79 protein-coding genes and 5 pseudogenes (1 of these 84 only partly in view) are annotated in these 83796 nt (G+C 72.3%); 52 read left to right on the top strand and 32 right to left on the bottom strand.

Annotated features, from left to right (window positions below):
- The 4 genes from AB0B29_RS27175 to AB0B29_RS27160 all read left to right on the top strand — a co-directional run.
- The coding region (locus tag AB0B29_RS27175; protein ID WP_362244083.1) for an alpha-glucosidase C-terminal domain-containing protein at window positions 1-371 on the top strand (371 nt) is incomplete at its 5' end.
- Between the two features lie 28 nt (window positions 372-399).
- Window positions 400-1770, top strand: a complete 1371-nt coding sequence (locus AB0B29_RS27170; RefSeq protein WP_362244082.1) for a maltokinase N-terminal cap-like domain-containing protein — start codon at window positions 400-402, stop codon at window positions 1768-1770.
- Window positions 1771-1773: 3 nt separating this feature from the next.
- On the top strand, window positions 1774-3981 hold the full coding sequence (glgB, locus tag AB0B29_RS27165; protein WP_362244081.1) for a 1,4-alpha-glucan branching protein GlgB: 2208 nt from the start codon (window positions 1774-1776) through the stop codon (window positions 3979-3981).
- Window positions 3982-4091: 110 nt separating this feature from the next.
- Window positions 4092-5180, top strand: a complete 1089-nt coding sequence (locus tag AB0B29_RS27160) for a glutamate--cysteine ligase 2 (RefSeq protein ID WP_362244080.1) — start codon at window positions 4092-4094, stop codon at window positions 5178-5180.
- A 91-nt stretch (window positions 5181-5271) separates the two neighbouring features.
- On the opposite strand, the gene AB0B29_RS27155 is transcribed toward AB0B29_RS27160, so the two are convergent.
- Window positions 5272-5505, bottom strand: a complete 234-nt coding sequence (locus tag AB0B29_RS27155; RefSeq protein WP_362244079.1) for a DUF6480 family protein — start codon at window positions 5503-5505, stop codon at window positions 5272-5274.
- 151 nt (window positions 5506-5656) lie between these two features.
- On the opposite strand from AB0B29_RS27155, the gene AB0B29_RS27150 reads away from it, so the two are divergent.
- Together AB0B29_RS27150 and AB0B29_RS27145 are read left to right on the top strand one after the other, a co-directional pair.
- Complete coding sequence (locus AB0B29_RS27150) at window positions 5657-7555, top strand: AMP-dependent synthetase/ligase (protein WP_362244078.1); 1899 nt, start codon at window positions 5657-5659, stop codon at window positions 7553-7555.
- 117 nt (window positions 7556-7672) lie between these two features.
- Entirely contained in the window at window positions 7673-8107 is a 435-nt protein-coding gene (locus AB0B29_RS27145; protein WP_362244077.1) for an ATP-binding protein, read from the top strand.
- Between the two features lie 84 nt (window positions 8108-8191).
- On the opposite strand, the gene AB0B29_RS27140 is transcribed toward AB0B29_RS27145, so the two are convergent.
- On the bottom strand, window positions 8192-8563 hold the full coding sequence (locus AB0B29_RS27140; protein ID WP_362244076.1) for a PRC-barrel domain containing protein: 372 nt from the start codon (window positions 8561-8563) through the stop codon (window positions 8192-8194).
- 348 nt (window positions 8564-8911) lie between these two features.
- Here AB0B29_RS27140 and AB0B29_RS27135 point away from each other — a divergent pair, with 348 nt between their 5' ends.
- The 9 genes and pseudogenes from AB0B29_RS27135 (at window position 8912) to AB0B29_RS27095 (ending at window position 18508) form a co-directional block, all read left to right on the top strand.
- Entirely contained in the window at window positions 8912-9313 is a 402-nt protein-coding gene (locus AB0B29_RS27135; protein ID WP_361881540.1) for an STAS domain-containing protein, read from the top strand.
- A 265-nt stretch (window positions 9314-9578) separates the two neighbouring features.
- Entirely contained in the window at window positions 9579-10466 is an 888-nt protein-coding gene (locus AB0B29_RS27130; RefSeq protein WP_362244075.1) for an STAS domain-containing protein, read from the top strand.
- Window positions 10463-10882 carry an STAS domain-containing protein gene (locus AB0B29_RS27125; protein ID WP_362244074.1) on the top strand — a complete coding sequence of 140 codons (420 nt, stop codon included), beginning with the start codon at window positions 10463-10465 and terminating at the stop codon, window positions 10880-10882. Before AB0B29_RS27130 ends, AB0B29_RS27125 begins: the two co-directional genes overlap by 4 nt.
- On the top strand, window positions 10882-11322 hold the full coding sequence (locus AB0B29_RS27120; protein WP_362244073.1) for an anti-sigma regulatory factor: 441 nt from the start codon (window positions 10882-10884) through the stop codon (window positions 11320-11322). Before AB0B29_RS27125 ends, AB0B29_RS27120 begins: the two co-directional genes overlap by 1 nt.
- A pseudogene (locus AB0B29_RS27115) lies at window positions 11322-11837 on the top strand (anti-sigma regulatory factor); the annotation flags it as partial. The gene AB0B29_RS27120 and the pseudogene AB0B29_RS27115, both read left to right, overlap by 1 nt.
- A 417-nt stretch (window positions 11838-12254) precedes the next feature.
- Window positions 12255-12872 (top strand): annotated as a pseudogene (locus tag AB0B29_RS27110) (SpoIIE family protein phosphatase); the annotation flags it as partial.
- Window positions 12869-14596 (top strand): PP2C family protein-serine/threonine phosphatase, encoded by a 1728-nt coding sequence (locus AB0B29_RS27105; RefSeq protein WP_362244072.1) that lies wholly within the window; start codon window positions 12869-12871, stop codon window positions 14594-14596. The pseudogene AB0B29_RS27110 and the gene AB0B29_RS27105, both read left to right, overlap by 4 nt.
- Before the next feature lie 217 nt (window positions 14597-14813).
- Window positions 14814-16184, top strand: coding sequence for an NAD(P)/FAD-dependent oxidoreductase (locus tag AB0B29_RS27100; RefSeq protein WP_362244071.1), 1371 nt, complete (start codon window positions 14814-14816; stop codon window positions 16182-16184).
- 83 nt (window positions 16185-16267) lie between these two features.
- A complete protein-coding gene (locus tag AB0B29_RS27095) occupies window positions 16268-18508 on the top strand; it encodes an FUSC family protein (RefSeq protein ID WP_362244070.1) in 2241 nt (746 codons plus the stop codon).
- Between the two features lie 27 nt (window positions 18509-18535).
- Here AB0B29_RS27095 and AB0B29_RS27090 read toward each other — a convergent pair whose 3' ends face one another.
- From AB0B29_RS27090 to AB0B29_RS27065, 6 genes are all read right to left on the bottom strand, one after another.
- Window positions 18536-18970, bottom strand: a complete 435-nt coding sequence (locus AB0B29_RS27090; protein ID WP_104786258.1) for a hypothetical protein — start codon at window positions 18968-18970, stop codon at window positions 18536-18538.
- Window positions 18971-18998: 28 nt separating this feature from the next.
- Window positions 18999-19835 carry a DUF1206 domain-containing protein gene (locus tag AB0B29_RS27085; protein ID WP_362244069.1) on the bottom strand — a complete coding sequence of 279 codons (837 nt, stop codon included), beginning with the start codon at window positions 19833-19835 and terminating at the stop codon, window positions 18999-19001.
- A 160-nt stretch (window positions 19836-19995) separates the two neighbouring features.
- Complete coding sequence (locus AB0B29_RS27080) at window positions 19996-20847, bottom strand: ANTAR domain-containing protein (protein ID WP_362244068.1); 852 nt, start codon at window positions 20845-20847, stop codon at window positions 19996-19998.
- A gap of 112 nt (window positions 20848-20959) precedes the next feature.
- Window positions 20960-21223 carry a DUF5133 domain-containing protein gene (locus AB0B29_RS27075; RefSeq protein WP_362244067.1) on the bottom strand — a complete coding sequence of 88 codons (264 nt, stop codon included), beginning with the start codon at window positions 21221-21223 and terminating at the stop codon, window positions 20960-20962.
- A gap of 32 nt (window positions 21224-21255) precedes the next feature.
- Complete coding sequence (locus tag AB0B29_RS27070) at window positions 21256-22119, bottom strand: SigB/SigF/SigG family RNA polymerase sigma factor (RefSeq protein WP_362244066.1); 864 nt, start codon at window positions 22117-22119, stop codon at window positions 21256-21258.
- Window positions 22120-22329: 210 nt separating this feature from the next.
- Entirely contained in the window at window positions 22330-22764 is a 435-nt protein-coding gene (locus AB0B29_RS27065; protein ID WP_362244065.1) for an ATP-binding protein, read from the bottom strand.
- 268 nt (window positions 22765-23032) lie between these two features.
- Here AB0B29_RS27065 and AB0B29_RS27060 point away from each other — a divergent pair, with 268 nt between their 5' ends.
- The 3 genes and pseudogenes from AB0B29_RS27060 to AB0B29_RS27050 all read left to right on the top strand — a co-directional run bounded on the left by AB0B29_RS27060 (window position 23033) and on the right by AB0B29_RS27050 (window position 25539).
- A complete protein-coding gene (locus AB0B29_RS27060; protein WP_362244064.1) occupies window positions 23033-23254 on the top strand; it encodes a hypothetical protein in 222 nt (73 codons plus the stop codon).
- A gap of 66 nt (window positions 23255-23320) precedes the next feature.
- Window positions 23321-24790, top strand: a pseudogene (locus AB0B29_RS27055) (aminotransferase class I/II-fold pyridoxal phosphate-dependent enzyme).
- 293 nt (window positions 24791-25083) lie between these two features.
- A complete protein-coding gene (locus tag AB0B29_RS27050; RefSeq protein ID WP_362244063.1) occupies window positions 25084-25539 on the top strand; it encodes a cyclic nucleotide-binding domain-containing protein in 456 nt (151 codons plus the stop codon).
- Between the two features lie 13 nt (window positions 25540-25552).
- Here the strand turns inward: AB0B29_RS27050 and AB0B29_RS27045 are convergent, their stop codons facing one another.
- A complete protein-coding gene (locus AB0B29_RS27045; protein WP_362244062.1) occupies window positions 25553-26845 on the bottom strand; it encodes an MFS transporter in 1293 nt (430 codons plus the stop codon).
- An 83-nt stretch (window positions 26846-26928) separates the two neighbouring features.
- Window positions 26929-27546 carry a LysE/ArgO family amino acid transporter gene (locus AB0B29_RS27040; RefSeq protein WP_362244061.1) on the bottom strand — a complete coding sequence of 206 codons (618 nt, stop codon included), beginning with the start codon at window positions 27544-27546 and terminating at the stop codon, window positions 26929-26931.
- Window positions 27547-27627: 81 nt separating this feature from the next.
- Between AB0B29_RS27040 and AB0B29_RS27035 the strand changes: the two genes are divergently transcribed.
- Window positions 27628-28527 carry a LysR family transcriptional regulator ArgP gene (locus tag AB0B29_RS27035; RefSeq protein WP_362244099.1) on the top strand — a complete coding sequence of 300 codons (900 nt, stop codon included), beginning with the start codon at window positions 27628-27630 and terminating at the stop codon, window positions 28525-28527.
- 122 nt (window positions 28528-28649) lie between these two features.
- Here AB0B29_RS27035 and AB0B29_RS27030 read toward each other — a convergent pair whose 3' ends face one another.
- A complete protein-coding gene (locus tag AB0B29_RS27030) occupies window positions 28650-29357 on the bottom strand; it encodes a TetR/AcrR family transcriptional regulator (RefSeq protein WP_362244060.1) in 708 nt (235 codons plus the stop codon).
- A gap of 104 nt (window positions 29358-29461) precedes the next feature.
- On the opposite strand from AB0B29_RS27030, the gene AB0B29_RS27025 reads away from it, so the two are divergent.
- Both AB0B29_RS27025 and AB0B29_RS27020 read left to right on the top strand, forming a co-directional pair.
- The gene (locus tag AB0B29_RS27025) at window positions 29462-30679 is read left to right on the top strand and encodes a saccharopine dehydrogenase family protein (RefSeq protein WP_362244059.1); all 1218 of its coding nucleotides are present in this window, start codon (window positions 29462-29464) and stop codon (window positions 30677-30679) included.
- 103 nt (window positions 30680-30782) lie between these two features.
- Window positions 30783-31037 carry a WhiB family transcriptional regulator gene (locus AB0B29_RS27020; RefSeq protein WP_030844076.1) on the top strand — a complete coding sequence of 85 codons (255 nt, stop codon included), beginning with the start codon at window positions 30783-30785 and terminating at the stop codon, window positions 31035-31037.
- A 137-nt stretch (window positions 31038-31174) separates the two neighbouring features.
- Here AB0B29_RS27020 and AB0B29_RS27015 read toward each other — a convergent pair whose 3' ends face one another.
- The gene (locus AB0B29_RS27015; RefSeq protein ID WP_362244058.1) at window positions 31175-31618 is read right to left on the bottom strand and encodes a DUF6098 family protein; all 444 of its coding nucleotides are present in this window, start codon (window positions 31616-31618) and stop codon (window positions 31175-31177) included.
- Between the two features lie 146 nt (window positions 31619-31764).
- On the opposite strand from AB0B29_RS27015, the gene AB0B29_RS27010 reads away from it, so the two are divergent.
- A complete protein-coding gene (locus AB0B29_RS27010; protein ID WP_362244057.1) occupies window positions 31765-32115 on the top strand; it encodes a DUF488 domain-containing protein in 351 nt (116 codons plus the stop codon).
- 24 nt (window positions 32116-32139) lie between these two features.
- Here AB0B29_RS27010 and AB0B29_RS27005 read toward each other — a convergent pair whose 3' ends face one another.
- Window positions 32140-33813, bottom strand: a complete 1674-nt coding sequence (locus AB0B29_RS27005) for an FAD-binding dehydrogenase (RefSeq protein WP_362244056.1) — start codon at window positions 33811-33813, stop codon at window positions 32140-32142.
- Window positions 33814-33830: 17 nt separating this feature from the next.
- Complete coding sequence (locus AB0B29_RS27000; protein WP_362244055.1) at window positions 33831-34469, bottom strand: TetR/AcrR family transcriptional regulator; 639 nt, start codon at window positions 34467-34469, stop codon at window positions 33831-33833.
- A 130-nt stretch (window positions 34470-34599) separates the two neighbouring features.
- Here AB0B29_RS27000 and AB0B29_RS26995 point away from each other — a divergent pair, with 130 nt between their 5' ends.
- The 3 genes from AB0B29_RS26995 to AB0B29_RS26985 all read left to right on the top strand — a co-directional run bounded on the left by AB0B29_RS26995 (window position 34600) and on the right by AB0B29_RS26985 (window position 37369).
- Window positions 34600-35223: an alpha-ketoglutarate-dependent dioxygenase AlkB family protein gene (locus tag AB0B29_RS26995; protein WP_362244054.1), complete on the top strand. Its 624-nt coding sequence runs from the start codon at window positions 34600-34602 to the stop codon at window positions 35221-35223.
- Between the two features lie 125 nt (window positions 35224-35348).
- Complete coding sequence (locus AB0B29_RS26990; protein ID WP_362244053.1) at window positions 35349-36095, top strand: MBL fold metallo-hydrolase; 747 nt, start codon at window positions 35349-35351, stop codon at window positions 36093-36095.
- 41 nt (window positions 36096-36136) lie between these two features.
- Complete coding sequence (locus tag AB0B29_RS26985) at window positions 36137-37369, top strand: DUF4032 domain-containing protein (RefSeq protein WP_362244052.1); 1233 nt, start codon at window positions 36137-36139, stop codon at window positions 37367-37369.
- Window positions 37370-37382: 13 nt separating this feature from the next.
- Here the strand turns inward: AB0B29_RS26985 and AB0B29_RS26980 are convergent, their stop codons facing one another.
- The gene (locus tag AB0B29_RS26980; RefSeq protein WP_362244051.1) at window positions 37383-38264 is read right to left on the bottom strand and encodes a universal stress protein; all 882 of its coding nucleotides are present in this window, start codon (window positions 38262-38264) and stop codon (window positions 37383-37385) included.
- Between the two features lie 186 nt (window positions 38265-38450).
- Here AB0B29_RS26980 and AB0B29_RS26975 point away from each other — a divergent pair, with 186 nt between their 5' ends.
- The 4 genes from AB0B29_RS26975 to AB0B29_RS26960 all read left to right on the top strand — a co-directional run bounded on the left by AB0B29_RS26975 (window position 38451) and on the right by AB0B29_RS26960 (window position 44956).
- Window positions 38451-40127: an FAD-dependent oxidoreductase gene (locus AB0B29_RS26975; protein WP_362244050.1), complete on the top strand. Its 1677-nt coding sequence runs from the start codon at window positions 38451-38453 to the stop codon at window positions 40125-40127.
- Entirely contained in the window at window positions 40124-41569 is a 1446-nt protein-coding gene (locus tag AB0B29_RS26970) for an ATP-binding protein (protein WP_362244049.1), read from the top strand. Before AB0B29_RS26975 ends, AB0B29_RS26970 begins: the two co-directional genes overlap by 4 nt.
- Window positions 41566-41919, top strand: a complete 354-nt coding sequence (locus tag AB0B29_RS26965) for a UBP-type zinc finger domain-containing protein (protein ID WP_362244048.1) — start codon at window positions 41566-41568, stop codon at window positions 41917-41919. The genes AB0B29_RS26970 and AB0B29_RS26965 overlap by 4 nt, the downstream gene beginning before the upstream one ends.
- A gap of 112 nt (window positions 41920-42031) precedes the next feature.
- The gene (locus AB0B29_RS26960; RefSeq protein WP_362244047.1) at window positions 42032-44956 is read left to right on the top strand and encodes a helix-turn-helix transcriptional regulator; all 2925 of its coding nucleotides are present in this window, start codon (window positions 42032-42034) and stop codon (window positions 44954-44956) included.
- A 174-nt stretch (window positions 44957-45130) separates the two neighbouring features.
- On the opposite strand, the gene AB0B29_RS26955 is transcribed toward AB0B29_RS26960, so the two are convergent.
- Complete coding sequence (locus AB0B29_RS26955) at window positions 45131-46375, bottom strand: SGNH/GDSL hydrolase family protein (protein ID WP_362244046.1); 1245 nt, start codon at window positions 46373-46375, stop codon at window positions 45131-45133.
- A 244-nt stretch (window positions 46376-46619) separates the two neighbouring features.
- Between AB0B29_RS26955 and AB0B29_RS26950 the strand changes: the two genes are divergently transcribed.
- The 5 genes from AB0B29_RS26950 (at window position 46620) to AB0B29_RS26930 (ending at window position 52846) form a co-directional block, all read left to right on the top strand.
- Entirely contained in the window at window positions 46620-47297 is a 678-nt protein-coding gene (locus tag AB0B29_RS26950) for an AIM24 family protein (protein WP_362244045.1), read from the top strand.
- A 171-nt stretch (window positions 47298-47468) separates the two neighbouring features.
- Window positions 47469-48524, top strand: coding sequence for a tetratricopeptide repeat protein (locus tag AB0B29_RS26945; RefSeq protein WP_362244044.1), 1056 nt, complete (start codon window positions 47469-47471; stop codon window positions 48522-48524).
- A 203-nt stretch (window positions 48525-48727) separates the two neighbouring features.
- Window positions 48728-49765, top strand: coding sequence for a polyprenyl synthetase family protein (locus AB0B29_RS26940; RefSeq protein ID WP_362244043.1), 1038 nt, complete (start codon window positions 48728-48730; stop codon window positions 49763-49765).
- A gap of 121 nt (window positions 49766-49886) precedes the next feature.
- A complete protein-coding gene (locus AB0B29_RS26935; RefSeq protein WP_362244042.1) occupies window positions 49887-50846 on the top strand; it encodes a threonine/serine dehydratase in 960 nt (319 codons plus the stop codon).
- A gap of 341 nt (window positions 50847-51187) precedes the next feature.
- Window positions 51188-52846, top strand: coding sequence for a serine/threonine-protein kinase (locus AB0B29_RS26930; RefSeq protein ID WP_362244041.1), 1659 nt, complete (start codon window positions 51188-51190; stop codon window positions 52844-52846).
- Here AB0B29_RS26930 and AB0B29_RS26925 read toward each other — a convergent pair.
- The gene (locus AB0B29_RS26925; RefSeq protein ID WP_362244040.1) at window positions 52838-54289 is read right to left on the bottom strand and encodes a serine hydrolase domain-containing protein; all 1452 of its coding nucleotides are present in this window, start codon (window positions 54287-54289) and stop codon (window positions 52838-52840) included. The genes AB0B29_RS26930 and AB0B29_RS26925 overlap by 9 nt on opposite strands.
- Before the next feature lie 72 nt (window positions 54290-54361).
- Here AB0B29_RS26925 and AB0B29_RS26920 point away from each other — a divergent pair, with 72 nt between their 5' ends.
- From AB0B29_RS26920 to AB0B29_RS26905, 4 genes and pseudogenes are all read left to right on the top strand, one after another.
- A complete protein-coding gene (locus tag AB0B29_RS26920) occupies window positions 54362-55333 on the top strand; it encodes an LLM class F420-dependent oxidoreductase (protein ID WP_362244039.1) in 972 nt (323 codons plus the stop codon).
- Between the two features lie 223 nt (window positions 55334-55556).
- Window positions 55557-56585, top strand: a complete 1029-nt coding sequence (locus tag AB0B29_RS26915) for a hypothetical protein (protein ID WP_436845885.1) — start codon at window positions 55557-55559, stop codon at window positions 56583-56585.
- Between the two features lie 62 nt (window positions 56586-56647).
- Window positions 56648-57073 carry an SsgA family sporulation/cell division regulator gene (locus AB0B29_RS26910; RefSeq protein ID WP_362244037.1) on the top strand — a complete coding sequence of 142 codons (426 nt, stop codon included), beginning with the start codon at window positions 56648-56650 and terminating at the stop codon, window positions 57071-57073.
- A gap of 82 nt (window positions 57074-57155) precedes the next feature.
- A pseudogene (locus AB0B29_RS26905) lies at window positions 57156-57788 on the top strand (DUF2238 domain-containing protein); the annotation flags it as partial.
- Here AB0B29_RS26905 and AB0B29_RS26900 read toward each other — a convergent pair.
- Window positions 57789-58286 carry a DUF6328 family protein gene (locus tag AB0B29_RS26900; protein WP_362244036.1) on the bottom strand — a complete coding sequence of 166 codons (498 nt, stop codon included), beginning with the start codon at window positions 58284-58286 and terminating at the stop codon, window positions 57789-57791. It lies immediately after the preceding pseudogene.
- Window positions 58287-58435: 149 nt separating this feature from the next.
- On the opposite strand from AB0B29_RS26900, the gene AB0B29_RS26895 reads away from it, so the two are divergent.
- Window positions 58436-58783 carry a hypothetical protein gene (locus tag AB0B29_RS26895; protein ID WP_362244035.1) on the top strand — a complete coding sequence of 116 codons (348 nt, stop codon included), beginning with the start codon at window positions 58436-58438 and terminating at the stop codon, window positions 58781-58783.
- 9 nt (window positions 58784-58792) lie between these two features.
- Here the strand turns inward: AB0B29_RS26895 and AB0B29_RS26890 are convergent, their stop codons facing one another.
- A complete protein-coding gene (locus tag AB0B29_RS26890) occupies window positions 58793-59776 on the bottom strand; it encodes an aldo/keto reductase (protein ID WP_362244034.1) in 984 nt (327 codons plus the stop codon).
- Between the two features lie 139 nt (window positions 59777-59915).
- Between AB0B29_RS26890 and AB0B29_RS26885 the strand changes: the two genes are divergently transcribed.
- Complete coding sequence (locus AB0B29_RS26885) at window positions 59916-61640, top strand: cholesterol oxidase substrate-binding domain-containing protein (RefSeq protein ID WP_362244033.1); 1725 nt, start codon at window positions 59916-59918, stop codon at window positions 61638-61640.
- Here AB0B29_RS26885 and AB0B29_RS26880 read toward each other — a convergent pair.
- A complete protein-coding gene (locus tag AB0B29_RS26880; RefSeq protein WP_362244032.1) occupies window positions 61637-62221 on the bottom strand; it encodes a TetR family transcriptional regulator in 585 nt (194 codons plus the stop codon). The genes AB0B29_RS26885 and AB0B29_RS26880 overlap by 4 nt on opposite strands.
- A complete protein-coding gene (locus AB0B29_RS26875) occupies window positions 62218-63708 on the bottom strand; it encodes an MFS transporter (RefSeq protein WP_362244031.1) in 1491 nt (496 codons plus the stop codon). Before AB0B29_RS26875 ends, AB0B29_RS26880 begins: the two co-directional genes overlap by 4 nt.
- A gap of 422 nt (window positions 63709-64130) precedes the next feature.
- On the opposite strand from AB0B29_RS26875, the gene melC1 reads away from it, so the two are divergent.
- Window positions 64131-64499, top strand: coding sequence for an apotyrosinase chaperone MelC1 (gene melC1, locus AB0B29_RS26870; RefSeq protein WP_362244030.1), 369 nt, complete (start codon window positions 64131-64133; stop codon window positions 64497-64499).
- A gap of 32 nt (window positions 64500-64531) precedes the next feature.
- A complete protein-coding gene (gene melC2 / locus AB0B29_RS26865) occupies window positions 64532-65353 on the top strand; it encodes a tyrosinase MelC2 (protein WP_362244029.1) in 822 nt (273 codons plus the stop codon).
- Here melC2 and AB0B29_RS26860 read toward each other — a convergent pair whose 3' ends face one another.
- Entirely contained in the window at window positions 65354-66067 is a 714-nt protein-coding gene (locus tag AB0B29_RS26860; RefSeq protein WP_362244028.1) for a ribonuclease H family protein, read from the bottom strand.
- Window positions 66068-66108: 41 nt separating this feature from the next.
- Complete coding sequence (locus tag AB0B29_RS26855; RefSeq protein ID WP_362244027.1) at window positions 66109-66906, bottom strand: VOC family protein; 798 nt, start codon at window positions 66904-66906, stop codon at window positions 66109-66111.
- A 162-nt stretch (window positions 66907-67068) separates the two neighbouring features.
- Between AB0B29_RS26855 and AB0B29_RS26850 the strand changes: the two genes are divergently transcribed.
- Together AB0B29_RS26850 and AB0B29_RS26845 are read left to right on the top strand one after the other, a co-directional pair.
- Window positions 67069-67971 (top strand): SGNH/GDSL hydrolase family protein, encoded by a 903-nt coding sequence (locus AB0B29_RS26850; RefSeq protein ID WP_362244026.1) that lies wholly within the window; start codon window positions 67069-67071, stop codon window positions 67969-67971.
- Window positions 67972-67988: 17 nt separating this feature from the next.
- On the top strand, window positions 67989-68879 hold the full coding sequence (locus AB0B29_RS26845; RefSeq protein WP_362244025.1) for an aminoglycoside phosphotransferase family protein: 891 nt from the start codon (window positions 67989-67991) through the stop codon (window positions 68877-68879).
- A gap of 48 nt (window positions 68880-68927) precedes the next feature.
- Here the strand turns inward: AB0B29_RS26845 and AB0B29_RS26840 are convergent, their stop codons facing one another.
- Window positions 68928-69410, bottom strand: a complete 483-nt coding sequence (locus AB0B29_RS26840; protein ID WP_362244024.1) for a VOC family protein — start codon at window positions 69408-69410, stop codon at window positions 68928-68930.
- 309 nt (window positions 69411-69719) lie between these two features.
- On the opposite strand from AB0B29_RS26840, the gene AB0B29_RS26835 reads away from it, so the two are divergent.
- Together AB0B29_RS26835 and AB0B29_RS26830 are read left to right on the top strand one after the other, a co-directional pair.
- Window positions 69720-70361, top strand: coding sequence for an ATP-dependent Clp protease proteolytic subunit (locus tag AB0B29_RS26835; protein WP_362244023.1), 642 nt, complete (start codon window positions 69720-69722; stop codon window positions 70359-70361).
- Window positions 70361-70963 (top strand): ClpP family protease, encoded by a 603-nt coding sequence (locus tag AB0B29_RS26830; protein ID WP_362244022.1) that lies wholly within the window; start codon window positions 70361-70363, stop codon window positions 70961-70963. The genes AB0B29_RS26835 and AB0B29_RS26830 overlap by 1 nt, the downstream gene beginning before the upstream one ends.
- Window positions 70964-70981: 18 nt before the next feature.
- Here the strand turns inward: AB0B29_RS26830 and AB0B29_RS26825 are convergent, their stop codons facing one another.
- On the bottom strand, window positions 70982-71395 hold the full coding sequence (locus tag AB0B29_RS26825; protein ID WP_362244021.1) for a helix-turn-helix domain-containing protein: 414 nt from the start codon (window positions 71393-71395) through the stop codon (window positions 70982-70984).
- Between the two features lie 215 nt (window positions 71396-71610).
- On the opposite strand from AB0B29_RS26825, the gene AB0B29_RS26820 reads away from it, so the two are divergent.
- The gene (locus AB0B29_RS26820; protein ID WP_362244098.1) at window positions 71611-72498 is read left to right on the top strand and encodes an RNA polymerase sigma factor SigF; all 888 of its coding nucleotides are present in this window, start codon (window positions 71611-71613) and stop codon (window positions 72496-72498) included.
- Between the two features lie 172 nt (window positions 72499-72670).
- Here AB0B29_RS26820 and AB0B29_RS26815 read toward each other — a convergent pair whose 3' ends face one another.
- The gene (locus AB0B29_RS26815; RefSeq protein WP_362244020.1) at window positions 72671-73135 is read right to left on the bottom strand and encodes an ATP-binding protein; all 465 of its coding nucleotides are present in this window, start codon (window positions 73133-73135) and stop codon (window positions 72671-72673) included.
- Window positions 73136-73324: 189 nt separating this feature from the next.
- Here AB0B29_RS26815 and AB0B29_RS26810 point away from each other — a divergent pair, with 189 nt between their 5' ends.
- Genes AB0B29_RS26810 through AB0B29_RS26800 form a run of 3 tightly spaced genes read left to right on the top strand, consistent with a single transcriptional unit; the run spans window position 73325 to window position 74459 of the window.
- Complete coding sequence (locus tag AB0B29_RS26810; protein WP_362244019.1) at window positions 73325-73465, top strand: hypothetical protein; 141 nt, start codon at window positions 73325-73327, stop codon at window positions 73463-73465.
- Complete coding sequence (locus AB0B29_RS26805) at window positions 73462-74046, top strand: PRC-barrel domain-containing protein (protein WP_362244018.1); 585 nt, start codon at window positions 73462-73464, stop codon at window positions 74044-74046. The genes AB0B29_RS26810 and AB0B29_RS26805 overlap by 4 nt, the downstream gene beginning before the upstream one ends.
- A complete protein-coding gene (locus tag AB0B29_RS26800; protein WP_362244017.1) occupies window positions 74043-74459 on the top strand; it encodes a PRC-barrel domain-containing protein in 417 nt (138 codons plus the stop codon). Before AB0B29_RS26805 ends, AB0B29_RS26800 begins: the two co-directional genes overlap by 4 nt.
- 91 nt (window positions 74460-74550) lie before the next feature.
- Here the strand turns inward: AB0B29_RS26800 and AB0B29_RS26795 are convergent, their stop codons facing one another.
- Window positions 74551-75738: a DUF6777 domain-containing protein gene (locus AB0B29_RS26795; protein WP_362244016.1), complete on the bottom strand. Its 1188-nt coding sequence runs from the start codon at window positions 75736-75738 to the stop codon at window positions 74551-74553.
- A 180-nt stretch (window positions 75739-75918) separates the two neighbouring features.
- On the opposite strand from AB0B29_RS26795, the gene AB0B29_RS26790 reads away from it, so the two are divergent.
- On the top strand, window positions 75919-77217 hold the full coding sequence (locus AB0B29_RS26790) for a streptophobe family protein (protein ID WP_362244015.1): 1299 nt from the start codon (window positions 75919-75921) through the stop codon (window positions 77215-77217).
- 9 nt (window positions 77218-77226) lie between these two features.
- Here AB0B29_RS26790 and AB0B29_RS26785 read toward each other — a convergent pair whose 3' ends face one another.
- From AB0B29_RS26785 to AB0B29_RS26770, 4 genes and pseudogenes are all read right to left on the bottom strand, one after another.
- On the bottom strand, window positions 77227-78222 hold the full coding sequence (locus AB0B29_RS26785) for a serine/threonine-protein kinase (RefSeq protein WP_362244014.1): 996 nt from the start codon (window positions 78220-78222) through the stop codon (window positions 77227-77229).
- Between the two features lie 551 nt (window positions 78223-78773).
- Window positions 78774-79322 (bottom strand): annotated as a pseudogene (locus AB0B29_RS26780) (hypothetical protein); the annotation flags it as partial.
- A gap of 9 nt (window positions 79323-79331) precedes the next feature.
- On the bottom strand, window positions 79332-81671 hold the full coding sequence (locus AB0B29_RS26775) for an FHA domain-containing protein (protein ID WP_362244013.1): 2340 nt from the start codon (window positions 81669-81671) through the stop codon (window positions 79332-79334).
- A gap of 55 nt (window positions 81672-81726) precedes the next feature.
- On the bottom strand, window positions 81727-82137 hold the full coding sequence (locus AB0B29_RS26770; protein WP_351642770.1) for a hypothetical protein: 411 nt from the start codon (window positions 82135-82137) through the stop codon (window positions 81727-81729).
- 335 nt (window positions 82138-82472) lie between these two features.
- On the opposite strand from AB0B29_RS26770, the gene AB0B29_RS26765 reads away from it, so the two are divergent.
- On the top strand, window positions 82473-82856 hold the full coding sequence (locus AB0B29_RS26765; protein WP_362244012.1) for a nuclear transport factor 2 family protein: 384 nt from the start codon (window positions 82473-82475) through the stop codon (window positions 82854-82856).
- Between the two features lie 257 nt (window positions 82857-83113).
- Here the strand turns inward: AB0B29_RS26765 and mgrA are convergent, their stop codons facing one another.
- Window positions 83114-83796, bottom strand: the 3' portion of a protein-coding gene (gene mgrA, locus AB0B29_RS26760; protein ID WP_362244011.1) for an L-glyceraldehyde 3-phosphate reductase. Its footprint extends 310 nt past the window's final position; only the last 683 of its 993 coding nucleotides appear in the window; its start codon lies off the right edge, out of view — the gene reads right to left on this strand; the stop codon is at window positions 83114-83116.

The following is an 83796-nucleotide window of genomic DNA, read 5'->3' as shown; positions in this document are numbered from 1 at the left end:
CGTCGCCGTCGTCGCTGCTGCACTGGACCCGCCGCATGATCGAGATCCGCAAGCAGAACCCGGCCTTCGGGCTCGGCTCCTACACCGAGCTGCCCTCCTCCAACCCCGCCGTGCTGGCGTTCCTGCGGGAGGCCCCCCTGTCGAAGGAGGGAGGGGACGACCTGGTGCTGTGCGTCAACAACTTCGCGCGGTTCGCGCAGCCCACGGAGCTCGACCTGCGCGAGTTCGCGGGGCGGCACCCCGTGGAGCTGTTCGGCGGGGTCCGCTTCCCGGCCATCGGCGAGCTGCCGTACCTGCTGACGCTCGGGGGCCACGGCTTCTACTGGTTCCGGCTCACCCGGGTCGCCTCCCGCATCGGCCGGCGACTGTGAGCCAGTGCCGGCGAAAGGAGGCGTGACCATGCCGAAGACCGCGTCCCTGCGCCCCGACCTGCGGCGCCTGGCCGAGCCCATGGAGTCGCTCGGCGGGCTGCTGCGCGAGTGGCTGCCCCGGCAGCGCTGGTTCGCCGGCAAGGACCGGCCCGTCACGGAGCTCGGCCTGCTGTCGATGACCGAGCTCTTCCCGGGCTGTCTGCATCTGCTGATCCACGCCGGACACGCCGGGCACACGGGCGTGCCCTCACCCGGCGGCGCTCCCCCGGCGGGCGACTGCTACCAGCTCCTGCTCGGCGTGCGGGAGCACCCGGCGCCGCGGCTCGGGCGGGCGCTCATCGGACGGGTGCAGGAGGGACCGCTGGCCGGGCTGACGGTGTACGACGCGCTGCACGATCCCCGTTCCGCCCAGCTCCTGCTGGACCGGCTGCGGCAACCGGGCGCCGCCGGCCCCCTGCACTTCGACTGCGACCCGGACCAGCGGGTGCCCGCCGGACTGGTGCCGCGGCTGCTGGACGCCGAGCAGTCCAACTCCTCGCTGGTGTACGGCGACGAGTACATCCTGAAGGTCTTCCGGCGCATCCAGCCGGGCGTCAACCCGGACCTGGAGGTGCCGGGCGCGCTGGCCCGGCAGGGCTGCCACCGCGTCCCGGCGCCGGTGGCCTGGTTCCAGACCGGGCATCCGTTCAAGGCCACCCTCGGCGTGCTGCAGCCGTATCTGCGGGACGCCTCCGACGGCTGGACGCTGGGGCTGAACGCACTGGCCGCCGGGGACGACTTCACAGTCCAGGCCCGTGCGCTGGGCGTGGCCACCGCGGAGGTGCACCTCGCGCTGGCGTCGGCGTTCCCCGTGGGCGGGCCAGGGGAGAACGGGCAGACGGCGGCCGCGATGACCGAGCGGCTGGACGCCGCCGCGCACTGCGTGCCCGCGCTGCAGCCGTTCGTACCCGGTCTGCGGACCGCGTTCGCGGCCCTCACCAGCTGCGACGCCGGGCCGCCCGCCCAGCGCATCCACGGCGACCTGCACCTCGGTCAGGTGCTGCGGGCCGGGCGCGAGTGGTTCGTCATCGACTTCGAGGGCGAGCCGTCCCGGCCGCTCTCCGAACGGCGCAGTGCCCACTCGCCGGTGCGGGACATCGCCGGGATGCTGCGTTCCTTCGACTACGCCGCCCGGCAGCGCCGCCCCTGGCGCCCCGAGTGGGCCCGGCGCTGCCGCGAGGCCTACTGCGGGGGCTATGCCACCCGCGCCGGCTGGGACCCCCGCAAGAAACACGGACTGCTCCGCGCCTATGAGACGGACCGGGCCGTGTACGAGGTGCTGTACGAGGCACGGCACCGCCCCGACTGGCTGCCTGTACCGATGGCGGCGATCGAGCGCCTCGCCGTGAGAGGAGACTGAGCCGTGGCCCTGCGCGACACCTCAATCCCGGAGCCGTCCGGCCCGGTCCAGAGCACGACCGCCCCCGCCCTGAGCCCAAAGGACCGCGGGCGCCTGCTGGCGGGTGCCCACCACGATCCGCACGCGCTGCTGGGCGCCCACCCGGTGCCCGGCGGGGTCGTGTTCCGGGCGCTGCGCCCCTTCGCCCGCGCGGTGAGCGTGGTCGTCGGCGGCAGACGTACGGCCCTGGTCTCGGAGGGCGACGGCCTCTTCTCCGGCGTGCTGCCGCTGGACGCCGTCCCGTCGTACACCCTGCACGTGGCGTACGAGGGGGGCGAGCAGGAGACGCCCGACCCCTACCGCTTCCTGCCGGCGCTGGGCGAGCTCGACCTGCACCTGATCCGCGAGGGCCGGCACGAGCAGCTGTGGCAGGCGCTCGGCGCGCAGCCCATGAGCCATGAGGGCGTGGCCGGCACCCGGTTCACGGTGTGGGCGCCGAACGCGCAGGGCGTGCGGGTCGCCACGGACTTCACCCACTGGGACGGGACGCAGTTCCCGATGCGGTCCCTGGGCGCCTCGGGCGTGTGGGAGCTGTTCCTGCCGGGCGTGGGTGAGGGAACGCCGTACAAGTTCGAGATCCACTCCCGGTACGGCCACCGCTTCCTCAAGGCCGACCCGATGGCACGGCGCTGCGAGGAGCCGCCCAACACGGCGTCGATCGTGACGGCCTCGCACTACGAGTGGGGCGACACCGACTGGATGGCGCACCGCGCCGACACCCCCGTGCACGAGGCGCCGTTCTCGGTGTACGAGGTGCACCTGGCGTCGTGGCGGCCGGGGCTGTCCTACCGGCAGCTCGCCGAGGAACTCCCGAAGTACGTCAAGGACCTGGGCTTCACGCACGTCGAACTGATGCCGGTCGCCGAGCACCCGTTCCACGGGTCGTGGGGCTACCAGGTCACCGGGTTCTACGCCCCGACGGCCCGGCTCGGCACGCCGGACGACTTCCGGTTCTTCGTCGACGCCTGCCACCGGGCCGGTATCGGCGTGATCATGGACTGGGTGCCGGCGCACTTCCCGAAGGACGACTGGGCCCTGGCCCGGTTCGACGGTGAGCCGCTGTACGAGCCCGGTGACGACCGGCGCGCGGAGCACCCGGACTGGGGCACGTACGAGTTCGACTTCGGCCGCACCGAGGTACGCAACTTCCTGGTCGCGAACGCCGTGTACTGGTGCGAGGAGTTCCACATCGACGGCCTGCGCGTGGACGCGGTCGCCTCGATGCTGTACCTGGACTACTCGCGCGAGGACGGGCAGTGGGAGGCCAACGCCTACGGCGGCCGGGAGGACCTGGCGGCCATGCGGTTCCTGCAGGAGATGAACGCGACCGTGTACCGGCGCGCTCCCGGGGTCGTGACCATTGCAGAGGAGTCCACCGCCTGGGGCGGGGTCACCCGGCCGACCGACACCGGCGGGCTCGGCTTCGGGCTGAAGTGGAACATGGGCTGGATGCACGACTCTTTGGAGTACATCGCCCACGAGCCGGTGCACCGCAAGTACCACCACCACGAGATGACGTTCTCGATGGTGTACGCCTACAGCGAGAACTACGTCCTGCCCATCTCCCACGACGAGGTCGTGCACGGCAAGCAGGCCCTGGTGTCGAAGATGCCCGGCGACTGGTGGCAGCGGCGCGCCACGCACCGGGCCTACCTCGGCTTCATGTGGGGCCACCCCGGCAAGCAGCTGCTGTTCATGGGGCAGGAGTTCGCGCAGGGGGCCGAGTGGTCGGTGGAGAACGGCCCGGAGTGGTGGCTCCTCGACGACGGGTACCACTCCGCGGGCGACCACCGGGGCGTGCGCGACCTGGTCCGTGACCTGAACACGGCGTACCGGGCGACTCCGGCGCTGTGGCAGTGCGACACCCGCCCGGAGGGCTTCCGGTGGGTGGCGGTGGACTCGGCGGACGACAACGTCTTCGCCTTCCTCCGCCATGACGCCCAGGGCAGTCCGCTGCTGGCGGTGTCGAACTTCTCCCCCGTCGTCCGGCAGGACTACGGCCTGTGGGTGCCGGGTGACGTCGTCGCCTGGGAGGAACGCCTCAACACCGACGACGCGCGCTACGGCGGCAGCGGCGTGACCAACCCCGATCCGGTCAAGCCGGAGGACGGATGTGTCCGGATCACGCTGCCTCCGCTCGCCACGGTGTGGCTGACGCCGTTCGCCGTGTGAAGTCCCGTGGCCCCGCCAGGTGTCCTGTCCGCCTGGAGGGGCACTGGGGGTCGTACCACCGGGAGCACCCGGTGGTACGAGGCGGCAGGGCACAGAAGGGCGGGCATCAGGTGCGCACCGTGGGAGTGGAGGAGGAACTCCTCCTGGTCGATCCGGAGACGGGGGAACCGCGGGCGCTGTCCGCAGCAGTTCTCGCCCGGGCCGAGAAGGACGACGCGGACCAGGACGTCTTCGAAAAGGAACTCCACGAGCAGATGCTGGAGTTCGCCACCCATCCGCAGTCGTCCATGGAGAGCCTGCGCGAGGAGATCGTCCGCTGCCGCAAGGAGGCCGCCCGGCACGCGGGGGAGATCGGCTGCACCGTGGCGGCGCTCGCCACCTCACCGCTGCCGGTCAGCCCCGCCGTCAGCGTCAACCGCCGTTACCAATGGATGGCGGACCAGTACGGCATCGCCACCCAGGAGCAGCTCGTCATGGGCTGCCACGTGCATGTGTCGGTCGAATCCGACGACGAGGGTGTGGCGGTGGTCGACCGGCTGCGGCCGTGGCTGCCGGTGCTGCGGGCGATCAGCGCGAACTCGCCGTTCTGGCAGGGCAAGGACACGGGGTACAGCAGTTACCGCAGCAGGGTGTGGCTGCGCTGGCCGTCGGCCGGCCCGACCGAGATCTTCGGCTCTGCCGAGCGGTACCACCGGCTGATCGCGGACATGGTGGCCACCGGCGCCCTCCTGGACGACGGGATGATCTACTTCGACGCGCGGCTGTCCCAGCGGTACCCGACGGTGGAGCTGCGTGTCTCGGACGTCTGTCTGCACTCCGGCACGGCCGTGCTGATCGCCACGCTCGTCCGCGGGCTGGTGGAGACGGCCGCGCGCGAGTGGCGGGACGGCCGTGACCCGCTCGGCCACAGCGTCAGCCTGCTGCGGCTGGCCGACTGGCAGGCCGCCCGGTCCGGCCTGTCGGGCGAGCTGCTGCACCCTGCGACCATGCGGCGCGCGCCCGCCGAAGCCGTGGTGCGTGCCCTGCTGGACCACGTCGAGGAGGCCCTCGACAGCGCGGGCGACCTGGAGCGGGCCCGGGCCGCCTGCGACGAGCTGCTGCGGGAGGGCAACGGCGCTCAGGTGCAGCGCGCGGTGATGGAGAGCACGGGGAGCCTGCGGGACGTCGTCACCGAGTGCGTCCGCCACACGCAGGCGTGAGGGGTCCCGCCCGTTTCGAGCGGGGCTCGTTCGGGCGGGGGGCTCGTCCCTGCAGGGGCTCGTCAGGGCGGGGGCTCGTTCGGCCAGGGGCTCAGAGGATCAGGACGAGGGCGTAGGCCAGGAAGAACGCCGCGATCAGCACCGCGCAGACGATGATCACGGTGAGCGGCGCCTTGGCCCAGCCCTTCGGCGGGTTGTGTGTCTCCCGGGGCAGCGTCTCGGGCATGCTGCTCTCCGCGGGTGGGGTCTCGCCCGGCGGTACGCCGCCGCCGGGCTCCAGACCAGGGGTGCGTTCAGGTTCGGGATCGGGGCTGATGTGACTCATGCCCTCCGGGTCCCCCGATCACGCCGAGATCATCAGCGGGTCGACTTCCGTATTTTCCGACCCCGAAGGGTCTCGACTCGACTACATTCGAGCACCGCCGATGACAGTACCCGTCGGCAATGTCACACCCCGTACACGTCAGGAGCAGTGCATGCGCGACCTCGCCCTCGCTCCCCCGGCCGTGGCGCCCCTGACCGGCGGGCTCGCCGACAGCGTCTTCGAGACGGCGGACCGCGAACCGGCCAGGCCGATGCTCGCCCGGCGGGCCGACGCCGCCTCCGTGAGCTGGGAGGAGGTGACGGCGATCGAGTTGCGTGATGCGGTGGTGGACGTGGCCAAGGGGCTGATCGCCTCCGGGATCGCGCCGGGGCACCGGGTGGCGATCATGGCGCGCACCCGGTTCGAGTGGACGGTGCTGTGCTACGCGCTGTGGGCCGTCGGCGCCGAGGTGGTCCCGGTCTACCCGACGGCGTCACGCGATCAGGTCGAGTGGATCCTGCGGGACGCCGGCTGCGTGGCCGTGGTCGTGGAGGACGAGCAGGGCGTCATGACCGTCGGCTCGGTGTGCGCCTCGCTGCCTCTGCTGCGGCACGTCTGGCAGCTGGACGCGGGCGCCCTCCAGCAGCTGACGGTGCAGGGCGAGTTCATCCCGATCGCCACGGTCGACTCGATGCGCCGCATCGTGCTGCCGGACTCCACTGCCGTCATCGCCTACACCTCGGGCACCTCCGGCCACGCGATGGGCTGCGCGCTCAGCCACCGCAATCTGGCCGTCCCCTGCGACACGCTGCTCACGGGCTGGGGGCACACGGCGGCGCCGCGCGGGGAGCAGGGCTCCGTTCTCGCGTTCCTGCCCTTCTCCCACGTGTACGGGCTGATGATCCAAGGGCTGTGCGTGCGCGGCGGGCTGCTGATGGGGCACCAGGCCGACCTGAGCGGAGAGGCGCTGGCGTCGGCGCTGCGCTCGTTCCGGCCGACGTACCTCTACGCGGTCCCCTCGGTCCTGGAGAAGATCTACAAGAACTTCCTGCGCACGGCTCAGCAAGGGGGTCACGGCGGGCTGTTCGAGCGGGCCGCCGAGACCGCCCGCGACTTCGCCGCGGCCCTGGAGCGCCAACGGCTGGGCCGGGGCCGCGGGCCCGGCTTCGACCTGAGGTTCCAGCACGCCCTGTACGAGCGCACGGTGTACCGCAGGCTGCGGGCGGCGCTGGGCGGCCGGGTGCAGCGGGCGACGTCCGGCGGTTCGCCCCTCAGCCGCGACCTGTCCCTCTTCTACGAGGGCATCGGCATCTATGTGCACGACGGGTACGGCCTGACGGAGACCGCCGGCGGGGTGACGATGCAGCCGCTGGGTCGGGAGAAGTCGGGGACGGTCGGACAGGCGCTGCCGGGCACGGAGATCCAGGTGGCCGAGGACGGGGAGATCCTGGTGCGCGGCCCGTCGGTGTTCCAGGGGTATGTGGGCGACCAGGCCGCCACCCGGGCCGCGCTGCGCGGCGGGTGGCTTGCCACCGGGGACCTCGGGCTGCTGGACTCGGAGGGATATCTGACGATCACCGGCCGCAAGAAGGACATCATCATCACCAGCAGCGGCAAGAGCGTCGCCCCGCTGGCCCTGGAGCAGCGGCTGCGGATGCATCCGCTCATCCACCAGGCGGTGGTCGTGGGGGACAACCGGCCCTGCGTCGGAGCCCTGATCACGCTGGACCCGGAGTTCCTCGCGCACTGGCGGGCGGGGCTGGCACTGCAGGGCGAGATGCGGGAGGCCCGGGAGGAGAACGCGTTGCGGGAGGAGGTCGCGCGGGCCGTGGCCGCGGCCAACAGCGTCGTGTCGCCCGCGGAGTCCATCCGGGTGTTCCGGGTCCTGCCGGAGGCGTTCGACGTGACGAACGGGATGCTGACGCCGTCGATGAAGCTGCGCCGCGACGAGATCGTGCGGCACTACGCCTCCGAGATCGACGCGATGTACCAGTCCCGCAGGCGTCCGGGACGGCCGAGTGCTCCTGCCGAACCATCGAACTGGGACGATTCCGACAATGTGTTCCGTTGAGCGTGCGGCCGGACGCGTAGGCCTCGTCCCCTCGGGAACACGCAACAGTGGCGACGCAAGAGAGAGGACGACAGCCCTGACGACAGCTGTAGCTGACGCCCGGGCCGGAAAGGCGATATGTCAACCGAGCCACGTGGGGACGATGCCCTGACCTCCGAGGAGATCCCGAGCCGCACGAACACCTTCGTGGGCGAGCCGCACGACGTGACCGGTGCGCGCCTGGCCGCGGAGGAGTTCCTGGGCGATCTCGCACGCTCCTCCCCGCCCTCTGCCCCCGAGTACTGGGACGACATCCTGCTGGTGGTGACGGAACTGGCCGCCAACGCGGTGCAGTACGCTCCGGGTCCTTTCGCGCTGCGCATGCGCCGGACCTTCGACGGTGTGCATGTGGTTCTGCACGACACCAGCACCACGGAGCCCGCCCCCCGCCCCTTCGATCCGCGCAGCGGCGGCGGGGGCATCGGCTGGCACCTGATTCACACGTTGTGCGACCAGGTCAGCGTGGTGGCCGACGACCGCGGCAAGGACGTGCACGTGTTCATGCCCTGGTGAGCCGAGCCGGTCACGGGCGCGATACGTCCGTGACCGGCTCGGACCGTGGCCCGCCGAGGACGACCGGCTCGGACCGGGGGCGTCTCAGACCGGGGCCGTCTCGCGCGGCGGCAGCCGGTCGTAGTAGTCACCCACGGCCCGGAGGTACTCCTGGTCCCTGGTCTCACTGTCGGTCTGGAAGCGGGGGGCCGCCTTGGCATCCGCCCTGCTGCAGGCGAGTGTGACCTTTCTCCCCTGGGTGTCGACGCCCGTGACGACTCCGGCCGGCACCAGGACGCTGCGGCCGAACACCCAGACTCCGGTGTCGACGACCAGGTGCCGCATGGCGTGCGGGGCGGCCTCCCGGTCCACGTGCCCGATCGTGCCGTCGGTCGCGGCGACGGCGAAACCGGTCAGGTCGAGCCCCTCGGTGTGACCGCTGTCCGACGCGTACGACCAGATTCTGTCGATGGCCACGCTGTTCCATCCTCCCTGGCGATGTGCTGATCGCGTTTTCCACCGGCGGACGCACGCGCCCGCCCCGTTCCACAGCAGGCAACTACCCTGCTGCCGCAAGCGCATTCGGCGCACATGCCTGCTACCCGCGCGGGTCTTCCGGCGGCCGGTCTCGGTGATGTTCGGCCGGGGAGGCATGAAGGGTGTCTTCCGGGGTAATCGCGGGGGCGCGGTGACATCCGAAGCCCGTCTGTGAAGGGAGGGACATGAGAAACGGCATTCGAGTCCGGAGAACGACCGGGATCCCCTCGCACCGCGGTCATCCCCAGAGGTGACCAGCCCAGGCCGTAGCACTTGTTGGAGGTATCCGTGCCCCTCGCCCAGAACCCGCTGTCCGTGGAAGTCGAGCTGCCCCGGGAGGACGTGGCCCTGATCACGGTCGACGGTTACCTGGACGTCGACACCGCGACCGAGTTCCAGGCCCATCTGGCCAACCAACTCCACCACGGCCGACGGCACTTCCTGCTCGACCTCTCGTCCGTCCCCTTCATGGACTCGTCCGGGATGAACATCATCCTGCGGGTGTACCAGGAGACCCGTAAGACCGAGGGCAGTGTGCACGTCATCAGCCCGACGCCGGCCGTGCGGCGCATCCTCGACCTGACCGGCGTCAGCATCACGGTGCCGATATCGGAGAGTCTCGACGAGGCCCTGACCCGGGTCGACGAAGGACCGGAGCACCCCGAGGAGCCGGGGGGACAGAGCGTCTGACGGCCGCAGTGCCCCCTCGGGCCCGGCGTCGGCGAAGATGCGACGGCCCGGTCCTCGCTCCGCCCTGCCCGCACGACGGCTCATCCCTCGCACATCCGGCGACGGCGGCGCCAACCGCCGTCCGTCCACACCTGATCACTTGCCCCGGAGCAGGTGTCGTACGAGGTCGGCGCATGGTTAGAGTTGTCGCCCGGCAAGTGTCACATCGCCGTCTCGTTGCCAGAAGCGGGCTCGGTCGACGCAACGCGGATGAGGAGAGAACCAGGTGCCGGAGCACGAAGCGGACGGACAGCTCGCGACGCCCACCCACGAGGTCAGGGACTTCCTGCACCGCCGGCGTGAGCAGATCGCCCAGCGGTGGGCGGACGAGCCCCTGTTCCGCACCGTGTTCACCGTCTCGCGTGACGAGGCGGTGGAAGCGGGCAGGGTCGTCGTGGACGCGCTGGCCCAGGTGGCCGACTCGGAGCAGGTGGAGGATCCGGACGCCGCGGGCTTCAGCGCGGTGCGCGAGCAGCTGGGCCGGATGGGCGCGGCTCGCTCCCGTGCCGGGCTGAGCAACACCCAGGTCTCCAGCGAGCTGGCGGCCCTGCGGCCGCCCGTGGAGAACCTTTTGGTCGCCGATCTGACGCAGGCGCCGCCCGAGCACCTGCGGGCGTGTTCGACCGCGTTGACCGTCCTGATGGGCACCCTGCGACTGGTGGCCATGCAGACGGCTCTCAGCGAGTGGCAGGCGCTCAGCGACCGGCAGCGGCTGCAGCTGATGGAGGTGGCCACGCCCGTCATCCGGCTGTGGGACGGCATCGTGGCCGTGCCGCTCATCGGCACGCTCGACAGCGCCCGCAGCCAGATCGTGATGGAGACGCTCCTGAACGCCGTCGTCGACCAGCACGCGCGGTTCGCGATCCTCGACATCACCGGGGTCCCGACGGTCGACTCGCTGGTGGCGCAGCACCTGATGAAGACGGTCGCCGCGACGCGCCTCATGGGCGCCGAGTGCATCGTCTCGGGCATCCGTCCCGCCATCGCGCAGACCATCGTCCATCTCGGTCTGGACCTGGACGTGATCACCCGCGCCAGCCTCGCCGACGCGCTGGGGTACGCGCTGCACCAGCTCGGCGCGGACATCGTGAAGCCGGGTGCGGGTCAGCGGTGAACGACGCGTATCCCCATCCCGTGACCGGCCATGTGCCGGTGCTCCGGCTCGGCGACGTCCTGCTGGTCACGCTCCAGGGGGACCTGCACGACAGCACGGCGCAGCAGCTCCAGCAGGATCTCGCCGAGACCATTTCCCGTACCGGGGTGCGCGGGGTCCTCATCGACATCTCCGGTGTCGAGATCGTCGACTCGTTCCTCGGCCGGGTGCTGGCCGAGATCGCCGCGCAGGCCAAGCTGCTGGCGGCGCGCACCGTGGTGGCCGGGATGCGCCCGGCGGTCGCCATCACCCTGGTCGAACTGGGTCTGACACTGCCGGGGCTGGGCACCGCGCTCAGCACCGAGGTGGGCATGGAGCTCCTCGCGCAGCAGGCCCCGGTGCCCCGCCCGGGCAGTCCGCGTCAGGAGAGTCCGTGATGCACACCGCCTCGGGCGTGGAGGCCTGCCTGCCCATCCGGTCCGACATGGACCTGGTGTGGGTGCGACAGCACGTACGGCAGGCCGCTGCCCGGCTCGGCTTCGGACTGGTGGATCAGACCAAGCTCATCACCGCGGCCAGTGAGCTGGCCCGCAACACCCTGGTGCACGGTGGTGGCGGACAGATGGAGGCGAGGCAGATCGGCGGTGCGGGCGCGCAGGGGCTGCAGCTGGCCTTTACCGACGAGGGGCCGGGCATCGCCGACCTGGACCTGGCGCTGAGCGACGGCTACACCTCCGGTGGCGGTCTGGGCATGGGGCTGAGCGGTGCGCGGCGCCTGGTGCACGACTTCGACATCGACACCACGCCCGGTTCGGGCACCACGGTGCGGGTGACGTGCTGGGTGGGACGGCCGCCGCGCCCGCGCGAGGAGGTCTGATGCCCCGCGTGTGGGACGTGCCGGTGCGCGACTCGACCCGGGTTCGTGACGCACGGGTCGCGGCGGAGGACGCCGCCGCGTTCGCCGGCCTGGACGAGCGGCGTACCGCGGCCGCCGCGCTGGTCGCCACCGAGCTCGCCACGAACCTGCTGAAGCATGCCGAGGGTGGTCAGGTGCTCATAGACGTCGTGGACCCGCCCGTGCTGCGGGAGGGGTCGCGGGGGTCACGGGCGGTGCAGATCGCCGCGGTGGACCACGGCCCGGGCATCCCCGATGTGCCCGCGGCGCTGCGCGACGGCTTCACCACCTCCCGCTCGCTCGGCGCCGGACTCGGCACGTGTCTGCGCCTCTCCGACGAATTCGCCCTGCACAGCGTCCCCGGCCGCGGCACGGTCGCGGTGGCCCGCGTGAGTTCGACGCCCCGGGCGACGCCCCAGCCCACGGCCGGGCCGGCCGGGGCCGAGGACCGGGCCTCCGCGGGGGGACAGCGGCCCGGCGGCGTACCGCCGTTCGGTGCCGTGGCATGCGGCGGTCTGACGGGCCACGCGCCGGTGCCGCCCGGAGCGCCCGGCCACACCGGGCAGGCCCCCGGGAATCCCGGCGGCCCCTCGCAACCGGCCGCCCCCGCCGGGGACACCGACCCCGCGCGCCCCGCAGCCCCCGGCCACGACCTCCCGGCCACCGCCACAGCGGCGACCGGCCCCGAGCCCCGGGCGACGCCGGCCCCCGGCTCGGCAGCCGCCGGCGCGCCTGGCGACGACTCCGCGTCCAGCACAGCACCGGGCTACGGCGCCGCACACACCGGCGCCCCGGAGACCGTCGCGGACGCCGGGGCAGCCGGCAGTGGACCCTGGACGAAGCCGGGAGGGCATCGGAAGGCGACGGTCCGGGGGGCTTCGGAGGCCGAGGTCGCCGCGCGGAACCGTTCCTTGCCGGTGTCCGGGGTGCGGGCCGGCGGGGTGAACATTCCCTACGGGGGAGCCGAGTACTCCGGAGACGCCTGGGCCTGGGTCCGGGCCGGGGACCTGGTGACGTTGATGCTGGCGGACGGGCTGGGGCACGGGCCCGAGGCCGCGCGGGCCTCGTCCGCCGCGGTCACGGCGCTGCACCGCTGGGCCCACCTCTCCCCCGCCCAGTCGCTGCAGCGGCTGCACGACGCGCTGCGGGGCACGCGGGGCGCGGCCGTCGCCCTGGCCCAGCTCGACCTGGCGGCCGGGCGGCTGTGGTTCGCCGGCATCGGCAACGTCGGGGCGCGACTGCGCACCGACGGCACCTGGCACCCCCTGCTGTCGCGGCCCGGCATCGTCGGGGTCCACCGGCCCGGCACCTTCCGCGAGGAGGCGGCCGACTGGGTGGGCGACCCGATGCTCATCCTGTACACCGACGGCCTGCCCAGCCGCTGGACGCCGCCGTCCGACCCCGGTCTGCCCGCCACCGACCCGGCCGTGACGGCCGCCGTGACGATACGTGACGCCAGCAGTCCCGCCCGGCCGGTGCGGGACGACACCGCCGTGGCCGTGCTGACCTCGAACCCGCCGGAACGCCCATGATGCGCACTTGGCAGATCACCACCGTCACCGACGCGGCCCGCGCCCGCATCTCGCTCGCGCGCCTGGCCGCCGCGTACGGTGTGCCCACCGTCGAACGGACCCGGCTCGCCGCCGACCTCAGCGCCCACCTGCGCCAATGCCTCACCAAGGGCGGCACCTGGCGGCTCACCATGGACCTGGCGGGCTCCCCCGCCGAGGAGGGCCTACTGCACGTCGTGGTGACCCCGTCGCCGGAGGCGTGCGCCGCCGGGGAGCCGCTCTGGGAGGTCACGGTCCCCTGTCCCGAGTCGGCCGAGGCCACCGAGGACGGCACGGTCCCCGACGACCCCGCCGCCCTGTCGGAGGCCCTGCTCGGCGCCGACGAGGACACGGCCGTGGTGCTGGACAAACTCACCGAGCAGGAGGACCTGGTCCTCTTCCACCGCGAGGAGCTGCACCAGACCAACCAGGGCGTCCTGGCGCTGCACGCCGAGCTGGACGCGGCCGGCCGGGCCCAGCGCGAGGCGTTCGCCGCCGAGCGCAGGGCCCGCAACGAGGCGGAGAGCGCCCGGCGCAGACTGACGTTCCTCGCGGACGCCAGCGCGGTGCTGACGGCGTCGCTCAACCACGAGGAGATCGTGCGCCGGCTGCCGGACCTGCTGGTGCCGGAGTACGCGCGCAGCGTCGACGTCTGGCTGTTCGACCACGAGGAGGACAAGCACCGGTCGGCGCCGCATCCGGCCGCCGCGGTGGTCGCGGCGCGTACCGGGCGGCCCCAGTACGCCGCCGACCATCCCGGCAACCTGCCCGGCGTCGAGGACCAGCCGGCGTCGGCCCTGGACCCCGGACGGCCGTTGCTGTGCGTGCCACTGCCGACGCGGCGTGCTCCGCTGGGCGTCCTGACGCTGTCACCGCCCGGGGAGCGCTGGGACCCGGACGACGCGGTGATGCTGATCGAGCTCACCCGGCGGGCCAGCATCGCGATCGACAACGCCCGGCGCTTCGAGCACAACCGCGACATCGCCGAGACGCTGCAGCGTGCCCTGCTGACGGATCTGCCGACCACGCCGGGCCTGAGCCTGGCGGCGCGGTACCTTCCGGCCACGCACGGGCTGAACATCGGCGGCGACTGGTACGACGCGTTCCCCCAGCGGGACGGCGGTCTCATCACCGTCATCGGCGATGTGACCGGACATGGTCTGCACGCGGCGGTCATGATGAGCCAGCTGCGCACCGCGCTGCGGGCGTACGCCGTCGACGGCGACAGCCCCGGACGGCTGTTGACCCGCCTGCACCGGTTCCTGCACCATCTCCAGCCCGATCTGTACGCCACCGCCGTCATCGCCCGGTTCCACCCGGACGAGCCCACGCTGACGTGGGCCGCCGCCGGGCATCCCCCGCCGGTGCTGCGCCTGCCCGACGGCACCGTGCGCGTCCTCGACGCCAAACCGGGTGCGATGCTCGGCATCCCGCTCACCCAGGAGATCGCCGACCACACGGAGGATCTGGAGCCCGGCTCGACCCTCGCGCTGTACACGGACGGGCTGGTGGAGCGGCGTGCCCAGGGCATAGACCCCGGGATCGAGCGGCTGGCCACGGCACTCGGCGGATTCCGGTCCGCGGAACTGGATACGGACCTGGAGGGTTCGGCGGACCGGCTGCTGCCTCCGCTGCTGAGCGATTCCGAGCGGGACGACGACGTGTGTCTGTTGCTGTGTCATGTCCAAGGTGGCGCAGACTCCTGACGGCGGGTCCGGCTCGCCGGGTGTGCACGCGTTCTTCACTCCCGCCCGGTGCTTTTCGGCCACGGTACGGGCATGGTGGTGATCGACGCGTTCGTCTGCCTGCCGCGTCCGGCTGGCGCGCCGGCCGGAGACGGGGTGGGATCGAAAGGGTGCGAACCAGCGATCCAGGGGCAGTCGGAAGGCGTTCGAGGCAGACCGCCTGGAGCCGCAGAAAGGGATGAACACCGTGACACGACCCAGGATCCTGGTGGTTGGCGCAGGCTTCGCCGGCGTGGAGTGCGTCCGCCGTCTGGAGCGCAAACTCTCCCCGGACGAGGCGGACGTCACGCTGGTGACGCCGTTCGCCTACCAGCTCTACCTGCCGCTGCTCCCCCAGGTCGCCTCCGGAGTGCTGACGCCGCAGTCGATCGCCGTCTCCCTGCGCCGCAGCAAGAAGTACCGCACGCGCATCATTCCGGGCGGCGCCATCGGCGTGGACCTGAAGTCCAAGGTCTGTGTCATCCGTACCATCACCGACGAGATCGTCAACGAGCCGTACGACTACATCGTGCTGGCGCCCGGCAGCGTCACCCGGACCTTCGACATCCCGGGACTGACGGACCACGCGTTCGGGATGAAGACGCTCGCGGAGGCGGCGTACATCCGTGACCACGTCATCTCGCAGCTGGACCTGGCCGACGCGAGCCAGGACCCCGTGGAGCGGGCCTCCCGGCTGCAGTTCGTGGTGGTCGGCGGCGGTTACGCCGGCACCGAGACGGCGGCGTGCCTGCAGCGGCTGACGCACGCGGCGGTCAAGCGCTACCCGCGGCTGGACCCGAGCCTGATCAAGTGGCACCTGATCGACATCGCGCCGAAGCTGATGCCGGAGCTGGGCGACAAGCTCGGCAGCAGCGCGCAGGAGATCCTGCGCCGGCGGGGCATCGAGATCTCCCTGGGCACCTCCATCGCCAAGGCCGGCCCCGAGGAGGTCACCTTCACCGACGGGCGGGTGATCCCGACCCGCACGCTCATCTGGACCGCCGGGGTCGTCGCCAGCCCGCTCATCGCCACGCTCGGCGCGGAGACCGTCAAGGGGCGGCTCGCGGTCGCGCCGGAGATGAGCCTGCCGGGCGACGACGGGGTGTTCGCGCTCGGCGACTCGGCCGCCGTGCCCGACCTCGCCAAGGGTGACGGCGCCATGTGCCCGCCCACCGCGCAGCACGCCCTGCGGCAGGGCAGGCACGTCGCCGAGAACGTCATCGCGTCACTGCGGGGCCAGGCGCTGAAGCCGTACGTGCACAAGGACCTCGGGCTCGTCGTCGACCTCGGCGGCACCGACGCGGTCTCCAAGCCGCTCGGCATCGAACTGCGGGGGCTGCCCGCCCAGGCCGTGGCCCGCGGCTACCACTGGTCGGCACTGCGCACCAACGTGGCCAAGACGCGGGTGATGACGAACTGGCTGCTCAACGCGGTCGCCGGTGACGACTTCGTACGGACGGGGTTCCAGGCCCGCAAGGCCGCGCGGCTGAAGGACTTCGAGTACACCGACGCCTATCTGACGCCGGAGCAGGTGCGGGAGCGGATCGAAGGGCCTGGCGGGCCGGAGTAGGACGGCCCGGGCGGGAGCTTCCGCTCACGGCATGTCATGCTGAGACACGGATCTTGGTGTGAGCAGGGAGAGAGTGCGGCGGCGTGAGGGCAGCGGGACGCGCGGTGCGGGCACGGCTACGGGACCGGATCGCGGCGTCCGACCCCGGACTGCTGCGTCTGACGGCCGGGTTGCGAACGGTCGGTGCGATCGCCCTCACCCTGGCCGTGCTGTCACTGCTGCAGACCGATGTGCACCTTCTGGTGGCGGGGGCCATGGCGGCGATGGTCGCCACCTTCGCCATCCGGGAGAAGCAGCTCGGCGCCCAGGCCGTGACACTGGCGCTGGGCTTGCCGGTGGCCTTGGCCTCGGTGTCATTGGGCGCGGTGCTCAACACGCGTCTCGTCGTCGGGGACGCCTTCTTCGTCGTGCTGATCTTCTGCGCGGTCTATGGCCGCCGGTTCGGCGACCGGGGAACGGCCCTGGGGCTGATCGGTTTCCAGGTCTACTTCCTGTCGCTGTTCGTCGGTGCCACCGTCGGCACGCTGCCGAAGCTGTGCGGTGCCATGGCCCTGGCGTTCTGTTCCAGCGCCCTGATGCGTTTCGCGGTCGTGCCGGCGACGCCCACGGGTGTGCTGCTGCGGCTGCGTCTGGCCTTCCGCGCGCGGCTGGCCCAGCTGGTGGCCGCGCAGGCCGAACTCCTCGACGCCCCCGCCGCCGAGATGGACAAGGCGGTCGAGGCCGTGCGCGATGGCACCGCCCGGCTCCACGAGACGGCGATGATGATCCAGGGACGGCTGGAGGAGGGCACCCCGGACGAGTCGGCGGCGCGGCTGGTGCAGCGCAGGATCGCGGACGCCGAGATCGCCGCGGAGCGGCTCGGCCTGCTGCTGCTGACCGCCCGCACCGCCGAACGGGCCGACACGCTGACGCTGCACCTGCCGGGCGCGCCCGTCCCGTCGGTCGCCGGGCCGGAGGTGCCGGACGAGGCGGGCGCCACGCTGCGCCGCGATCTGCGGGCGCTGCACGCCCTGGTGCTGCGGGCCGGGAGCGGCGACACGGGCACCGGCCTGGCCCATGTGCGCAACCGGCTCCTCGGCTACCGGGACGAGGAGAACCTCCCGCCCGCCTCGGCCGCCGTCCAGGACGTCTTCCGCGGCATCGGAGAGTCGGCCCGTGCGGTGCTCGGGCTGCGGATCGCCCTGGACGGTCCGCAGGACGAGTCGGACGACACCCCCGCCACGGCGCGCTCCCGCGAGGAACTGGACGCCGAGGACGCCGCGATCGACGGCGGCGGCGAGGAGGCGGCGCAGGAGGAACAGACGGGGCTGCGGCGGCCCACCACGCGTGCGGCGGTGCAGGTCGCCGTGGGGTCGGCACTGGCCATCGTGGGCGGTGAACTGCTGTCGTCGCAGCGCTGGTACTGGGCGGTGCTGACATGCTGGATCGTTTTCCTCAACACCGCGTCGACGGGCGAGATCCTGGTCAAGGGGTACCGGCGGCTGCTGGGCACGGTGTTCGGCGTGGTGGCCGGGATCGTCCTGGCGGGGCTGGTCGGCAAGCACACCTGGACGGCGTTCGCCCTGGTCCTGGTGCTGATCTTCGCGATGTTCTACTCGGCGCCGCTGTCGTACACCCTGATGTCGTTCTTCGTCACCGCGATGCTGGGACTGCTGTACACGCTGCTGCACACCTACAGCCTCGACGTGCTCGTGCTGCGCATCGAGGAGACGGCGCTGGGTGCGGCCTGCGGGGTGGTCGCTGCGGCGCTGGTCCTGCCGGTGCAGACGGACCGCCGTACGAACGAGCTGCTGGGCACCGTGCTGGAGCGGCTGGCCGAGGTCACCGAGGCCGCGGTGGGCCAGCTCAGCGGCGGACCCGCGGACGAGTTGCTGGACAAGGCGCGCGATCTGGACCAGTCACTGGCGGATCTGCGGGCCGCGACCCAGCCGCTGATCCACCCGGTCACCCCGCTGCGGACCCGGCGGAACACGGCCCGCTACGTGGTGGCGCTGCTGGAGACGTGTGCCTACCATGCGCGGACCCTGGCGGCGACCGCAGAACTGCTGCCCACGCATCCCTCGATCGCGGCGGATCCGCGACTGCGCGGGGCCGCCGGGCGCACGGTGCGCAACATCGGGACGATCGCGGCCCGGGTCGCCGACGAGCACGTGGACGCGCAGGTCGAGACCGGTCCGAGCATCGCCTCCCTGCTGGGGTCCGACGGCACGCCGCGCTACGGCCGCATCACCGATCGCGTGCTGCGGCATCTGGAGCGGCTGGACGAGGCCGTGGTGGGCCTCGCCCGGCCACTGGACGTGCCGGTGGCGGCGCCCAAGGGGTAACGACCGCTAGGGGGGAGCCGTCGGCCGTCAGAAGTCCGTGGGCAGACCGCTCACCTCGGCGATGCCCCGCAGCTCCTCGGTCTGCCTGTGCCGGTCCCGGATGTATTCGGCTATCTCGCCGAGGCGGATCGGATCGGACGCGGTGGTGGCGTCCGTGACGATCCTGACCGGGCCGGTGTCGTCGACGTCGAGTTCGACCACTTCGTTGTCCAGGCGGCCGGTGACGGCGGTGGCGATGACGAGCGCCACCTCGTCACGAACCTCCTGGGGCAGTTCGTCGTCGCCCCCGGAGTCGAGCGCGAAGTCGAGGCTGGACAGGCGTTCCTCTTCGATCGCCTCGAGGACCGGTTCCACCGCGCGCATCAGGAGGCGGTAGTCCTCGGTGTCCATCCGGATGCGCAGGAGGTCCAGGTACATGTCCACGGGCCGGCCATCGCCATGCGGAATCTCGGAATCGCTCATTGGCTTCGTGTTCCCCACGAATCGCGGCTCAGACGCGCCGCCACCGGGCCATGGCGAAGGAGAACACTCCGAAGAGCACCAGCCCGGCCGCGACGCACACCAGCAGCCAGGGGCCCAGCGGAGTGTCGGCGAAGGTGCGCAGGGTGTCGTCCAGGCCCTTGGCCTTGTCGGGTTCGTAGTCGACGGCCGCGCGGACGGCGAAGACACCGGCCACCGCGAACACCAGCCCCCGGGCCGCACCGCCGGCCACGCCCGTGACGTCCACCAGCTGCCGCGTCCGGTGGCTCATCTGACCCAGCCGGAGCTTGTCGTGGTACTTGCGCCGCACCGCGCGTACGGCGATCCAGCCGCCGGCCACGACGATGCCGATCCCCGCGGCGCCCACCAGCCACTGGCCGCCGGGTATCTCCAGAACCTTGGCCGTGGCGTCCCGGGACTGCTGGTCGCTGGATCCGCCGCTCTGGTGGCGGCTGACCGCGAAGGTCAGCACCGAGTAGGCGACGAAGACGTAGAAGACGAAGCGGACCGTCGCCATCAGCCGCTTGCGTGCGCTGCGGCCGTCCTTTCCGATCGAGCCGAAGAGGGCTTCGGACAGCCGCCACAGGGCCATACCGACGAGCCCGATGCCCAGCGCCCACAGCAGCACCGCGCCGAACGGCTTCTGTGCCAGTTCCTGCAGGGCCCCTCCGCGATCGGCCTGATGGCCGGTGTCGCCGAAGGCGATCTGCAGGGCCAGCGCTCCGACGAGCAGATAGATCACGCCCCGGGCGGCGAAACCCGCCCGTGCCGCCCCCTCGGTCACCGAGCCCCGCGCCATCCGCCGGGCCCCCGAGCGACCGCCCTGTGCCATCGCACTCGTGTTCATGTCGACCTCCCGGCAGTCCGGATGCCCCGGGTCTGCGTTCACACACCCTGCACAACCACCGGACCAGAGGGGTTTTGGTCGTGGGCCGGGTGCTGTCTCCCCAAGGGCAGGGCAGCGCCACCACCGTCACGGGCTCAGGACCGGCGCGGCCTCGTTGGGCTCAGGACCGGCGCAGCCTCGTTCCGCGGGCGGCGCGGCCGAGGGCGTGCAGGCGCTCCAGGGCGTCCAGGACCACCGTGCGGTCGTGCCAGGCGAGCCAGCGGCCCGCCTGACCGCCGACGGTGTCCAGCGCCTTGGTCTGGGCTGCGGTCAGTCCGTCCAGGGGCCGGTCCAGGTGGGCCGAGACCATGCCGACGCACAGCCCGGACGCGGTCGTCAGGGGCACGCTGTGGCAGGCTCTGCTACCCGCCGCGAGGATGGCCCGGCGGGCCGGCTCGGAGAACACCGGGTCGCTCTCCACGTCGCGGACGGTGACCTGGGCGACATCCCGGGCGGCCTGCGCGCAGGCCGTCCCGTCCTCCCCGACGTGGGCGAAGAAGTCGACGAACTCGGCCGTGAGGCCGGTGTGCTCCTCGATGCGCAGACCGCCCCGCCCGGGGTCGGGAAGCTGCACGTTGCCCATGTCGGTCCCGGTGACCGCCAGGGTGGAACGCAGTACGGCCTTCAGGACGGCGCTCCGGCTGCCGGAACCGGACCGGTGCGCCTGTGTGAAGGTCAGGTCCGGTTCCGCCTCGCGTGCCCTGCGCGGGAACCACAGGGTGTCCGGGCCGTCCGGCCGCGGCGCGGACACCAGGACGCCCGCCAAGGTGCGCAGCTTGACGTTGTACTGCTGGGACGCGCGCTGCAAGAGGGCGAAGGCGCTCTCCCCGTCCGGCAGCGCGTACCGCTCCTGGACAATGCCCTGCGCCTGTGAGATCAGCGGGCGCACACGGGCGCGGGCCCGCAGGTCGCGCACCTCGGCGCGCAGCCGCTCGAGCTCGCCGTCCTCGGCGGCACGCTCCGCTGTGGACATGGAACTCCTGGAGTGTCGAAGTCATGGCGCGAAGGGGCCCGGCGGCGGCTTGCGCCGTCGGCCGGGCTCCCGTTCGGCCTCGCCGTTCCCGTCGCTCAGTGGGCCACGGGGGTCAGGCGGGCTCGGTGACCGGTGTACGCGGTCCGGCCATCGGCGCCACGGGCCCGCGAACCGGTGCGGGTGCGGTCGCGAGCCACTGGTGAGCGGCCTCGAGGGCGCGCTCGACGGTCCGGGTGCCGGTGGACACGCACAGCGTGTACGCCAGGTCGCGTACCCGGGGGTTTTGCTCCGCCGGTCCGCCGGTGGCTTCGGCGGCGGCCAGGGTCTCGTACTCGTCGACGAGCCGGCGCAGCACGGCGGGGTGGGGCCTCAGCATGGTGGGTTTCGCTCCTCGTGAAGGTCGGGTGGTCAGGCCGTCGTGGAAGGGCCGCCGCGGGCCCGGTTGCCCGTCCGCTCCCCCAGGACCTCGTCGCGCACCCGGGCGCAGCTGCGGCTGATGAGGCGGGAGACGTGCATCTGCGAGATGCCGAGGTGGTCGGCGATGCGGCTTTGGGTCATGTCCTCGAAGAAGCGCATGTAGAGGATGGCCCGTTCGCGTTCCGGCAGGCGGCGCAGGCCTTCCTTGGCGGACTCGCGGTCCACGACGACGTCGTAGGACGAGTCGGCCGCGCCGAGGGTGTCCGCGAGGCTGTAGCCGTCGTCGTCGGCCGAGAGTTCGGCGTCCAGCGACAGGGTGCTGAAGCTGTCCAGCGCCTCGAGCCCGGCGTTGACCTCCTCCTCGCTGAGGCCGGTGTGGGTGGCGAGGTCCGCCACGGAGGGCTCGGGGCTGCCCGGGTTCTGGGTGAGTTCACGGCGTGCCACCCTCACCTTGTTGCGCAGTTCCTGCACACGGCGGGGCACCCGCAGGGCCCACATGCGGTCCCGGAAGTGCCGCTTGACCTCGCCGGTGATGGTGGGGACGGCGTAACTCTCGAAGGCACCCCGGCTCGGGTCGAACCGGTCGATGGCCTTCACCAGGCCCAGCGCGGCGACCTGCCGGAGATCCTCGATCGACTCTCCGCGGTCGCGGAAGCGGCCGGCGATCCGGTGGGCCATGGGCAGCCACAGGGTGACCAGTTCGTCGCGGACGGCGTCCCGCTCGGGACCCTCCTCCAGCTCCGCCATCCGGGCGAAGAGAGCGGCGGTGTCGGGGGCGTCGTCGTGACGCCGCCGGGTGGCGGGGGTCGTCGTTTCGGGCGTGCCGGGACGATGGGTGGGCGTTTCGATGAGCATGCGGATTCGCTCCTGAACGGTGGTTTCAGGGACATACCGCGGAAGGGTGCCGCCCGGATCGCCTGGAGGGCCTCCGGGGCAGTCATACCGCTCCCGCTGGCGCGCCTCCGGTCCGAAGCACGAAATTGCGTCTGCCCTGCGCCCGGGGGAACAAACTCCGCTTTGCAGCGCAATCTGTCGGGCGCCGCCTCACGGGCGTTCAGAACACGTTCAGAACAGGGGCACGACGGCAGTGATGCACTTGCCCCCGGAGGGCAGGTCCGACACCCGGACGTCGCGGGCGAGCCTGCAGACGATGGGCCAGCCGTGGCCGCCGTGCCGCATGCGTCCGTTCGGGTCGGTGCGTGGGGTGGTCACGGGCAGCGCGTCACTGCGGTCGCTGACCGAGACGCGCACGCCGGGATCGTCGACGTCGACCTGGAAGTCGGTGACACCCCCGCCGTGCAGGATGGCGTTGGTCGTCAGCTCCGAGGTGACCAGCAGCGCGTCGGACAGGGCGTCTGTGTCGCACGAGGTGTGGGTGGCCCGGCAGCGTTCGGCCACGGCCAACTCCACCGCCCGGCGCGCCTCGGCCGGCTTGCACGGCCGGGCCCGGTGGGACCCGGGCGGCTCGTCCACAAATTCGATCATGTGCTCGTCGCACATTCTGCAGCTCCCCTGAAGCACGGACGGAATACCGGGTCCGGACCGGGTCCCGTGGCCGCCCGCGAGGGGCCTGCCCGGGGTCCTCGGACCCACTGCTCGAAGCGGACTCGCGGCGTTCGGGGCGCGCACCGCGTGAACGCCGCGGTCTCACTCTTCGGCTCACCTCTCCCCGCACCTGCAAACCTCCGGTCGGGCCGGAGAAGCCGAAAACACCTCGAACGGCCGGATGCGGTGTCATCTCCGCGCGTTCGGCGGGTACGCGGTCTGCATGACCGATGTGGTGGATTCGGACGAGCTGTTGCGGCGCATCCAGCGTGCGAGGGAGTGTGCGGTCCAGGAGGAGCGGACGTGGCGGACCAGGAGCGAGGAGCTGGACGCCACCGACCCGCAAGGGGCCCGGGACGCGACCGTGCGGCGGATGTCCTACGAGGCGGTGCTGCGGGTGCTGGACGAGATCGTGACGCCGGGCAAACACGTATCGGAGGGCTGACCGGACGCCGGTGGCCGTACGGATGAGACACCGATTGCGGGGGCACATGCCGGGAACCTGATGCGCATGACAGCCGACCACATGCGAGCACCGGTTCTGGAAGCCCTGGACGAGTACCGACGCAAGGGGCGTCTGTCGTTCACACCGCCCGGGCACAAGCAGGCCCGCGGCGCGGATCCGGCGGTCCGGGAGATCCTCGGTGACGCGGTGTTCCACGGGGACGTGCTGGCCTCGGGCGGTCTGGACGACCGGCTGACCCGTGGCCGGGTGCTGCAGCGCGCTCAGGAGCTGATGGCCGACGCGGTGCACGCCGAGCACACGTTCTTCAGCACGTGCGGCAGTTCCCTGTCGGTGAAGGCCGCGATGCTGTCGGTCGCGGGACCGCACGAGAAGCTGCTGGTCGGACGCGATGCCCACAAGTCCGTGGTGGCGGGGCTGATCATCTCCGGTATCGAGCCCGTCTGGGTCGAGCCCCGCTGGGACGCCGAGCGAAACCTCGCCCATCCCCCGTCCGCCGAGGAGTTCGACCGGGCCTTCGACGCGCATCCGGACGCGCGCGGCGCCCTGGTCACGAGTCCCACCCCGTACGGCGGCTGCGCGGACCTGCGGGCGATCGCCGACGTGTGTCACCGGCGCTCACGGCCGCTGATCGTCGACGAGGCGTGGGGCGCGCACCTGCCCTTCCACCCCGATCTGCCGTCTTGGGCGATGGACGCGGGCGCGGACATCTGCGTGACCAGCATCCACAAGATGGGCAGCGGTCTGGAGCAGGGTTCGGTCTTCCATCTGCAGGGCGATCTGGTGCCGCCGGAGCTGCTGGGGATGCGCGCCGACCTGCTGGGCACCACCAGCCCGTCGGTGCTGATCTACGCGGGTCTCGACGGCTGGCGGCGGCAGATGGCGCTGCGCGGCAGGGAACTGATGGGCGGTGCGCTGGACCTGGCGGCCGAGGTACGGGCCGCCATCGAGGAGATCGACGGCCTGCACGTCAACGACCGGGACGACTTCTGCGGCCCCGGTCTGGCCGACGACCTCGACCCGCTGCCCGGCGTCATCGACCTCACCGGACTCGGGATCACGGGCTTCCAGGCGGCGGACTGGCTGCGCGAGCACCGGCAGATCGACGCGCATCTGGTGGACCACCGCCGGATCGGCGCGCAGATCACCCACGGCGACGACCGGGAGACCACCGGACAGCTGCTGTAGGCGCTGCGGGACCTGGCGCGGGGGGCACCGGATCTGCCCCGGGCGCCGCGGGTGGAGGTGCCCTCGCCGGCGGAGCTGCGGATGGAGCAGGCGGCGCTGCCCCGGGACGCGTTCTTCGGCCCGGCCGAGGCCGTGCCGGTGTCCGAGGCGGCCGGCCGGATCGCGGCCGAGATGATCACTCCGTATCCCCCCGGGATTCCCGCCGTCCTTCCCGGTGAGCGCCTCACCGAGCCGGTGCTGGCGTACGTGCGGACGGGGCTGGACGCGGGCATGCACCTGCCCGACCCCGAGGACCCGGAGCTGGAGACGGTGCGGGTGCTCGCGCAGTGACCCGGGCGTGAAACGGGTCACGCAACCCGGTCTTGGGGTGGGTTTCCACCCCCCGAATGGTTTACGGTTCATATATACGTGGTGACGGGAGTCGACTCCTGGTCCTCCGAGCGTCACCGCGCACGGCCCTGGCTGGTTCCCCCCGTCCAGCCAGGGCTTTTTCATGCCCGGGCGGCCTGCCGGAAGAAGTCGCGTACGCCGAGGTGCCCATGGCCCCGGCAGCGGCTGAAATGGGGGTGAGGACCCCTTGGACACAGCACCGCAGTCGACCGCCCGGCGAGGAGCTCCGCGTCATGACCAAAGCGATCAAACTCCTGACCGCCCTGCCTCCGCCCCAGCGGCAGCGCCTGATGACGCTCGCCCGGGAGGTGTCCTTTCCCGAGGACGCCCGGATCTTCGAGGCGGACGGCACGGCCGACCGCTTCTGGGTCATCCGTTCCGGCGCCGTCTCCCTCGACCAGCAGGTGAACTCCCTGCAGCGGGTGACCGTGGCCAGCCTCGGCGCGGGCGACCTGCTCGGCTGGTCGTGGCTGTTCCCGCCGTACACCTGGGACTTCGGTGCGGTGGCGTTCAGCCCGGTGCGGGCCTACGAGTTCGACGCGGGAGCCGTGCTGGGGCTGTGCCAGGAGGACCCGCAGCTCGGGATGCTGCTGGTGCGCAACGTCGCCGAGGTGCTCGCCCACCGGCTGGAGATGACCCGGGGCAAGCTGATGGAGCAGTACACGCTGCACCGGCGCGGAGCCCTGTGAGCCGCGTGAGCCCTCAGACCCGGTAGCGGCGCAACGCCGGTACGGCGGTGGCCAGCACCAGCATCACCGCGACGACCAGCAGTCCGCCGCCCGCGACGGCGGTGCGCGGGCCGAAGGCGGAGCCCGCGGTGCCGTGCAGCACGTCGGCCAGGCGTGGCCCGCCCGCCACGACGACCGTGAAGACGCCCTGCATGCGTCCCCGCATCTCGTCGGTCGCGGCGGACAGCAGGATCGCCCCGCGGAAGACCATGGAGACCATGTCGGCCACGCCGGCGAGTGCGAGGAACGCCACCGCGACCCAGAGGTTGCCACTCAGCCCGAAACCCGTGACGGCCGCGCCCCAGACGACCACCGCCCCGATGACCATCAGGCCGTGCCGCCGGGCCCGGGAGAAGGTGCCCGAGAACAGTCCGCCCAGCACGGCCCCGACGGGGATCGCCGCGAACAGCAGGCCCAGTGCGAGCCCTTCGCCGTACGGGGCGTAGGTCTGGGAGGCGAGTTGCGGGAAGAGGGCGCGGGGCATGCCGAGGACCATGGCGACGACGTCGGCGAGGAAGGACAGCAGCAGCACGGTGTGCCCGGAGATGTAGCGGAAACCGGCGGCGATCTCCTTCACGCCCGCGCGTCGCACCGCCACGCCGCCCAGGGGCGGCAGCGAGGGCAGCCGGTGGACGGCCCACACCGTCACGCACAGCGCCAGCGCGTCGACGAGGTACAGCTCGGGAAGTCCGATGACGGGAATGAGCGCGCCGGCGAGCAGCGGTCCGGCCACCTGGCCGGTCTGCATCACCGTCGAGCCGAGGGCGTTCGCGGCGGGCAGTTCGTCCTCGGGGACCAGCCGGGCGATGGAGGCGTTGCGGGCCGGCGCGTTCAGGCCCCAGAAGGCCTGCTGCACCGCGAGCAGCAGCATCAGCGTGCCCACCGACGCCAGCCCCACGAAGGCCTGGAGCCAGAACAGCAGCGAGGTGACGGCGATGCCGCTGTTGGTGATCAGCAGCAGCCTGCGCCGGTCCATGGTGTCGGCGATCGCCCCGCCCCACAGCGCGAACACGATCAGGGGCACGAGGCCGGCCAGGCTCGCGGCCCCCACCCAGGCCGAGGAGCCCGTGATGTCGTAGATCTGCTTGGGGACGGCGACGGCGGTGAGCTGGCTGCCGACGGCCGTGACGACGGTGGAACCCCACAGCCGCCGGTAGGCGGGGCGGCGCAGGGGCCGGGTGTCCATCGCCCAGCGCCGCCGGCCGCACCGCCGGGGTGCCTCGGGTTCGCCTTCCCGCTCTTTACTTGTGTTCCCGCTCGTGTCCACGCGCCGCTTCCTGGATGCTCGCTACATCTTTCCGGGCGAGGACCACTATCGCACCGGCCCGGCCACCCCCGGCGGCCGAGGGGTCAGCTGCCGGCGATGAGCACGGCACCGAGCACGATCATGGTGGCGGCGACCAGGCCGTCCAGGACACGCCAGGCGGCGGGCCTGGCCAGGAAACGGCCGAGCACGCGGGCACCGAAGCCGAGGGCGGTGAACCAGCAGAGGCTGGCCAGCACGGCGCCGAGGCCGAAGGTCCAGCGCAGCGGACCGTGGTCGGCCGCGACGGAGCCCAGCAGGAACACGGTGTCGAGGTAGACGTGCGGGTTGAGCCAGGTCATCGCCAGGCAGGTGAGCACGGCCCGGCGCACCGATCCGGTCGCGTCCCCCTCGGCCCGCAGCGCGTCCCCGTCCGGCCGGAACACCCGGCGGGCGGCCAGGACGCCGTAGCACAGCAGGAAGGCGCCGCCGATCCAGCCGACCGCCGTGAGGGCGCCCGGCCACTTCACCACCACCGCGCCGACACCACCGACGCCGAGCGCGATGAGTGCCGCGTCGGACAGGGCGCAGATCCCGACGACGGCGAGGACGGCCTGGCGTCGGATCCCCTGCCGCAGGACGAACGCGTTCTGTGCGCCGATGGCGACGATGAGGGACAGTCCGGTGCCGAAACCGGCTGCGCCGGCGGTGAAGGTGCTGGTCATGACGTCGACGCTACGGAGGCCTCCACCTACGGGTCCAGCTAAAGATTCTTATGCATCATTAGCTGACATGATGATGCCATGATGATGACGGATCTCCCGCTGGACCAGGTGCGTACCCTGCTCGCCGTAGTCGACGAGGGGACGTTCGACGCCGCGGCGGCCGCGCTGCACGTGACGCCGTCGGCCATCAGCCAGCGTGTGAAGGCGCTGGAGCAGCGCACGGGGCGGGTCCTGCTGCTGCGGACCAAGCCGGTGCGGCCGACCGAGTCGGGCGAGGTCCTGGTGCGGCTGGCCCGCCAGGTGGCCCGGCTGGAGCACGACGCCCACGCGGAGCTCGGGCTGAGCGGTGCCGGGGAGCCGACCCGGGTGTCGGTGGCGGTGAACGCCGACTCGCTGGCCACGTGGTTCCTCCCGGTGCTCACCCGCGTACCGGAGGAGCTGCGGCTCTATTTCGAGCTGCGCCGCGAGGACGAGGACCACACGGCGGCGCTGTTGCGGGAGGGCGCGGTGATGGCGGCGGTGACCTCGTCGCCGGATCCCGTCCCGGGCTGCTCCGTGCGGTCGCTCGGCCGGATGCGCTATGTGCCCGTGGCCGCGCCGGACTTCGCCGCGCGCCACCTCGACGGGCCCCTGGCGCAGGCGCTCGGTGAGGTGCCCGTGGTGGTCTTCGACCGGCGCGACGACTTCCAGGACGGCTTCGTGCGCGGGCTCACCCGGGGGCGCGGCGGCGCGAGCGCGCTGCGCCACTACGTGCCGACCTCGGAGGGCTTCGTCGAGGCCGTCGCCGCCGGGCTGGGCTGGGGCCTGGTGCCGGAGCCCCAGGCGGACCCCCTGCTGCGCGACGGCCGGCTCGTGGGCATCGCCCCGCGCCGCACGGTCGACGTGCCGCTGTACTGGCAGCAGTGGAAGCTCGACTCGCCGGCGCTCGCCCAGGTGGCGGAGACGGTGACGGCGACCGCGGCGCAGGCGCTGCGGCCCTGAGCCCTCCATCCCGCAAGGCCGTCGGCCGGGCCGCCGCGTTGTTCAGCAGCAGGGCCCTGACCTCAGTCCCGCGAGACCTCCGGCCGGGCCGCCGCACTATCCGGCAGCAGGACGCTGAGATCTCAGTCCCCCAGTGCCCCCAGCCTGGCCGCCGCGCTGTCCAGCAGCATCTCCAGGGCCGTCGGGTAGGCGCTGTCGAGCATGCGGGTGGCGAGCAGCGGTGCCGCTTCGGCGATGCGGGGGTGGGTGGCGGCGGGCAGGTGGGCATACGTGGAGCGCCACATGTCCTCGTCGGCGTGCAGCGAGTCGCTGGGCAGGGCCAGCGAGGCGGCGTCCAGCGCGGCGAAGGCCAGGGTCTGGTCGATGAAGGCGTGGTAGATGCGCACGGTGTCGGGCAGCGGGAAACCGGCCGTGCGCAGCACGTCCAGGACGGCCTCGTCGGCGGCCAGCTCATGGGCCCGGCCCGTGACGCGGTTCGTGGTCAGCAGGGCGGCCTGCGGATGGGCGAGATACGCGGCGTGGATGCGCAGCCCGAAGGACCTGAGGTCCGCCCGCCACTCCCCCGTGCGCCGCCAGCCACGAAGCGCCTGGCCGATGAGCGCGTCGCCGATGGCCAGGGTGAGCTCGTCCATGCCGCGGAAATACCGGTAGAGCGTGCTCGGGTCGGCGTCCAGGGCCAGGCCGAGCCGACGGGCTGTCAGTCCCGCGCTGCCGTGTTCGCGCAGCATGCGCAGCGCGGTCTCGACGATCAGCTCCTCGGACAGCACGGTGCCGCTCTTGGTGGGCCTGCGCCGACGGCGTTTGTCCTCCGGCACCACGGGCTTGGGCACGACGGGCTCCCTCCTTATGCCAACGCCATTGACCTTATGTGACAGGGCGGCGTTTCATCTCTCCAAGGGCGTGTCACGTTCTTCGCAAATAGGGAGTTTCTGTCATGCGTGTACTGCTCGTGGGAGCCGGTGGAGTGGGCGGCGCCATCACCCGGATCGCGACCCGGCGGCCGTTCTTCGAGGCCATGGTGGTGGCCGACTACGACCCGGACCGCGCCGCGGCGGCGGTCGCGGCGCTCGGCGACGACGCGCGCTTCACGGCGGAACAGGTCGACGCGAGCGACGAGAGTGCCGTCGCGCGCCTGCTCGCCCGGCACCGCTGCGACGTCCTCCTCAACGCCACCGACCCCCGCTTCGTGATGCCCCTGTTCCGCGCGGCCCGGTCCGCGGGCGCCACCTACCTCGACATGGCGATGTCGCTGTCCCGCCCGCACGCCGACCGGCCGTACGAGGAGTGTGGGGTCAAGCTCGGCGACGAGCAGTTCGCGCAGGCCGCGGACTGGGAGAAGGAGGGGCTGCTGGCCCTCGTCGGGATGGGGGTGGAGCCGGGTCTGTCGGACGTGTTCGCACGGTACGCCGCCGACGAACTCTTGGACGAGATCGAGGAGATCGGCATCCGCGACGGCGCGAACCTGGCCGTCGACGGCTACGACTTCGCGCCCTCGTTCAGCATCTGGACCACCATCGAGGAGTGCCTCAACCCGCCGGTCGTCTACGAGGACGGGAAGGGCTGGTTCACCACCGAGCCGTTCAGCGAGCCCGAGGTCTTCGACTTCCCCGAGGGCATCGGCCCGGTCGAGTGCGTGAACGTGGAGCACGAGGAGGTGCTGCTCGTCCCGCGCTGGGTAGACGCCCGCCGGGTGACCTTCAAGTACGGCCTGGGCCGGGAGTTCGTCGAGACCTTGCGGACCCTGCACCTGCTGGGCCTGGACCGCACCGACCCGGTGACCGTGCCCGGGCCGGACGGACCGGTGAAGGTCTCGCCCCGGGACGTGGTCGCCGCGTGCCTGCCCGACCCCGCGACGCTGGGCGAGCGGATGCACGGCAAGACGTGTGCGGGGACCTGGGTGCGGGGCGTGAAGGACGGTGAGCCGCGCGAGGTGTACCTCTACCACGTGGTCGACAACCAGTGGTCCATGACCGAGTACGGCTCCCAGGCCGTGGTGTGGCAGACGGCGGTCAACCCCGTCGTAGCGCTCGAACTCCTCGCTACGGGCGCCTGGTCCGGGGCCGGCGTACTCGGCCCGGAGGCCTTCCCCGCCCGGCCGTTCCTGGACCTGCTGACGGACTACGGCTCCCCCTGGGGCATGCGGGAGCAGTGAACGACTGTCCTGGAACGCCCTGTTTCACCTGGCATCGACAGGTCACCCGAAAGAGAGTAAGCATCCGAGAGAGCACGTTTCTACTGCGATGCAGGTGACTTCGATGGACAACTGGCGAGACCACGCTGCCTGTCGGCACGAGGACCCCGAGCTCTTCTTTCCGATCGGTACCTCCGGCCCGGCCCTGTTGCAGACCGAGCAGGCCAAGGCCGTGTGCCGACGGCGCTGCCCCGTGCAGGAGCAGTGCCTCCAATGGGCCCTGGACACCGGGCAGTCCATCGGCGTGTGGGGCGGGACGAGCGAGAACGAACGGCGTGCGCTGAAGCGCCGCACGGCCGCCCGCCGCCGCTCCGGCTGACACCGCCCACCACCCCTGGGTGTCCTGGTGCCGCAGCGGGCGACGTTCACCACTCCTTGACGGTGAACGCCGCCCGCCGCGGCACCGGGCCCTTTCGTGTGCCCGCCAAGGCCCGCGACATCTCCGAACGACGGACTCTAGCTGCGTCGCAGCGGCCCCCAGGGATGTTCCTGCCGGGCCACCTCCGCCTTCGCCTCGTCGATCACCCGCTGGTCGAGCCGGCACATCGGGCGGACGTCGATGACCAGCGGTTCGTTGTCGGGCCCGCGGGCGATCTCCTTGCCGGTGAGCACCCAGGGGTGCACTCCCGGCCCCTTGTCGTGCGGAAGGTGCGCGTAGTCGTGCAGGCGGCGGGCCACCCAGACCCGCACCGGCCGGCCCTCCCACCACTCCTCGACGCCGAGCGGGCTGGCGGACAGCCCCGGCAGGGGCACGCCCGTCAGGTCATCGGTGCTGGACACCTCGCGGAGATCGGTCTCCGGGCCGCGCGACCAGCGGACGTACAGGCCCCGGTGCCGTTCGACGAGCCCGGCGAGTTCGTCGAGTGACCGTACGACCCGCAGATCGTCCTGTGCACTCATGCCATGACCTCCTTCCTCGACGTGGTCAGGCGGACGGAGTACCCGCCCGGCACGAGCGGAACCGGCCGTTCGGTACCGGGCGGTGCGGACGCCAGGGCGGGGTTAGGCTCGCGGCACACCCGTACCGCCACGGAGAGGAGACGACCATGAGCGTGCGCGTGCGCCGTGTCTACGATCCCGCCGAGCCGGAGGACGGTGCGCGGGTCCTGGTGGACCGGCTGTGGCCGCGCGGCCTGGCCAAGGACGCGGCGCGGGTGGACGAGTGGCCGAAGGCGCTCACCCCCTCGACGGAGCTGCGCCGCTGGTATCACGCCGGTGAGGGCACGTACGAGGAGTTCGCCGAGCGGTACGAGGCGGAGCTCGCCGCCGACGAGGCCGCCGAGGCGCTCGACAGCGTGCGCGATCTGGTCCGCAGGGGCGACGTGACCCTGCTGACCGCGTCCAAGACGCCCGAGCAGAGCCACGCCACCGTGCTGGCCCGCCTCCTCGAATCCTGAGGGGAGCGGACCAACCCCTTCACGTCAGGCGGTCTGCTTGGCGGCCGCCCGCCCCGCCGCCCGGCCCGAGAAGAGGCAGCCACCGAGGAAAGTGCCCTCCAGGGCGTTGTAGCCGTGGACGCCGCCGCCGCCGAATCCGGCGACCTCGCCGGCCGCGTACAGTCCGTCGATCGGCTTGCCGTCGGTCCCGAGTGCCCGCGAGTCGAGGTCGGTCTGGATGCCGCCGAGGGTCTTGCGGGTGAGGACGTGCAGCTTGACGCCGATCAGCGGTCCGGCCGCCGGGTCGAGGATGCGATGCGGGGTGGCGACCCGGCCGAGGCGGTCGCCGATGTAGCGGCGGGCGTTGCGGATGCCCTGTACCTGCGCGTCCTTGGTGTAGGGGTTGGCGATCTGCAGGTCGCGGGCCTCGATCTGGCGCTTGATCACGGCCGCGTCGAGGAGCGGCTCGTCGGTGAGTTCGTTCATCTTCGCGACGAGCTGTTCGACGCTGCCCGCGGTCACGAAGTCGGCGCCCTTGCGCAGGAACGCGTCGACCGGTCCGGGCGCGCCCTTGCCGAGGATGCGTTCCTTGAGGAATCCGGCGCGGTCCTTGGCGGTGATGTCGGGATTCTGCTCGGAGCCCGACAGCGCGAACTCCTTCTCGATGATCTTCTGCGTGAGGATGAACCAGGAGTGGTCGAACCCGGCGATGTCCTCGGTGGTGCGCAGGTGCTTCAGGGTGCCCAGGGTGTCGTAGCCGGGCAGGTACGGCCCGGGCAGGCGGCGGCCGAGGGCGTCGAACCACATCGAGGACGGTCCGGGCAGGATGCGGATGCCGTGGCCGGGCCAGATCGGGTCCCAGTTCTGCAGGCCCTCGGTGTAGTGCCACATGCGGTCGCGGTTGACCAGCCGGACGCCCGCCTCGGCGCTGATGTCGAGCATCCGTCCGTCGACATGGGCGGGGACGCCGGTGACCATCTCGCGCGGCGGGGTGCCGAGGCGTTCCGGCCAGTAGCGGCGCACGATGTCGTGGTTCGCGCCGATGCCGCCGCTGGTGACGATGACGGCCTGGGCGGTCAGTTCGAACGCGCCGATCGCCTCGCGGCTGGAGGCGACGCCCCGCGGTGCGCAGTCCTCGGCCAGGAGCGTGCCGCGCACGCCCCGGGCGGAGCCGTCCTCGACGACGAGCGCGTCGACTCGGTGGCGGTGGTGGAAGGTGAGCAGTCCGTCGCGGGCGGCCTGCTTGGCGTACCGCACGAACGGTTCCACGACGCCGGTGCCGGTGCCCCAGGCGACGTGGAAGCGGGGCACGCTGTTGCCGTGCCCGTGCGCGGTGAGGTCGCCGCGTTCGGCCCAGCCGACGGTGGGCAGGAACGTGATGCCGTGCCCGTCGAGCCAGGACCGCTTCTCCCCCGCCGCGAACTCGACGTAGGCGCGGGCCCAGCGCACGGCCCAGGAGTCCTCGTCCTCCAGCCGGTCGAAGCCGGCGCTGCCCCGCCAGTCGCTCCAGGCGAGGTCGAAGGAGTCCTTGACGCCCAGGCGCCGCTGCTCCGGCGAGCCGACGAGGAACAGCCCGCCGAAGGACCAGAAGGCCTGGCCGCCGAGGTTGCCCGCGTTCTCCTGGTCGACGAGGGCGACCCGCCGGCCCTTGCTGGTCAGTTCGTGCGCCGCGACCAGGCCGGCGAGACCCGCTCCGACGACGATGACATCGGCATCCATGGCGACCGTTCCCTTCCTCAGTGCTTCGTGTGATCGGGGGTGCCGCTGCCGTCGGTCAGCAGGGCCGTGAGCAGTTGCTTCAGCCAGACGCGGGCGTGCTCGAGGTCCCGGTCCAGCAGCAGTTGCGTGGTGACACCGTCGTACGCGGCGACGACGGCGTGGGCGGCGTCGTCGATGTCGCCCAGCACGGCGGGCAGTGCGGTGTGCCCGCGGGCCCGGCCGAGCCGGTCGGCGATGGCCCGCCGCAGTCGCGCCCGGTGTTCGAGCAGGCTGCGCGCCACCTCCGGGTCCCTGGCGGCGTGTACGAGGAAGTCCGTCTTCACCAGGAGCCAGTCGCGGTCGAGGAGCAGCACGTCGGTGACGCGGTCCACGGCGGCGGGCACGTCGAGGTCGGGCCCGTCGAGGGCGAGGGCTCCGGAGACCTGCGCGGCGATCACGTCGGCCCGCTCCTGGTAGAGGGCGAAGAACAGCTCGTCGAGGCTGGAGAAGTTGGAGTAGAAGGCACCCCTGCTGTAGCCGGCGGCCTCGCAGACCTCCTCGATCGAGACGTGGCCGAATCCCTTGGCCGCGAACACGGAGAACGCCGCCCCGAGGAGGTTGGCGCGGGTGTGCACCCGGCGCCTGGTCACGCGTCCGGTGGTTCCGTCGGCCGCCATGCCCTGCCCTCCCACCGATACCTTCGATGCCTTCGGCCATTTCGATACAGGACTGTATTGGATACATCAACGTATCGAAAGAGCGATCTCTCCATGGAACACATTTTCGATTCCGAGGTACGCTGGTGGTATGCACCTCCAGGGCTCCCTCTTCGACCAGGCCGATGAGCTGCGGCTCGGTCCTCTGGACGGGATCAGGCGGACGGACCTCGGCCTGGGCGCCTGGCTCGACGTGCTTCCCGGGTGGCTCAGCGGCTCGGACGAACTGTTCGAACGGCTGGCGGCCGAGGTCCCGTGGCGGGCCGAGCGACGCACGATGTACGACCACGTGGTCGACGTCCCGCGCCTGCTCGCCTTCTACGGCGTGGACGATCCGCTGCCGCACCCGGTGCTGGCGCAGGCGAGGGACGCGCTGAGCGCCCACTACGGCGAGGAGCTGGGCGAGCCGTTCACCACGGCCGGGCTCTGCTACTACCGCGACGGCCGGGACAGTGTGGCCTGGCACGGTGACCGGATCGGGCGCGGTGCGCGCGAGGACACCATGGTCGCGATCCTGTCGGTGGGAGCGCCCAGGGACCTGCTGCTGCGCCCGGTGCGGGGCGGCCACGAAACCGTGCGCCGTCCGCTGGGCCACGGCGACCTGGTGGTGATGGGCGGTTCCTGCCAGCGCACCTGGGAGCACGCGATCCCCAAGAGCACCCGGGCCACGGGGCCGCGCATCAGCATCCAGTTCCGCCCGCACGGCGTGCGCTGACGGCGGACCGAACAACCGCGCAGCACGACCCCCTTGGGGCGGACCCGGCGATTGCGAACGCCACCGCGTCTGCTTTCCTTCTCCCGTCGGGCCGGTAGCGGAAACCACACGGGGGCAGGGCGATCATGCGGGCGGACGTACAGCACGTCGCGGAGGGCACCTATCTGGTGCACGGCTCCAACACCAACTGGGTGATCCTCACCGAGGGGGACGCCGTGACGCTGGTCGACACCGGGTATCCGGGTGACCGGGAGCAGGTCCTCGCGTCACTCGCCGAGGTGGGCGGCTCCCCGGAGGCGGTCGCGGCCGTGCTGATCACCCACGCCCACAACGACCACCTGGGCTCCGCCGAGTACCTGCGCAGCACCTACGGCACGCCGGTGTACCTGCACGAGGCCGAAGTGCCGCACGCCCGGCGCGACTTCCTGCACCAGGTGTCCCTCGGGACAGTGCTGGGCAACGGCTGGCGACCGGGCGTGCTCCCCTGGGCGGTGCACGCGCTGCGCTCAGGCGGCACGACCCACAACCCGGTCCTGGCCCCCGAGCCGTTCCCGCGGGCCGGCGCCCTGGACCTGCCCGGGCGGCCGGTGCCGGTGCACACACCGGGTCACACCGACGGGCACTGCGCCTACCACCTGCCCGGCACCGGCGCGCTGATCTCCGGGGACGCCCTGGTCAGCGGGCACCCCACGGCACGCATCGAGGGGCCGCAGCTGCTGCCGGACATGTTCCACCACGAGCGGCCGCGGGCCCTGGCCTCGCTGGACGTCCTGGCCGAACTGGAGGGCGAGCTGCTGCTCCCCGGGCACGGACCGGTCCACCGCGGGCCGGTGCGGGACGCCGCCCTCCGGGCCCGGGAACGGGCCCTCTAATCTGATGTGACGATCGGCGGCGAGACAAGGACACCCGGCCCATGGCACTGCAGATCAGCGCGACCAACCCGGAGCACCCCGCGCTCCTGCTCGAACTGCCATGGGACGTGCCTCTGGAGGAGTGGCCCGAGGAGTACCTGGTGCCGCTGCCGCGCGGCATCTCCCGGCACGTGGTGCGCTACTCCCGGGCGGGCGACGAGGTGATCGCCGTCAAGGAGCTGGCGGAGCGCCCGGCGTTGCGCGAGTACGACATGCTGCGGGACCTGGACCGGCTCGGCATCCCGTCGGTGGACCCGCTGGCCGTGGTCACCGGCCGCACCGACCCGAGCGGCGTCCCGTTGGAGAGCGTCCTGGTCACCCGGCACCTGGGCGGCTCGATGCCGTACCGCTCGATGTTCGAGACGACCATGCGCCCGGCCACCATGCACCGGCTCATGGACGCGCTCGCCGTGCTGCTGGTGCGGCTGCACCTGGCCGGGTTCGCCTGGGGCGACTGCTCGCTGTCCAACACCCTCTTCCGGCGCGACGCGGGCGCCTACGCCGCGTACCTGGTGGACGCCGAGACCGGTGACCTGCATCCGCAGCTCAGCACGGGACAGCGCGAGTACGACCTCGACCTCGCCCGGGTGAACATCAGCGGGGAGCTGCTGGACCTGGAGGCGTCCGGGGCGCTGCACCCGTCGGTGGACCCGATCGAGTTCGGCATGGAGATCTGCGCCCGCTACCGCAGCCTGTGGGACGAGCTGACCCGGGCCTCCGTCTACCCGGCGGGCAAGTACCACTACATAGAACGCCGGATCCGCCGCCTGAACGACCTCGGGTTCGACGTCGCGGAGATGCAGATCGAGCACGCCTCGAACGGCGACACGGTCAGCTTCGTGCCCAAGGTCGTCGACGCGGGCCACCACCAGCGGCAGTTGCTGCGTCTGACCGGGCTGGACACGGAGGAGAACCAGGCCCGGCGGCTGCTGAACGACCTGGAGAGCTGGATGGCGACCCAGGACGACTACGCGCCCGGCGACCCCCTGGGAGCACGCCCCGAGGTCCTCGCCCACCGCTGGGTCCGCGAGGTCTTCCGGCCGACCGTGCGGGCCGTGCCGCTCGAACTGCGCGGCGCGATGGACCCGGCCGAGATCTACCACCAGCTCCTCGAACACCGCTGGTACCTGTCCGAGCGGGCCCAGCACGACATCGGCCTCGACGCGGTGGTCGAGGACTACATCGAGAACATCCTGCCCAAAGCCAGGAAGACGCTGCAGCCGACGACGGAGTGAGGGGCCGTGGCCCTCACACGGGCGGCACCACCGCCACCGGGCAGTCGGCGTGGTGCAGCATCCCGTGCGCCACCGAGCCGATGCGCGCCCCGACGGCCGTGCGGTGCGCCCGGCGGCCGACGACCATCAGCTGGGCCGTCCCGGCCACCGACAGCAGCACCTGACTCGCGCTGCCCATCTCCACGTGCTCCTCGACCGGTACGTCGGGGAAGCGCTCCCGCAGCGGACGGACCGCGGCGGCCAGGCTCTTCTGCTCGTACGGCTCCAGTCCCCCGGCCTCGTCCAGGAGCTTCAGCGACCCCGGGCTGTAGGCGAAGACCGGCGGCAGGCTCCAGGCCCGTACGACCCGCACGGTCGCTCCCCGCGCGGCGGCCGTCTCGAAGGCGAAGCGAAGCGCTTCGGCGCTGTCCTCCGGGTCCCCCTGCTGGCCCACCACGATCTCCCGCCCGGCCGCCTCGGACGAGGGCTGGTCGCCGGCCCGGACCAGCACCACGGGCCGGACGGCCTCGGCGACCACCTGCTGGCCGATGGAGCCGAGCAGGAACCCGACGACGCGGCCGTGTCCGCGCGAGCCGAGCACCAGCATCTCGGCGTCGGCCGCGGCGGCGACCAGGGTGTCGGCCGCCGCAGCCTCGATGACATCGGTGGTCACCGCGAGATCCGGGTGCTGTGCGGTGACGGTCCCGACGGCCTCGGTCACCGCGCCGTGGACCCACTCGGCCTGGCTGTCCGCGTCCCCGGCGACCGCTGTCTCGATCAGCTCCGGCGTCTGGACCCGCCAGGCGTGCACCACACGCAGCGGCCGGTCGCGCCGGACGGCCTCCCGCGCCGCCCAGGCGAGGGCCGCGAGGCTCTCCTGCGATCCGTCGACCCCTGCGGTGATCGGGCGTGTCATCCGGCTGCCTCCCTGGGAGTGGTCACTGTGCCGCCCAGTCTTCACCACCGCCGCCGGTGCCCGCGCCCGTCGTCGCCGATCTCCTTATCGGAGCGCCGCGCGGCGATCGAACATACGATGGGCAAAGGTCGGCGCGGTGCCCCGGGGACGCCGTGCCGTGAGTCGACCGCCCGGTGTGGGGGACGTATGGCACAGGCCGCCGATTCGGCGCGGACCGTCATCATGACCGTGGACGACGACCCGGGTGTCTCCCGGGCCGTGGCCCGGGACCTGCGGCGGCGGTACGGCGCGTCGTACCGGATCGTGCGGGCGGAGTCCGGCGCGTCCGCGCTGGACGCGCTGCGAGAGCTGAAGCTGCGCGGTGATCTCGTGGCCGTGATCCTGGCCGACTACCGGATGCCGCAGATGAACGGCATCGAGTTCCTCGAACAGGCCCTCGACGTCTACCCGGGCGCGCGGCGCGTACTGCTCACCGCGTACGCGGACACGAACGCCGCGATCGACGCGATCAACGTCGTCGACCTCGACCACTATCTGCTCAAGCCGTGGGACCCGCCCGAGGAGAAGCTGTACCCGGTCCTCGACGATCTGCTCCAGGCGTGGCGGTCCAGCGACTTCCGGCCCGTGCCCAGCACCAAGGTCGTGGGACACCGCTGGTCGTCGCGTTCCTCGGACGTGCGGGAGTTCCTGGCCCGCAACCAGGTGCCCTACCGCTGGTACTCCTCCGACGAGCCGGAGGGGCGGCGGCTGCTGGCCGCGGCGGGCGAGGACGGGCTGCGGCTGCCGGTGGTGATCACGCCGGACGGGACACCGCTGGTCGAGCCGGAAGCCGTCGACCTCGCCGCCCGCGTGGGGCTGGCGACGGCCCCGACGGCCGACTTCTACGACCTGGTCGTCATCGGCGGCGGCCCCGCCGGGCTCGGCGCGGCCGTCTACGGCGCCTCCGAGGGTTTGCGGACCGTGCTGGTGGAGCGGTCGGCGACCGGCGGGCAGGCGGGACAGAGCTCGCGCATCGAGAACTACCTCGGCTTCCCCGACGGCGTGTCGGGGGCGCAGCTCACCGACCGGGCCCGGCGGCAGGCGACGAAGTTCGGCGCCGAGATCCTCACCGCGCGCGAGGTGACGGCGCTGGAGGTCAACGGCGCCGCCCGGGTCGTACGCTTCTCCGACGGCTCGGCGGTCGCTGCGCACAGCGTGATCCTGGCGACCGGGGTGTCCTACCGTCAGCTGGCGGCGCCCGGGTGCGAGGAACTGACCGGCTGCGGGGTGTACTACGGATCGGCCCTCACCGAGGCGCCCTCCTGCCAGGACCAGGACGTGTACATCGTCGGCGGCGCCAACTCCGCGGGGCAGGCAGCGATGTACCTGTCCCGGGGCGCCAAGTCGGTGACGCTGCTGGTGCGCGGCGAGTCACTGACGGCGTCGATGTCGCACTATCTGGTCCGGCAGATCGAGGAGTCGCCCAACATCCAGGTCCGGGCCCGCACGGTCGTCGAGTCCGCGCACGGCGACGGCCGGCTGGAGCGGCTGACCCTGCGGGACGTGGACAGCGGGCAGACCGAACAGGTCGACGCGCAGTGGGTGTTCGTGTTCATCGGCGCCGCCCCGCTGACCGGCTGGCTGGACGGGACGGTGCTGCGGGACGAGCGCGGGTTCATCCTGGCCGGGCCCGACCTGAGCGCCGACGGCCGGCCCCCGGAGGGCTGGGAGCTGGACCGGCCGCCGTACCACCTGGAGACCAATGTGCCCGGCGTGTTCGTGGCGGGCGACGCCCGCTCGGAGTCCGCGAAGCGGGTCGCGTCCGCCGTCGGAGAGGGAGCCATGGCCGTGATGCTCGTCCACCGGTATCTGGAGCAGTCGTGAGCGGGCAGGCGGTGCCCTGCAACCCGCAGGAGATCGGGGCGCTGTTCCTGTTCGAGAAGCTCACGCCCGAGCAGCTCGGCAGGCTGTGCAGCGAGGGGCGGGTGGAGCGGTTCGAGCCCGGGCCGGTGTACACCGAGGGCGAGCCCGCGACCTGCTTCTACGTGATGCTCGAAGGCACGGTCGTGCTGTACCGCCGGGTCGGCGGGGACGACGTGGAGGTGACCCGGACCTCGCAGCGCGGGGTGTACGCGGGGTCCATGCAGGCGTACCTGGGCGACCGGGTGCGGCAGGTCTACAACAACTCCATGCGTGTCACGGAGCCGACGCGCTTCTTCGTGCTGCCCGCCGACACCTTCGCGGGCATCATGCAGGAGTGGTTCCCGATGGCGGTGCATCTGCTGGAGGGGCTGTTCTTCGGCTCGAAGAGCACCCAGCGGGCCATCGGGCAGCGCGAACGGCTGCTGGCGCTGGGCTCGTTGTCCGCGGGGCTCACGCACGAGCTGAACAACCCCGCCGCTGCGGCCGTGCGGGCGACGGCGACCCTGCGGGAGCGGGTGGGCAAGATGCGCCACAAGCTGGCGGTCATCGCGCAGGGTTCGTACTCGCCCGAGGTCATGGCGAACCTCATCGACATCCAGGAGCGCACGGCCGAGCGGGTCGCCAAGGCACCCACGCTCAGTCCGCTGGAGGCGTCCGACCGGGAGGACGCCGTGACCGACTGGCTGGACGACCGGGGCATCGAGGAGGGCTGGCGGATCGCGCCGACCTTCGTCCAGGCCGGCCTCGACGTGGACTGGCTGGACCAGGTCGCGGCGGCGGTGGACGAGGACATCCTGCCGAGCGCGATCGGATGGCTCAACTACACCGTCGAGACCGAGCTGCTGATGGACGAGATCAACGACTCGACCGCCCGCATCTCGCATCTCGTCGACGCGGCGAAGCAGTACTCGCAGCTCGACCGCGCGCCCTTCCAGAACGCCGACGTGCACGAACTCCTCGATTCCACCCTGCTGATGCTGTCCGGCAAGATCGGCAAGCGGATCGAGGTCGTCAAGGACTACGACCGTACGCTGCCGAAGATCCCCGCGTATCCCGCGGAGCTCAACCAGGTGTGGACGAACCTCATCGACAACGCGGTCGCGGCGATGAACGGTGCGGGCGGGGACGGGACGCTGACCGTGCGGACGGCGGCGGAACACGACCGGCTGCTGGTGGAGTTCCGCGACACGGGCGTCGGCATCCCGGCCGAGGACCGGGAGCGGATCTTCGATCCCTTCTTCACCACCAAACCGGTGGGCGAGGGGACCGGACTGGGGCTCGACATCTCCTGGCGGATCGTGGTCAACAAGCACCACGGCACCATCCGGGTGGAGTCGGAGCCCGGGGACACACGGTTCCAGGTACTGCTGCCGCTGACAGCGGTCGAGGAGGAGTCTGCATGAGTGGCGAGAACGGCATCGACCCGGCAGCGCGGCCCAGCGGCAGCGGGTGCGCCGAGTGCGACGCGGCCGGGGGATGGTGGTTCCATCTGCGGCGGTGCGCGCAGTGCGGGCACGTGGGGTGTTGTGACAGTTCGCCGGCGAAGCACGCGACGGGGCATTTCCGGGAGACCGGGCATCCGTTCGTGCAGAGCTTCGAGCCGGGTGAGGACTGGTACTGGAACTATGAGACGAACGAGTTGTACGAGGGTGGGCCGGAGCTGGCGGAGCCGGCGAGCCATCCGGTCGACCAGCCGACACCGGGGCCGGCGGGGCGGGTGCCCGCTGACTGGGCGAAGGTTCTGCGCTCCTGAGAGATCGGGGCTTTCGGACGCACGGCGGCCGCGTCTCGTCGGTGGTCGATCGCGCCACGCGGCGGAGCCGCACCCTGTGCACGTCTCACGCCCCTGAAAGAAAGTTGGTTCTGTGCAGCAGGCGTCATCGGCCACGCCCGTCGTCGGGCGGAGCGGCGAACTGACGCGCCTCTCCGGCGTACTGGAGCGTGCGCGCGGCGGTGAGGCCAGGGCCGTGCTGATCGCCGGGGACGCCGGGGTCGGCAAGACCCGGGTGCTCGACGAGGTGGGGAGGCAGGCCGCCGCGACGGGCATGACCGTACTCACGGGACACTGTGTGGATCTCGGTGACGTCGGGCTGCCCTACCTCCCGTTCACCGAGATCCTCGGGGTGCTGGCCTCCGATGAGAGGTTCGCCGGTGCTCTCGCCGGACATCCCGTGGTCGAGCGGCTGCTGGGGGCCGGGACCGGCTCCGTGCGGGACGTGGACGGACGGTTGCGGCTGTTCGAGGGCATGGCGGGGCTGCTGGCCGAGGTCGCGGAGGTCACGCCGCTGCTGCTCGTGCTGGAGGACCTGCACTGGGCGGATCAGTCGTCGCGGGATCTGCTGCGGTTCCTGCTGGGCCGGGGCGTGCTCCGGCACCGGCTGGCGGTGTTCGCCTCGTACCGGGCCGACGACCTGCACCGCCGGCATCCGCTGCGGCCACTGCTGGCGGAGCTGGTACGACTGCCGGTCGTCGAGCGAATGGAACTGCGGCCGCTGGCCGATCCCGATGTGGACCGGCTGGTGCGGGCCCTGGAGCCGCGGCCGCTGCCGGACGCCACGGTGCGGCGGATCGTGGAGCGGGCCGAGGGGAACGCCTTCTACGCGGAGGAGTTGCTCGCCGCCACCGACACCGAGTCGGGTGGTGTGCCCAGTGGACTCGCCGAGGTGCTGCTGATCCGTTTCGAGCAGCTCTCCGAGACGGCGCAGCAGGTGCTGCGGACCGCTTCCGTCGCCGGGCGCCGGGTGGAGCACGACCTGCTGCGGGATGCGGCCGGGCTGCCGGAGGCGGAGCTGGAGTCGGCGCTGCGGGAGGCGGTGGGCCGGCAGTTGCTCGTGGCCGGCGAGGGGGACACGTACTCGTTCCGGCACGCGCTCGCCCGCGAGGCCGTCTACTCCGATCTGCTGCCCGGGGAGCGGGCGAGGCTGCACGGCGCGTTCGCACGGCTGCTCGCCGGGCGCGGGCGGGCCGAGAGCGCCGCCGAGCGTGCCCACCACTACCGCGAGAGCCACGATCTCCCCGAGGCGCTGGCCGCGTCGCTGGAGGCCGCCGATCACGCCCGGCGGGTCGGGGCGCCGGCCGAGGAACAACGGCACCTCGAAGCGGCCCTCGACCTGTGGTCGGCCGTCGGACCCGGGACCCGGCCCCCGGGCGTCGAACGGGTGACGCTGATGCTGCGTGCGTCGGCGGCGGCCGCGCACGCAGGGGAACTGCACCGGGCGGTCTCCCTCGCCCGGTCCGCGCTGGCCGGACTCGGGCAGGACGCCGAGTCCGAACTCGCCGCGCGCGTCCGCTACACCCTCGCCGGGAACCTGCTGAGCGTGGACAGCCTGGCGGCGGCGTTCGCGTACAGCAGCGAAGCCCTGGCGATGATCCCGGAGGAACCGCCGTCCCCGACGTGGGTGTGGGCGGCGGCCACGCATGTCCTGGCGGCACGCCACGTCGGGGAGAACGAGACCGCGCTCCAGGTCGCCCGCCGGGCCCTGGCGGTGGCGGAGCGGCTGCGGGTCACCGACGCCCAGGCGGATCTGCTGATCTCCCTGGCCGTTTTCGACGGCGAGGGGCGGCGCGGCCCGGAGGGCCGACGGCTGCTGGTCGAAGCCCGGGAGCTGGCCCGGAGTTCGGGCAACGCGCCCGTGGAGCTGCGCGCCCTGTTCAACCTGGCCATGGGCTGCTACGAGTCCGGTGCCCTGGCGGAGTGCGTGCCCTGGCTGACGGAGGGCCTGGACCGGGCCCGGCGCGCCGGGCTGCTGTCGTCGACGTACCCGCTGGAGATGCGTTACCTGCGGCTGTTGGTGCTGAACGTGCTGGGCCGCTGGGACGAGTGTCTGCGCGCGGCGGCGGCCGACGCCGACGTGCTGCCCGCCGCTGGCGGGTACACGATGGGTCCCGCGCTGTACGTGACGCTCGCGCGCGGTGACTTCGCGGCGGCCGACCGCGCCCGTGCCCTGCTGGAGGGGCCGTTCGACTGGATGGCCACCGTCGTCGCGGGCATCGTGCTCACCGACGCGGCGGCGCTGCGCCGCGATCCCGAGGACGCGGTGCGGTGGATGCGGGCGACGGCCTCGAGCCTCGTCGACGAGTCGGGCACCCGCCCGGACGTCACGGTGCGGCTGGCCGCGCTGGCGCTGTCGGCGGTGGCCGACGCGGCGGCCGGACTGCGGTCGGCCGGTGACGAGGCCGGAGCCCGGCGCTGGACGGACACCGCGACCGAACTGGTGGAAGCGGCACGGACGACGGCCACCCGCGACGACGGCACACCCCAGGGCCCCGAGGGGCAGGCGTGGCTGGCCCGGGCGGAGGCCGAGTGGATCAGGGCCACGTCGGGGCCGGACGCGGCCGCCTGGGCAAGGGTGGTGACGGCGTTCGGCTACGGCGACGTCTACGAGCGGGCGCGGTGCCGGCTGCGGTACGCCGAGGCCCTGGTGGCGGACGGGCGGCGCGCGGAGGCGGCGTCCGAGGCCCGGGCGGTGCGCGAGACCGCGGACCGCCTCGGCGCCGTGCCGCTGCGTGAACAGGTGGACGACCTGATCCGTCGCGGCCGGTTGTCGGACAGGCCCGGCAGCGACGACCGGGCCGCCGTCCTCACCGCGCGGGAGCAGGACGTGCTGCGGCTGCTCGCCCTCGGCCGCAGCAACCGGCAGATCGGCGAGGAGCTGTTCATCAGCGGCAAGACCGCCAGCGTCCACGTCTCCAACATCCTCGCCAAGGTGGGCGCGTCGAGCCGCGGCGAGGCCGTGGCGATCGCCTACCGCGAGGGCCTGATCGCCCCGGAGCCGACGACGTCCGGCTGACCGCCCGGGCAGCCGCCCGAGGTGCCCTGCGGCCAAGGCCCCGTCGGCCGGCCCCTGTCGGGCCACGGGGCGTGGGGCGCGTCCGGGGCGGAGGCCTCGCGCAGGGCGGGCCGACGCCCTTCAGACCGGCCGAACACCAGCCGGCCACGTCACCAACCTGTCCGGAAAGCACACCTAGCCGGCCGCGCAGTCGAGGCTGTCCAGGTCGACGGCGTCGGCCATCGCCCGCATGCCCTGGTCGTCGGGGTGCAGATGGTCGCCGCCGTCGAAGGCGGGACGGATCCGCTCGGGGTCGTCGGGGCTGCGCAGGACACGGTCGAAGTCGGCGACCGCGTCGAACTCACCGCTGTCGCGGACGAAGGCGTTGACCTGCCGCCGCACCGCTTCCCCGGCGGGGTCCCACTCCTGCCAGCCCTTGTAGGGGGCGATGGTGGCGCCGACGACGCACTTGCCGGCCGCGTGCGCCCGGTCGATCAGCCTGCGGTATCCGGCTATCAGCCCGGCACCGGTGGCGCCGGGTTCGGCCTTGATGTCGTTGACGCCCTGGAAGAGGAACACCGTACGCACGCCAGGCAGCGAGAGCGCGTCGCGCTGCGCGCGGTTCAGGGCGCTCTGACCGGGGCCGTCGAGGAGGACCTTGTTCCCGGCGATGCCCGCGTTGGCCACCCCTTCGACCCGGGTGCCGGTGGACTCACGCAGGCGGCGGGCCAGGAAGTCGGGCCAGCGCCGGTCCCGGTCGACGGTGGAATGCCAGCCGTCGGTGATGGAGTCACCGAGAGCGGCCACGGCGCCCGTCCTCTCATGCGGCCGTACGGTGACGGCGTCGAGATAGAACCAGGAGCCCGTCCGCTGCTTCCAGTGGGCCGCGCTTTCCTCCGCCGCGTGGTCGCCGACGGTCCGGTAGGACGTCTGCATCGCAAGCCAGTGTCCGGTGAGGGCGCCGCCCGCCCGGGGCACGTACATGCTGACGGCGAGGGTGCGCCCGGCCGGAACGCGGCCGGGCAGCGGGTCGCTGTAGATCATGCCGCCGGCGGGGACCGTGACGGAGCGGGCGCCGTCGAAGGTCAGGCGCCTGTTGCTGCCGGGGACGAGTGCGGCACCTGCCCGCCGCAGGCCCGCGTGGACGTTGGAGAACGTCACCGGCTTGTCGCCGAAGGCGTTGGACAGCCGCACCCTGAGGCCGCTGCCGCCCACGCTGGTGCGCACCATCATCCGGTAACCGCGCCCGTCAGCCGCCTCGCCCACGTGGCCGGCGGACGAGGCCCAGGTGACCACACTGGGCCCGGCGGTCCTCGGGGCGCTGGGCGGCGGGCTGGGCCGGCCGGCCTGGGGAACCGTGCCGGTCCCGCAGCCCAGCGCGACGGAGCAGGTGAGAGCGGCCAGGGCGGCTCGGCAGCGGGGGCGGGCGGTGCGGGGCATCGTCGGCGCTCCTTCGGCCGGTCGGGGCGGGTGCGGGCGGAGGTCGTCCCGGCGTACACACCGTAGTGGTGCGGTCGGCAACACTGTGCAGGCGGCCCTCACTGTGCCGGTGGCCTCGACGGGCGTGCTCCTCGGCGAGCGTGCCGTCCCTCACGGCCGGTGCCGTGGCAATGGGCCGTGGGCGGGCGAAGCGGCCTCCCGCCTGATCTTGGCGGAGGGAAACGCTCCGGGCGAGGATGCCGGTATGAAGGGTGACCTCTTTTCCAGTGAGCACATGGTGCAGCCGGCCGTAGCGCCGGGCATGACGGTCGAGAACGCCAAGTGCGTCCGGTACACGGTGAACGGGGAGATGCTCGCCCGGCAGGGAGCGATGATCTCCTACCGCGGCAACCTCCAGTTCGAGCGCAGGGGACAGGGCGTGGGCGGCATGCTCAAACGCGCGGTCACCGGGGAGGGCCTGCCGTTGATGGCGGTGCGAGGGCAGGGCGAGGCCTGGTTCGCGCACGAGGCACAGAACTGTTTCATCGTCGATGTCGAACCCGGTGACGAGTTCACGGTCAACGGCCGCAACGTCCTGTGTTTCGACGCGACGTTGTCGTACCGCATCGCCACCGTGAAGGGCGCCGGCATCACCGGCGGCGGCCTGTTCAACAGCGTCTTCACCGGGCACGGCAAGCTGGGCCTGGTGTGCGAGGGCAACCCGCTCGTCATCCCGGTCGCACCGCAGTCCCCGGTGTACGTGGACACCGACGCGATCGTCGGCTGGACCGCGGGACTGCAGACCTCGCTGCACCGCTCCCAGTCCATCGGGTCGATGCTGCGGGGTGGCTCGGGCGAGGCGGTGCAACTGATGCTCCAGGGCGAGGGGTACGTCGTCGTCCGGCCGAGCGAGGCGACACCGCACAGAGCGGGCCAGCACTGAACACCCATCAGGTGATCTGCGCCTCACAGGCAACCCGGTCCGTTCCGCCGACGTCTTGATCGGCAACAGGTGAGCCCTGGCCCTTGCGGCCGGGGCAGATTCGCACCCTTCTATACACACCATGTATACGCGCTGTGTATAGATGGTGTGCATACGGACCGAGAGGCATCGATGTACGGCAAGGCATTCGCTCCGGAATACCAGGGCGCGCTCACCAGTCTGTCCGTCAACTCCTCCCTGACCGACGTCCTGGCCGCCGGTACCGAGCAGTTGAGAGCGGCCGAGCGCGCCGGACAGCCCGGGGAGGCGGCGCGTTCCGGACTCGCGGTGGCCGAGGCACATCGCAGGCTGGGCCGGGTCGAGGACGCGGAGAGGGCCTGGAAGGCGAGCTACCGCTCGGCCCGGCAGGCCGGGGACGTCGGGGCGATGGCCTGGGCGTTGTGGAGCGGCGGCACGCTGGCCCGGCAGCGCGGCGCGCTCCGGCTGGCCCGCAGGCTGCTCCAGCTGGCCGCCGACCTCGGCGAACACGGCGGGGACATCGTCGTCCGCGGCTACTCGCTGGCCGGCCTGGCCGAGACCGGCCGCATCCAGGGCGACTACGAGGCCGTCGGCAGACTGCACGAGCAGTTGCTCGCCGAGGCCCGGCGGCGCGGGGAGGCCCGGCACACGGTGTGGGCGCTGGAGGGCATCGCGCAGATGCACCGCAACACCGGCCGCTACGACTCGGCGTACGCGCTGTTCGAGGAGGCCGCCGAGATCGCCGCCCGCGCCGACGACCGCCGTGGCCACGCCTGGGCGCTGCGCGGGCTGGCCGATGTGGTGTCGGTGCGCGACCAGGACACCGAGCGGGCCCTGGAGCTGCTGAGCGAGGCGGAGACGGCGTGCCGCGCGATGCGGCTGTCCAGCGCGCTGGCCTACAACCACAAGATGCGGGGCAACGTCCTGTACCGGGCGGGGCGTTACGAGCAGGCGCGCACACTGTACGAGCAGGCACTCGCGGAGTTCCGCGAGATGAGCGAGCCGCGCGGTGAGGCACTCTCGCGGCTGGGACTCGCCAAGTCCCTGGCCCGCCTGGGCCGCGACCGTGACGAGACAGCGGCCGAACTGGCCGACCTGGCGGACCTGCTGGAGCGCATCGGCCTGCAGCACGCCCGCCGGATGGTGGCCCGGGCCCACGAAGAACTCGGCATACCGTCGACCGGGCAGACGATGGGGGCGTCCCTGTGACGGCGCTGCCGACGACGATGGGGACAGCGGGGACAGCCCGGCAGAACGCCACGGCGGCACCGGCGCCGGTCACGCAGGCACCGCCGTCCCGGGAAACCGGACCGACCGCGCAGCAGGGCACGAGGGCACCGGTACCGGCACCGGCCATCCTGCGGCCGTCAGGGCCGGGCACGGCGGCCGAGGCGCCCGTCACAGTGCGGACAGTGCGGCGGGGCGAGCCGCACGAGCATGCGGCCGGCGCCGGTGACATCCCCGCGGTTCTCGACCGCTGTCGCGCCCAGGTCCGGCCCGCCCTGGAGGAAGCCGTGGGGCGGCTGCACCCCTGGGTGGGCGAGATGGCCGCGTACTCCTTCGGCTGGTGCGAGGTCGGGGGCGCTCCGGCCGTGGCCTCCGGCGGCAAGGGCGTGCGGCAGGCGCTCGCGGTACTCGGCGCGGAGGCGGCCGGTGCGCCGGGCCGGGCCGGCGTGGCCGCGGCTGTCGCGGTGGAACTGGTGCACACCTTCTCCCTGTTGCACGACGACATCATGGACGGCGACGCGGACCGGCGACGCCGCCCGACCGTGTGGAGGGCCTACGGCACGGGGCCCGCGGTGCTGGCGGGCGACGCCCTGTTCGCCCTGGCCGTCGAGACGCTGGCCGCGCAGCCCGGTGGTGCCGCGGGCGTACGCACGCTCTCCGTGGCGCTGGGTGACCTGGTGCGCGGACAGGCGGACGACCTGCTGTTCGCCGACCGCCCGTGGACCGGCCCCGAGCGGGTTCGGCCCGATGAATACCGGGCGATGGCGGAGCACAAGACGGGCGCGCTGCTGGGCTGTGCGGCGGCGCTGGGTGCCGTGCTCGGCGGTGCCCGCCCCGAGACGGCCGCCGCCCTCGACCGGGCGGGCCGGCACCTGGGGGTCGCGTTCCAGATCGTCGACGACGTGCTGGGCATCTGGGGGGACCCCGATGTCACCGGTAAACCGGTACACGGTGATCTGCGCGAGCGGAAGAAGACGTTCCCGGTCCTGGTGGCGCTCGGCTCCCCGATGGGCGGCCGGATCGCCGCACTCCTGAAGTCGGGGGCGGCGACCGGCACGGCGGCCGCGCTCATCGAGGAGGCGGGCGGCCGTGCCGCGGCCCTGGCAGAGGCCCGCCGGCACCTCACCGCCGTCGAGACCTCACTCGCCGGAGCTCCGTTGGCGGCGGAGGCCGTCGGTGACCTGCGGTCGCTGCTGGAGTACCTGGTGCGGCGCGACGTCTGAACCGCCGACCGGATGCCTCGGTCGCACAGGGATGCCGGCAACCGCTTTGACCTCGGCCCCCTCGGCACGTCAGGGTTCGATACGGCGCGTTCCGCGACCCCGCGCCGGAAGGACGACCGCCATGATCGGCATGCCGGAGATCGAAGCCGCGGCCGGGCGCATCGCCGGGCACGTCGTGCGCACCCCGACCGTGGACAGCCCGGGGCTGTCGGCGCTGCTCGGCGCACCGGTCACCGTGAAACTCGAACTGCTGCAGCGCACCGGCTCGTTCAAGGCACGCGGGGCGGTGGCCAAGCTGTTGTCGCTGGGCGAGGCCGAACGGGCCGCCGGCGTCGTGGCGGTCAGCGGTGGCAACCACGGCATCGCCGTCGCGGTCATGGCCGCGGCCCTCGATGTGAAGGCCACGGTGGTGATGCCCCGCTCGGCGCCCGCCCGTGCCGTGGAGATCGCGGAGGAGGCCGGCGCGTCGGTGCGGCTGACCGACGACATGGACGGCGCGTTCGCGCTCATGACCCGGCTTCAGCAGGAGGGCCTGACCCTGGTCCATCCCTTCGACGACCCCGCGGTGATCGCGGGACAGGGCACGGTCGGGCTGGAGTTCGCCGCCGACGCCGGCGAACTCACGGACGTGCTGGTGAGCATCGGGGGCGGTGGCCTGATCGCCGGTGTCGCCGCCGCGCTGCGGGCGTGCCGGCCCGGCGTGCGGGTGTGGGGCGTGGAGACCGAGGGCGCCCAGGCCATGTCCGAGGCGCTGACGTCGGGCGGCCCGCGGCCGGTCGCCCTGTCGTCGATCGTCTCGACCCTCAGCGCCCCGTCCGTGTCACAGCTCACCTACGACCATGTCTCCGCCCTGGTCACCGAGGTCCTCGTGGTTCCGGACCGGGAGGCCGTGCAGGGCGTGCTGGATCTGGCCGGCCACGCCAAGGTGTGGGCCGAACCGGCAGCCGGCTGCCTGCTGCCCGCGGCCCGGCAGGTCCTGGAACGGGTCGGTGACGGGGCGCGGCTCGGTCTGGTGGTGTGCGGGGGCAACGCGACGACGGACGACGTGTTCGCCTGGGCGCACCGCTTCGGGCTGCGCTGACGTTCCGGTGCCTCCAGGGGAATCCCTCGCGAAATTCATCGGAGGGCTCCGAGTTCAGACGTTGTACACCTCCGCATTTACCGGCGGTTACCACCAGGCCGGGCCCGAATTCGCGAATCAGCGGGCCGCGGCGGTCGAATTCCTCGCACCCGCCGCGCCCGGGGCTGCCGAGGTGAGCCGCGCCCGGGCCCTCGAAAGACCCTCTTTCCTCGCACACTTGCTCGCACCCTTTGAACAAAAGACAGGAACGGACGCAGAGTTGCGATCCATTTGAACGCAGGCCGCCTCACTGCCCGTACTTCTGGAAAAGGTGAGAGCCAGGTTTCCAGCGAGGGATGGCCATGGGCAGGGCGCACGTCTCCACACACCAGTTCGTCGCCGGCCGGTACCGGCTGCTCGAGATCATTCACCGCGAGACCAACCGCATCTGCTGGTACGCCGAGGACACCGGGGCCGGCGAGATCTCCCGCCCCTGCCTCGTGACCCAGATCGGGCTTCCGGAGGACCCGCGCGGGGCCGAGCGCCGGGCCGCCGCCCGCCTGCTGCGCACGACCGAGAACATGGCACTGCTGTGCCCCGGCCGGATCGCCGCGGTCGTCGACGCCGTCGAGGAGGCCGGCGCCCTGTGGACGGTCAACGAGTGGATCGACGGCACCCCCCTCGGTGAGCTCCTCTCCGAGCAGGGCACGTTCAACTACGTACGCGCGGCGCGGATCGGCCTGGAGTTGCTCGACGTGCTGGACGCCGCGCACGCCGAGGGCATCACGCACGGCGAGCTCAGTCCCGGGCAGGTGTTCGTGCGCGAGGACCACTCGGTCGTCGTCACCGGCTTCGGCCTGGCGGGCGCGACGCTCGCTCCCCGGCTGACGGCACCCGCGTTCGCCTCCCCGGAGCAGGCCCGCGACCAGCGCATCGGCCCCGCGGCCGATCTGTGGGCACTGGGCGCGATCCTGTACACGACGGTCGAGGGGCGCCCGCCCTTCCGGGACCGGGGACGCCCGGAGAACACCCTGAAGGGCGTGGACCGGCTTCCGCTGCGCTCGCCGGTGCGCACCGGGCCGCTCACCCAGGTCGTGCAGGGTCTGCTGCGCAAGGACTCACGAGAGCGGCTGACCCGCCCGGTGGTGCGTGAGGCGCTGACCCGCGCCCTCAGCGAGGACCCCGATGCAGCCCTGGCCGCGGCACCGGCCCCCCGGCTGCGCGGCGCCTACGCCGCGGTGCGGACCGGCAGCCCGGCGTGGAGCAGACGCACCATGGTGGCGGGAACGGCCCTGGCCGTCGTCACCGTGGCGGTCGCCGTGCTCGCCGCGACCCAGGGCCTGCCCGGCACGGACGGCGACAGCGACGCGGCCGAATCGCCGGCCCGGCCGCCGGCCTCCGCCACCACTCCGGGCGAGGGCACCGGCGACGTCGGCGGCGAGCCGTCCGGGACGCCCAGCCCGCCCACGTCGCCCTCCCTCTCCCCCACACCCACCACGCCCTCCCCGCCGCCCGGGACCGGCCCCACACGCACCCCCTCGTCCCCGACGACGGCCCTGCCGCCCGGCTTCCAGCGCTACCGGGCGGCGGAGGGCTTCTCCGTCGCGCTCCCCAAGGGTTTCGAGCGCCTGGACACCGACCGTGACGGCGAGGTGTACCGGGTCGTCTTCGGCGCCGAGGACGACGACCGCACGCTGGCCGTCACCTACAGCGACCAGGCGGGCCCGGACCCCGTCGTCGTCTGGCGGGACGACGTCGAACCCAACCTCAAACAGGCGGACGGTTACGACCGGATCGGCGCGATCCGCGCGACGACGTACCAGGGCCGCAAGGCCGCCGACATGGAGTGGACCGCGTACGTCCACGGCACCCGGGTGCACACCTACGGCCGGGGGTTCCTGCTCGGTGGGGGCCGGAGCTTCTCGCTGCGCTGGACCACCCCGGACGCCGACTGGGACAAAGCCGTCAACCAGGAGGCGCTGCGCACCTTCTTCAAGACCTTCCGGCCGGCCTCAGACTGACCGGCGCGGGGCGCGCAGGGCGGTGAGGGGGCCGCCGTGCAACGGCGTGGTGCGCCACTGCGCTGTGAGGCCCCCATCCGCGAGGGAGCAGATCAGCGCCAGGCGGTGCGGGGTCTCCAGGAACACCACGTCCACGGCCAGCGTGCCGCCGTCGGTCCAGCCGCCGCTCACCGCGGTCGGGAGGGGTTCCTCGGTGACCGTCCAGTCCTCCCCCGCGATACGCACGTCGAGCCGGTCCGGCCGGTCCGGCCGGTGCCCCTTTCCGGTGAGGGTGAGCGTCCAGCCGTCGGTGTCCCGGGTGAGCCCGGCGGAGCGGACCGGTCCGGCCGCCACGGAGGGAGTGAACGCGGCGGCCGCCCAGTCACGCTCCCGGTCAGGGGGTGCGGGACGGCCCGGGGCGGGCGGCAGCGCGAGCCGGCCGAGACGCTCCCGCAGCTCCGCGTCGGCGGCCTCGCGGCCGGTCAGCGGCTCGGGACCGAAGGCGGGCAGCAGATGTTTCCAGACCAGGTTCAGGTACTCCTGCATCCGCTCGGTCGCCGAGGTCGCGGCGATCACCACGTCGTACTCCGGCAGCACAAGGCAGAACTGGCCGAACGCGCCGTCGCCCCGGTAGCCGTGCCGGGACGTCCAGAACTGGTAGCCGTAGCCCCGGTCCCAGTCCTGCCGGTCCCCGTCTCCCATGGCTCCGGCGGTCGGTGTGCGCGGGTGCGAGGCCCGGGCCGCCCATCCTGCGGGCAGCAGCCGCTCGCCCTGCCAGAGCCCGTCGCGCAGATACAGCTGCCCGAGCCGGGCGATCGCGTCGGTGGTGGCGTGCAGGCCGCTGAAGCCGAGCTCACGGCCGGTGCGGTCGCGTAGCCAGGCCACCTCACCGAGGCCCAGCGGATCGAGCAGTCGCGGCCGCAGGTACGCGGTGAGCGGCTGCCCCGTCACCCGCTGGACGATCGCGGCGAGCGTGTAGGTGGCGGGCTGGTTGTAGGCGAAGACGGTGCCCGGGTCGGCGTCAGGGGGCAGCAGCAGGAACTGCCGGACGGGCTCGGAGACGCCCCGGCCGAAGGCCTCGTCGACGGTGTCCCGCCGGTGGCCGCTCGCCATGGACGCCACGTGCCGTACGAGCATGGCCCGGCTGCGCGGGTCGGTGATGTCGGCCTCCAACTCCGGGAAGTACGAGGTCACGGGCGCGTCGAAGTCGAGCAGGCCCTCGGCCTCGGCCCATGCCGCGGCGGTCGCGGTGAAGCTCTTGCTGAGCGAGTACAGCAGGTGGGGACGTTCGGCGGTGTACGGCGCCCACCAGCCGGAGGCCACCAGGTGCCCGTGCCGCATGATCATGAGGCTGTGCGGCTCGATCTCGGGGGCGGCTTCGAGGGCGTCGAGAAAGGCGTGCACGCCGAAGGCGTCGACCCCTTGTGCGGCGGGGCTGGACGAGGGCAGGGCGGAAGCGCTCATGCATGCATCCTGCACCCGTCGGCGAGCTTGATCGAGTAGTTTTCAAGTCCGCTGTCAGGGGACTCGCCGGTTATGGTGCAAATCGGATACACGATGATGACCGAACAGGCCGGCCCCCGAGAGCTCGTGGACCACGTGGTGCGGGCCGAGGAGGCGGGCTTCGACTTCTCGGTGACCTCCGACCATTACTTCCCGTGGCTGCGCTCGCAGGGCCATTCGCCCTACGCGTGGGCCGTGCTCGGTGCGGCGGCCCAGGCCACGTCACGTATCCCGCTGATGACGTATGTGACGTGTCCGACGTTCCGCTACCACCCGGCCGTGGTGGCGCAGAAGGCCGCCACGTTGCAATTGCTGTCCGAGGGCCGGTTCCGGCTGGGGCTGGGGTCGGGCGAGAACCTCAACGAGCACGTGGTGGGCGGCGGCTGGCCGTCCGTCGACGTGCGGCACGAGATGTTCGAGGAGGCCGTGGAGATCATCCGGGCCCTCTTCGAGGGCGGCCACGTCAACCATCGCGGCACGCACTTCGACGTGGAGTCGGCCCGGCTGTGGGACCTGCCGGACGAGGCGCCGCCCATCGGCATCGCCGTCTCCGGGGAACGGTCCTGCGAACTCGCGGGCCGGCTCGGCGACCTGGTCATCGCCACCGAACCCAAGGCCGGGCTGCTGGAGTCGTTCGACCGGCACGGCGGCGAGGGCAAGCCCCGCGTCGGCCAGCTTCCGGTCTGCTACGACCCCGACCGGGACGCGGCCGTCAAGCGGGCGCACTCCCAGTTTCGCTGGTTCGGCAGCGGCTGGAAGGTCAACTCGGAGCTGCCGCACCCGGATTCCTTCGAGGCGGCGACCCAGTTCGTCACACCGGACGACGTCGCCGACGCCATCCCGTGCGGTGACGACCCGGAGGCTTTCGTCGAGGCCGTCCGCCCGTACGCCGAGGCGGGATTCACCGAGGTCGCCCTGGTCCAGATCGGCGGCGAGTCGCAGCCGGCGTACCTGGACTGGTCGGAGAAGACCCTGCTGCCCGCACTGCGGGACGCGTTCGGCTGACGCCTCGGCCGGCGCCTCCACCACTTGCCCGACGAGTTGAGCCCCCCGCCCCCGGGGGGCTCTTCTTCATGAACGCGTTTTCGGGCGGGCCGTGCGGGCCGGGGAACGGCAGGCGGGCCGTGTGGGCGGGGAACGGCGAGGTCAGAGGGTGCCGCTAGGCTTCCGTCCGCGCCTTGCGCCATCCGTTCCGCCTTGCTCAGGAGAGTCGCCCGTGACCGTAGCCATGACCCCGCCCGAGACGTCCCCCGCCGCCCCGGAGCCCGTGTCCGACCTGGTCGCGCGGGACGCGCGGGAGTTCGGGGCGTACGCCCGGACCGGAGGGTGGGCCTTCGGGCTGAAGGTGGCGCGCAGCGTGCGGCCCGGCGGACAGGGCGCGGACGAGACGCCGAAGGTGTCCGCGAAGGAGTTCGCGGAACTCGCCGGCTGCTCCCCGGAGCGGGTCATGCGCTACTACAAGGCGTGGGACCGGGCGGCGGACGACGGGATGGTCCCCCAGTTCGAGGCGCTGACGCCGGGTCAGGAAGTGGATCTGCCGGACGCCGACGTGTGGCTCAGCTACTACGTCTCCCGCAACAGCGCCACGTCCGAGCGCGGCACCGCCATCTCCGAGGCCGCCGAGGCGGAGGGCATCCGGCCCACGAAGGCGCTGGAGGTCGCGGAGAACCCCACCGCCCTGCGGGCCGCGATCCTCGCCGACCCGTCAACGGCCCGCGCGGCCCGCCAGGCCCTGCTGGACCGGGTCCGCGAGGACCCGGACCTGCAGTCGGAGCTGGCCCGCGACGTCGTGCGCACCGACGAGCTGAAGAAGGCCGTCGCCGGTGAGAGCAGGGCGGCCGACCGGATCGGATACGTGCGCCAGATCGCCGAGTCGGGGCAGATCAAGACGCCCGCCGGGCAGACCGTCGACGCGCCCGCCGACCTGCGTCAGGAGGCCGAGCGCCACCTGTCGCTCATCGACGAGCTGGACGAGGGCGAGGACGCCGGCGAGTGGGCCGCCGAGGCCTACGACACCATGAAGTCCCTCGTGGTCGAGGCCGTGGAAGCGGACGCGGGTCTGCGGGTGCAGGAGCGGCGCACGAAGTTCTACAGCAGCCTGCAGAAGGCGACGAAGGTGTTCGAGGAGCTGACCTTCGACGACGCCGAAGAGTTCTACGAGGACGACATGGTGCAGCGCCTGGAGGACCTCCAGCGGGCGGTCGCCGTCTGCATCGAGTCGCTGCGCGGTACCCGCGGGAATCACCCGGCCGGCTGAGCATTTCGGCGGAATCGGGGGTACTAGAGGGCTCTACGTCGGTTCTTCCCGGAGGCCCCCTCGTGAACTCGTTCGTCCACAAGACCCTGGTGGTGCAGCTCCAGGCGGGTGACACGGAACGTTTCTCCGTGCTCGCCCACCTGAGCTACGACGCCGCGGACCCGTTCGCCGTCACCGTGGTCTTCAGCCATGACGGCCGTGTCCTCGCCCGGTGGCAACTGGACCGCGAGATGCTCGGCGACGCGCTGCGCCGTCCGGTCGGGGTGGGCGACGTGCGGATGCGCCCGCAGTCGCGGGGGATGTGGCAGGAGCTGCGCATGGAGTTCTTCGGCGATGTGCGACCCGACGGTGGCCGGCACCACGCGGTGGTGTTCGGGTGGGCGCCGGGGTTCGCGGCGTTCCTGCGCGAGACCCACGAAGTGGTCCCGCCGGGCCGCGAGGAGGTCCATGTGGACGACTTCCTGGAGGGGGTCCTCGCCGGGGGCTGAATCGCGGCCGGCATGAGTAGGCGTACTCATGCCGGGGGCCTGACCGCGCCGCGACGATGGGCTCCCCCGAGAGGAGCCCGCCATGCCCGTCAGGTCCGACGTACGCCCGGGTCACCGGCCGTCGCTGCCCGCCGCCCTCGCCTGCGGTGTGCTCGTGCTGCTGATGCTGTCCGGATGGCACCCGCACGACCGCATGACCTGGTTCCTGGAGGTCGTCTGGGTCGTCGTGGGCCTGCCGCTGCTGGTACTGACCCGGCGGCGCTTCCCGCTCACCGGCCTGCTCTGCTGCCTGCTGGCCGCCCACGCCGTGGTGCTGATGGTGGGCGGCCATTACACGTACGCCGAGGTGCCGCTCGGCGACCGGGTCCGGGACGCCTTCGGCCTGGACCGCAATCCCTACGACCGGTTCGGCCACCTGATGCAGGGTTTCGTCCCGGCCGTGCTGGTGCGTGAGCTGCTGGTGCGCACCTCGCCGCTGCGCGGCAGCCGCTGGCTCGCGCCGCTGACCGTGTGCGCCTGCCTGGCCTTCAGCGCCGTTTTCGAAATGCTCGAGTGGGCCGCCGCCGTGGCCGGCGGGCACGCGGCGGACGCCTTCCTGGCCACGCAGGGCGATGTCTGGGACACGCAGTGGGACATGTGCTGCGCGCTGATCGGGGCGAGCGCGTCGCTGCTGCTGCTCAGCCGACTGCACGACCGGCAACTGGCCACGGTGCCGTCACCGCGAGGTGTGGCGGCGGCGGATCCACAGCGGCAGGACGAACCAGCACAGCAGGTACCAGCCGACCACGCCGGCGACGAGGTAGGGCACGAATCCGTCGTGCGTCGCCACGCGCAGGATCAGCAGCAGTGAGGCGGTCGTGGTGGCGAGCAGCAGCACGAGGCCGAGCAGGGTGAGCCGGGAGGCCATCTGCACCGCCTGGGGTTTGACGCGACGCCCGGAGACGAGGCGGTGCAGGGACACCGGCCCTATGAGCGCCCCGGTCGCGCAGGCGCCCAGCACGACCGTCACGAGGTAGATCGTCTGGTCGGTGTCGGAGAGTTCCGCGTACTTCTCGGTGAACACCACGGTGAGCAGGAAGCCGAACAGGATCTGGACGCCCATCTGCGCCACGCGGACCTCCTGGATGAGCTCCTGCCACATCCGGTCCGCTCTCTCCTCCTCCGTCTCGTTGCGCCCCCGGCGCATGGCCCCGCCCTCAGCCGCGTCCGCCACTGTTCCTCCTGGTGTGAGATCCGAGCCCTCCTCTTTCCCGGGTTCCCCGGAACGACTCCTCGTCCCGGGGACCGGCGGCGGTTTGAGCGATCAGGGGGCGGTTACACGGACGGCGCGAATGAAGCAGAGCCCGAGGAGGTCGTGGACGCATGTCCGGTACGCAGCTCACCGTGACGCTCAGCGGCGGAGGCACCGACGACGCACGAGCCGTCGTCCGGGCCCTGGAAGGCACGTTCGGGGCGCCGGACGAACTCCCCGCCGACGGCGGCGCGACGGTCCACACGGCGACCTTTGCCGGGGAGAGCGGGGCGGGGTCCGCCGGTGGTGACGCAGGGCCCTCCGGGCGGCTGTCCGCGCCGGTGACCGTCACCGTGCAGGGCAGCCCGGAGGCCGTACGGCGGGCGAGCGACACGCTCACCCGCGCCTTCACGGCACGCGACGACGGCGCCGCCTCCGGCGACCAGGAGCAGGAGAGGCAGCTGCTCCTGGAGCCGTGACAGCCGGCTTCACCAGCGGGATTCGACCTGGTCCTTGATACGCCGGTCGTACAGGTCGCGGATCGCCGCCAGAGTCTCACCGGGCAGCTCCGGGAGGCGGGCGGCGGCCGCGTTGGCCCGGGCCTGCTCGGGCGAGCGCGCGCCGGGGATCACGGTCGTGACGCCGGGCTGCTCGACGATCCAGCGCAGGGCCAGCTGGGCCGGGGTGTACCCCTCGGGTGCGAGTGCCGCGAACTCGGCGGCCGCCTCGACGCCGTTGGCGTAGTCGACACCGGAGAAGGTCTCGCCCTGGTCGAAGGCCTCGCCGTGGCGGTTGTAGGTGCGGTGGTCGTTGTCGGGGAAGACGGTCTCGCGGGTGTACTTGCCCGAGAGCAGGCCGGAGGCCAGCGGCACCCGGGCGATGATGCCGACGCCCGCCGCACGGGCGGCCGGGAGCACCTCACGCAGGGGCTTCATGCGGAACGGGTTGAGGATGATCTGCACGCTCGCGACGTTCGGCCGGGCGATCGCGGTCAGCGCCTCCCCACAGGTCTCGACACTGACGCCGTAGGCGGCGATCCGCTCCTCCTCGACGAGGGTGTCGAGGGCGTCGAACACCTCGTCCGTGGAGTAGACGGGGGTGGGCGGGCAGTGCAGCTGCACCAGGTCGATCCGGTCGACGCCGAGGTTGCGCCGGCTCCGGTCGTTCCACGCACGGAAGTTGTCGAGGACGTAGTTGGCGGGGATCTGGTCGACCCGGCGGCCCATCTTCGTGGCGACCATGACGTGCAGGTCCGGGCGCCCGCTGAGGAACGTGGCGATGGTCTGTTCGCTGCGGCCGTCGCCGTACACATCGGCGGTGTCGAAGAAGGTCACCCCGGCCTCGGCCGCCGCCTCCAGCACCGTGAGGGCTTCCTTGTCGTCGACGTCTCCCCAGTCGGCCCCCAGCTGCCAGGTGCCCAGACCGACGACGGAGGCGTGCTGACCCGACCTGTCGAATGTGCGCTCGTCCATGGGCGTCAGTCTGTCACCTGTCACGACACCGCGCGGAACCTGTCCCTCCGACCCGTCGAGCTCGCATAAATCACTCACACGAGTGAGATCATGCGACAGGAACACGTCACGTGCCAACGGGCCCCTAGCGTGACCTCCCATGACCACCGGTTCAGCGAGCAACCACCCGTCGGACACCTCGTCCTGGACGCGCCGGCGCCTCCTTCTCACCGCCGCCGCACTGGCCGCCGTATCCGGCCTGCCGGCTGATCCGGCGGCCGCCGCCGCGGAGCTGCCCGACTTCCCCGGGGACGTCGCGCTGTACCGCTCGGCGTACCGGAACTGGGTCGGCGAGATCACCGCCGACGGCCTGTGGGCCTGTGCGCCGGACGGCCCGGACCAGGTGGTCGCCGTCGTCAACTGGGCGTGGCTGCACGGGTGGCGGGTGCGTGCCCGGGGTGCTTCGCACGGTTGGTCGCCCCTGACGGTCACGGAGGGGACGCCGTCCGGAGCGCCGGTCCTCCTCGTCGACACCACGCCCCACCTCACCGGCCTGGCCCTGGACTCCCCCACCGCCGTGCGCGCCGGAACCGGCGTGACCACGGAGGACCTGCTGGCCTTCCTGGAGGGGCACGGCCTCGGTGTCACGGCCGCTCCCGCTCCCGGTGTGCTGACGCTGGGCGGTGCGCTCGCCGTCGACGCGCACGGCACCGCCGTACCCGCGCGGGGTGAACTACGGCCGCCCGGGCACACGTACGGCTCGCTCAGCAATCTGATCCTTTCCCTGACGGCGGTCGTATGGGACTCGGGGGTGGGCGCGTACGTGCTGCGCACGTTCCACCGCGACGAGGCGGACTGCGCCGCGCTGCTGACCCACCTCGGACGGTCCCTGGTCACCGAGGTGGTGCTGCGCGTCGGCGCGAACATGAACCTGCGGTGCGTGAGCCGCACGGACATCCCGGCCGCGGAGCTGTTCGCCGCGCCCGGCTCGGGCGCCGGGCGGACGTTCGCGAGCCACCTGGACGAGTCGGGCCGGGTCGAGGCGATCTGGTTCGCCTTCACCGAGCACCCGTGGCTGAAAGTGTGGAGCGTCTCCCCCACCCGGCCGCTCACCTCGCGGAAGGTGACGCGGCCGTACAACTACCCGTTCTCGGACAACATCCCGGGGCCGGTGGCGGAGCTGGTCGGCCGGATGACGTCGGACGCGGCCTGGTACCTCGCGCCGGCGCTCGGCACCGCCCAGTACGAGGCCGCGGCGCTGGGGCTGGTGACGACGCTGTCCGCCGACCTGTGGGGGCCGTCCAAGAACACGCTGCTGTATCTGAAGCCGAGCACGCTGCGGGTGCACGCCGACGGTTACGCGGTCCTCACCTCGCGGGACCGGGTGCAGCGGATCGTCTCCGAGTTCGCCGCCTTCTACCGCGAGCGGCTGACGGAGTACGCCGCCCGGGGCAGCTTCCCGGTCAACGGCTCGGTGGAGATCCGGGTGACCGGCCTGGACGACCCGGGCGACGTGGGGGTGTCCGGGGCCCGCCCGCCGCTGCTGTCGGCACTCCGGCCGCCCGAGGAGCACCCCGAGTGGGACACGGCCGTGTGGCTGGACGTTCTGACGCTGCCGGGCACGTCGGACGCGGCGGCGTTCCTGCGCGAGATCGAGCGGTTCCTCCTGCGCACGTTCGACGGCGGTTTCGCGCTCACCCGGGTGGAGTGGTCCAAGGGGTGGGCGTACACGGACGACGGGGTGTGGAGCGACGAGGACGTGCTGGGCGGCGTCGTCCCGGCGGCGGTCGGCCACGCCGCGTGGGCGGAGGCGGACGGCGTGCTGGACCGGCTCGACCCGCACCGCGTGTACGGCAACGCGTTCCTGGACCGGCTGTTCGGCTAGGGCGCGAGGTGGGCCTGGACGGTCGGGGCGTACCGGTCCACCAGGGCGTCGACGGTGCTCGCCCTCAGTTCGGTGCCGCGGGCGATGCCGTACATCACGCCGAGGCCGAGCAGGGTGGCCACGGCCAGTTCGGCGCGCAGGGCCGCGTCGGGGCCGGTGAGCCGGGCGGTGAGCCGGTCGGTCACCTGGGTGCGGAAGTTGGCGCGCAGGATGTCGCCCTGCTCGCCGTGCAGGGGGGCGAACACGATCCGCAGCAGCGGGTCGGCGCCCTGCTCGGACTGGCTGACCAGGACGTGCCGGACCATGTGCGGGCCGAGGTCGTCGAGCGGCGCGGCGAGCAGCGCTTCGGCGTCGGACTCGAAGGACATGACCCGGGCGAACAGCGTGTCCTTGTTGCCGAAGTACTTCAGGATCAGCGGCGGGCTCACGCCGGCGCGGTCGGCGACGGCCTTGAGGGTGATGTCGCCGTGCGCATGCCGGGCCAGCAGGTACCGGGCCGCTTTCAGGATGGCCGTCCTGGTCGACTCGGCGTCCCTGCGGCCGGGTGCGGGCGTGACGGGTGGAGTGCTCACGGCAGTCATGCTCCCTCCATCGCCCCGTCTCGCGCGCCCGTGGTGCGAACCCGGGTCCGATCCGGGCCGTCGGTGGCGTCCTGGTCGGCGTCGCCGGGGATGCACAGCGCCGTCGCGGCGGCCACGAGGGCGACCGCTCCGGCCATCGCGAACGCCAGCAGGTAGCCGTGCAGGGTGGGCACCGGGATACCGCCGACCGGGCTGGTGTGGTGCACCAGGACGGCGGCCACGGCGGCGCTGGAGCCGGCCTGTCCGATGGTGCGCATCAGGACGTTGACGCCGTTGGCGGAGGCGGTCTGCTCGGGCGGTACGGCGCGCAGGATGAGGGTGGGCAGCGCCGAGTAGGCCAGGGTGGTGCCGGTCGCGACGATCGTGGCACCCGCGATGATCATCCACAGCTCACGGCTGTCGGCGATGCGCACGGCGTACCCGGCGGCGATGACCGTCGCCCCGAGGGCCAGGGTGATGCGGGGCCCGCGGGCGGCGGAGATGCGGGCGGAGACGGGCGACAGCAGCAGCATGACGATACCGCTGGGCAGCAGGCACAGTCCGGTGGCGACGATGGACAGCCCGAGCCCGTACCCGGTGGCCTCGGGCGCCTGCACCAGCTGGGCGGTGACGAGCGTGTTGGCGTAGAAGGCGAACCCGGCGAGCAGCGCGGCCACGTGGGAGAGGCCGACCCGGGGCCTACCCGCCAGGCGCAGGTCCACCAGCGGCCGCTCGGCCCGCAGCTGCTGCCACGACCAGAGCGCGAGCACGACGAGGGCGGCGGCGAACAGGCCCACGACGCGCTCGCTGCCCCATCCCCACTGCCCGCCCTGCGACACTCCGAGCAGCAGGCAGACCAGCCCGGTGGCCAGCCCGATCGTGCCCGGTACGTCGAAGCGGCCGGGCTCGCGCACCGGTGACTCGCGCACCGCCCACCAGACCGAGGTCACACCCGCGGCGCCGAGGGCGCTGGTGACCCAGAACATGGTGTGCCAGTTCGCGTACTGCACGATCACCGCGGCCAGCGGCAGCCCGAGCGCGGCGCCGATGCCGACGGTGGAACTCATCAGTGCCACGGCCGATCCCCGGCGTTCCGGCGGCAGCTCGTCCCGCAGGATGCTGATGGACAGCGGAACGACCGCGGCAGCGGCGCCGGACAGGGTGCGGGCGGCGATGAGCACGGCGATGTCGGAGGTCAGGGCGCACAGGACCGACCCGGCGGTCATCAGCCCGAGGGCCGCCATGAGCACCCGCCGCTTGCCGTACATGTCGCCGGCCCGGCCCAGGACCGGCGTGAGGACGGCACCGGACAGCAGCGTGGCCGTCACCATCCAGGAGACCGTGCCCGCGGACGCGCCGGTGATCCGGGGGAGGTCGGGCAGCAGGGGCACGACCACGGTCTGCATGACCGCCATGAGGATGCCGCCGAACGCGAGCGCAGGGACGGTGAGCCGTTCCCGCAGGGTGTTCGCACCGGGCTGCTCGAGTATCACGGGTGTCTGGTCCATGGGCGCTCCTGCGGGCGGCGCGCCGGGCGGAGGCGCGGGTGAATTGCTATTCACCATAGCTGGTGAATAGCAATTCACCCAACTCATGATTACCCAACGTTAGACTTCCGGAGACGCAGAGTAGCAGCGCGGGTGCGACGTCGCCCCGACTGCCGAATCACGCCAGTTTCGCGGCGTGACGCGCACCACGAACCACAAGCCGCACGAGCAGAAAACATCCGCCACAGCATCGTTCGCTGGCGGAATTTCCCCTTCCGCACCTTCGCCTGACCCCCGTAGAGCAAGATCATCTTCGTTCAACCTTGCACGACATAAGGGGAATTGCCCGGATCGCAGCCAACCGGCTCGCGTGGATTTCTCCCGGTAGTGGGCGGGCCGGTAGGCATGCGGGGTCATCAGCCGAACCCACCCAGGAGGTCCGCATGCCGGAACTCAGCCGTCGCAGCGCGCTCACCGCCGCGGCCGTCCTCGCCACGAGCGCGGGGGCGTTGTCAGCCGCCACCCCGTCCTCGGCCGCCGGGCACCACGACTCCCCCGGAACCTTCGACGAGATCTACAAGGGGCGCCGGATACAGGGCCGTCCGTCCGCCGGGTCCGGTCACCACGGCCATCACGGCGGGGGATACGCGGTGTTCGTCGACGGGGTGGAGCTGCACGTGATGCGCAACGCCGACGGCAGCTGGATCAGCGTCGTCAGCCACTACGACCCCGTCGCCACCCCGCGCGCCGCCGCCCGCGCCGCGGTGGACGAGCTGCAGGGTGCGCCCCTGCTGCCCTTCCCCGCCAACTGACCGACCACGCACGGCATCTGGAGCACCCGCACATGGCAGTCCGCAAGAACCAGTCCACCCTGACCCCCGACGAGAAGCGGCGTTTCGTCGCCGCGCTGCTGGAGCTGAAGCGCAGCGGCCGCTACGACGAGTTCGTCACGACGCACAACTCGTTCATCGTCTCCGACACCGACAACGGCGAGCGCACCGGCCACCGCTCACCGTCCTTCCTGCCCTGGCACCGAAGATTCCTCCTGGAGTTCGAGCGGGCACTGCAGTCGGTGGACGCGTCGGTGACGCTTCCCTACTGGGACTGGACGGTCGACCGAACGCCGCGCGCCTCGCTGTGGGCGCCCGACTTCCTCGGCGGCACCGGGCGGGAGCGGGACGGCCGGGTGACGGACGGGCCGTTCTCCGCGTCCGGCGGGAACTGGCCGGTCAACGTGCGGGTCGACGGCCGTACGTTCCTGCGGCGCTCCCTGGGCTCCGGGACGCGCGGGCTGCCGACGCGGGCCGAGGTCGAGTCGGTGCTGGCGATGTCCACGTACGACATGGCGCCCTGGAACAGCGGCTCGGACGGCTTCCGCAACCACCTCGAAGGGTGGCGGGGTGTCAATCTGCACAACCGCGTCCACGTCTGGGTCGGCGGGCAGATGGCCACCGGGGTCTCGCCGAACGACCCGGTGTTCTGGCTGCACCACGCGTTCATCGACAAGCTCTGGGCGGAGTGGCAGCGCCGCCACCCCGGCTCGGGCTATCTGCCCACCGCGGGGACGCCGGACGTCATCGACCTGAACGAGACGATGCGGCCCTGGCACGACATGAGCCCGGCGGATCTGCTGGACCACACCCGGTTCTACACCTTCGACGTCTGATCAGACGCTCGCGCCCGTGCGGCACTCCGGGTGGCCCCAGCCGCCGTCGTTCTTGGCGATGGGCTCGCCGGCCGCGTAGGAGCGGCCGCACTGGCAGCGGCCGGGGAACTTGGCCTTGATGGTGCGCGAGGAGCCCTTGCCGGCCGCGGCCTTGGCCGTGCGGGCCGCGCCGCCGCGCGGGCGGGAGCGCGGGGTCTTCGCCGGGGTGTCCGGGGAGGGCGGCGGCTCGGGGGATCCGAGGGCGCTGCCCGCGGGCTCCTGGACGACGGCGGCCTGACTGGCGGCGCGGTCGGCGAAGTCGTTGAGCCGGTCACCGTCCACCTGGTGGGCGGGGACGTAGCGGAACTCGACCGAGCGCCCGTCCAGGAGCTCGTCGATGCGCACGACGAGGTCCTGGTTGGCGACCGGCTTACCGGCGGAGGTCTTCCAGCCGTTGCGCTTCCAGCCCGGCAGCCAGGTGGTGACGGCCTTCATCGCGTACTGCGAGTCCATCCGGACCTCGAGCGGCACGTCCGGGTCGGTGGCCGCCAGCAGTCGCTCCAGCGCGGTGAGTTCGGCGACGTTGTTGGTGGCCTTGCCGAGCGGCCCCGCCTCCCACCGCTCCGGCGTCTCGGAAGCGTCGGCGACGACCCAGGCCCAGCCCGCGGGCCCGGGATTTCCCTTGGAAGCCCCGTCACACGCGGCCACAACACGTTCACGCATGCGCTCGATCATGCCATGACCGCGGGGGCCGTCCGGCCAGGAGGTCCGGGAGGCTAGGCCACGTCGGTCAGCTTCGGCATCTCTCCTTCGGTCGTCGTGGTGTCGATCACCGAGAAGCCCGCGCCCTGCGGGTCGCTGACGGCCGCGAACCGGCCGAACGGCGTGGTCATGGGGCCGAACCGCAGCACGCCGCCCAGCTCGGTGGCCTTCGCCACGGCCTCGTCGCAGTCCTCGACGGTGAAGTAGACGTTGATGTAAGGCTGCACCTCCGGCGGGAACTCCTCGCCCATCCTCATCCGGCCCAGCACGGTGCGCTCGCCCAGGTCGTAGACGCGGAAGCCCATCCCGCCGTCCTCCATGTCGCGCTGCCGGTAGGAGAACACGGCGGGGAAGAACGCGTCGGACTTCTCCGGCTCGCGGGTGAAGACCTCCGCCCAGGTGTACGCGCCGGGTTCGGCCATCGCCTGGAAGCCCTCGTGGGTGCCGGCCTGCCAGACGCCGAAGACGACTCCACCGGGATCGCGGGCCAGACACATGGTGCCGAAGTCGGCGACCTGCATCGGTTCCATCAGCACCTCGCCACCGTGGTCACGGATCCGGGCGGCGGTGGCGGCGGCGTCCTGGGACGCGAAGTACAGGCACCACTGCGACAGGCCCTCCTGGCCCGGCATCGGCGGAACGACGGCGGCGACCGCCTTGCCGTTCACGGAGGCCTGCGTGTAATTGCCGAACTCCGCCGCAGCCTCGGCGAAGGTCCAGCCCAGGAGGTCCCCGTAGAAACGCTTGGCCCCTTCGAGATCACCGAACATCGCGTCGGCCCAGCAAGGGGCTCCTTCAGGTTGTACGGCCATGGCCACGGCCCTTCCCCAGGAGTGGAATCGTCCGTTTCCTCACGCTAGTCACCCGGGCTCGGACGCGCGCGTCGAGCGGGCCTTCGCCGCGCACGTCTTCCCCCCGGCGCGCGGTTGTGCTTGCCTGAGTGCCGTTTCGGTGGCCGGGGCGGGAGTTGCCGTATGCGCAAGCCGTGGGTCGTGGGGGTACTGCTGGCCGGGGTGCTCCTCGGCGGGTGCGGAGATCCCGCGTCCGCACCCGAGGAGCCTGCGCCGGCCGCACCGAGCGCGTCGGCCACCACCACCCACCAGCGCGCCCCCGCCTCCCCCGGCCCGGAGCCCGAACGGGCGCCCACGGTGCTGTACCTCGGTGACTCGCTGGCGATGGAAGGCCAGAAGGTGCTGGGCGAGGAGTTACGCCGGGACCTGAAGGCGAAGTACACCGGTGCCCCGTACTCCGGCACCACCCTGTGCGACTACCTGGAGGGCACGGCCGACCGCTCCCTGGTACCGGCCGCCGACAAGGCCGCCGCGCTGGTGCGCAGGCTGCGGCCCGACATCGTGGTCCTGCAGTTCTGGGGGAACTCCTGGGGCTACACGCCGTGCATGGACGGCATCACCTACGACAAGTCCCCGGCCCGCTACTTCACCCGCTACGACGCCGACGCGCGCCGCCTCACGGAGCAGATCCACGCGGCCGGGGACGACGACCGCCCGCGGATCGTGTGGGTGTCGCAGGGCCCGGATCCGATCACCCCCGAGCGGATCCGGCGCGTCAACGCGGTGTACGAGAAGCGAGCCGCCGCCTCGGGCGACCTCGTGGCGGATGCCGGGAAGACGGTGAGCCCGGCCACCGGCCGCTCCACCTGGACGCAGTACCTGCCGTGCACCGCCTACGAGCGCACCCACCCCGGCTTCTGCACCCAGCCCCGCCGCGACCGTACTGCCCTGCACCGCGACGACGACTACCTGCACTTCTGCCTGGCCCCTACGACGTCCAGGCCGAAGCCCTGCCCGGTCCGCTCCCCCGGGATCCTGCGCATCGCCCGGGAGATCACCAAAACCGTTCGACAGGCTGCGCGTTGAACGCTCGAATGGGCGGCATGGGTACGGTGCGCATGCATGAGGACGAGCTGGACATCGACGTCTCACTCGTCGGCCGGCTGATCGCCGGACAGTTCCCGCGGTGGGCCGGGCTGCCGTTGCGGCGGCTGGAGTCCTCGGGGACGGAGAACGCCATGTTCCGCCTCGGCGCGGACAAGGTCGTACGGCTGCCCCGGCACCCCCGTGCCGTGGAGGCCATCGCACACGAGCTGCGCTGGCTGCCCCGGCTGGGCCCGGCCCTGCCCGTCGCCGCGCCCGAAGCCCTCGGGCGGGGCGAGCCCGGGGACGACTTCCCCTGGCCCTGGTCGGTGTACGGCTGGCTGGACGGCTGCAACCCGGTGCCCGGCGCGCTCGAGGAACCCACGCTGCTCGCCGAGGATCTGGCGGCGTATGTCACGGCCCTGCGCCGTGTCGACGCCTCGGAAGGGCCGCCGGGTCACCGGGGAGTGCCGTTGGCGACCCGGGGCGCCCTCATGCGGGAGGCCCTCGCGCAGCTCGCGGGCCGGGTGGACACCGCCGTGGTGACGAAGGTGTGGGAGGAGGCCCTGAGCGCTCCGGAGCACACCGGGCCGCCGGTCTGGGCCCACGGCGACCTGATGGCCGGGAACCTGCTGGTCACCGGCGGACGGCTGAGCGCCGTGATCGACTACGGGACGGTGGGGGTCGGGGACCCCGCCGTCGACCTCATCGGGACGTGGTGCCTGCTGCCGGCGGCGGCCCGCGAGGTGTTCCGTGAGGCGGTGGGCGCCGGCGAGGCCGAATGGGCGCGGGCCCGGGGCTGGGCCCTTTCGATCGCGGTCATCGCCCTGCCGTACTACTGGGACACGAACCCGCCGGTCGCGGCGAACTCCCGCCGGGTGATCGGGGAGATCGCGGCCGAGGCGGTGTAGGGGCGGAGCCGGCCGGATGCGGGACGGCTCCGCCCTTGTACAGGGCCGTCACCCGCCCGCGTACGCCTGGTCCAGGGCAGCGATGTCGAACTTGCCCATCGCCATGAACGCCTGGGTGACGCGGGCGGCCTTGGCCGGGTCCGGGTCGGTGATCATCTCGTCGAGCCGGTCGGGGACGACCTGCCAGGACACGCCGAACCGGTCCTTGAGCCAGCCGCAGGGGCCGGGCTCGCCGCCGTTCTCGGTGAGCCTGTTCCAGTAGTAGTCGATCTCCTCCTGGTTCTCGCAGAAGATCATGAAGGAGACCGCCTCGCTGAACGTGAACTGGGGTCCGCCGTTGAGGCCCAGGAACCGGTGTCCGTTGGCCGTGAACTCGACGGTCATCACGCTTCCGGCGGGCTGCGGCGCTCCCTCGGGGTAGCGGGCGACCTTGCCGATGCTGGAGTTCTTGAAGACCGAGACGTAGAAGTGGGCGGCCTCCTCGGCCTGGCCGTCGAACCAGAGGCATGTGGTGAATCCGTCGGTGCTCATGAGTCCTCCCGGGTGCGTGGAACGCTGTCACCACTGTCGACCGGCGCTCCCCCCGGAACTCATCGGCCGGGCGGCCGGCAATTCAGTCGGCCGTGACACCGTTCGGAACCGGCATCACCTGCGGGTGGGTGATGTACGGGCGTTCTTCCGCCAGTTGGGCGGGACGGGCTGAGCGGGCGGCCTCTGCCGGTAGCGGATCTGCCGAGGGCAGAGAAACCGTTCGCGGGCATCGCCCGAGGTCAACAGTGGAGTCGACGGCACATCCCCGACACGTCGGGCGGCACCTGTCGCCGCCTACGAGGAGAACCGATGACTCCACTCATGACGCTCGCCCCGCGGGCGGAGGAGGGCGACACCCCTCCGACCCGTTTCGACGACCATCTGGCCGCCCAGCTGCTCGCACAGCGCATCGTGCTGCTGGGCACCCAGGTCGACGAGGTCTCCGCCAACCGGGTCTGCTCCCAGCTGCTCATCCTGTCCGCGGAGGACGCCCACACCGACATCAGCCTGTACATCAACAGCCCGGGTGGCGGCGTGCACGCGGGCCTCGCCATCTACGACACGATGCGGCTCATCCCGAACGACGTCTCCACGCTGGCCATGGGCTTCGCGGCCAGCATGGGCCAGTTCCTGCTGAGCGTCGGCGCACCGGGCAAGCGCTACGCCCTGCCGAACGCGCGGATCATGATGCACCAGCCGTCGGCGGGCATCGGCGGCACCACCGCCGACATCGAGATCCAGGCGGAGAACCTGGAGTTCACCAAGCGGACCATCGAGCGGATCACCGCCGAGCACACCGGTCAGAGCCCGGAGACCATCTCCCGCGACGGCGACCGGGACCGCTGGTTCACGGCGGAGGAGGCCAGGGAGTACGGCATCGTGGACCGGGTCGTGGAGTCCCTCGCGGACGTCCGCCCGGCGGCCACCCGGCGCAGGATGGGGCTGCAGTGATGGGTACGTACACGATCCCGAACGTCGTCGAGCGCACTCCGCAGGGCGAGCGGTCCTACGACGTGTTCAGCCGGCTGCTGTCCGAGCGGATCATCTTCCTCGGCACCGAGATCGACGACGGCGTCGCCAACGTCGTCATCGCCCAGCTCCTCCACCTGGAGTCGTCGTCGCCGGAGAGCGAGATCGCGATCTACCTCAACTCTCCGGGCGGCTCGTTCACTTCGCTCATGGCCATCTACGACACCATGACGTTCGTGCAGGCACCGATCTCCACGTTCTGCGTCGGGCAGGCGGCGTCCACGGCGGCCGTGCTGCTGGCCGGCGGGGACCCGGGGCGGCGGTTCGTGCTGGAGCACTCCCGGGTACTGCTCGGGCAGCCGGCGACCGGGGGGCAGCGCGGCATGGTGTCCGATCTGGCGCTCCAGGCCAAGGAGATGGTGCGGATCCGCTCCCAGGTCGAGGAGGTGCTGGCGCGCCACACCCACCACGACGTGGCGACCCTGCGGGCCGACATGGACCGTGACAAGGTGTTCACCGCCCGGGAGGCGGTGGGCTACGGGCTGGCCGACGAGGTGCTCAGCCGGCGCCTCGCGAGGGTCTGAGGCGCCGGCCGGTACGGCTCAGGCCGCCAGGCACATTCCGTCGTGCGACGAGCCCGCCGTACCGTGGCGACCGCCGCCCGCGTAACGCGAGCTGAGACGCGTCAGCTCGCCCTGCGCCCTGGTCAGCAGGTCGCCGAGGCTCAGCCCGAGGGCGTGGGCGGCGGCCGCGAGGACCTCCGAGGAGGCCTCCTTGCGGCCCCGCTCCACCTCAGAGAGGTAGGGCATGGAGATCCGCGCCTCGTCGGCGACGTCCTTCAGCGTGCGCTCCTGCGTGAGGCGTTCGCGGCGCAGGACGTCACCCACCAGGTCCCGCCACAGCGGTTCCTTCGCGGCCGGGGCGGGGGGTGCCTGGCGCGGCGGCGGGCCGGCGGGGCGAGCGCCGTGCGGGCGCAGCGGAATGACTCGGGCTTCGTTCGGCAGGTGGTTGCTCACTGCTCCAGCCTAGGAATCCCGGCCGCCGGGGGAAGGGCACGGCGTTCCGCTCTGGGTGGAATCACCGCGGCCATGACCGGGGCGGAGGATGGAGGGTTACATTCCGCCCTATTTCGCCCATGGAAAAATCAGGGGGCATGGTGCGCGCCGACCCGGGTACCCGCAACTCGGGAGTACCTAGGCAGATGTCCGCCGTGACGTTCGTGGGAGAGGTAATGGAGACCGCCGTGATCCGGTCGAAGGCACAGATCGTCGAAGAGAACGCCGAGGCCAGCGCGGGCGACGGAGCACTGCCGGGAGTCGTGGACCCCCGGTCTGTGGCTCCGCGGGACGCCAGGCAGCTGTCCCGCCAGTTCTTCCAGCGCCTGACGGAACTCGAAGAGGGAACGCACGAGTACCAGTACGCGCGCAACACCCTGATCGAGATGAACATGTCGCTCGTGCGCTTCGCCGCCGGCCGGTTCCGCGGCCGCGGGGACGACATGGAGGACATCGTCCAGACCGGCATGATCGGCCTGATCAAGGCCATCGACCGGTTCGAGCTCTCGCGCGAGGTCGAGTTCACGTCCTTCGCCCTGCCGTACATCGTCGGCGAGATCAAGCGGTTCTTCCGGGACACGACGTGGGCGGTGCACGTGCCCCGGCGGCTGCAGGAGCTGCGCGTCGAGCTGGCCAAGGCCCGTGAGGAGCTCGCCAGCCGGTTGGACCGTGAACCGACGGTCGCCGAGCTGGCCACCCTGATGAACATCTCCGAGCGTGAGGTCGTGGAGGGGCAGATCGCGGCGAACGGGTACAACTCGTCGTCGCTGGACGCCGCGCTGACCGGGGACGGCCCGGAGGGCGGCGAAGCGGTCCTGGCCGACTTCATCGGTGTGGAGGAGGACGGGCTGCGGCTCGTCGAGGACTTCCACTCGCTCGCCCCGCTCATGGCGGAGCTGAGCGAGCGCGACCGGCAGATCATCCACATGCGGTTCGTGGAGGAGGCCACACAGGCGGAGATCGGTGAGCAGCTCGGCTGCTCGCAGATGCACGTCTCCCGACTGATCAAGCGGATCATCACACGACTGCGCGAGGGCATGCTGGGCGAGCTGGGCTGCGCCTGACAGAGCCGTCCGACCAGCGGGTGCCGTCCCCCCCATGCGGGAGTGGGGCGGCACCCGCGAGTGCTGTCCGGGCCGGGTCCTTGGATGAGGGTTCGTCGACGAGTGGACGAGTGGTCGCCGACGGGGTGAAAACCATGCGTGCCGTCCGGGTGACGCAACTCACCCGGACGGTTCACCCCCCGGTTCCGCCGGAGAGCGGCAGGACGGCGCGTACCCGCTTGCCCACCGGCACCCGTTCCACGCTGACCTGCTCCGCGAGCGCGTGGACGATCTCCAGGCCGTGCCGGCCGATGCGCTCGGGGTTGCGAGGGAAGATGCGGGGCAGTGCGGAGCTGCTGTCGTAGACCGACACCGTCACCGCGGCGTCGGTACCGACCAGCTCCAGGATGTACGGCCCGTTGCTGTGCCGGTCGGCGTTGGTGATCAGCTCGCTCACCACCAGCAGTACGGCACCGTCGACCCGCTCGTCGATACGCGCGCACCACTCGGTCCTGAGCTGGTCGAGAAAGAGCGCGGCGAAGGACCGCGCCTCGGCGATGCATCCCTGCTCGCCGGTGTAGTGTGCCGCCCGCATCAGCGGTTCCACGGGCACGTCGAAACCAGTCGGTATCACTGCCCCGTCCAGGTAGTCGATCATTCTTTTCTCTCCGGGAAGCCGGACTGGCCGGACGCTCTGCACCAGTGCTCGTACCCCGGGCCCGGCTTCACAGTCCTGACAGATTCTCCCCCATTCGATGACGCGGGCATCGTCCCCCCTTCACAGGGCACCCGGAAGGAATATCAGGACCGGCCGAGGGCGGCCGGGCAGGATCGCCGGAGGTGCACGGTGGCCTGGTGGACATGGCTGGTCGTGGTGATCGCGGCGCTCGCCGCCGTCGCGGCGGTGACGCTCGCCGTGCAGGCGGGGCGACGCTCGGGGACCGTCATCGCGGTCCGGCGCAGGCCCGGCGGGAAGGGCCTGCGATGAACGAGCTGCTGGCCGCGCGCAGTCTGACGACTCTCCCGGTGGTCACCCTGGGCGGCGACGCCGTCGCGCAGATCAAGGACACCGTCTTCGACGCCGCCGCCGGTCGGATCACCGGTTTCACGCTCAGCGGGCGCGGCCTGCTGAGCGGGCCTCTGAAGCAGAGCCTGCCGTGGTCGGCGGTGCACGCGCTGGGCCCGTACGCGGTCATGGTCCAGGACGCGTCGGCGCTGCAGGACACCACCACCGTGGTGGCCCGGCGCGAGGCCCGGCAGGGACGGGTCCTGCACGCGAAGGTGCTGACCGACGAGGGCGCCGAGGTGGGCACGGTGCTCGACGTGATCGTCGAGGGCGGCACCAGCGGCAGGGTCGTCGGATTCCGGATCGCCGCGGCCAAGGCGCTGGTGCAGGGCTCCAGACGCCGTCGGCACCGGGTCTACGTGCCGCGCGGCGAAACGCTCGCCGTCTCGGGCCGTGCCCTGGTCATCCCGGCCGACGCCACCCGCTACGTCGCCGACGACCTGCCGGCCTTCGTCGCCCGGGTCGGGGCCTTCCAGGCCGGGCAAGAGGGATCGGCGCCGTGATGCTGTTCTCCGAGGCGCGGGGCCTGCCGGTGCTGACACTGACCGAGGCGAAGGACATCGGCGCGCTGAGATCGCTGACGGTCGACGCCGTCTCCGGTGTGGTCACGCACGTCCGGGTGCGGGGCAGGCACTCCCGCAAGGAGACCGTGCTGGCCTGGGGCGCCCTGCACGCCATCGGCCCGGACGCGGTACTGGTCCGCACGACCGCGGAACCGGCCGAGGTGCCGCCGCACCACGAGCTGCCGGGCCTCAGGGTCCTCACCGAGACGGGCGACACGCTCGGCACGGTCCAGGACGTCGCCTTCGAACCGGAGACGGGCCGCGTCGAGGCGGTCGTCACGGCTCACGGTGACCTGCCGGGCGACCGGCTGCTCGGACTCGGTGACTACGCCTTGGTGGTACGCGCCGCTTGAGTGGGCCGGGCCGCCTTGGTACGCGCCGCTTGAGTGGGCCGGGTCGGCTGGGCGACCACGCCCGGGCGGTCCGTGCCGGTGAGCGGCCGGGTCAGGAGGCCGGGGCCTGCTCCGTCGTGCCACCGCCGGTGTCGCTTCCGGTATCACCCCCGGTGTTGCTGTCGGGCGGCGGCTGCTGGGTGTCGGACGTCGGCGGCTCTTCCGTCGTCGGCCCCGACGTGTCCGTGTCCGAGGTCGGCGGTTGACTCGTCTGCGGCTTGGAGGACGTCGAGTCGGTCGGCGCCGTCGGCGTGGTGACGCTCGCCGAGGGGGACGGCTTGTCGGGCTTCTTCGTCTTGTGGTCCTTCTTGCCCGTGTCGCCCGCCTGGCGCTCGAACCACTCGCCGTCGGGTTCGCACATCACGAAGACGTCGACCGGCTCCGGCGCGGGCGCCACCGCGACGACGTTCGACGACTTGTACCCCGGCCAGGCGTCGCCGGTCGTCTTCGGTGCGCTCTGCTGGGCGACCGGCGGGGACAGCGGGTTGCCGCACGCGCAGCGCACCCGGGGCACACCGCGGTCGTCGACCAGGACGGCCGTACCGGCCTGGAGGACGGCCTGATAGCTGGTGGCGGCGCCGTTCCTGTAACCGTGGTTGGTGACGCGGGTGTCCATGCGCAGCTGCACGGGAGTGAGCGAACGCAGGTAGGAAGGGACGTCGGACGGCTGGATCCCGGCGACCGAGGCGAAGGCACGCTGCTTGTCCGGGGCGTCGGCGAAGTACGTGATCTGCTTCTCCACGTCGCAGCTGGCGACGTTGCGCGTGCCGCCGTACAGGCCGGGCGCGTCGCCCTCCACGCCGCGCACGGCGTTCTGCGGCGCCGACTCGGTGGCTCCCGAGGGCGTGACCGGCGAGGCGGAGCTCTTCTCCTCGGCCGTCGACTCGGTGAACTCGTCCGGGCCCGTGTCGGCCGCGGGCTGGAGGAAGACCTCGCCGGCGGACGTGCTGGTGCCGCCGTCGGACGCACCGCTGCCGCCGTTGTCGGGCCGGGAGAGCACCACGGCCAGGACCACTGCGGCCACCACCGCGGTGGCGACGATCGCGACCCGGGGCACGGACCCCCACCACGGGCGGCGGGGCTCCGGCTCCTTGTCGCCTCCGCCCGGGGGCTCCGCAGGCCCGCCTCCGGTCGGCGGCTCCGATGGCGGGCCGCCACCCGAGGGCGGCTGGGAGGGACCCGACAGCGGGCCCGAGGGAGGCCCTGTGGGGCGGCCGGACGACGGTGGATCGACGCTCACGAGCTCTTCTCCCGCGTGGGTTCTCTGCGGCCTTCACACACTGCGGGCGATTCGCCCCCGTGCATGTCGCTTTTTGGCGTTACGAGTTCATTGTGTGCCCCGGTCCCGTGCGCCCCGCAAGCCGACGCGGACGGACCTCTCCGGCGGGCGCCCTGAAGGGGGGCTGCTTAGCGTGGCAGCGTGAGTTCGCGCACCCCCTCCGGCCAGGCACGTACCTCCGGCGAGTGGGCCGTCGCCCGCCACGGCTGGGCGCATGCCCTCGTCACGGTGCTCGCCGGGCTGCTCGCCATGGCGGTGGTGGCGTCCCTGGGCCTGTGGGCGGCCGGGGCCGGTGACCTCCCGGACGGATCCTTCGGCCCCGTCGTCGCCGCCACCATGGTCACCGCGGTCGGCGGCACGGTGAGGCTCACCGGAAGCGCGGGGGACCTCGCTTCTACGCAGGCGGGTCTGACGGTGATTCCGCTGTCCGTCACGCTCACCGGGGCGTTGGTGCTCGCCTGGGGATTCCTGCGGCCGCTGCGGCATCGCGCGGTCGCCGGCGCTGCGGAGCTGGCCGGCTGGGCCGGCCGGGTGGCGGCCCTGTGGCTGCTCGCGCTGATCGGCCTGACCCTCGCGGCCCGCCACACCTTCGACATCCCCCTCGGGGACGACACGCTCGGTGAACTCGGCGACCTGTTCGGGGCATCGCCGAAGGTCGGTTTCACCACCGATGTCCCGTTGTCCGTGTTCGTCGGCGTGGTGTGGCTGGCCGGCGTGCTGGTGCTGACGCTGCTGGTGTCCCGCGGGGCGCCGTTGCCCGCCGGGCTGCTGCGCTTTCAGGCGTCGGTGCGGCCGGCCGCATACGCGATGGTCGCGCTGCTGCTGGCCTGCGTCGTCATCGGCGTGGTCGTCGCCCTGGTCGTCGCAGCGGCCAAGGGGCACGCGCGGGAGACGTTCGCGGTGATCCTCCTGGGCATCCCCAACCTGGTGTGGCTGGCGCTGACGATCGGGCTCGGCGCCACCTGGAACGGCAGGGTGGAGGGACCGTTCGGGCTGCCCATGCCGCACGTGCTCGACGAGGTGCTGCGCACCCCGGACGTCTCCGAGCTGAACCTGCGGACCCTCGCCGAGCACGACGGCCGGGTGTGGTGGCTGCTGGTCGTCGACATCGTGCTGCTGCTGGCCGCCGGGTTCGTGATGGCGGCCCGGTCCCCGGCCCGGACGCGGGCCTGGCAGCACGCGGTGCACATGGCACTCGCCCTCGGGCTCACGGTGTTCACGATCTGCCTCGTGGGGCGGATCTCCGCGCACTTCGGCCTGTCCGTGCTGGGCATCGGTGATCTGGGCGGCGGTCTGGGGGGCGAGCTGTTCCTGAGGCCCAAGCTGTGGGGTGCGGTGGGTCTGGCCGTCCCGTGGGGGCTGGTGGCCGGGTTCGCCGGGGCGCTGCTTGCGCGTCGCGTACGGCGGCGGGGCGAGGTGCGCACCGGCGGCGGGAGCTGACGCCGCGCACTACGCCCGCTGCACGAAGACCGGTTCGGCCCAGCGGGGTGGCTGCTTGGGCCGCTCCTCCCCCGTGCCCGGCAGCTGCCGGTCCACCCGCGTGGGCATCCTGGGGGCGCCGGTTTCGCCGCCCGCCGTCGCGGCGCGCAGTGCGGCCACGAACGCGAGGCAGGACGGGTACCGGTCGTCGGGGCTCTTGGCCAGGGCCTGGGCGAGGACGGGGTCCACCCGCGGGTCGAGGTCGGGCCGGTCCTCGGTCAGCGGCGGCGGTTCGTCGTACTGGTGGGCCCAGAGCAGGGCCATGTCGTCGTCGCGGAGGAAGGGCGGGTGGCCGGCCAGGGTCTCGAAGACGACGCAGGCGAAACCGTACACGTCGCAGCGGGCGTCGACCGGCTTGCCGGAGATCTGCTCGGGGGCGACGTAGTCGAGCGTGCCGACGAACTGGCCGACGGTGGTGAAGCCGGTCAGCGACAGGGACTTCTTCGTCAGGCCGAAGTCGGTGAGGTAGACGTGCTCGGGGTGGTCGGTGTCGGTGCCGCGGGCCACCAGGATGTTGCCCGGCTTGACGTCCCGGTGGACCAGTCCGTGATCGTGGGCCGCGTCGAGTGCGGAGGCGACCTGGGCGGCGACACGCAGGGCGGTGGCGGACGGCATCGGGCCCTCGCGGTCGAGGACGTGCCGCAGGTCGCTGCCGGGGACGTACCGCATGGCGATGTACAGCACGCCGTCCGTCTCGCCGGCCTCGAACACCGGCACGATGTGCGGGTGGTCGATCGCCGCGGCGGCCCGCGACTCGTGGGTGAAGCGGCGGCGGAAGGTGTCGTTGCGGGCGAGTTCGGGGGCGAGCAGCTTGAGGGCGACGGTGCGTTCCAGGCGCAGGTCGCGGGCCCGGTACACGACGGCCATGCCGCCGCGCCCGATCTCCTGCTCGATCCGGTACCCGGCGATCTGCTGCCCGACCAGCTCGGAGGGCCGCCCCGCGAACAGGCTCGTCTCGCGGGTCAACGCCCGTCACCCTCGGGCGGGACGACCCGGGTGGGCTCATGCCCCACGGCCCGCGTGGGCGGCCTGCCCGGCCGCTCTGCCCCTTCCTCGCCTTCGCCCTCGCTCCTCCGCTCCCCCGGGGACACGAGGCGCGTGGGCTCTGCGGCATCCGGGGTCGCCGCCCGCGTGGGCTCCGGACCGCCGGGGCGCGCGCCCCGGCTGGGCTCGGCCGCGTCGGGGGCCACGACCCGCGTGGGCTCCGGGGCGTCGGAGCCCACCACCCGCGTGGGCTCGGGCGCATCCGGGACCACCACCCGCGTGGGCTCGGGAGCGTCGGGGCGCACCACCCGCGTGGGCTCCGGAGTCTCGCGGGGCACGGGTTCCGTCGTCGGGTCGGAGGCCTCGGGCGGGGCCGCGGCCGAGGGCGGAGGTGACTCGGGCGGGGCCATCCCCGACGGTGACGGTGTCTCGGGTGAGACCACCCGCGTGGGCCCGGCGGGTGCGCTCCGCGCCGCTGACGGCGACTCGGCCGGGTCGGCGGCCTTCCGTGGGCGGGACGGCTCGACGGGGCTCTCGGGCGGAACCACTCGCGCCGGGGGGTGCGCGGGCGCCGCGGCCGGGCGGGACGCCGGTTCCGCCTCGGGCGTCTCGTCCGTCGCATACGTGGTCATCCGGGCGCCGTCGGCGTACACCCAGTGCCCGTGGGCGGAGTCGTAGAGCCACACGGACTCACCGTCGACGACGACGCCGATCCGCATGCCGTGCGTGCGGGTGCGGAACGACTCGCGGTCGAGGCCGGTCGCGAGGTCCTCCACCGCGGAGCGGTAGCGCGCCAGGGCCTCCTGCGCCCGGCCCAGCAGCGGCCGCGGATCGGCGGCGCGGGTGAGCGGCCCGTCCGCGGCGGGCGGATCCTGCGGTACGGCGACCAGACGGCGGCCGTCGACCCATGCCGACCAGCCGTTGAAGCACAGCACGTGCCCCCAGTCGCCCTGGCGCTCCAGCAGCTGCACCGGCAGCAGAGGATCGAGGTCCACGGTGGGCCGGGCCGGGTCGGGGGCCTCCCAGGCGGGCATCCCGTGCTGCGGGACGACGTGCGTGGGCCGGAAACCGGGGGTCGTCATCGGCGCTCCCTACTTCCGCATGACGGCCGGTTCGTGCCGCCGCAGCAGCCGGGACACCAGGAACCCGAAGAGCACCGACAGCACGACCAGCATCCCGACGTCCAGCAGCCACGTGCCCACCGAGTGCTCGAAGAGCGGGTCCTTCGTCAGGTCGTCGGGCACGATCCGGGCGAGCCCCACGGTGCCGGCCATCGCGGCCAGCGCCCAGCGCGCCGGAACCAGCCAGCCGAGCTGCTCGAGCCCCGGGGTGTCGGCCAGCTTCAGCAGGGCTCCGCAGAAGACGACCTGGACGATGGCGATGAGCACCAGCAGGGGCATCGTCACCTCTTCCTTGCGCACCAGGGCCGAGACGAGCAGTCCGAGCATCATCGCCGTGAACGCGAGCAGGGCGACGGCGACCGTGATCTCCACCAGGGGCGGCATCAGCACGCCCTCGCCGCCCGGGGCGTTGAGGTCCACGCCCAACAGGGCGACCAGGGTCAGCACCACCGCCTGGAGCACGGTGATGACGCCCAGGACGATGACCTTGGACATCAGGTACGCCGATCTGGACAGACCCACCGCCCGTTCGCGCTGGTAGATCACGCGTTCCTTGACGAGTTCACGCACGGCGTTGGCGGCCCCGGTGAGCACCGCGCCGACGCACAGGATGAGCAGCGCGTTCATCGCCGTGTCCTGCGTCAGCTTGCCGCCGGCCAGGGCGCGGGCCATCGCGCCCATGACGAAGGGCAGCGCGATCATGATGATCAGAAAGGTGCGGTCGGCGCTGAGTGCGGCCGCGTACCGCCGTACCAGCGTGCCGAGTTGGGCGCCGCGGCTGCGCGGCCGGGGCGGGGCGGTGATGACGACGGGCTCGGAACGGGGCCGCTGGGGCTGGGCGGAGGCGTCGGCCACGTACCGTCCGTGGAAGGGCGAGGCGAGGTACTGCCCCGCCCAGTCCCGCCTCCTGTCCCGTTCGAAGGCCTCGAAGGCCTCCGGCCACTCCTGGAATCCGAAGAAGGGCAGGGCGTCTTCGGGCGGCCCGTAGTAGGCGATCTTCCCGCCGGGGGCGAGGACCAGGAGCCGGTCGCACACGTCCAGGCTGAGGACGCTGTGGGTGACGACGATGACGGTCCGGCCGTCGTCGGCGAGGCCGCGCAGCATGTGCATCACCGAGCGGTCCATGCCGGGGTCGAGGCCGGAGGTCGGCTCGTCGAGGAACAGCAGCGACGGCTTCGTCAGCAGTTCCAGGGCCACGCTGACACGCTTGCGCTGGCCGCCGGACAGGCTGTGCACGGGCTGGTCGGCGCGCTGTTCCAGGCCCAGTTCGCGGATGACCTCGTCGACCCGGGCGCGCCGCTCGGCCTTGGCGGTGTCCTGCGGGAAGCGCAGTTCGGCGGCGTAGGAGAGCGCTTTGCGGACGGTCAGCTGCGCGTGCAGGATGTCGTCCTGCGGCACCAGACCGATGCGCTGGCGCAGCTCGGCGTAGTCGCGGTAGAGGTCGCGGCCGTCGTAGAGGACGGTGCCGTGGTTCGCGGGCCGCTGGCCGGTGAGGGCGTTGAGGAGCGTGGACTTGCCGGCGCCGCTCGGGCCGACGACGGCGAGCAGGCACTTCTCCCCCACCGGGAACGACACGTGGTCCAGCAGCGTCTTGCGGCCGCGGTCGACGCTGACGGCGAGGTCCTGCACGTCGAGGGAGACCTCGCCGGTGTCGACGTACTCCTGGAGTTGGTCGCCGACGAGGCAGAAGGCCGAGTGGCCGATGCCGACGATGTCGCCGGGGCCGACCGGGGCGCTGGTGACGCGGCTGCCGTTGAGGTAGGTGCCGTTGTGGCTGCCCAGGTCGATGATCTCGTAGGTGCCGTCGGCCAGGGCGCGCAGTTCGGCGTGCCGGCGGGAGACCACGAGGTCGTCGATGACCAGGTCGTTGTCGGTGGCGCGGCCGATGCGGACGGTGCGGGAGGGCAACGGCCTGACGGTCGTGGGCTGCCGGTAGGTGCCGGTGCGGGACGGCATGGAGACGGCGGAGGGGCGTTCCGGCCCGGGTGCGGCGGGGGCGGGGCGTCCCGTCAGGGTCAGGCGGGGCCCGTCGGCCGGATTGCCGAAGCGGATGACGCTGCCGGGCCCGACGTCCCGTTCGTGGATGCGGCGGCCGTCGGCATAGGTGCCGTTGGTGCTGTCCTCGTCCTCGATGGTCCAGTGACCGTCCTCGGGCTTCAGCACCGCGTGGTGCCAGGAGACCCGGTCGTCGTCGATGACGATGTCGCACAGAGGGTCGCGCCCTACGTGGTAGTCGTGGCCCGGGATCATCACGGTGGTGCCCGTCTCCGTCTCCAGGACGAGCTCTGGTGCTACCGAGGGTTGCGCCATGGTCAAAATTCTACCGATATGACCTGGTACGCGCCTGGGCGAAGAGGGGTGCAGGTCAGCCGACGGTGATGCCGACGAAGGGGGCGGTGCGCTGCATCCGCAGGGCGTCCACGGACTCGGCGAGCAGTTCGTATTCGGTGGTGTCGTCGCTGGTGGCGATACGTACCAGCCGTCCGGCCGCCAACTCCTCGGCGACCCGCTCCTGCTGGGCGGGATCGGCGCACCAGGCGCGCAGCAGCATGGGCACGTCGGGCACGGTGGGGGCGACCGGCACGAGCGAGCCCGGCGGTAAGTGCTCGGCGTCCGGCCGGGGGTCGAGACGCTGGGCGATCCAGGAGGCGCGGTCGCGCAGCCACCACAGGGCCAGGGCGAGGGTGGGCGCCCGGTAGGTGCCGAGGGGGACTCCGATCCGGCGGCCGTCGCAGACTCCGTATGCCGTGACGTGGCACAGAAACTCGTCGTGCACGTGACCCTCCCCCGTAGCCCTGCCCGTCTGCCGGCCGGCCTCGCCCCTTCTGCGGTTCGCGTGCTGTGCGTGAGGGCGCCGTCGCTGGATGTGAAAAGCGCTCTCGCAGGTCAGTATGTTCACTACTGAATCACTGTCACCACGACTTTCCGGCCACTCTCCTGGCATATTCACCCCCCGAGTTGGCCGAAATCCGGCGAGCGGTCGCGACCGCCCATGACTCCGGAGGTAATCGACGCTCCCGGCGTGTGCGGGCAAGGTGGTCGTACCGGGTCGGCCGAGCGCGGAACCCGACCCCTGACCAGCAATGACGACCTTCCCGGAGGCTGATCGCCATGTCCGCAACCGCCCACCGCCACGAGGACGCCGTCGCCCGCTACTTCGAGGCGTGGAACGCCGACGACGCGGCGGCACGCGCCAGGGCGGTCGCCGCCGCCTGGACCGAGGACGGCAGCTACACCGATCCCCTGGCCGATGTCAGCGGCCGCGAGGGGATCGCCGCAGTGATCACGGCGGCCCGGGAGCAGTTTCCGGGTTTCGCGTTCCGGCTCACCGGCGGCGTCGACGGGCATCACGACACCGCCCGCTTCTCCTGGGAGCTGGTCAGCGTGGCCGACGGCTCGGCGCCGGTCGCCGGGTCGGATGTGATCACCCTGGACGGGCACGGCCGTATCAGGACCGTGCTCGGCTTCCTGGACCGGGTGCCCGCCGGGGCGTGAGTCCGGCGCCCGCCATGAGGTCTCCGGTGTCCGGCGGTCTGTCCTTCTGGATGAGGGAGCGGCAGCCGAGCACCGGAGGACGTCATGGCGAGCACGGGAGAACCGGACGTGGAGTTCACCGCGGTCCTGCGCAAGAGCCCCGCCGAGGGCGGCTGGACACGGTGACCGTGTACCTCGAGGAGCGGATCAGCTCGTAGGCCGATCCGCTCGTGGCCCGGGTGCCCGGGAGCGGGCACCCTCGGGCACCCGGGGATCCGCTACTGCTTGACGATGGCGTCGATCCGGGCCAGCTCCTCCGCGTCGAAGTCCAGGTTGGCGATCGCGCCGACGCTGTCCTCGATCTGCCGCGCGCTGCTCGCGCCGACCAGCGCGGAGGTGACCCGGCCGCCGCGGAGCACCCAGGCCAGGGCCATCTGGGCCAGGGTCTGACCGCGGGACTCGGCGAGGTCGTTCAGGTCGCGCAGCCGGCCCACCAGGTCCTCGGTGAGGGCGTCGGAGTTCAGGAAGGGGCTGTCGCTCGCGGCCCGGGAGCCCTCGGGGATGCCGTCCAGGTAGCGGGCGGAGAGCACGCCCTGCTCCAGCGGGGAGAAGACGATCGAGCCGACCTCGAGCTCGTCGAGGGCGTCGAGCAGACCCTCGTCCTCGGGACGGCGGTCCAGCATCGAGTAGCGGGGCTGGTGGATGAGGAGCGGGGTACCCAGCTCGCCCAGGATGCGGGCGGCCTCACGGGTCTGCTCCGCGGAGTAGTTGGAGACGCCGACGTACAGCGCCTTGCCCTGCTGCACCGCCGAGTGCAGGGCGCCCATCGTCTCCTCGAGCGGGGTGTCGGGGTCGGGGCGGTGCGAGTAGAAGATGTCGACGTAGTCCAGGCCCATCCGCTTCAGGCTCTGGTCCAGCGAGGACAGCACGTACTTGCGCGAGCCCCACTCGCCGTACGGGC

Origin of the sequence: Streptomyces tibetensis (assembly GCF_040647715.1) — a bacterium.
GTDB lineage: Bacteria > Actinomycetota > Actinomycetes > Streptomycetales > Streptomycetaceae > Streptomyces > Streptomyces tibetensis_A.
Note: the sequence above shows the minus strand (reverse complement) of the source record. Positions and strands in the feature narration are given on the sequence as shown.

What these genes read in the sequence shown, in the direction of transcription:
- AB0B29_RS27040 (WP_362244061.1), bottom strand. Translation starts at nt 27,546, where the DNA reads ATGACCAGCACCTTCACCGCCGGCGCAGCCGGTTTCGGCACCGGACTG.
- melC1 (WP_362244030.1), top strand. Translation starts at nt 64,131, where the DNA reads ATGCCGGAACTCAGCCGTCGCAGCGCGCTCACCGCCGCGGCCGTCCTC.
- AB0B29_RS27100 (WP_362244071.1), top strand. Translation starts at nt 14,814, where the DNA reads ATGAACACCGTGACACGACCCAGGATCCTGGTGGTTGGCGCAGGCTTC.
- AB0B29_RS27090 (WP_104786258.1), bottom strand. Translation starts at nt 18,970, where the DNA reads ATGAGCGATTCCGAGATTCCGCATGGCGATGGCCGGCCCGTGGACATG.
- AB0B29_RS26775 (WP_362244013.1), bottom strand. Translation starts at nt 81,671, where the DNA reads ATGGCGCAACCCTCGGTAGCACCAGAGCTCGTCCTGGAGACGGAGACG.
- AB0B29_RS27060 (WP_362244064.1), top strand. Translation starts at nt 23,033, where the DNA reads ATGACCGATGTGGTGGATTCGGACGAGCTGTTGCGGCGCATCCAGCGT.
- AB0B29_RS26845 (WP_362244025.1), top strand. Translation starts at nt 67,989, where the DNA reads ATGGGTACGGTGCGCATGCATGAGGACGAGCTGGACATCGACGTCTCA.
- AB0B29_RS26895 (WP_362244035.1), top strand. Translation starts at nt 58,436, where the DNA reads ATGTCCGGTACGCAGCTCACCGTGACGCTCAGCGGCGGAGGCACCGAC.
- AB0B29_RS26955 (WP_362244046.1), bottom strand. Translation starts at nt 46,375, where the DNA reads ATGCCCCGCACCGCCCGCCCCCGCTGCCGAGCCGCCCTGGCCGCTCTC.
- AB0B29_RS26945 (WP_362244044.1), top strand. Translation starts at nt 47,469, where the DNA reads ATGTACGGCAAGGCATTCGCTCCGGAATACCAGGGCGCGCTCACCAGT.
- AB0B29_RS27020 (WP_030844076.1), top strand. Translation starts at nt 30,783, where the DNA reads ATGGACAACTGGCGAGACCACGCTGCCTGTCGGCACGAGGACCCCGAG.
- AB0B29_RS26920 (WP_362244039.1), top strand. Translation starts at nt 54,362, where the DNA reads ATGGTGCAAATCGGATACACGATGATGACCGAACAGGCCGGCCCCCGA.
- AB0B29_RS26985 (WP_362244052.1), top strand. Translation starts at nt 36,137, where the DNA reads ATGGCACTGCAGATCAGCGCGACCAACCCGGAGCACCCCGCGCTCCTG.
- AB0B29_RS26915 (WP_436845885.1), top strand. Translation starts at nt 55,557, where the DNA reads ATGACCCCGCCCGAGACGTCCCCCGCCGCCCCGGAGCCCGTGTCCGAC.
- AB0B29_RS26850 (WP_362244026.1), top strand. Translation starts at nt 67,069, where the DNA reads ATGCGCAAGCCGTGGGTCGTGGGGGTACTGCTGGCCGGGGTGCTCCTC.
- AB0B29_RS26815 (WP_362244020.1), bottom strand. Translation starts at nt 73,135, where the DNA reads ATGATCGACTACCTGGACGGGGCAGTGATACCGACTGGTTTCGACGTG.
- AB0B29_RS27010 (WP_362244057.1), top strand. Translation starts at nt 31,765, where the DNA reads ATGAGCGTGCGCGTGCGCCGTGTCTACGATCCCGCCGAGCCGGAGGAC.
- AB0B29_RS26990 (WP_362244053.1), top strand. Translation starts at nt 35,349, where the DNA reads ATGCGGGCGGACGTACAGCACGTCGCGGAGGGCACCTATCTGGTGCAC.
- AB0B29_RS26980 (WP_362244051.1), bottom strand. Translation starts at nt 38,264, where the DNA reads ATGACACGCCCGATCACCGCAGGGGTCGACGGATCGCAGGAGAGCCTC.
- AB0B29_RS27085 (WP_362244069.1), bottom strand. Translation starts at nt 19,835, where the DNA reads ATGAACACGAGTGCGATGGCACAGGGCGGTCGCTCGGGGGCCCGGCGG.
- AB0B29_RS27105 (WP_362244072.1), top strand. Translation starts at nt 12,869, where the DNA reads ATGATGCGCACTTGGCAGATCACCACCGTCACCGACGCGGCCCGCGCC.
- AB0B29_RS26855 (WP_362244027.1), bottom strand. Translation starts at nt 66,906, where the DNA reads ATGGCCGTACAACCTGAAGGAGCCCCTTGCTGGGCCGACGCGATGTTC.
- AB0B29_RS27170 (WP_362244082.1), top strand. Translation starts at nt 400, where the DNA reads ATGCCGAAGACCGCGTCCCTGCGCCCCGACCTGCGGCGCCTGGCCGAG.
- AB0B29_RS26890 (WP_362244034.1), bottom strand. Translation starts at nt 59,776, where the DNA reads ATGGACGAGCGCACATTCGACAGGTCGGGTCAGCACGCCTCCGTCGTC.
- AB0B29_RS26765 (WP_362244012.1), top strand. Translation starts at nt 82,473, where the DNA reads ATGTCCGCAACCGCCCACCGCCACGAGGACGCCGTCGCCCGCTACTTC.
- AB0B29_RS27120 (WP_362244073.1), top strand. Translation starts at nt 10,882, where the DNA reads ATGCACACCGCCTCGGGCGTGGAGGCCTGCCTGCCCATCCGGTCCGAC.
- AB0B29_RS26930 (WP_362244041.1), top strand. Translation starts at nt 51,188, where the DNA reads ATGGGCAGGGCGCACGTCTCCACACACCAGTTCGTCGCCGGCCGGTAC.
- AB0B29_RS27035 (WP_362244099.1), top strand. Translation starts at nt 27,628, where the DNA reads ATGATGACGGATCTCCCGCTGGACCAGGTGCGTACCCTGCTCGCCGTA.
- AB0B29_RS26835 (WP_362244023.1), top strand. Translation starts at nt 69,720, where the DNA reads ATGACTCCACTCATGACGCTCGCCCCGCGGGCGGAGGAGGGCGACACC.
- AB0B29_RS27080 (WP_362244068.1), bottom strand. Translation starts at nt 20,847, where the DNA reads ATGTCCACAGCGGAGCGTGCCGCCGAGGACGGCGAGCTCGAGCGGCTG.
- AB0B29_RS27075 (WP_362244067.1), bottom strand. Translation starts at nt 21,223, where the DNA reads ATGCTGAGGCCCCACCCCGCCGTGCTGCGCCGGCTCGTCGACGAGTAC.
- AB0B29_RS26935 (WP_362244042.1), top strand. Translation starts at nt 49,887, where the DNA reads ATGATCGGCATGCCGGAGATCGAAGCCGCGGCCGGGCGCATCGCCGGG.
- AB0B29_RS27000 (WP_362244055.1), bottom strand. Translation starts at nt 34,469, where the DNA reads ATGGCGGCCGACGGAACCACCGGACGCGTGACCAGGCGCCGGGTGCAC.
- AB0B29_RS26950 (WP_362244045.1), top strand. Translation starts at nt 46,620, where the DNA reads ATGAAGGGTGACCTCTTTTCCAGTGAGCACATGGTGCAGCCGGCCGTA.
- AB0B29_RS26880 (WP_362244032.1), bottom strand. Translation starts at nt 62,221, where the DNA reads ATGACTGCCGTGAGCACTCCACCCGTCACGCCCGCACCCGGCCGCAGG.
- AB0B29_RS26995 (WP_362244054.1), top strand. Translation starts at nt 34,600, where the DNA reads ATGCACCTCCAGGGCTCCCTCTTCGACCAGGCCGATGAGCTGCGGCTC.
- AB0B29_RS26860 (WP_362244028.1), bottom strand. Translation starts at nt 66,067, where the DNA reads ATGATCGAGCGCATGCGTGAACGTGTTGTGGCCGCGTGTGACGGGGCT.
- AB0B29_RS27005 (WP_362244056.1), bottom strand. Translation starts at nt 33,813, where the DNA reads ATGGATGCCGATGTCATCGTCGTCGGAGCGGGTCTCGCCGGCCTGGTC.
- AB0B29_RS26820 (WP_362244098.1), top strand. Translation starts at nt 71,611, where the DNA reads ATGGAGACCGCCGTGATCCGGTCGAAGGCACAGATCGTCGAAGAGAAC.
- AB0B29_RS26885 (WP_362244033.1), top strand. Translation starts at nt 59,916, where the DNA reads ATGACCACCGGTTCAGCGAGCAACCACCCGTCGGACACCTCGTCCTGG.
- AB0B29_RS26875 (WP_362244031.1), bottom strand. Translation starts at nt 63,708, where the DNA reads ATGGACCAGACACCCGTGATACTCGAGCAGCCCGGTGCGAACACCCTG.
- AB0B29_RS26830 (WP_362244022.1), top strand. Translation starts at nt 70,361, where the DNA reads ATGGGTACGTACACGATCCCGAACGTCGTCGAGCGCACTCCGCAGGGC.
- AB0B29_RS27050 (WP_362244063.1), top strand. Translation starts at nt 25,084, where the DNA reads ATGACCAAAGCGATCAAACTCCTGACCGCCCTGCCTCCGCCCCAGCGG.
- AB0B29_RS26975 (WP_362244050.1), top strand. Translation starts at nt 38,451, where the DNA reads ATGGCACAGGCCGCCGATTCGGCGCGGACCGTCATCATGACCGTGGAC.
- AB0B29_RS27155 (WP_362244079.1), bottom strand. Translation starts at nt 5,505, where the DNA reads ATGAGTCACATCAGCCCCGATCCCGAACCTGAACGCACCCCTGGTCTG.
- AB0B29_RS26805 (WP_362244018.1), top strand. Translation starts at nt 73,462, where the DNA reads ATGAACGAGCTGCTGGCCGCGCGCAGTCTGACGACTCTCCCGGTGGTC.
- melC2 (WP_362244029.1), top strand. Translation starts at nt 64,532, where the DNA reads ATGGCAGTCCGCAAGAACCAGTCCACCCTGACCCCCGACGAGAAGCGG.
- AB0B29_RS27145 (WP_362244077.1), top strand. Translation starts at nt 7,673, where the DNA reads ATGTCAACCGAGCCACGTGGGGACGATGCCCTGACCTCCGAGGAGATC.
- AB0B29_RS27150 (WP_362244078.1), top strand. Translation starts at nt 5,657, where the DNA reads ATGCGCGACCTCGCCCTCGCTCCCCCGGCCGTGGCGCCCCTGACCGGC.
- AB0B29_RS27025 (WP_362244059.1), top strand. Translation starts at nt 29,462, where the DNA reads ATGCGTGTACTGCTCGTGGGAGCCGGTGGAGTGGGCGGCGCCATCACC.
- AB0B29_RS27065 (WP_362244065.1), bottom strand. Translation starts at nt 22,764, where the DNA reads ATGTGCGACGAGCACATGATCGAATTTGTGGACGAGCCGCCCGGGTCC.
- AB0B29_RS26840 (WP_362244024.1), bottom strand. Translation starts at nt 69,410, where the DNA reads ATGAGCACCGACGGATTCACCACATGCCTCTGGTTCGACGGCCAGGCC.
- AB0B29_RS27070 (WP_362244066.1), bottom strand. Translation starts at nt 22,119, where the DNA reads ATGCTCATCGAAACGCCCACCCATCGTCCCGGCACGCCCGAAACGACG.
- AB0B29_RS26925 (WP_362244040.1), bottom strand. Translation starts at nt 54,289, where the DNA reads ATGAGCGCTTCCGCCCTGCCCTCGTCCAGCCCCGCCGCACAAGGGGTC.
- AB0B29_RS27015 (WP_362244058.1), bottom strand. Translation starts at nt 31,618, where the DNA reads ATGAGTGCACAGGACGATCTGCGGGTCGTACGGTCACTCGACGAACTC.
- AB0B29_RS26965 (WP_362244048.1), top strand. Translation starts at nt 41,566, where the DNA reads ATGAGTGGCGAGAACGGCATCGACCCGGCAGCGCGGCCCAGCGGCAGC.